This is a genomic window from Streptomyces sp. CB02400, from assembly GCF_001905725.1.
Taxonomy (GTDB): domain Bacteria; phylum Actinomycetota; class Actinomycetes; order Streptomycetales; family Streptomycetaceae; genus Streptomyces; species Streptomyces atrovirens.
Genome location: NZ_LIWB01000016.1, coordinates 1 through 113,253, shown reverse-complemented (window position 1 = coordinate 113,253; position 113,253 = coordinate 1). Strand labels below are relative to the sequence as shown.

The following is a 113,253-nucleotide window of genomic DNA, read 5'->3' as shown; positions in this document are numbered from 1 at the left end:
CGCCGTGCTCTGACGCACCGTCCGGCGGCCGGCCGGCCGCCACGGGCGCCCGACTCCTCCCCCGGGCCACTCACCTCACGACCGGATCACATCGTCCTGGGCCGTTCCTGAAGTCATGACGGTGACCCCCGGATTCCCGCTCGGCCCGCCCGGCCCCGCTCCTGGTGGGATGCAGCGGCCGACGGGCCCGTCGGCCGGGAAACAGCCCCGACCGAAAGAACCTCCTGCCCGGGCCCTTCTGCGCTTGCCGGAGGAGGGATGTCTCCCAAGGGTCATTCCACGTCGACGCAGTCCGCCGCGGCCTTCAGATGTCCTGAGAGGCCTCGTCCTCGCCGAGCCGCTGGTCGAGGTCGCTCGTCCACTGCTGGGCCCATGTCCTGAGCTCCGTGATCTGCTCCCCGGTGAGACCGTAGGAGGCGAACTCCTCGTCGTCGTACCACTCGGCGCCGGCCAGGCGGTCACGCAGGTCCTGGCGGCGGAACTCGTCGCGGCCGTGCCGTTCGCCCAGCCGCTCGAGCTCGGTGGCCGTGTGATGGGCGGAGGCGGCGTGGACGTCGATCAGGTCGCGGACCGCGCCACGGTCGGCGAGAGCGCGGACCTTGGTGCCGATCACATCGTCGAGGGCGAGGACCGGGCCGTACTCGGTGGTGAGCGGTGCGGCCCACAGGTTCTCCTTGAGGACGTCCACCTCGCAGTCCTCGCCGGTGTCCGGGTCGGCCACCACGAGGCGTGCCGACAGCGGGTCGACGCCGATCACCGTCACGCGCCAGCCCCGTCCGGTCAGTGCCCGGCACAGGTGCTCGGCGATGTCCGCCATGGGGGCGGGGTTCTCCGTGGCGACATCGAGGTCCTGGCTGAGTCGGTCGACCAGCCCGTGCGCCTGGACGGCGTATCCGCCGGTGACGACCAGCGGGTAGGCCGTGCCGACGGCGAGGACGTCGGACAGGAGACGGCGGTGCAGATCGCTGAGGTTCACGCGACGGCGGACGCCTCACGGGCGAGCTCGGGGAAGGCGTCCTCCCACACATCGCGGATGTGCCTGCTGACCAGGGTGCGCAGCGCGGGCCACTGGGAGGCGAGCAGGTCCCGGTTCAGGAAGGCGAGGAGGTCCTGGTGCCGTCCCTCGGCCAGGACGGTCCGGTAGAGGCTCATCCGCTGACGCGGCCGGTCGAGATCGTACGCGCGCAGGCCGGACCAGGCGACGTGCAGCGGGAGTTCGACCCGCCCGTGCACCGGCCCGGTCAGCTCGTCCAGGCGGTCGGGCAGACGGGCCGCGTACCGGGCACGCAGCACCTCTGCGGCGGAGGGTTCGAGCGAGCGGTGGTGCAGCGGGTCCATGCCCGGCATTATCCCTCCGTTCGTCGAGTCCGTCGAAGGCCGCGCGGGGCCCGGTACCGGACGCGGGAGTCGAGGAACATCGTCCGCGCGGATCGTGCGCCGTGCCTTCGCGGCCCCGATCCGCCCTTTGCCCTGGCCCGACCGCATGGCGGAGCCTTCATTGGGCGATGTCGTCGATCTTCACGGAGCCGTGGTGGCGGCCTGGACCCTGCCGACGGAGTTACTCGGTGTCACCGAAGCCGTTCCAGTCCGACCGGATGCCTCTGGAGTCAGGACCGGGCGAGCGCTGAGCCACGAGGAGAGCAGCCGCCCGAACTGTCAGAAATACCCGAATTCGCAGCGATTCGAGGACGGCGGCTTTCAGCCAAGTTCAACTTCGTTGCAGGAGAACCAAGTTGACTGCTGCCGCAGGTCAGAGCGGCACTCCAAACATTGTTGGAGGGCACCGAAGTTGAGAAAAACCCCAGGTCAGAGGGAGTGGCCTTTCGGGCCCCCGATATCTGCGCACGGCCCGGGCGGGTGTTGACGTGGTCTTATCTCGAAAGCCACGAGGAAGGGACCGCCCGGGCCAGGGGCGGTCCCCGATTCCCTCGACATGCATCGCGACGCACCCGAAGGGACACCACCATGGAAGCACAGACCTGGAACCACCTCCCATTCCAGTGGAGGACCCCCACCCTGCCGGACATCGTCCTGTCCGGCGTCACCGCCTACGTCCTCCACTGCCAGCCGGACATCCCGGAACCCGTCGCCGTCACCGCCGCGCTGATGGTCCTGCGCTGCATCCGCTACGTCGGGCGGAGCAGGATCCGCCGATAGGGGGCCACGCGGCCCGGAGCGACGCGAACGGTCAACCTACAACCCGGCGCCCGGACCAGGGGCTTCGGCTCTCCGGGCGTGCCGAGCCCCGCGACGTTCGGCTTCACGCCGGTCCTCTGCCGCCGGTGGAGGACCGGCGTGCGTCCGCACCCGGTGCCGGTGTCCGGGTCAGGGCGTGGCCGCGCCTCGGGGTGCGCAGGACGGCCGCGCCCTGGAGTCCTCGTTCCGGTCGTGGTCCGTGCGGACGGGCAGGGCGGGCGCGGTGGCGCGGGGAGTGCGGGTGCGGGCCTTGCACGGTGGGGCGGCGGTGAGGAGGAAGTCGATCCGGTCGGCGAACCGGGGTTCGGGGACGGGCAGTTCGATGTTCGGATGGCGGTCGTAGTGGGGGGTGACGGCGTCGGCGACGTAGTTGGTCAGGGCGTCGATGCGGTGGGGCCGGTGGCGGCGGCCCGGGGCCGCGAGTTCGCTGAGGATGCGGAGCACGGTGGGGAGTCCGGCGTCGAAGCGGATGTCCGTGGGCGGGCATGCGCCGGCGACGGTGAGGGGTTCCGACGCCCCGGCCTCGGGGGTGAGGTCGAGGCCGGTCTGCTGGGCGTAGAAGGCGGCGGCGTGCTGTTCGCCGCGGACGCGGTGGTGCAGGGAGAGGGTGTAGCAGGCCGGGGGGTGGCCGTCGCCGGCGGCGTACTGCCACCAGAAGCGGGCGCCGTCCTCGATGCCCGCGAGGTGGAGGGCGCAGCCCAGGAGCCAGGCGCTGTGGTGGTCGGGGACCTGGTCGGTGAGGAAGGCCAGGACGTCGGGGGTGAGGGCGGTGACGGCGGTCTCGCACAGCGTGTGGAGCTGCCGGGCCGCGGCCGGGTCGGTGCGACCGGCGTGATCGGTGTGGCAGGGGTCGGCGGTCAGGGGGGCGGCCGGGAGGTGGTCGGGGCGGGTGCCGTCGTCGTGGGGGACGGTGTCGTCGGGGACGTCGGGGTGGTGGTGCAGGCGGGCTCGGGCGAGGAGCTGGTCGATGGCAGACATGACGGGCGGGTCACTCCCGGGTGTCGGGGGCGTCGAGGAGGGCCTCGACGGTGGCGCGGGCGTGGTGGTCGACGGCGTGGGCGATGGCGGGGCTCAGGCCGAGGACGTGGGGGATGCGCTGGTCGGGGATGCCGCACAGGTAGTGCAGGACGGCGACGTCCATCTGGTCGTCGGGCAGGCGGCTGATGGCGTCGAAGAGGTCGACCAGTTCGGACAGGGCGATCATGTGTCCGGGGTCCTGGGGGGTGCGGATCTCACGGGTGGAGAAGACGGCGGCGCGCAGGTCGGGGTGGCCTTCGTGGCGGGGGGTGCGGAGCATGACCCGGGAGCGCAGCAGGAGCCAGGCGTAGCGGTTGAGGTTCGCGCTGGCGGTGGCCTCGCTCCAGGAGAGCCACAGGATGTCGTTGGCCTCCGCGACGACGCCCCGGGCCCGCCGGTCGGTCAGGAGGAAGGCGCGGGCGTACTCCAGATAGGGGTGGTACATGGTGTCGGTGAACGCCTGGTAGGGCAGCGGGGGTCCTTCGGCCTCGTGGGCGACCTGCTCGATGCACTGGCGGATCCACTCCGGGCCCTTGTGGGCTTCGCGGGCGGCGGCCGTCCACAGCCGGCGCATGGGTTCCGTGGGTATGCCCAGGACGCGGATCACGCTGAAGGTGATCTCCCAGGCGGGGTAGTAGCCGTTTCCGCGCAGGAGTTCGCTGATCCGGGTCTTGGAGTAGCCGGACCGGTCGACGAGGTCGTCCAGGGTCAGGCCGCTGGTGCGGTGCACGCTGCGGACGGGTTCGAGCCAGGCGCGGTGCAGCGGGCCCGCCTCCGGGGAGATGGGGGCCGGCGGGCGGCCCCGTCTGGCGCTGTGCGGCGGGGGCTGGGCGGCATCGGACGACGGCATCACCGCGGCGCCTCCTGACCGCCCCGCCGCAGCCCGGTCGGGTCGCCTGCGGAGGGCAGTGCGGCGTCCGCGGGACGGGGACGTCCGTCGGACGCCGTGAACGCCTGGACGATCTGCTGCACGAGCAGGCCCAGGGAGGGCAGCAGGACCGCCGCGGCGGCCGCGTGCCCCAGCACGGTCATCACCGTGCTCCATGTGAGGGCCGCCGCCAGGACGACGGCGGCCACCACCTTCTTACTCGACATCGCACTCTGTTCCTGTGATCGAACGGCACCAACGAGCCCTCCGTCAGGCGGTGCTGAAGCGCCGTCAGGAAGGGACCGCCAGGATGGCCGCACACGGCCGTCCGACGCTATGTGATCATGGGATTACGGAACAATAAGAAGATCCGCCACCTCCCGCTACGCCTCGCCACCCGCCTCGCGGGTCTCATGGCGCGGGGGTTCATCCCTTTGAGGAGAAAAACAGCGCTTCTGCTCTGCAATTGCACGCGATCCCTCATCATGGATGCTCGCAAGGCGCCACTCGACGCCGCACCGCGTGCGGCCCCCTGTGCTGAAGAAGGAAGAGGGGGCCGCACGACCCACCACCCGTGCGCCTCGGCCCCGCACGGTCGGAGGACGTGACTCCGTCATGCCCGTACGAAGGCTCCCCGGCCCCAGGGCATCAGGCGGCAGCCGAGAACGGGCGGTCCCCGCAGCCGAGTGAGCGCAGGATCCGTGCCTCCTCCTTGCGGGCCGCGAGGGGGGAGACGCGGCCGGTGGCGCGGCGGAGGGAGAGGCCGGCGAGGGCATCGGCGGTCTCGTTGAGGTCGTGTCCGACGTGCCCCTTGAGCCAGCGGACCTGGACGCGGTCGCGGTGGCGCAGCAGGCGGTCCATGAGGTGCCTGCCCTCCGGGAAGAGCAGGGTGCGGTGGGCCGCCGCCGGGTCCGCGCGCTCCAGGACCGTGTTCGTCACCTCCACCGCCTCGACGCTGTCACACAGGACGACCACGGGCACCTCCTCGTGGCGCTGGAGGAGGCCGAGGGCGGCCGCGCAGATGCCGATGACCTCGGCCTCGCCGCTGCTCGAGGCCATGGAGTCGCCGTACCCGGTCGTCCCGTCCTCGGCGGCCCAGCCGTGGCCGCACAGCGCGGACTCGTCACCGACCGCGGCGTCGGCGACGGCCACGACGGCGGTGTCGGGGAGGTCGTCGAGCAGTGCGTAGCGGTCCCCGTCGGTCGGGGCCGTCGCCGCCGGACCTCCGCCCTCGCCGTCTTCGCCCGGGCCGGCGAAGGAGCCGTCAGTGAGGGCGGCGGCGAGGGCCCGGTGGCAGTGCGGGCAGCCGCCGGCCCGCTCGGCGCAGTCGGCCCGGTGCCCGGCGACCAGCTCACGCACCCCGTGCCACGACTCGGGCTCGGCGCTGGCGAAGCGTACGAGGGCCGCAGCGCGGCACTGTGCGACGAGCTCCGCGACGGGTCCCGCGGCGGCGCTTGCCCGCATCCGGTCGCGGAGGTCCGCGGCCCGGAGCCTGGCCTCGCGGGCGCGGGCGGCCAGGACCGCGGTGTCCTGGTAGGCGTCGTCCAGGGCGTCGAGCCGTGCGCGCCGCGCGGAGAGGGGGCGGGCGAGTGCGTCCCGTTCGGCCCGGGCGATGGCGTAGCGGCCCCAGGCGAGCGCGGAACGGGCGTGCCGGCTCCATCGTCCGACCACCGCGTCGTGCGGGAGGTGGGGGTTCTCCTCCTCCCGCGCGTCGCGCAGGAGGGCCTCGACGAAGGCGTCGTCGGAGTGGTCCAGCAGCTCGCGCACCGGTGCCGGCGGTTCGCCGCCCGCCGACTGCCGGTCCCACGCCCACTGGGCGAGGTCGCTCTCCGGCACCCGCGGCGTGCCCTCCGGCACTCCCCTGTCGCGGAGTTCCCCCCGCAGGGCCCTGGCGTAGGCCTCCGGGTACGCCACGCGCACCACTCGCAGCTCCAGCGTCTCCACCGGCCGGGAGAGACCGGCCGTGCGACGGGCGCGCTGCTCCTTGCACACGGCGTCCGCCCGCGACCGGGCCCGGCGCACCTTGCGCGCGTGCTCGCGCAGCCGCCGCAGCCGCTCGGCGAGCAGGCCCGAGAGCTCAGCGCGCCGGACGTCCCCACGGGCGAGGACGTCGGCGTGGGCGAGAGCGATGGCGATGGGACCGGCGAGCGAGGCGTGTTCCAGGGCCGCGGCGGTCTCCACGGTGCAGATCCCGTTCATCCGTGCGAGGACGGCCTCCTGCAGGGCGGTGAAGTCCTCGGCGAAGCGACGGACCAGCTCCGCGTGCTCGGTGATCGTCACGGTGGCCTTTCGGGTTGCGGGCGGGTGGTGATCGGCGTGGGCGGGGGCGACCGCGGGCTCGGGTGACGCCCGCCGGGCGGGGGCGTACGGGGTCAGGCGCCGGCGTCGTTCGGCGGGTGGACCTGGCCGTAGACGGTGAGGAACAGCTCCAGGGCGGCGCGTTCCTCGGGTGCGGTACGGCCGGAGGCGAGGCGGGCGCGGGCATCGTGGTGGGCGCGGCTCAGGTGGCCGCCGCGTTCCAGGTGGTGCCACAGGAGGCGGAACGCCTGCTGGTGGTCGTAGAGGGTGGTCTCGTAGGAGGCGCCGGTGATGTGGCGGGCCTGGACCAGCAGGGCCCGGAAGTTCTCCTCGGTGTCGCGCTCCGGCAGTTGCGCCAAGTGGCGGTGGTACACGGTCAGTTCGGGATCGTCCATGTCGGTCAAGCAGGTCTCTCCACTCGTGGGGCTTCCTCCGCCGTCCGAGGCGGGCCGCTCCGGCCGGCCCACGGCGTCTCCCGCCGACCACGGGTCGACCGGAAGCATCTACAGGTAAGCATGTCAGTGAAAGCATCGTCAATCTCGTTAACAGATGTGGAGGGTGCTGTACTGTGTCCGCTGTTCCCGACGAGAGGTGAGAACAGGTCATGCCCCAGCCGTCAGCCCAGGTGACAGCCGCGGAGATCTCCCGCATCGCGGGGGTCACACGCGCCACCGTCAGCAACTGGCGCCGTCGGCACAGCGACTTCCCGGCGCCCACCGGCGGCACCGAGGCCAGCCCGCTCTACGACCTCGAAGCCGTGCGCACCTGGCTGCGCGCCCGCGGCCAGACCTCCGCCGCAGCCCCCGCCGAGGAACTGCGCACCCTGCTGCGACTGCATCCCTCGGCCCCGGCCGCACCGCTGCTCCCCCTGGTCCTGGCCACCTCACGCCGCTCCCCGCACGAGCTGACCGCACCGGCCGACCTGCCGGACGCCGACCTCGCCGCACGCGCGGACGCCGCCGTCGCCGACCTCGCCGGCATGGTTCCGCAGGCCGAGACCGCCCCCTTCACGGCGGCCGACGCGGCCGTCGTACGGGCCCTGATCCACTGCGTGCGGGAGGAGGGCGCCCAGGCCGCCCTCGACGTACTCGCCGAGCGGGAACTGGAGGACAGCGCCTCCACCGGCACCTACCGGACCCCCGCCCCGCTGGCCGACCTCATGGCGCGCCTGCTGCCCGCGGACACGGCCCGTGTCCTGGATCCCGCGTGCGGCAGCGGCACCCTGCTGGAGGCCGCCGCGCGCCACGGCGCCCGTGGGCTGTACGGCCAGGACGCCCTGCCGGTGCAGGCCCAGCGCAGCGCGGTACGCCTGCTGCTGGCCGCGCCCGACGGGGAGGTGGCGGTACGGGCCGGCGACAGCCTGCGCCACGACGCCTTCGCGCAGCCCCCGGTCGACGCGGTGCTGTGCAACCCGCCCTACGGCGACCGCGGTTGGGGCCACGACGAGCTGGCCTACGACCCCCGCTGGGCCTACGGTCTCCCGCCGCGCATGGAGTCCGAACTCGCCTGGGTCCAGCACGCCCTGGCCCACCTGCGCCCCGGCGGTTACGCGGTGCTGCTGTTGCCCCCCGCCACCGCCGCCCGCGCCTCGGGTCGCCGCGTGCGCGCCGAACTGGTCCGCAGCGGCGTCCTGCGCGCCGTCGTGGCCCTGCCGTCCGGCGCGGCAGCGCCCCTGCACATCGGACTCCAGCTGTGGGTCCTCCAGGCCCCGGAACCGGACGGCCGGGGCCGCACCTCGGTGCTGTTCGTGGACACCGGCGGTGAGCGGCAACCGGACGGTCCACGCAACCGGGCCGGCTCGCCGGGGACGCGCCGACGCCACGACCCCCTCGACTGGGGCGAGTTGACCGGCACCGTGCTGGGCCACTGGACGGCCTTCCGCGCCGACCCGGGCTCCTTCTCCGACGAGCCCGGCACCGCCAGGGCCGTCCCCGTCCTGGACCTCCTCGACGACGTCGTCGACCTCACCCCGGCCCGCCAGGTCCGCGCCCTGCCCGTCGACATCAGCCCGGCCCGGGTGGCCCGGCAGGCCGACGAGTACCGCGAGCGGCTGACCGAGCAGGCCGGCCTCCTCGCCCGGGCCGCCCGGGACACGTGGCGGCCCACCGGCGACTCCCCGCGGCAGTGGCGCACGGCCACCGTCTCCGACCTCGCCCGCGGCGGCGCCCTGGAGCTCCTGCGGGCGGCGACCGCCACCCGGGAGAAGGACGAGGGCGCGCGGTGGAGGGCCGAGAACGCCGGAAGGCCGGTCCTCCACGGCACGGACATCACCGACGGCGTACCCGCGTCCGGCACCTTCCTCGACGGCGTGCCCCTGAAGTCGTCACCGGTCATCACCGAGGGGGACGTCCTGGTGCGCATGTTCCCGGGAGGCACCGGGGAGATGGCCCGGCTGGCCGGCGAAGCGGACACCGGCGTGCTGCTCGGACACGACGTGTACCTCCTGCGCCCCGATCCGGCACGCCTGGACCCCTGGTTCCTCGTGGGCTTCGTCGGCGCGCACGACAACATCACCGGGGCGTCCACCGGCAGCACCACCGTCCACCTCCAGCCCGGCCGGCTGCGCGTACCGCTGCTGCCCCTGGAGGAACAACGCCGCTACGGCGAGGCCTTCCGCCGCGTCGGCGAACTGCGCGCCGCCGCCCGCCGGGCCACCGACCTGGCCCGGGAGCACGCGGGCCTCCTGACCACCGGCCTGACGGCGGGCGCGCTGCTCCCACCGGACACGGCGCCGAGGACACCGTAGAGATCTCCGGGGCCCTGACGCGCGTCCGTCCCCCTCCGGGCGGCGCGCACCGGGAAACACCGGAGGGACCCGGACGGGTGCCTGTCCGGGCCGGTACTGGTGGGCTCGCGTATTCGGCTGTCGCCGCCTCCCCGGGGAGCCCGGCCCGCTGTCGTGGTTGCCGACCGGATCACTCCGTCACGGGCAGGCACTCGGCGAGCAGGCCGACGACGTCCCGCCAGGCTCGCTGCGCGTGCCGAGGGTGAAAACCGACCCCGGGGAGCACGGTGTGGTCGACCGGTGGGTGGTGGAAGGCGTGCAGGGCGCCGCCGTAGACCACGAGGCGCCAGTCGACGCCCGCGGCCTGCATCTCGGCGGTGAACGCGTCCCGTTGCGCGGGCGGCATGATCGGGTCCTCCGACCCGACCCCGGCCCACACCGGGCAGTGAATGCGCGCCGCCTCGCCCGGCCGGCCCGTGGTCAGTGCGTTGACTGTCGCGATCGCGCGCAGGCCGACGCCGTCACGCCCGAGTTCCAGCGCGATCGCGCCCCCGGTGCCGTAGCCGACGGCGGCGATCCGCTCCGGGTCGGTCCGCGGCTCGGCACAAAGCACGTCGAGCGCCGCGTGGCCGATGCCCCGCATCCGGCCGGGATCGGCGAGCAACGGCATGCAACGGGCCAGCATCTCCTCGGGGTCGCCCAGATAGCGCCCGCCGTGGAGGTCGAAGGCCAGGGCCACGTATCCCAGCTCGGCGAGCGCGTCGGCCCGGCGGCGCTCGACGTCGCTGAGCCCCACCCCCTCGGGCCCGACCAGGACCGCGGGCCGACGGTCGACACCGGCCGGGAGCGCAAGGTGCCCGATCATCGTCAGGCCGTCGGCCACGTATTCGACCGCGCACGTGGTAACCGTCGTCATGAACCTGGACTGTAGTGATCGCCGAACCCGATCGGGCCGGTGTTCTGCCACCGGCAGAAAGCAGGCCTCCGACGTGTTCGGGGGTTGACCAGCGGTACAGCCCTTGGCGCGAGGCGTTTGATCACGAGCATCGATTATCACAGTACTGTTATATTAGCGCTGTGACATCTTCAGATCCCACAGCGCTACCCGACCCCTGGCACTCCCTGCACGAGCTTCTGGCAGCCATGGACGCCGAGATCGAGCAGGTCTACGTCGAGCGTGGCATCGAGGGGGTGCGGCCGCGGTTCGCCTATCCGCTGATCCGGCTCGCCCACACCGGACCACTGACCATTCGCGAGCTTGCGAAGTCCCTGGACCGTTCGCACTCCGCGATCAGCCAGACCGTCGCCGCCATGCGCAAGGAGGATCTGGTCACCTCCGAGCCGGGACCTGACGCCCGCACCCGGCGGATCGACCTGACCGAGCGCGGCCGGTCGCTGGTGCCGTTCCTGGAGGCCGAGTGGCGCGCCACCCATGAGACGGTCGCAGAGCTGGACAGCGAGGTCCCGTACGCGATGACCACCGTTGTCGAGGAGGTGCGGCGGGCGCTGGAACGCCGGTCGATGCGGCAGCGGATCCTCCGGCATCTTGTCGAGCCACCGCGATGAGGGGGCGTGGCCGTGTCCGGTTCCTCGACACCCGCCCGCTGCGTAGCAGCCAGTCGTTTCGCGACCTGTGGCTCGGCACCTCGGTCTCTCAACTCGGCGGGCAGATAGCCAACGTGGCGGTGCTGGCCCAGGTCTGGGACCTGACCGGCAGCCCGGTGGGCACCGGCGCCATCGGGCTCGCCACCGGCCTGCCGATGGTGCTGTTCGGGCTGCTCGGCGGCACGTTGGCCGATACCGTTGACCGCCGTGCGGTGGTGCGGGCCACCACCGCGGGCCAACTGCTGGCCGCCGCAGGGCTGTGTGCCCAGGCCCTGGCGGACAACCGCAACGTGCTGCTGCTGCTCGCCCTGGTAGCCATGGGGACGAGCTGCGGTGCTCTCGGAGCTCCTGCCCGGCGCACCTTCCCGGTCCGGCTGTTGCCGGGCGACCAGGTCGCGGCCGGGCTCGCGCTGACCAACGTCTCCTTCCAGGCAGCGATGCTGGCCGGTCCCGCGATGGCCGGGCTGATCATCGCCCGCTGGGATTTCCCCGCCGCATACGCCGCCCAGGCCGTGGCCGTGGCAGTCTCGATGCTCGCGGTGATCCGCCTGCCTGCCATGCGGCCCGAAGGCGCCGACGCGGCAGGCGGCCGGCGCCGGCCGGAGCGTGGCGGTCGGCGGATCGTCCTGCGCCGCCCGACGCTGTGGGGCTCGATGGCCACCGACCTGTCCGCAACGCTGCTCGCCATGCCCATCGCGCTCTTCCCGCTGGTCAACGAGATCCGCTTCGGGGGTGACCCGCAGACCCTCGGCCTGTTCCTCTCGGCCGTCGCGGTCGGGGGTATCACGGCCGGTCTGCTCTCCGGCACGGTGACGCGCTGGCGCCGCAGCGGCCTGGTACAGCTGTCCGCAGCCGGTGTCTGGGGCCTGGCACTGGCCTGCTTCGGCCTGGCGGGGCCGTTGTGGCTGGCACTCGGCTGCCTGGCCGTGGCGGGCGCTGCCGACACCGTGTCTGTCGTCACCCGCAGCGCCCTGGTCCAATTGGAGACCCCGGACGCGTACCGGGGGCGGGTCTCCTCGGTAGAACACGTCATCGGTGTCGCGGGCCCCGAACTCGGCAACCTCCGTGGTGGCCTGTTGGCGTCGGCCACCTCTGCCCCCTTCTCCCTGGTCTTCGGCGGACTGTCCGCCATCCTGGCGATCGCCGCCGTGGCCGCGACCAACGCGCCCCTTCGCGCCTACCGCATGCCGCCTGCTGCCGCGAAGCCGACCGTCCCCGGGGTCGCCGGCACGGCGGCGGCCGCTGGTCAGGTCCCCTGATTCGCCTCCGGTCTTGAGCCCGTGAGGAGCCATCAGCGTCCTGCGCCGCTGACGGCCCCTCACCGAGTGTCATTACTCGTCGGCGGCGTCCGGATCGCGCAGCGGACGCAGGCCCCCGGGCAGGTCGGCCCCGAAGTCCCGGCTCAGACACCAGGGGACAAGTAACCCGCTGGTAGCTCTCCGGGCTTGGTGGCAGTGGTCTTCTTCGGCCGGCGGGGCAGGGTCTTCTCCCGGTCGAGGTGTCCGTACACCGTCGACCGGGGGACACCGAACATGTCGGCGATCTGCTGGACGGTCTTCTCCCGCTCGTCGTAGAGCCGCTGGGCGAGCGCAGCCCGGTCCGCGGTCAGCCTCGGCCGACGCCCGCCGATCCGGCCGCGGGCCCGCGCGGCGGCGAGCCCGTCGTTGGTGTTCGCCACGATCAGCTCGCGCTGCAGCTCGGCCGGCACGGACAGCATTCCGGACATCGCCCGCCCCTCCATCGTGGAGGTGTCGATGCCCTGCCCGATGACGTGCAGCTCGATGCCGCGCCCGCGCAGGTCGGCGCCGAGGGTCACCAGGTGCAGCACGGAGCGGGAGAGCCGGTCGAGCCGGGTGATGAGTTTTCGCGACCGCGCCCGTCACACGTATGACCGGACAGGGTGAGACGGAAGGACGACGTGATGAGCGCGGACACCATGCTGGAGGAGCTGGGTATGAGCGGGCTGGGTACGCGCGGTCTGGGCGAGGCCGACGAGTCGGGGTTTTCGGGGCTGGCCGAGCGGCACCGGCGGGAGCTGCACGTGCACTGCTACCGGATGCTCGGGTCGTTCGAGGACGCCGAGGACGCCGTGCAGGAGACGTTCCTACGTGCCTGGCGGCGGCGGGAGACCTTCCAGGGGCGGTCGACGTTCCGGGCCTGGTTGTACCGGATCGCCACCAACGCCTGCCTGGACCTGCTCGCCAAGCGCCGCCCCGAGCCCGCGACCGGCGGCGAGGCGCGGTGGCTGCAGCCCTACCCGGACCGGCTGCTCGACGAACTGTCCGCGGGTGACGCGGACGAGCCGGAGACCGTCGCCGTCGCGCGGGAGACGATCGAGCTGGCCTACCTGGTCGCGGTCCAGCACCTCGCGCCGCGCCCGCGGGCCGTGCTGATCCTGCGGGACGTGCTCGGCTGGCCGGCGAAGGACGTCGCGGAACTCCTCGGCGACTCCGTCAACTCCGTGAACAGCGCGCTGCAGCGCGCCCGGGCCGGGATGCGGGAGCACCTGCCCGCGGAGCGGCAGGACTGGACCGGCGGAGAGGAGGACGCCACCATGCGTGAGCTGGTGCGCCGCTACACCGAGGCCAGCGTGGCCACGGACGTCAAGGCGCTCGCCTCGATGCTGCGGGACGACGTCCGCTTCTCGATGCCGCCCACGCCCGGCCTGTACGTCGGCCGCGACGCAGTGGTGAACTTCCTGATCGAGAGCGGCTTCGAGGGCATGACCGGCCTGCGCGCCGTTCCCACCTCGGTGAACCGGCAGCCCGCCCTGGCCTTCTACCTCTGGCAGCAGTCCGAGGGCGCGTACCTGCCGCTGACGATCGACGTCCTGCGCGTCACCGGCGGGACGATCACCGAGATCACCACGTTCCACGACGACCGGTTCCCGCGGCTCGGACTGCCGGAGCGCCTGCCGGCCGACGGCACCGAGTAACCCGGTGCAAACGCTCGCGCTGCGCGCCGGCGCGCGCATCGCCGTGATCGCGGAGGAATGGCACAACGCGTTCTGCGTCGTCACCCGTGGCCGGGTGCAGCTGGAGCTACGTGACGGCGAGCCGGGGCCGGTCCTCGGACACGACGCCGCGTTCCGGCTCCGCGGCACCGGCGTCCGCGCCCTGCACAACCCCTACCGTCGCACGGCCAGGGTGCGCATCATCACTCCGCCCGGAAGCCAGGCCCTTACCGAATGAGGCCCATGGTGGCGAGACCATCCCGCTGTTCGGCATCGCCGTCGTGACCGGCTTCTTCTCGGCCGTGGGCATCGTCATTGCCGCGCCCGTCTCGTTGTCCTCGACCGCCAGAGACAGCAGCCGGACCGTGCCCGCCTCGCCCAGGCGCTCGATGACGCGAGCGCAGAATGCCGACTCCCACCGGCCCCGGGCGGCGACCAGGATCTTCTCGATGCGGGTCCGGCCCGGGGGCTCGATCTTCCGCGCCCGGTACTCGACCAGTAGGGCGTCGCGCTGCCGGTTCTCCACGGGCTCGACCGGGCAGACCTCCGCAGCCGGCCACCCGGTGAGCGCTTCCTCGTCCGCGAGCGTCGCCGGTCGGAACCCGAGTGCCTCTCGGATCTGCTTGCGGTGCCGTTTCGCGCCCGCCAGGTCGTACTTCCCGAGCTCGGCCGCCGGGACCTTCACCAACCCGGCGACGTACTCCACAGCAGGCTGCGGGAACTCCTCGACGAACTCCGGGGACCGGGCCTCGACCTCGAAGAACTTGAGCAGGAGGCAGAAGCCCGGCCGGGTCGGGCCTGACTTGTTCGCGACCAGTTCCCAGTCGGCGTCCACCAGGGTCCAGCACGCCACCACATCCTCTGGCGTCCGCTCCTGCCGCACACCAGCCCCCTGCCGTCGGCTCCACAGGCATTCACCCGATCAGCCCAACGGGGGCACCATGCACCGGGAAACGGCGTGTGCGGACTTCCAGGAACTACCGATGGGTTACCTGCTCCCCTGTGTCTGGGCCAGGACTTCGGGGCCAAGTATTTCGGCTCGGAGGCCGGCGGATTCCGCACAGGGTGCAGGCCTTCAGATCTGCGTGTTGCTAAGCGGTCGCCGTTTCCGGAGCCTTCGCGAAGTTGCGGACGAGGTAGTCGTTCAACGTGTGGTGGAAGCTCGTCGCAAGGCGGGACCGCGGGGCGAACAGGTCGAACGCGTGGTAGGCGCCGGGGTAGAGGTGCAGCTCCACGGGGACGCCCTGGGCGCGCAGGCGCGCCGCGTAGTCGAGGTTCTCGTCGCGGAAGAGGTCCAGTTCACCGACACCGATGAAAGTCGGGGGCAGGCCGGTGAGGTCGGTCGCCCGGGAGGCGGCACAGTAGGACGTAACGCCGTCGGTGCCGACGCGGTCGCCGAGGATCGACTTCCAGGCAAGGACGTTGGTCGCGCGGTCCCAGATGCCGATGTCGGTGATCTCGTGGCTCGAGTCGGTCGTGTTGCGGTCGTCGAGCATCGGGTACATCAACAGCTGGAACAGCGGGGTCGCCGCGCCGATGTCGCGGATCAGAAGGGCGGTGGCGGCGGCGATGCCCCCGCCTCCGCTCTGGCCGGCCAGACCGATCCGGGCGGGGTCGAGGCCGAGATCGGCGGCGTTGTCGCTGATCCACCGGTAGGCGGTGTATCCGTCCTCAGCGGCCCCGGGCGCGGGGGTTTCCGGGGCCAGCCGGTAGTCGACACTGACGATGGCGCAGCCGAGTGCCGCGCACAGCGGCTTGAGCCAGGGTGCGTCCTGGGCAGCGAAGCCGAGCACCTGCCCGCCGCCGTGGAACCACAAGATGACCGGCAGCGGTCCGGGCGCGTTCCGGGGACGCAGCAGGAGGATCGGGACGTCGGGGCCTTCGGCGCGCGGCACCTGGATCTCGTGGGCGGTGACCGAGGGCTCGTCGGGGATGGTGGCGGCGATGGATTCGGCCATGGCGCGGACGCCGGCCCGCGTTCCCTCCAGGTCGCTGAGGTCGAACACCCCCGTATGCGTCATCGGCACGGCCTTCAGGGCCTCGGCGAGTTCGGGGTCCATCCGCTCGTGTGGATCTTTCATGTTCATGTCATTATCTCCGCTGGCTGCGATGTGGCGCGGGGTGCGCGGCAGCCGGTCTTCGTGGGTGTGGGGAGGGCGTGTGGACCGGTTCCGCCGCGCCGCCGGGATGCGGCGCGGCGGAACCGGGGGGAGCTTGAGGGGGCTTGGCTCAGTGTGTGGTGGTCGCCGGGGCGTCGAAGTAGTGGCCCTGGGCGAGGTCGTCGATGAGGCCGGGATGGAGGGGCTTCCAGCCGAGGAGGTCGCGGGTCAACGTGCTCGAGGACGGGTTGTCGGCCTGGGCGTGGGCGCCGAGGAAGCCGAAGTGGTCGTCGGCCCGCGTCGGCGGGATGCTGACGACGGGCAGGTTCAGCCCGCGGCCGATGGCCTCGGCGATCCGGCGGAAGGTGATCCCCTCGTCGTCGACGGCGTGCAGCCGTGACCCCGCCGGCGCGGATTCCAGCGCCAGCCGGTACAGGCGGGCCGCGTCGAGCGTGTGCACGGCGGGCCAGCGATTGGCCCCGTCGCCGACATAGGCGGAGACGCCCTTCGACCGGGCGATGGAGATGAAGGTCGGGATGAAGCCGTTGTGGTCGAGCGTGCTGTGCACGGTCGGAGTGAGCCGGACGACGGATGAGCGGATGCCGCGCTCCGCGAGTGCGACCACCGCGTTCTCGGCGTCGACCCGCGGGCCGGTGTCGAGCGCGTCGGCTTCGGTGAGGGTGTCTTCGAGGCCCGCGAAGGCGAACAGCGCGGTTCCCGACGTGACCACCAGGGGCTTGCCGGTGCCGGCCAGGGCGTCCCCGAGCGCCTCGATGGCGCGCAGATCCGCCGCGACCGCGCCCTCGAAGTCGCCGGCGAACATGGCGTCGTGCTTGAAGGCCAGGTGGATGACGCCGTCGGCCGCGGCGGCGGCCGCGGCGAGGCCGACGAGATCGTCCAGGTCACCTCGGTGCACCTGGGCACCGGCAGCCGTCAACGCGGCGGCGGACTTGTCCGAGCGGGCCAGGCCGACGACCTGGTGTCCCGCTTCGAGGAGTTCGGGGACGACGGCGGAGCCGACGTGTCCGGAGGCTCCGGTGACGAATACGCGCATAGTGCGCCTTCCTGCTCCAGGCTCCCCCACCAGGGGCGGGGGCCGTGATGACAGTTAATGACATCACCGTAACACTGACGTCAGTCACTGACATCACTCTCATGTCAGTGGCTGACATCACGGTAATGTCAGGCTCTGTCATCGGCAGATAGAATCGGAGCATGAGCCGATGGAAACCCGACGCACGAGGCCGCCTGGAGAAGGCGGCGCTGGAGCTCTACAACCACCAGGGCTTCGACGCCACCACCGTCGCCGAGATCGCCACCCGCGCCGGGCTCACCGAACGGACCTTCTACCGGCACTTCACCGACAAACGGGAAGTCCTCTTCCCGGGCGACAGCCCCCTCGCCGACACCCTCGCGAACGCCACGGCCACCGCCCCCGTCCCGCTCCCGCCGCTCGAGGTGATCGCCCACGCCCTGACCGAAGCCGCCCCCGTCCTCGAAGAACGCGCAGACCTGGCGCGGCAACGCCAGACCGTCATCGCCGCCAACCCCGAACTCCAGGAACGCGAACTGGCCAAACTCGCCGCACTCGCCTCCACGCTCGCCCGCACGCTGCGCGAACGCGGCCTGGAGACCACCACCGCCGCGCTCGCCGCCGAAATCGGGATCGCCACCTTCAAGGTCGCCTTCGAACGCTGGATCAACGACCCCGACCGACACACCCTCGCTCAGCACATCCGGGAAACCCTGGACACCGCCAGGCACCTCACCGCGCCCGCCGAACACGTCGCCGCGACCGACGACGTGAGCTTCACAGGCCATGAGGGAGTGGCATGAACGTGGCAGGTGCCATGAGTAAGGGGCCCCGGGCTGTCCGTCCTCGGCTCCGTCCGTCTCGTCGTCCCTGTGCGGGTCGCGCAACTCGCCGCGCGGCCCGAAGAAGATCTTCCGGGCGAGGCGGTGGCGGGCCTCGGTGACGTTGAACTGGACGCCGGTCATCCGCTGGTATTCCCCGTTGGAGACGAACGGGAGCGGGTGCAGGGTCTTGAAAGAGTGACCGGCCCCGTCCGGGCGCCCTGTACCAGGTCCGGCCGCCGTGTCGGGGCGGTTCCCGGAATTCCGTGCCTGCTGTACACCATCGCCTCTACCGTCCAGCCCGACACGTGATCACGGGGGTGTGCGGAAGTGGCCGAACAGTGGGGCGGGATCTGGGCCTGGATGGGGTGGTGGACCACTTCACCCTGAACAAGGAACAGGGCCGGCTCGGCGAGGTCGCCGCGATGCGCGAGGCGGCCCGTCGGTCCGACTGGAAGGTCACCGCCCTCGGGTGGATCGGCACCCGCGCCTGACACGGCCCGGAGACCTCCTCCGCCGCACGGGGTACAGATCGTGGAGGGTGCTCGCCGCCGTGTTCAGTCGTGCTCGGGCTCCACCGGGAGCCACAGTTCGGCGTCGGCCTCGGTCTTCTCCGGCGACAGGCGGGTGCGCAGGATCTCGGGGCCGGTACGGGTGCGGTACGGGTTCGACGGGAACCACTCGGTGAACACGTCCCGCCACAGCTCCTGGATGGCCCGCGGTGCCGGCCCGGAGGTGGTGAAGACCGCCCAGGTACCGGCCGGGACGGCCAACGTGGTCGTGCCCTCCGGAGCGGCCGCGGAGGTGATCACGCCGTGGTGGTAGTCGAGTCCGGTGCCCTCGGCGCGGCTGGGGTCCATGTCGTCGCAGACCGCGACGATGCCGTGCGGCTCCTGGTCCGACAGCTTCTCCAGGTGCTCCAGGGTCCGCGGGTCGATCCCCCGGACGAAGTCCACGATCGCCTGGTTCGGCCCCGCGTGTACCAGCGGTACCCGGGTCTTGAGCCCGACGACGGTGAAGTCCGCCTTGTCCACGACGCGGTACCGCATGCTGCTGCTCCCTTCGATGGTGAGGCGGAAGGCCATCCGGGACTGGGAGGTGAGTGCGGCGCCGGTACGCCGGGCCTCGCCCGGTCCGATGCCGTGCATGGCGCGGAACGCCCGCGCGAACGCCTCGCCGGAGCTGTAGCCGTAGCGCACCGCGATCTCCAGCAGCGTCTCACGCCCCGCGAGCACTTCGGCGCCCGCGAGGGTGAGCCTGCGGCGCCGGACGTACTCCGACAGCGGCATGCCCGCGAGCGCGGAGAACATCCGGCGCAGGTGGTGCTCCGAGGTGGCCGCGATGCGTGCCAGCTCCTCCACGTCGACGGCCTGGTCGAGATGGCGCTCGATGTGCTCCATGGCCTGGTTCAGCCGCTCCAGCACGCCCGGCCTCCTTCCTCTTCCCTCTCCACGGCCACCTCGCCGGCGACGGTCGTGAGGCACGTCTACCCGGCGCTGTGGTCGGTGCCGTCCCCGTCCGGACCGGGGGTGTCCTGTCCCAGGCCCCGGCGGATCGCGATCTCCACGGGTGAGTACGCGCCGTCGGTCCGCTCCAGTTCGTACGGCGCGGCCGCCGTCAACGGCGGCTGGGCCATGAAGCGCGGCCGCACCCCATGGTGCGGTTGTGCCGCGTGCACCACGAACGGATGGCACAGGAAGACGTCGCCCGGGGACCCGGTGGCGAGGGCGAGTGGCCGGTGGTCGGACGCCGCCACCAGATCGGGCGCGAGGGTCAGCCCGCTCGCCCCGTCCTCCCCGTACTTCTCCAGCACCTTCGGCACGTCGAGGTGCGAGCCGGCCCGGATCCGGGTCGGGGCGTCCTCCTCACCGACCTCGCTGAACAGGAACAGCATCAGCAGTGCCCGGCCCCGGGAGCGCAGATTCGTGAAGTACCAGCTCTCGCCCTCCGGCAGATAGCTCCCCTCGATGTGCCAGCCGGCGTCGTCCGGCTCCTCCTCGTGCGGGAAGCGCAGCGGGAACGTCCCCAGCGAGTAGCGCGGCTCCCAGCGGCCCGCGCCGACGAGCAGGTCGTACGCGTGATGCAGGAACGGGGAGTTGGGTGCGGCGGCGAACGGTCCCTGCGCCATGCCGCCCACCCAGTGCACGGGCCGCGTCCACGTCGAAGGGTCGTCCGGGGCGCAGCCCGTCTCCCGCCACAGCAGCCGCGCGCAGTCCGCGGCCACGCGCGGCGCGACGGCGCCCTCCAGCTTCACGAAGCCGTCGCGGAGGAACCGGGCTACCAGGGTCGTGTCGTCCATGCCCCCATCGTGCGGCGGCACCGGCCCCGTTCACCCGACATTCTCCGCACCGTCTTTGTCGGGTACGGGGACGGGCGTGTGGTCCGTCACGCCGCCCGCTTGGTGCTCGTGCCCGGGAGGGGTGGTGAGCCTGCACGACGATGCCGAGTTCGACGGGGTGGGCCGAGGCGAGCCTCGGCCCACCCCGCTGCCTCACAGATCGAGCTGGTACTCGTGCGCCTGGTGCGTCGGTTCGTAGCCGAGCATGGTGTTGATGTTCCTCATGGGCCGGTTGTCGTCGGCGGTGTCGGTCAGCAGTCCACCGAGCTCGGGATGGTGCGCGTGGGCCCGCCGGATCGACTCGGCCTTCATCCAGAGGCCGAGGCCGTGTCCACGGTGTTCGGGCAGGACACCGGTCCCGTAGTGCCGGCCGTCGCCCTTGCCGTCGCCGGGAACGACCAGCTCGGTGAATCCGGCGATCGAGCCGTCCGACGCGTCGACGGACACGACCGTGTGCAGCAGCTCGCCTCGTTCCTCGACGGCCCGCGCGGCGGCTCGGACCCGGTCCACGTCCCAGGTGACCGTCCCGTGGTCGATGTCGCCCGTCGGCATGTCGTCCATGGCCCGGCGCGACGCGGCGAACGTGTGGGCGAGGTCGTCGGGGACGGTCCCGGACCACGATGCCAGCCGGTATCCGGGGTGCGGTCGCTCGATGATCTCGTCGAGGGCCGTGGTGTCCACTCCGGTGAGCGGCAATCGGGCGAACGTCAGGGTGAGGACCTTGCGGAAACCCCGGGCCGGCAGGAAACGGGCGCCGGGGGATCCGGCCTCGGCCTGGGCGAGAACGCGACGTCTGCGGTCTTCCCGGGCAGCGGCCACGGCTTCGTCGAGCAGTCGCGAGCCGATGCCGTGGCGTCGCTCGACCGGATGGACGTGGAGTTCCAGTTCGGCCAGGTGCTCCTGCCCGGCACGGGTGAACAGACGCAGGAACGCCGATCCGACGGGAGTGCCGTCGGCGTCGGACGCCAGCCAGGCCAGACGGTGGCCGGACGGACCGCGGTCGGGGTCGGTCAGGGGGGTGATACGAATCGACAAGGTGTCTCCGTCGTGAGGAGGTGGCGAGTGAGGGAGCGTGGGCTCGACCGCTGAGCACTCCTGCGCATGTGCTGCACACCTCCTTGTCGACGGAGCCGGTCCGGTGGCACGCGGACGGCCGGGAGAACCTAACCGTTCCCGCAGGCCGATGGCAAGGCACGCCTACCGGTGCCGGGCTTGAGGGCAGCACCGGGCCGCACGCCAGTCGCCGCGGCTGCCCGGGACCACGGGGCGAGCGCCGTGCTGGCGCGGTGCCCGGTGCGGCGTGCGGTGGGCGGGTCAGCCCGCCGGTACCGGGGCCGGCCGGGATTCACCGGTCGGCGCCGAGGCCGGGGCGCGCCACCAGCGGCGGGACGCCAGTGCGGCCAGGGCGGCGCCGGTGGCGTTGACCAGTACGTCGTCCACGGAGGACACCCGGTCCAGTCGCAGGACGTACTGAAGGGTCTCGACCAGGGCCGAGCAGCCTGCCCCGAGCGCCAGGATCCGCGGCACCGACGCCGCCGCGGTGAACCGCATCGGGGCGAAGAAGCCCAGCGCCGCGAAGACCAGCAGGTTGCCGAGGATCCCGAGCGGCCCCATCGTGAGCAGGTCCGTCACCGGGACCAGGCTGAGGCGGCCGGTGACCTCACCGGCCCGCGCGCCCGGCATCAGGATCAGCCATACCCACGGCACCGTCCCGTGGACCAGGCCGACCTCGGCCAGCGACCTGCGCCGCGCCCAGTCCGGATCGGCGCCGGCGGCCCTCCGGCGGCGTGCCAGGAGCCACACCACCAGTGCGGACAACGGCAGCGCGGCCACCATGGAGAGCATCACGCCGTTGAAGGTGAGGAGCCAGGCGCGCCATCCGCCCCGCATGACCATCGGCACGGACACCACGAACATCCGCAGCACGAACACGGCGACCGCCGCGCCGACGATCCCCAGAGCGACGAGCACGATCCGGCGGACGATCCTCCGCGCACGACCGGCCGGGGCTGACAGTGGTGTGTTCTGACGCATGCCTTCACTGAACACGGAGGGCTGTTGCGGTGGTGTATGCGATTTTCGATACGCCCGCGATACACGCCGGGCCCTTCCGTGCGCGGGAGCCCGACGCTACCGCGACCGCCGCGGCGTCGTGTCCGTCACGAGGGGCAGTTCCACGGTGATGCGGAGCCCGCCGGCGGAGCGCGGGGTGAGGACGAGTGTTCCGTCGTGTGCGTGGGTGATGGTCTTGACGATGGCCAGGCCGAGGCCGACGCCCGCGTGGTCGGTGTGTACGCGCTCGGTGCCGCGCCGGAATCGTTCGGTGAGGGTCGAGACCAGTCGTGGGGTGAGTTGCTCGCCGGTGTTCTCGACGGTGAGCACCGCGGTCCTGGCGTGGGCGCCGGTGTGGATCCACACGGTGCCCTGTTCGGGCAGGTTGTGGACGATCGCGTTCTGCACGAGGTTGGTGGTCAGCTGCAGCAGGAGCGCCTGCGATCCGACGGTGGGGGTGATGTCGCCGGACGTCTCGATGGTGACGCCGTGCTTTTCCGCGAGGGGGAGGAGCGTTTCGGCGGTCTCTTCCGCCACGAGGGACAGGTCGACGTGTTCCCGGGTGAAGGACCGCCGCTCGGCGCGGCTGAGCAGGAGCAGTGCCTCGGTGAGGTGGATGGCCCGGGTGTTGACGGCGTGGAGGCGGTCGATGAGCGGGTCGGTGGCGCGGTCCGGATCGGCGCGGGCCGCGTCGAGAAGTGACTTCGAGATCGCCAGCGGGGTGCGCAGCTCGTGGGAGGCGTTGGCCGCGAATCTCTGTTGTTCGGCGACGTGCGCTTCGAGCCGCGCGAGCATGGTGTCGAAGGCGTCGGCGAGTTCGCGGAACTCGTCCTTGCGGCCCGGTAGCCGGATCCGGTGGGAGAGCGACCCGTTCGTGGCCGTGCGGGTGGCGTTGGTGATGCGGGTCAGGGGGGCGAGCATGCGGCCGGCGAGGATCCATCCTCCCAGGAGGCCGAAGACCAGCAGGAACGCCAGTACCGCCGCCGCCCTCGGAGCGAAGACGTCCAGGAGGACGCCCCGGACGGGAAAGACGCCGTTCGCGAGTCTGTCGTCGGCGTTGATGAGCATCGCGCGGTCGGGGACGTAACGCAGGAGGAACACCCACACCGCCGCGAGCATCAGGACGCCGGCGAGCATGAGGAACCCGGCGTAGCTGAGGGTGAGCTTGAGGCGCACGCTCGGTCCGGGTGCCCTATCCACGGTCTCCTCCCTTGTCGTCGGCCTCCGGTCGCGTGTCGATGCGGTAGCCGACGCCCGGCACGGTGGCGATGATCCAGGGTTCGCCGAGCCGCTTGCGCAGTGCCGAGACGGTGATGCGTACGGCGTTGGTGAACGGGTCGGCGTTCTCGTCCCACGCCCGTTCCAGGAGTTCCTCGGCGCTGACGACCCCGCCTTCCGCGGTGACGAGGACTTCGAGCACCGCGAACTGTTTGCGGGTGAGCGCCACGTAGCGGCCGTCCCGGTGGATCTCTCTGCGGAACGGGTCCAGGCGCAGGCCCGCGATCTCCCGCACGGGCGGCCTGGTGTGCGCACGCCTGCGGTCGAGTGCTCTGAGCCTGAGCACGAGCTCCCGCAGCTCGAAGGGCTTCGTGAGGTAGTCGTCGGCGCCGAGTCCGAACCCGGAGGCCTTGTCGTCGAGACGGTCGGCCGCGGTGAGCATGAGGATCGGTGTGCCGCTTCCGGAGGCGACGATGCGGGTGGCGACCTCGTCGCCGGACGGTCCGGGGATGTCACGGTCGAGGACGGCGATGTCGTAGGTGTGGACACCCAGCATTTCCAGGGCGGTGTCGCCGTCGCCCGCGATATCGGCCGCGATCGCCTCCAGGCGCAGGCCGTCGCGGATGGCCTCCGCCATATAGGGTTCGTCCTCGACGATCAGCACACGCATGCACGCGATGCTACGAGTCGGCGCATATCGTCCGCGTATCGAGGACCGCGATCGCCGATCCTGGCGTCAGGCGGCTCAGGGACGCCGGCCGGCTGCCGCAGAGCCCCCGAGGACGACCTGCGCAGGGGCATGAACCAGCAATGGCGCCGCGACATGGCGACCCGATCGCCGCCCACGCGGGGGACGGCCGGTGCCGTCAGAGGCGGAAGAGCTCCGTGAAGCGGGTGAGGAGGGACTCCGGGCCCTTGATGGCGATGCTCTGGGCGGCGAGTGCCTCGGTGGGGGTCAGGGTGGCGCGCATGAGGTCGAGGACGGGGTGGCCGGAGCGGGTTTCGATGATCAGGTCCGGGTCGGGGTGGGGACCGTGTACGACGGTGAGGCGGTCGCCGGCGACGGACAGGGCGAAGGTCACGTCGGCCATGCGTATCTCGTAGCCGAGGGTCGCTCCGGCGGCGGCTTCGGGGCGGAAGGCCGTGTGGAAGGACAGGGCACGGCTTTCGGTGGTGGTGATCTCGCCGGGGCGGGGCTCGGTCATGGTGCGGGCGCCCCAGCGTCCGAGGGCGGTCACGGCCGGCTGGAGCTGACGGCCGTGGTCGGTGAGTTCGTAGACGACACCGCGGTCGGGGTGGGGCAGGGCGCGGCGGACGGCGACGCCGTGGGCCTCGAGTTGTTTGAGGCGGGCCGCGAGGATGTTGGTGGGGATGTTCGGCAGGCCGTTGCGCAGGTCGGTGTAGCGCTTGGGGCCGAGCAGGAGGTCCCGGACGATCAGCAGGGTCCAGCGCTCACCGACGACCTCCATCGCGCGGGCGAGGCCGCAGAACTGGCCGTACTCCTTCACCGTCATGGTTCACATTCTAGTTCCCGCGCCATAGTGCGAACAGGGCTTGCATTTTACAAGTATGCTTCAATCTGCTTAGTTGGTTCCAACGGCACGACCGACAAAGGAAGTTGGGAGAGGACATGTCCTTTCAGGCGTACCTGGACAAGATCGAGGACAAGACGGGCCTGACGCCCCGTCAGTTCATCGCGCTCGCGCAGGAGCGCGGCTACGACAGCGCGGACACCAAGGCCGGCGTCATCCTGGAGTGGCTCAAGCAGGACTACGACCTGGGCCGCGGGCACGGAATGGCGCTCGTGCACGTCATCAAGAACGGCGCGAAGATCTCCGACAAGCACGTCGGCTCGGGCGGGACCCACCAGGACGAGTCGGACACGCTCTGGCTCGACGGCAAGGCGAACCGTCCCTGAGACGGGCGCGGGACCCTTCCGGCAGGTCGGTGTCCGCGCTCCGGACGTCCGTGAGAGGACCGCCGCTCCACCGGGAGCGGCGGTCCTCTCGCGTCCGGGACTCCACCTCGGCCGGCGGCCCCCGGCTGCTGAGCGGTGCTGGGCACGCCCGAGCCGGCACCGGCGTCCGGTGACCAGGCCGGCGCGCACGCCGACGAGGTGACGGTGATCGGGCCCAGCCCGTGGACCAGGCCGTATCCGCCGACGACGGCCTGGGACCCGAAGGGCGACAGCGTGGACGGCCGGTCGGTCGAGGGCGCCGCGAGGTCGACGCGGAACCGGCCGGACGGGGAGAGAAAGGGGCCGATCGCCAGGACGGCGAGCGCGTGCCGTCGGCGGGGGTTCAGAGGTGCCTCGTCCCCCTCTGGGGGCGGGGCGGGGGCCGGCCGGGGACGGTGCGCGGCCGTCTGTGCGGGGCGCGGGAACCGTACGGCCCGGTTTCACGAGAACCTTCTCCTGACGCGGCCGGCCATGACTGCCGGTCCGAGGAGCGGGACGGACCGGCGGTTCATTCAATCCACCGGTCGCCGCGGTCACAAGCGGACTTGGCTAAGTCCGCGCGACGGGCGTTGTTCGCGGCAGCTTGCACAACTCCGCATGGACAGCGTCGGGCGGGCACGAACATCCTTCCGATGGCGGCATCCCCTTTTCAGGAAGGCTGTGCCATGGAAAGCCATCGCTCGGCGTCGCTCCTTTTCGGGGAGAAGGGCCGGCAAGGAGAAGCCCGCTCGCTGTTGTTGCGCGTTCTGGACGGCTCCGTGCGTTCCGATCCGTATCCGGTGTTCGACCGGATACGTGAGGCCGGGCCCTTGTGGTGGGACGAGTCGACCGTCGTCTTCTCCTCGTACCGGCACTGCGCGGCCGTTCTGCGGGCACCGGAGGCCGTTGTCCTGCGGGCCGATACGTGTCCTGCCGGGCGGGGCGGCCGGCCGGAGGGGTTCGCCGTCGCCGTGGCGGGCTCGGCGGAGCACGGGGCGCTGCGCCGGCTGGTGGCGCGGGTGCTCGCTCCGGAGCGGATGCGCGCCCTGGTGCCCTTCGTGCGCGGTCTCGTCGACGACCTCCTCGACGGGGTGGCGGCGCGCGGGCGGCTCGAAGTGGTCACGGACCTGGCGTATCCGCTGCCGGCGGCCGTGCTCTGCCGTCTGCTGGACCTGCCGCGGCAGGACGCGTCCTGGCTGCACCGGCAGGCGCTGCTGCTCTCCCCCGCGCTGGACCCGCATCCGCTGCTGACCGGTGCGGACCCGCCGGGAGGCGAGGCCCGTCGGCGGGCGGAGGAGGAACTGGACGCCTACCTCGGCGAACTGGTGCGCTCGCGGGGTGGCGAGGATCCGCTGTCGGTGCCCGAGGACGCGGACGGGCCGTCCTCGGCGGCGCGGCTCGCCGCCGCGTACCGGGCCCTGCTCGTCGCGGGGCACGAGACGAGCGTCGACCTGGTCTCGGGCGGCGTCCTGGCGCTGCTGCGGGCTCCGCACGTGCGGGAGGCGGTGCGGCGGGACGCCCGGTACGCGGGCCAGGTGGTCCAGGAGGTACTGCGCCTGGACCCGCCGGTCCAGCTTCTCCACCGTCATGCCGTCGCCGGTCTCGACGTCTGCGGCACGCGCGTGCCCGCCGGGACCACCCTGCTGCTTCTGCTGGCCGCGGCCCACCGGGACCCGCGGGTGTGGGACAGCCCCGAGGTGTTCTCCCCGGACGGGACCGGGGCGCCGCACGCCGCCTTCGGGCTGGGGCCGCACGCGTGTCCGGGTGAACCGGTGGCCCGGCTGATCGCCGAAACGGTTCTCACCCGGTTCACCCAGCGGGTCACCGGTGCCCGCTTCGCCACCGGCACCCCGTCCTACCGACCGAACGTCACCCTGCGCGGCCTGCGGGCGCTGTGGGTCGATTCCGACGGCTTCGGCGACCGCGGTCTGCCGTGGCCGCCCGCGTGACGCACCCGCCGCTTCGCTTCGCAGCGCTCACCCATGGGAGCAGACTCGTGACAGTCCTTCACACCGTTCCGCGCACACCGACGCTGGACTGCGTGTTCGACACGCCCGCCGGCGAGGACCGGGACGCCCTGGCCGGCCGGCACGTCCTGGCCCGCATCGTGTACGGGCACCACGGCGGGCGGCCGACGCTGTACCGGGGATCCCCCCGGCTCGACGTGCACATGATGGCCGCGCCCGCCGTCCCGTTCACGGAGACCTGGGTCACCGACCGTCCCGTGCGCTCCGGAGTGCAGGACAACCTGGTCTACGCGGAGGACGGTGAGCACTTCTTCTGCGCGGTGCGCGTCGAGGAGAGCGGCGTGTACCGCGACGCGGTGCACGCCGCCTACAGCGCCGCGTTCCGGATGGCCTGGCAGCAGGGGTACACCGATCTGTTCCGCATGTGGAACCTGATCGGTGACATCACCGGCGACAACGCCGAGGGCACCGAGATCCACCAGGACTTCCGCGCCGGCCGGGCCCTGGCCTTCGACGAGTGGTCCGGACGCTTCGAGGGCATCCCCGCGGCGACCGGCACCGGTTCCCTGGGAACGGGCATCGACCTGTACTTCCTGGCCTGCCGCCCCGGGCGCGCGACCCATCTGGAGAACCCGCGGCAGGCCCCGGCCCACCGGTACCCCGACCGGTACGGGGCCCTGTGGCCGAGTTTCGCGCGCGGCACCCACCTGGCGTCCGAGGGGTACGGGACGGGGGCCCTCTACGTGTCGGGCACGGCCAGCGTCCTCGGGGACGACACCGTGCACCCCGGTGACATCGAGCGGCAGCTGGACGTCACGCTGGCCAACATCGAGGCGCTGGTGAGCGGGGAGAACCTGCGCCAGCACGCCGTCGACGCCGGGTACGGGCTGGCGGAGCTGGACAGCGTCAAGGTCTACGTCCGTGACGCGGCGCATCTGCCGGCGGTGCGGGCCCGGTGCGCCGAGGTGTTCTCCGGTGCGGCGGACGTGGTCTTCCTCAACGTCGGTCTCTGCCGGCCGGACCTGCTGGTCGAGATGGAAGGGATCTGCCGGTGACCACCGCCCCGCCCCCTCCTGCCCGGCCGGCCCCGTCCACCTGGAGTGAGAGCGTTGACAACAGCTGACACCGGCAGCGCCACGGTCACCTTCGACGGCGAGAGCCTCACCACCGACGCGGTCGGCCGTGTCGCGGAACCGGGAACGCCGGTGGAGGTGTGCCCCGGTGCCGTCGCCAAGGTGCTCAGGAGCCGCGCGATGCTCGAGGACCTGGTGGAGCGGAACATCCCCGTCCACGGTGTGACCACGGGGCACGGCGAGACGATCCACACGCGGATCGACAAGGCGAAAGAGGTCGAACTGCAGACGAACCTGGTGCGCAGTCACAGCGCCGGGGTGGGTCCACTGTTCGCCGAGGACGAGGCCCGGGCCATCATGGCGGCGCGTCTGAACACGCTCGCCAAGGGGTACTCCGCGGTCCGTCCGGAGATCCTGGACCGCCTGGCGCTGTATCTGAACGAGGGGATCACACCGGCGATACCGGAGATCGGTTCGCTCGGCGCCGGCGGTGACCTCGTGCCGCTCTCGCACCTCGCCGGCACGCTCATCGGCGAGGGCCAGGTGCTGCGCGACGGCAAGCGGCGGGAGACGGGCAGGGTCCTGCGCGAGCTGGGCATCACCCCGCTGCGACTGCGCTTCAAGGAGGGCCTGGCGCTGGTCAGCGGGACCTCCGCCATGACGGGTCTCGGCTCCCTCGTCGTGGAGCGGGCGTTCACCCAGGTCCGCCAGGCGGAGACGGTCTCGGGTCTGCTCAACGACGTACTGCGCGGGTCCGGGAGCCCGTTCCTGGCCGAGGGCCACGACGTCGCCCGGCCGCACCCGGGGCAGATCGACTCGGCGGCCAACATGCGGACCCTGCTCGCGGGCAGCCGTCCGGTCCTGGACCACCCGGGCCCGCGCCGTGAGCCGGCGAAGGCGTACACGCTGCGTGCCGTGCCGCAGATCCTCGGGGCGGTGCGGGACACCCTCGCGCACGCGCGGGGGCGGCTGGAGACCGAACTCAACTCCGCCAACGACGACCCCCTGTTCTTCGAGGGCGAGGAGATCTTCCACGGGGCGAACTTCCACGGCCAGCCCATCGCGTTCGTCATGGACTTCACCACGATCGCGCTCACCCAGCTCGGGGTGCTCGCCGAGCGGCAGGTCGACCGGCTGCTCGACCGGCACCTCGACCACGGTCTGCCGGAGTTCCTCGTCGCCGCCGATCCGGGCCTGCACCGCGGTTTCGCCGGCGCGCACCACCCGGCGACGGCCCTGGTGGCGGAGAACCGGACCATCGGGCCCGCCAGCACGCAGAGCGTGCCGTCCGGCGGCGACCACCAGGACGTCGTCGGCATGGGCCTGATCGCGGCCCGCAACGCCCGGCGGGTGCTGCAGAACAACAACCGCGTCCTCGCGGTGGAGTTCCTCGCCGCCGCCCAGGCCGTGGACGTCTCCCGGCGGTACGACGACCTGAGTCCGGCGAGCCGGGCCACGTACGACGCGGTGCGGTCCCTGGTGCCCACCCTGGGCGTGGACCGCTCCATGGCCGACGACATCGAGCTGATCGCCGCGGCGCTGTCGCGGGGCGAGTTCCTGCGGTCCCTGAGTCAGGAGGGAATCGCGCTGCGCTGATCCGGCGTACGGCGGTGTGGGGGACGGTGCACGGCCGGTGCACCGTCCCCCACACCGCGTTCGGGGGCCCTTCGGGGCCCGGAAACACCGCACGTCCCCTGTTCCGTCCTCTTCGGTGAAAGGCGTTTCCATGACTCAAGTGACACAGCGTCCCTCCCTGGACGCCCCGGCACCGCCGCGAACCGGCACCTCGCGTACGCCCTCGTTCTTCTTCAACGGCCACGCGCCGCGACGGCGGCTGCTGGTCGCCGTGGTCAGCGCGCTGTTCGGCTTCGCCCTGACGGTGGTGTGGTCGGCGGAGTTCGTCGACAGCACCATCGGCGACAACGTCGCGGACAGCCTGCTCGGACATCACGCCAAGGACAGCCCCATCGCCGGCGCCCTGGCCGGTCTGGCCTTCGCCGTGGCGACCGGGGTGGCGGGCACGTTCACCGCGTGCAACGTCGCCGTGTTCAGCGCGCTGGCCCCGCTGACCGGCGGCCCGTCCTCACCGCGCAGGCGGCTGACCGCCGCCCTGCAGCCGCTGAGCAGACTCGCCCTGGGCGCGATCACCGTGTCGGCGCTGTACGGGGTGCTCGTCGCGCTGGTCGGCACCGGGATGCCGCAGTTCGACGAGAGCCCGTCGGGCGGCGGGCTGTCCGGCCGTCTGATCCAGGCGATGGTGGTGTACGGGCTCATCGGCCTGTGCATGCTGGTGCTCGGGCTCTCCGCGCTGGGGGTGGTGCGGGACCCGCTCGCGCGGCTGTCGCGCCGCTTCCCCGGTGCGCCGATGCTGTTCATGGGCGCCCTGGTCGGGGCGTTCCTCATCGGGCGTCCGTTCCCGCTGTTCCGGCAGCTCTTCCGGGACGCGGCCGAGAGCGGCAACCCGCTCTACGGGGCGGCGGTGTTCGTGCTCCAGACGCTCGGCAACCTCGTCGTCGTGGCGGTGCTGTTCCTCCTGGTCACCGTCGCCTTCGGGGACCGGTTGAGCCGCTGGCTGACGGCCCGGCCGAGCCGCGCCTCGGCACTGATGGCGGCGGCGTTCATCGCGGCCGGCGTCTTCATGCTCCTGTACTGGGACCTGCGGATCCTGGCCCGCCGTGATCTGATCTGGTACCCGATGGCCCCCTGGGCGCACTGAGGTACCGGCGGTGTGCGAACGGGCCGGGTGCGCGGGGTGCGTACCCGGCCCGTCGTCCTCCGGGCCGACCGGGGCCACGCACGCGGCGGGCCGGACTCAGGACGCGCCGGCGGCGTCGCCGGAGCCGGCCGTTTCCTCCTGCGCCATGCCGAGGAAGCGCCGGATCGCTTCGACCGGCATGTCGAGCCCCTCGGACGCGGACTGCTCGTCACCGAACACCTGCACGGCCTCGGCGACGGCCCCGGCCAGTTCCACCTCTGCCTTGCGGACCTTCGCCTCGGCCTTGTCCACGGTGTCGACCACCGCCAACTGGCGGCGCTGCTTCTCCTGGAGCCGCTGCTTGCGGGAAAGGGCCTTGTCAGAACTCTGCACAGACATGACCAAGATCATAATCAGTTCACGTGCGCACCCGACGCCCCCTCGTCTCCGCTCCCGGTTCCACCGGCGGCTTCTCAGGCGGGCAGCTTCGTGTCGATGACGAAGCCGATCTCGACGACCTGGCCGGGCAGGGTCAGTTCGGTGACGCCCACGACCGTGCTGGCCGGGCGGTGGTCGCCGAAGTACGCCAGGTTGCCCTCCGCCGCCGCCGTGGCGTTCTGCCGGAGGTCCACCACGTACAGGGTCTGCGAGACGATCTGGTTGCGGGTGGCGCCGTAGTGGTCCAGGACCTTGTCCATGTTGGCGTAGGTCTGCTCGAGCTGGGCGGCGAAGTCGCCCGCGTGGAGGAACTCGCCCGCGTCGTCGAACGCGAGCTGTCCGGAGACGTGGACCAGCTCGCCGGACCTGATCGCCTGTGAGTAGCCGAAGTCGCTCTCGGCCGGCACGTCGTAGCTGAAGACATCAAGGGTGGTCATGGAGCTCGCCCTTCCGATCCGCTCTCTTGTGGTTACTCGGGAACTGTAGGAGAGTGAGTGCTGACCTGGAAGAACGCACTTTTCGGTGACTGGGGAACCTCATGGTGACCAAACAACTGCTCAAGGGCCTGCCCGAGGACGCCGACCTGCGGCGCGCGGACTCCCTGGCGCGGGAGATCTTCTCGGACGTCGCCAACAAGTGGGCGCTCCTGATCATCGAGGCGCTCGGCGAGCGCACCCTGCGCTTCAACGAGGTGCGGAACGAGGTCGAGGGCATCAGCCACAAGATGCTCACCCAGAACCTGCGCATGCTGGAGCGCAACGGCCTGGTCGACCGGAAGGTGCACCCCACCGTGCCGCCGCGGGTCGAGTACACCCTCACCGAGCCGGGCCGGGCCCTGCGCACCGCGGTCGACGCCATCTGCGGCTGGACCCACCAGCATCTCGGTCACATCGAGAGCGCACGCGGCCGTTTCGACGCCTGACGCACACGCGTCCGCCCCACCCCGGGATGTCCGGGGTGGGGCGGACGCGTGTGCGGGCCCGGTGTCTCGGCGCCGGGGAGGTTCAGACCGCCGCCACCTTCGGCGCCGGCTCCTCCGCGGTCTCGGTCTCGCTCTCCGTCCCGGCTTCGGCTTCGGGCTCCGGCGGGGCCTCCTCCTGGCCGACCGGCGGGATGTGCCGCATCAGGACGACGAAGAAGGCGCCGGCGACGGCGATGAGGGCCGCGCTGACCCCGGCCACCGTGTGCAGGCCGCTGGTGAAGGCCACGCGCACGGGCTCCATCAGCGTCTCGGCGAGCGGTCCGGACAACCCCTCGGTGGCGGCCGCGGCACCGGCGACGCTGTCGCGGGCGGCGTCGGCGGCGCCCGCGGGCACGCCCGCCGGGACGGTGTCGGCGATCTCGCTGCGGTAGACGGCCAGGCCCGCGGTGCCCAGGGTCGCCACACCGAGGGCGGCTCCGAACTCGTTGCTCATCTGGGACAGGGCCCCGGCCGAACCGGCCTTCTCCGCGGGGACGGTGCCCACGACCATGTTCGTGCCCAGCGCCACGATCGGGGCGCCGCAGAAGGAGAACACGGCGAACCCGGCGATCAGCACGGCCGTACCGGAACCGGCGTCGAGCTGGGTGAAGGTGAGCAGGACGGCGGTCACGCCCGCGATGCCCGCGCCGATGACGTACGCGGGGCGGACCTTGCGGGCGATGATCGGGCACACCGCGAAGGAGACGGTGGCCGCGGCCATGCCGGGCAGCATGCCCAGTCCCGCCTCGAACGGGGACATGCCCTGGGCGGCCTGGAAGTACTGGGTCATGAAGAGCATGACCGTACCGCCGATGAGGCTGTAGGCGAGCAGGCTGAGCAGCGCGGCGGTGAACCGGCCGTGGGCGAACAGGGTGACGTCGAGGAGCGGGCTGCTCAGCCGGCGCTGGCGCTGGACGAACAGCACGCCGATGACGAGCCCGGCGGCCAGCACGGCGACGGGCAGGGCCTCCCAGCCGTTGCGGGCGAGTTCCTTGATGCCGTAGATGACCGGGACGGTGCCGCCCAGGCTCAGCAGGACGCTCGCCGGGTCCAGGCGGCCGGCCTCGGGGTTCTTGAACTCGGGCAGGACGCGCGGGCCGACGATCAGGGTGAGCACCATCACCGGGACGCCGATCAGGAACAGCGAACCCCACCAGAAGTACTCCAGCATCACGCCGCCGAGCAGCGGGCCGACGATCGCGCCGATGGTGAAGCAGCTCGCCCACAGGCTGATGGCGACCGTGCGCTGTTTGGCGTCCTGGAACATGGTGGTGATGAGGGCCAGCGTGGACGGCGTCAGGGACGCGCCGGCGATGCCCAGGAGCACGCGTGCGGTGATGAGCATGCCCGGACTGGTGGCGAAGGCCGCCATCAGGGACGCGGCACCGAACGCGGCCGAGCCGATCAGCAGCAGCTTGCGGCGGCCGATGCGGTCACCGAGGGTGCCCATGGTGACCAGGAAACCGGCGACCATGAAGCCGTAGATGTCCATGATCCACAGCTGCTGGTTGGAGTCGGCGCCGAGATCCGCGCTCAGGTGCGGCAGCGCCAGGAGCAGTACGAACACGTCGAGGGCCACGAGGAGGGTCGGCAGAGCGAGGATGCCCAGCCCGATCCACTCCTTCCGCCCGGCTTTGGGAGCACCGCCTGCAGTCATGTGCCTGTTACTTCCCCTCGTCATGGGTCGTGCGCGTGTGGATGTGGGTGTGCCGGCGCCGGTGCGAGGAGGTACGGGATGTACGCCCCCGCCCCTGCGCGTGCCCGTGTGCTGCGTGCCTCCGGGCCCACCCGCCACCGTCCTCCGGGGCCTGCCGCGCCCGCATCTCTCTGCGTGCTGAGTCCGGATGCGGAATCCGCGGGTTGCATGAAGCAACTTGGAAGATGCCCAGGCCGAAGCGGGGCCCGTAACTTCATGGACACAGCAGCCGGAACGCCCGGCTCGCCACGATCCGCAGGGAGTCAAGGACATGACCGTCAAGAACAAGCTCGGCCTCGTCACCCGTGTCGGCGCCACCGCCGCCCTCGCCCTCGGCCTGGGTGCCGCGGTCGTCCCCAGCGCGTCGGCCTCTGCCGCGGCCCCCGTCGTCTCGGTGACGCCGGCCACGGGCCTCAGTGACGGCGCCACGGTCACGCTCAACGCCTCGGGGCTGACGCCGGGGACCGTCTATCACGTGGGCCAGTGCGCCTTCGTCGAGGACGGGCAGTACGGCTGCAACAAGGCCACCGCGCTGGATGTCGTGGCCGACGCCTCGGGCGCGGTCAACACGAAGATCACCGTGAAGCAGAGCTTCGAGGCCGTGGTCGGCTCCGCCACCACTCCGTGGGGCACCGTGGACTGCAAGGTCACCGCCTGCCAGGTGGGCCTGGGCAGCGACAAGGGGGAGGGCGGTGGCCAGCTGATCTCCTTCTCCTGACACCGGGACCCGCATCGACCGCCTTCTGAGGCGCTGTCGGCTCACTGACGTCGGCCCGCTCTCCGTCCCCGCTCCGCCACGGCCCTCCCCCTCTGGGCCGCGGTGGCGGGGGCGGAGAGCCGCTTCATCTCCGTGGGTCGGTACCGAGACGGTGGCCATGTCTGCGCAGGGCGGGACGGGGCCGGCGCCGTACGGGGCAGGGCTGGACCTCCGGCGCGGGCGCGGCGGCGGCAGGAGACACGGGGGCGGGCGGCGGGGGTGTGTCCGGGGAAACGGGCCGCGGGGCGACAGGTGCCTTCGGCGGTCTCCCGGTTCCCGGCGCACCTTTCGCATCCGGCAGCCTCTCGGTCCCCGACAGAGCTTTCGTATCCGGCAACCCACCGGCCCCCGGAACCCCCTCAGTCCCCGGCAACCCCTCGGCCCCCGACAGTCCTTCGGCATCCGGCAGGCCGATGTCGAAGCTGCGCCAGGCCCAGGCCCATGCGGCGGCCCGCCGGAAGGGCCCGTCGGGGCCGTCGTCGAGGCGGGCGCCGGCCGGCGTGCTCATCGTCCGGCCGTCGTCGAGGAGCCGCCGGCCGCGGTGCGCGCCGGCGCGAGGCCGTAGCGTACGCCGATCAGCGCCTCCGACAGTTCCCACAGGCGCAGCTGCGCCGGGGCGTCACGTGACGCGCGGCTGGAGGAGGCGGGAGCAGGCGCGCCCCGGCTCTCGAACCGTTCGCCGGGGCCGAGGTAGGCCCCTCCCGGCAGGTGGGGGTCGGTGGCGGCGCGCAGCACCGGCAGCATCGCCCGCTCGGGCGGCTGGGCCAGCAGCCGCAGCGCGACCCCGCTCACCGGGCGCAGCCACGCGGGCGCCTCCCCCTGCCACAGGGCGGTCGCCGACAGGCCCGGATGCGCGGCGACGGAGAGGGTCTCGGCTCCGCTGCCGGCCAGCCGCCGCTGCAACTCCCGGGCGAACATCAGATTCGCCAGCTTCGACCGGCCGTAGGCGCTCAGCGAGCGGTGGCCGGCGCCGTCACGGGCCCGCGGTCCGTCCACGGCGCCCCGGCCGGCCCGGTGGGCGAGGCTGGCCACCGTCACCACGCGGGAGCCGGGCACCCGGCGCATCAGGTCCAACAGCAGCCCGGTCAGGGCGAAGTGGCCCAGGTGGTTGACGCCGAAGTGGGGCTCGAAGCCGTCCTCGGTGCGCGGGCGGGAGGGGAACATCACCCCCGCGTTGTTCACCAGCAGGTCGAGCCGCCGGTGCCGGTGCCGTATCCCGTCCGCGGCCCGGCGTACCGAGTCCAGGGAGGCGAGGTCGAGACGGACGACCTCGGTGCTCCCTCCGATGCGGGCCGCGGCCGCCCGGCCGCGTGCGGTGCTGCGGCAGGCCAGGACGACGTGCGCACCGCGTTCGGCGAGTGCCCGGGCCACCTCGAGTCCGAGGCCGCCGCTGCCGCCGGTGACCAGTGCCGTTCTGCCGTGCTGGCCGGGGACACCGGCCGGGGACCAGTCCATGTGAGTCCTCCTCGGGTGGTGGCACGCGCCACGGAAGGTCAGGCCGCGGCTCCGTAGCCGTGCCGGACGATGAAGTCCGCCGCGACGTCGTAGTAGGCCGGGTCGGAGGGCGCGTCGGTGGCCAGGCCGCTGACGTAGCGGTTGTACATGCAGAAGGCCGCCGCGATCAGCACCGTGTCGTGCAGGTGGGCGTCGGTGGCGCCCTCGGCGCGGGCGGCGCGGACCGTCTCGTCGGAGACGGGACGGGCGTGGGCCCGCACCTCGGCGGCGACCCGCAGCAGGCTCTTCAGCAGTGCGGGGACCGGGGCGCCCTCCGGGTCGGCGAGGACCGCCCCCACCACATCGGCACCACCCTCCAGCTGGGCGGCGGCGAACGCGCTGTGGGAACGGGCGCAGAACGGCGTGCTGTTGAGGTGGGAGACGTAGGCGGCGATCAGTTCGCGTTCGCCGCGGGTCAGGGGCGAGTCGCCGCTGCGCAGCAGCGTCTCCGCGAGCTGGTTCAGCGGGGCGCCGGTGTCGGGGCGCTGGGCCATCAGGCCGCTGATGCCGGGCAGGTCGTTGTCGATCGCGATGTGCGCCATCGGAGCACCCTTCGCTCTGGCGGGCTCGGTCGGTGCCATCGTCGTCAGCGGCCCGGAGGGCGGCCAACTCCGAGGGTGCGCACCCCTCGGTGGCCGCTGCGGGCGGTCACCGAGTGTGCGCACGCTCGGGACCCGCGACGGGCGGTCGCCGAAGGTGCGCACGCTCGGAGTTGGCCGGAACCCGTGCCGCTTTCCACGATGGGCACCGGCCGGCCGCCCCGGACAGCGGTGGCCGGACGCCCCTGCCCAGCGCCCTCCCGGGCCGCCCGACAACTTACGGAGCCCCATGCCCGCGTCCGTGCCCGCATCCATGCCCGCGTCCGTGCCCGCGCACGGGAAGGCCCACCGGCGCTCGGTCGCCGCGACGGTCGTCGGCAATTTCATCGAGTCCTTCGACTGGCTGGCGTACGGGCTGTTCGCGCCGCTGTTCGCCGCCCGGTTCTTCCCCTCCGACAACACCCTGACCTCCGTACTGGGGGTGTTCGCGGTCCTCGGTGCCGGTGTCCTGATGCGGCCGCTCGGCGGCCTCCTGCTGGGCCGGTTCGCCGACCGGCGCGGCAGAAAGCCGGCGCTGATGCTGGCCATCTCCCTCATGGCGGGCGGCTCGTTCCTCATCGGGGTCACCCCGACGTACGAGCAGATCGGGCTGTTCGCGCCGCTCGTGCTGCTCCTGGCGCGGACCGCCCAGGGCATCTCGCACGGCGGCGAGTGGCCGGCCGCGGCCACCTATCTGATGGAGGTCGCGCCGGAACGGCGCAAGTGCACGTACGGCAGCCTGTTCTCGCTGACCACCTGCGCCGGCGCGTTCACCGCCTCCCTGCTGGGCGGCGCGCTGACCGCCGCGATCGGCTCCGAGGCCATGGCGGCGTGGGGGTGGCGGGTGCCGTTCCTGGTCGGCGGCGTCCTCGGCCTGGTGCTGCTGGTGCTGCGCACCCGGCTGGCCGAGACCGACGTGTTCCGCCGCGAGGTGAGCAGCCGGGCGGGCCGCGGCTCGGTACGCCGGGTCCTGGGCGCCCACCGGCGCCAGGTCCTGCTCGCCGTCCTGTTCGTGGCCGGTACGGGCACCGTCGGCGGTACCTGGACCGCGGTCGTCCCCGCGCTGGGCGGGCGGATGGCCGAGCCCGGCACGATGATGTGGGTCGCCGTGACCGCCACCGCGTTCCTCATGGTGGTCAACGTCCCGCTCGGTCTGCTCGCGGACCGGATCGGGGCCGCCCGCTTCCTCGTCGCGGCGAGCGTGGTGTTCGCGGTGGCGGGCTCCTGGTCGTACCTGACCATGCGGGGCACCTTCACCAGTCTGCTGCTCGCCTACGGCTCCGGCGTGGTCTACCTGACGTCCGCGACCACGGTGCTGCCCAAGCTCCTGACGGAGATCTTCCCGCCGCAGGTGCGCGCCCTGGGCATCGGACTGCCCAACGCCGTGACCAGTGCGGTGCTCGGTGCCGTCATGCCGGTGTCGGCCACGTTCGCCGCCGAGCGGGACGCCTCCGGCTGGTTCATCGCCGCGGTGATGGCGGCCGTACTGATGTCGCTGCCGGCGGCGGTGCTCTCCCGCCGGCCGGACGCCGCCCGCCCCGTGTTGGGCCGGGCCGGGCTCACCCTCACCAAGTGAGAACCTCACCGGATGAGAAGAGGGGATCAGAGTTCGGGTTCCCGGTGGAAGTACGTCACCGCCCGTTCGCCGCGGACGCCGAGGTCCCGGCGCAGGGCGTCGGGGTCGAGGAGCTGGGCCGTGTCGACGGCGACGAAGGCCTGTGCGCACCCGCGCCGGCGCAGTTCCGTGAGGGCCGCCGCCACCAGGGCGAGACCCACGCCGATCCCGCGCAGGGCGGGAGCGACGGCGGCCTCCAGCACGCGGCCCCGGTCGCTCGCCGCGTGCGCCAGGACGTGACCGGCGGGGTGACCGGCGACCTCCAGGAGCAGCGCGAACCCGGAGAACTCGCCCAGCCGCCGGATCCGGGCCCGGAAGAGGGCGGGGTCGTACGTCTTGGGGACCCGGGAACGGCTGCGCAGGTGCAGGCCGTGCAGCACCTCGGCGTCCTGGTCCGGCACGGCCGGCCGGATGTGCCCGGCCGGGGGCAGGGCCGCCGACGGCGCCCCGCCCGACAGGTCGACGTCGTACTGGGTGAGCGTGGCGGCCCGTACGAAGCCGGTCTCCTCCAGGACGCGGGGCAGCACCGGGTCACCTTCGAGGACCCCGCCGACGTCCAGGCCCAGCGGGGTGCCCCGGGCCAGTCCGAGCGCGTCCGTGCGGTCCAGCAGGTGCAGGATCAGGAAGCGGGCCGCCGGGGCGCTGCGCGGGCCTGGCGGGACCGTGAGCGCCGCCTCGGCGGCGGTGTCGCCGCCGAGGGCCAGTGACGCCCAGGCCAGCAGTTCGTCGCCGGGTCCGGTCAGGCACCAGCTGTTGTCCGCGTAGTGGGGGTGCGAGAGCGTCAGCCGGACGTCCTCATGGGTGCACGTGGCCGTGCCCGTACTGCCTTCCTCGTACGCCCTGACCAGTCGCACCAGCGTGTCCACGGAGACGTCCGCGGAGCGTCTGAGGACGAATTCTCCCGGCACGGTCATGGAAATTCGTGCCCCTTCCTGGGGGATCGGTCGTGGGTCGGCGGGTCATCGCCCGGGGCGGTCGGCGACGGGTGGGCGGCGCGGACGGGAGGGCCGGGGGCGCGGCGGCGCCCCTTCCTGGTCGCGGAGCCGGCGGAAACGGGGTCGCCGGACACACCGTGGGCCGTACGGAGTCGTCAGCGTCTGCGTCGTCCGGTCCGGGCGGGCGGCGATCCGGTGGAGAGCCGGATCGTGCCGGGCGCTCGGCCGGGTAAGGCGCCGGGGCGGAGGTACGGACGCCGCGCGGCGCGGGGCCGCGCGGAAGCCATCACGGGACGGGACCGCCCGGGAACCATCACGGGACGGGACCGCCCGGGAACCATCACCGGGCGGGACCGCCCGGGAGCCGCCGCGGGGCGGCGTGGGGCGCCGGCACGGCGTCCGTCGAACGCCATGGCACCTCACCGCCCTTCGCTCCGGCCAACTCCCTTCGGCGTAGTCGGATGCTACTTGGCGAAGTGGTTCCGGATGTTCTTCCGGATTGCTCTCTGCCTTCGTGACGTGCGGGAATTGTCCCCGTCTGCCGGGCGGACGCCGGCCGGGGGCGACGTGTCCGCCGTGGCGGGGGCGCCCGCCCGGCGGAGAAACGATTTGCTCGGACACCCTCGCGGGCACCGGGCCGCCGGCCCGCCTACCGCGGTTCACGCCGGACCGGACCGGCCGCGCCGGGGGCGACGTCCCCGGCGAACACACCGTGCGGGTCGACGCGGGCCCGCACCCGGCCGACGGCGGCCGCGCGGTCCTGGTCGAGGTGGAGCTGCGGACGCCCGTACCCCTCGACCAGGGACGGCACGGTGCTCCCCGTGTCCCAGGGCGCGAGCGCCTCCCGCACGGTGGCGCAGTGGTCGTGCAGGGCCTGGACGGTGACCGGTCCGAAGGGCGGACCGGACCCCATGTACGCGTAGGCCGCGTCCACCTCGGACAGCGCGCCGCCCTCCGGGTGGGCCTCGGCGAACGCCCCGCCGAGCTGGCGCAGCGTGGCCACGGCCAGCGGTGAGCCCGACCCTTCGCCGACGGCGCCCAGGAAGGCCGCGGCACCGGCGTCGTCCAGCTCGCGCAGCAGCAGGTGGTCGCCGATGAAGGGGACAGGGTCGGCGGGGTCCATGTGGGCGTCCAGCACCCCGGCGGGCCCGGTCGGCGCCCAGGTGTCCAGCAGCGGCTCGGCGATGTCGCGCAGCGGGCCGAGGAGCCCCGCCGCCGTCTCGTGGGCCGTCGCGGTGTCCTCCGCACGGCGCGCGAGGACGGCGCCGTCGACGCAGAGCACCGGGCCGGCGGCGAGCTGCGGCGGGACGCCGGGGACCGGGGGCAGGTTCATGATGCGCAGGGACGTGGTGGCCTCGCGCGGCGCGTGGCGTGACCACGCCTGCCAACGGTCGAGCAGCGGCCGGGCGTGCGCGGCGGACCAGTAGCAGGCGCCGGTGACGACCTGTGCGACGGGGAAGAGGCCGATCTCGACACCGGTGACGACACCGAACCCGCCGCCTCCGCCGCGCAGCGCCCAGAACAGCTCGGGGTCGTTCTCGGCGTCGGCGCGCACCGACTCCCCGTCGGCGGTGACCAGTTCGACGGCGCGGACGGTGTTGACGGCGAGTCCTGTACTGCGGCCGTAGAAGCTGACGCCGCCGCCGAGCAGGTAGCCGACGACGCCGACGCCCTCGGCCGAGCCGTGCGCGGCGGCGAGCCCGTACGGGGCCGCCGCGCGGACGACCTCGCCCCAGGTGGTGCCGGCCGGGACGCGGGCGGTGCGGCGGACGGGGTCGATCTCGACGCCGCCCGCGAGTTCGGTGCGGATGAGCAGGGCGCCGTCGGCGGGCCGTACGGCGCCGGAGGCGTGCCCGGTGCTGTGCACGCGCACCGGCAGGGCGGCCCGGACCGCGGTGCGCACGGCGGCCCGTACCTGACCGGGGGTGCGCGCGATGACGGCGGCGGCCGGGCGGGGCGGGGCGGCGAGGTTGAACGCGGCGGTGGCCCGCTCGTACTCCGGGCTTCCGGGCCGGGCGAGGGCCGCCTCCCGGACGTCGGAGAGGGACATGGACGAATTCCTTCCGTAGCGGGCTTCCGTATCAGCGGCTGGGCGGGGCCGACCGGCTGTCAGGGCTCCTTGACGGCGGTGAGGAACACGAAGGTGCCCGGCCCGCTCTCCTCACGGACCGTCAGGCCCGCCTCGGTCAGCCAGCGCCTGAGGTCCCTCGGATCGAACAGCCGCAGTCCGCCCTCGTGCTGCGGGAAGCGGTGTGCCGACTGGAAGTAGCGGTAGACGGGGTCCTCGGAACGACGGAACGTCATCGCGGTGAAGGTGCCGCCGGGCCGCAGGATCCGGCCGGCCTCGGCGATGGCGGCCGGCGCCTCGTCGTAGAAGGCCTGCAGGGCGTTCCAGCACACGACCGCGCCGACGGAGGCGTCGGCGAAGGGCAGGTCGGCGGCGCCGGCCAGCACGGCGGGCACGTCGGGCAGCCGGCCGCGCAGCACGTTGAGCATGGGCAGCGAGCTGTCGACCGCGACGAGGCGGTCGGCGCCGACGGCCTCGGCGATCACGGTGGTCCACCGGCCGGCGCCGGCGGCGAGGTCGACGACGGGGCCGTCGACGGGGGTCACGTGCTCGGCGATGTAGCGGTCCTCGTCGTCGGGGGTGACGGCTCCGCCCCAGTTGGAGCCGGCGACCCGGAGGAACGAGGGGCGGGCCACGGCCTCGTAGAACAGGCCCATGCTGGGCACCTGGGACAGCTTCTCCAGGAAGTCGTCCACGCCCGCCTCCTCGCCGACGGGGGCGGTCAGGTCGAGGATGCCGCCCGCGGCCGGATAGTCCGCGGCGCAGCCGGTGCAGGTGAAGCGCCCGTCGCCCGGCTCGAGTTCCTTGTGGCAGACGGGGCAGCGCAGCGCGGCGGTGTGCGCGGCGATCAGTTCGGGTCCCGCGGCGGGGGCGGTGGCACGGGCCCGGTCGGGGACGGCGGCGGCCGGGGCGTCGGCCGGGTCGCCGTGGCACACCGCCCAGTAGGCGCGGGCCCCGGTGCAGCCGAGGACCGTGCGGGTGTCGTTGTCCCAGGCGGCCAGGAGCTGCTGCGGGCTCAGGGCCTTCACCCAGCTCTGGTCGAAGGCGACCTCGTCCTCGTTGAGGGTCCACACGGACGGCGAGGGCCACACCCGGCCCAGTCCGGGCCGGCCGGGGTCGAGTTCGCTCAGGGCGCGGTCGAGGCGGGAGAGGTCGGCCGGGTCCAGTTCCAGGCCGGAGACGGCGGCGAGGATCCGGTCCCGGTCGGCCGGGAAGTGCGACAGCAGGTAGAGCAGGGCGAGGGTCAGCGGGGTGCCGATGCCCTCGGTGCGCAGCAGCTCCAGGTACGTGTCCAGGCGGGCGCGGACCGCGCGGGCCACCGGCCCGGCGACGGTGGGGTGTTCGGACTCGGCGAGCAGGCCGAGCAGGATCGCCAGGTGCCCGCGGCGCCCGTCGCCGGCCCGCTCGAGGGCGGCGGCCAGGGCGGGTACGGCGTCGAGGGCCGACGCGGTGGGTTCGCCGTCGTCCCACACCGCCTCGACCAGCGTGCGGTAGTGGTGCTCCGCCTGTTCCGGCGCGGCGTTCACGAAGGCGTCGATCAGGGCGTCGGTGGCGTGGGCGGTGGCTGCGTTCACGGGGCGTCCTTCCTGCATCGGTGCGGCGTCACCGGCATCACCCGGCTCCCTGCGTGACCGGCGCGCTGACTTGCGCGCTGGCCTGCGCGCTGACCTGCGACGAAAGGGCCGGTCGTGGGGATGCTGCCAGCGCCGCCCGCGCCGCCGCATCTTCTGGACTGCCCTCCTTGCGAGGGTCGCGGGGCCGCCGGGCCCCGCTTGCGGGACGGACGCCGCCGGCGGGTCGCCCGGGGGCCGCCGGGACGTGCCGACAGCGCCCGCGGAAGGCCGGGGACCACGGAGCAATCGACAAGATGCGGGGCCGTTCCGCGGCGGCGCACGATACGGCTGGACGCACGTGTTTCGGGATCCGTCCCGCCGGGCGAGCCCTGTGACCTCCTTCAGTGAGCCGCGGCCTTCACGCGCGGACCGACTCTCCTCGGAGCGCTTCATGCATCCCTTCCGTATCGACATCCCGCAGGACCAGCTCGACGACCTGCACCGACGGCTGGAGGCGACCCGCTGGCCCGACGAACTGCCCGGTGTCGGCTGGAGCCGCGGGGTGCCGCTCGGTTATCTGAAGGAGCTCGCCGAGTACTGGCGCACGTCGTTCGACTGGCGGGCGGCCGAGGCCCGCCTGAACGCGCACCCGCAGTTCGTCACCGAGATCGACGGCGCCCCCGTGCACTTCCTGCACATCACCTCGCCCGAGCCGGACGCGACGCCGCTGCTGCTCACGCACGGCTGGCCGGGTTCCGTCGCCGAGTTCCTCGACGTGATCGGCCCGCTGTCCGACCCGAGGTCCCACGGCGGCGACCCGGCGCAGGCGTTCCACCTGGTCATCCCGTCGATCCCGGGCTACGGTTTCTCCCGCCCGCTGCCGGAGAAGGGCTGGGACACGGGCCGTATCGCCCGTGCCTGGGCCACGCTGATGGAGCGTCTGGGGTACGACCGGTACCTGGCGCAGGGCGGTGACGCCGGCGCGGTGATCTCCCTGGAGCTCGGGCGGATCGATCCCGAGCACGTCATCGGCGTTCACGTGAACATGCTGATGACCTTCCCCTCGGGCGATCCGGCCGAGCTCGCCGGGCTCGGCCCGGCCGACCAGGCCCGCCTGGGCAAGCTGGCCCGCTTCGACGCGGAGCTGTCGGGCTACATGAAGGTCCAGCAGACCCGCCCGCAGACGCTGGCCTACGCGCTGACCGACTCGCCGGTGGGCCAGTTGGCCTGGATCGTGGAGAGGTTCCTGGACTGGACCTCGGCCGAGCAGCGGCCCGAGGAGGCTGTCGACCGCGACCTGCTGCTGACCGTCGTGTCGATCTACTGGCTGACGGCCACGGCCGGTTCGTCGGCCCAGTTCTACTTCGAGGGCGCCGAGGGAGTACGGGCCGCCGCCTCGGGCGCGGTTCCGCCGCCGCTGACGGTGCCGGTGGGCGTCGCCGTCTTCCCCGACGACATCTTCGTGCCCATCCGGAGCCTCGCCGAGCGCGACCTGCCCAACCTCACGCACTGGACCGAGTTCGAACACGGCGGGCACTTCGCCGCGATGGAACAGCCGGCCGAACTGACCGGCGACATCCGCGCCTTCGCCCGCTCCCTCACGTCCGCCACCGCCACCGCCACCGCCGCCGCCTGAGCCGACACCCGTTCAGACAGAGAAGAGGCCGTACATGACCACCCCGACCGTGATCGACGTCTGGCTGGGCGACCTGACCTTCCCCGGCTACATGGACCGGCTGCACCGGCTGGGCGCCGAGTTCGAGAAGGCCCACCCCGAGTACCGGATCAACATCGAGGGCCGGGACTTCCGCAACCTGTCGAAGGAGATCGCCGAGGCGGCCGAGGCGGGCCGCCCGCCGGCGATCGGCGAGTTCTACTTCGCCGTCACCCAGGCCGCGTACGACATGAGGACGAAGGACGGCGAGCCGCTGTTCACCTCGGTGCAGCAGGCGATCGCCGGCCGCACCGAGATCCTCGGCGAGCCGGTCGTCGTCGACGACCTCCTGCCGGCCGTGCGCGAGCACTACTCCCGCGACGGCGACCTGGTCTCGATGCCCGCCGTGGTGACGGCGATGCTGATCTACGGCAACCAGGACCTGCTGCGCGCCGCCGGTGTCGAACACCTGCCCACCACCTGGGAGGAGCTGGAGGCGGCCTGCCAGGCGGTCGCCGCGCTCCCGGACGGCCCGAGCCACGCGGTGACCTGGGCCAACCACGGCCTCTTCTTCCAGCAGGCGCTCGCCGTCCAGGGCGGGCACCTGGCCGACCACGACAACGGCCGCTCGGGTCGGGCCTCCCGCCTGGACCTGTCGTCCAAGGAGATGCTCACCTTCGTCGAGTACTGGCAGCGGCTGCACCAGGAGGGCCACTACCTGTACACCGGCAAGATCCCGGACTGGGAGGGCAACCTCAAGGCCTTCGCCGACCAGGACGTGGCGCTGCGCATCACCTCGTCCAACGACCTCAACTACATGGCCCAGGCGGCCGAGCACGCCGGGTTCGGCATGACGGTCGGCCGCTTCCCCGGCCGGGCGGGCGAGCCGTACGGCGGGAACATCATCGCCGGCACCTCGCTGTGGCTGACCGCCGGTCTCGACGAGGTGACACAGGACGGCGCGCTGGCGTTCATGCAGTTCCTCAACAACCCGCGCAACGCGGCGGACCGCCACATCGCGAGCAGCTTCGTGCCGGTGACCCGCTCCTCGTACCGGCTGCTGGAGGACGAGGGCTGGTTCGAGGCGAACCCCTACCACCGGCTGGCCAGCGCCCAGCTCGGCAGCTACACCGAGGGCGAGGGCGTGCCGCCGTGCCGGGGCGCGCTGTTCGGCGACTTCGCCGGCGCGCAGGACGTGATGACCCGCGCGATGGGCGACGTCCTGCTGCAGGGCGCGGACCCGGCGTCCCGGTTCGCCGAGGCGACCGCGGAGGCGCAGGAGCTGCTCGACGCCTACGAGCGCGACCGCGTCGACAACGGCGTGCGCAGCCCCGAGAGCCTGCGGGTGGAGTACTTCACCGGCGCCGAGGCCTACACGGGCGCGCAGCTGGAGAACGCGGTGCGCGGCAGCAACGGCTGACACCGGACACGCTTGAAGGGGCGCCCCCGGGTGGGGGCGCCCCTTCCGCGTGATGGTCGTCCGCCCTCGGTTCGATCATGGCTCGGTTCACCAGGAGCCAGTGCCGGCCGTGTCCGGTGCACCAGTTCCCGCGAGAGCACCCGGTCCGTGGGCTTCCTTCCTCGAGAACTCCGCGACCTGCTCGTCCGCGTCCGTCCGGAAGGGCGACATGGGCGCGGCCTTCTACGAGAACGGCACCCGCCATCTGGCCTCCATCGGCGCGCTGAAGTCCTCAAGGAGGAGCAGAACGGCATCGAGGACGAGCCGCAGATCACCAGCGAGGTCATGCACACCCGTGCACGGCACGCCTACGCCGACTGGGAGGAGTTCGCCGGAGAACCCCAGCGGCTCCACCTGGGCGCACCGCAGCCCGGCAGCAGGCGCGGCCCGCTGACCACCGACCGGCCCTCCGCGTGGGGCCTGCCGCTCCAGGCCGGGCCCAGCACTCCGGCGAGGGTGGCGGACGCCGTCATCCTCAGCGGACTGCTGGAGCGGTACGTTCTGCCCAAGCGGTACCTCACCAACCACTTCGACCAGGGCACCGCCCAGCAGAACGCGGGCATCTGGACCACCGGCCCGGCAGGCTTGGACGGCATGCGGCTGCGCGGCGCACTCCGGCTGCGCCCGAACCTGGCCTCCGACGCCGACAAGGCCACGGTCATGGCCTACCTGTTCGCCATCGACCCTCTCGGCGGCGGCTACATCCTCAGCCACGCCCCGTACACCTGCCACAAGGGGCAGGCCGGCACCCCCGTCACCGCCGAGTTCGACCTCCGGGCGACGGACTCCTTCCTGCCCGCCGGGTGGCGCCTGATGCTCGTCGTCGACACCGCCGACCCCTTCCACGACGACGCCAACCAACCCGGCACCGTCACCACCGTCACCTCGGGGGACGGCCGGGCAAGCCACCTGGACCTGCCCCTCGCCTGAGCGCCTTCCGGGATCCCCCGGCCGTCCGAGCGGGAGAGACCGCAGCGCGCAGCAGGGTGCCGTCCAGGATGACGAACATCTTCTTGCGGACCGTCTTCATCGCCTCGGACAGAACGGGGGCGAGGGCGGCCAGGACGTCGATGGCCTCGCGTATGCGGCGGTACCCGGTCGCGGTCCCGGTACCGGACCCGGCGGCGAGCCCGACGTCCCGTCGTCAGCCGGCGCCACCGCGTACCGGTCTCCCGTGGCCGGGAGGCGAACTGCCGGGCCGGACACCGCAGGGTCCGACCGGACGGGTCGATGGACGACGGGTGGACAAGCACGCGAAGCTCCTGGCCCGGCACGGGTGATCCTGGTCGTGAACCCGTCCGTCAGGAGCTTCGCCGTCGCGCGGGAGCGGCCGACTCGCGGCCGTCAGGCCACGAGGACGCGGGTGGGCTCGCGGTAGTAGTCGAAGTCGATCGCCTGGCCGTCGAGGGCCAGGCGCAGTTCGGCCAGGCAGGTCCGTACCGAGGCGAGTACCGCGGGCACCTGGACGGTGTCCGCGAGGTGGGTCAGGGTGCGGTAGCTCTCGATGAGGTGGAGCTCCTGCTCAGCCGTGAGGGGTGAGGACGCGTTCGTCATGGAGTCGTGCCGCCTTCCATTGTGATCGGGGCAGGCTGCCGGCGGGGGCGAGCTCCACCACGGGACGGATGCCGATCTCGCGCTTGAACTCCTCCGCGATACGGCCGCACAGCGCGTCGGCGGCCGGGCCGGCGAGTTCGCCCGCGTCGACCCTGACGTGGACGGTGTCGAGCCCGCGTACGGTGCGGATGGACGACTGGAACTCGTTGACCTCGTCGAAGGAGCGGACGACGTCCTCGATCATCACCGGGGTGACGGACACCCCGCGGATCTTGCGCATGTCGTCGACGCGCCGCAGGATGCCGCCGTCGTAGAAGTCCCAGGTGCGGCCGCAGCCGCACTCGGTGTGCGGGCGTCTGACGACGATGTCCTCGGTCCAGTGGCGGAAGAGCTGGACGCCCTCGCGGGAGAGTCCCGTGGTGACGCGGACGCCCTCCTCGCCGTAGCCGACGGGCTGCTTGGTGTCGGGGTGGAGCACCTCGTCGTAGCAGGACTGCTCGTTGATGTGGCAGGCGTTGCGCCGCGAGGGGCACTCGAACATGAAGACGCCGCCGAACTCGGTGGTGCCGGCCGCATTGAAGACGCGGGCGCCGAAGGCCTCCTCGATGGTGCGGGTGGTGAAGTCGGAGCGCGGCTCGGCCCCGGCGAGGATGATCCGTACGTTCGCCTCGCGGGCGAGGTCGACGCCCATCTCGCGGGCCGTCTCGATCAGCCGCATGGCGTAGCTGGGGGTCAGGCCGAGGACCTCGATCCGCTGCTCCACCAGCAGGCGGACGCGGGTGCGGGAGTCGAGGCCGCCGGAGGGGAAGACGGTGCAGCCCATGCGCTCCAGCGCGTAGTGCATGCCCCAGAAGCCGGCGAGCAGGCCGTAGCCGAAGCACACCATGCCCTTGTGGTGCGGGCGCACCCCGTTGGCGTACAGGGCGGTGCAGAAGGTGTCCACGCACCACACCCAGTCGCGTTCGGTGTCGAAGGTGCGCACCGGCGGGTTGCCGCTGGTGCCGCTCGTCTGGTGGTGGCGCACGCCCAGCGACGGGTCGAGCGAGGGCCAGGTGCCGTACGGCGGTGCCTGCTCCTCGGCGGCGAGCAGGTCCGCCTTGTACAGCAGCGGCATCCGGGCGGTGTAGTCGGCGAGCGAGGTGATGCCCTCGGGTATGCGGGCGTTCCAGAACGGTGAGGAACGCCGGGCGTGGTCGAGGGCGCGGCTGAGGCGCCGCCACCGCCAGGACTCCAGCCGTTCGCGCGGCATGGTCTCCGCTGTGCTGTTCCAGTAGTCCACGTGTGTCTCCCCCATGTACGCCCGGCGGCTGGTGACACCGGGAATCCTGACGCCCGCCGGCCCGGCGGCGCATCTTTGCGCGTGCGGTCCGTGGCCGGTGGCCTGAAGCGGCCTCAGGCGGTCTCAGGCGGTCTCAGGCGGTCTCAGGCGGCCGTGACGGTGGCCGCCCGGGTGGTGAACTCGTGTACGGCGCGCAGATAGTTGGTGATGATGTCCATGCCGTGGTCGGTGCGGAAGCTCTCGGGGTGGAACTGGACCGACTCCACGGGCAGGGTGCGGTGGCGCAGCCCCATCACATAGCCGTCGTCCGCCGAGCGGGCGGTCACCTCCAGGCAGTCCGGGACGCTCTCCTCGGGTACGACGAGGGAGTGGTAGCGGGTCGCCTCGAACCGGTCGGGCAGGCCGGTGAACAGACCGTGTCCGTCGTGGCGGATCCGGCTGGTCTTGCCGTGCACGAGGTGCTCGGCGGGCACCACGCTCGCGCCGTAGGCGCGGCCGACGGCCTGGTGGCCCAGGCACACCCCGAGCAGCGGCAGACGCCCGGCGAAGGCCCGTACGAGTTCCACGTGGCCCGACTCGTCCGGGTGCCCGGGGCCGGGACCGAGGAGGATGCCGTCAAGGCCCATGGCGGGCACGTCGGCCGGGGTGAGCGCGTTGGAGCGGACCATGAGGGGGACGGCGCCCGCCGACATCAGGTACTGGCGCAGGATGTCGACGAAGCTGTCGAACGCGTCGACCACCAGGATCCGCGGGGGCGGACCGGAGGCGGGCCGGACGGTGAACATCCGGGTCACAGCAGTTCCTTTCCGGTGACCGCCCAGTGGGCGGCGCTCATCTTGGCCAGCGTCTCGCGCCATTCGGCACGGGGATCGGAGTCGGCGACGATGCCCGCGGAGGCGCGGGTGCGGTACACGCCGTCGCGGTGGAACAGGGTGCGGATGCACAGGGCGAGGTTGGTGTAACCGCCGACGTCGAGGACGCCGAGGGCGCCCGCGTACAGGCCGCGGCGGCTGCGCTCGACGGACTCGATGATCTCCATGGCCCGGATCCGGGGGGTGCCGGTCATGGTGCCGGCGGGGAACAGGGCGGCGATCGTGTCGAAGGCGTCCTTGTCCGGTTCGGCCTCCCCCAGCACGGTGGACACCAGGTGCAGCACGTGCGAGTAGCGCTCGACGGTGAGCCGGTCGGGCACCTGGAGGGTGTCGGCGCGGCAGATCCGGCCGATGTCGTTGCGGCACAGGTCGACGAGCATGGTGTGCTCGGCGATCTCCTTGGGGTCGGAGGACAGCCGCCGGGCGCCGGCCTCGTCGTCCCCGGTGCGCGGCAGCGTGCCGGCGATGGGCCGCATGGTGACGGTGCCGTCCTCGATCCGCACGAACAGCTCGGGGCTCGCACCGATGACGCACTGGCCCGCCAGGCTCGCGAGGTACATGTACGGCGAGGCGTTGCGCCGGCGCAGCCGCTGGTAGACGTCGGCCGGGCGGGCCGGGGAGCGGATGGTCAGCTCGTGCCCGATCTGCACCTGGTAGATGTCGCCGGCCGCGATGTGCTTCAGGCAGCGTTCGACGTCGGCGGCGAACAGGTCGGGCTCGCTGTCGTCGGTGACGACGGATGCGGGGAAGGTGTCGGCGGCCGGCTCGGGATGGGTCTCCCCGGCCCGCGCGAGCAGGCCGAGGACGCCTCCCTGGTCGAGGGGTTCCCAGTGCGCGGACTCGTGCAGCAGCAGCTCGGCCCCGCCGCCCTCGAGGTCGGCGACGACACAGCCCTGGTGCAGGACGAGGTGGACGTCGGGCAGGTCGGGACGCTCCTCGATGAGGTGCGGGAGGTCCTCGACGTAGCGGACGGCGTCGTAGCCGAAGTAGGCGAGGAAGCCGAAGCGGAAGCGGCTGGCCGAGCCCTCGGCGTCGAACATCCGCTGGGCGGTGCGCAGCAGCGCCCACAGGTCCTTGAAGGAGCGCAGCCGCACGGTGGCGTGCCCCGTCCCGTCGGCCGTGTCCGCCGTGTCCGCCGCGTCGTGCGCGAGCAGCGGCCGGGCGCGTTCCAGCAGCAGCCGGACGAGGCCGGGACGGCCCGCGACGCGCACCGTCCCGTCGGTGACGGACAGCGACAGCAGGGTGCCGAAGCCGGCGAACTGGTAGCGGCGGTCGCGCAGCGGGCCGGCGGCGGACTCCAGGAGGTACACCTGGTCGGGCCCGAAGCGCTCGGCGAGGGCGCGGTAGGCGGGGAGCATCGCCGGCTGGGGCAGGGCCCGCGCGTGTGTCGTCACGCGGACCGGGGCGGGCGCCGCCGGATGCGGATCGGTCATGGCAGGTCCTTACGGTTCACGTGGTGATCGCGTAGCGGTGCGCGACCTGTCGGGCGGTGCGCGCCGCGCCGTCGGGCCCGGAGCGGCGGTCCAGGACCCGGGCCGCCTTCCAGCTGACGAACGAACCGGTGTGGGTCACGGGGTCGATGTCGGTGTCGACCACGACGGTGCTGTGCGCGCCGGTGCGTTCGCGCAGCCGGGCGGTGACGGCCGCGGCGACCCGGTCGGGCCGGGCGGTGCCGGGGAGGAGGTCCATGCGGACGGTGACCCGGTCGCCGCCGTCCGGTGCGCTGTCGACGACGACCTGGTAGCCCAGGCAGCCGCGGACGTCGGTGAGCACCGCCGCCTCCAGTTCGGCCGGCCACAGCAGGCCGTCGCCGAGCGGGATGCGGTCGCCGGCGCGTCCGACGACCTCGACGACCGGGCCGGGCAGGGCGGAGCCGGGCGGGGCGGGGGTGAGCCGGACCAGGTCCCCGGTGCGGTAGCGGATCAGCGGCTTGATGCCGTCGATCAGCATGGTCAGCACCAGTTCGCCGGTGCCGTACGGGCCGAGCGGGGCGCCGGTGTCCGGGTCCACCAGTTCGGCCAGGTAGTTGGGCGAGGACAGGTGCAGGGCGCCGCTGTCGGCGCCGGAGGCGATGCACAGGGCTTCCTGCGAGCCGTACAGGGCGGGCCGTACGACGGCCTGCGGCCAGACCGTGGAGACGTTCGCCGCGAACTGCGGGGTGCAGATCTCGCCGAGGACGAGGAACAGCTTCACCGGCAGCGCGGCCGGGTCGTGGCCGTGGTGCAGGGCGGCCTTGGCGAGGCTCAGGCACAGCGCGGGCGCGCACACGACGACCTCGACGCCGAGTTCCTCGATGAGGCGCAGCGCCTTCTTGAAGCCGACGCGCGGGGACTCGGGCCAGATCTTGACGTGGCAGAGGTCGAGGGTGGCGGCCACGTCGGTGAACACGTCGCCGAACGCGTACAGTTCGGACGGCCCCATGAGGCCGACGACGGGCTTGCGGTCGCCGAAGCGGGTGCGCAGCAGGTGGCGCCAGGACTGCTCCACGGCGGTGTTGGAGGCGGCGATGTCGCGGGCGCCGCGCGGGCAGGGGGTGGCGGCCCCGGTGGTGCCGTTGGTCTCGTAGTAGATCCGCGCGTCGGCGAGCGGCCCGGACAGGACGTCGTACATCTCGCGGCGCAGGTCGTCCTTGGTGGTGAAGGGCAGCGCCCCGAGCGTGGCGGGGGTGACGGCCTCGATGTCCACGCCGGCCAGGTGGCGGCGGTAGAACGGGGAGCGTGCGGTGACGTGCCGCAGTACGGCGGTCAGCCGCTCGGCGTGCCAGTCGGCCAGCGCCCGCTCGGTGAGGGTGCCGTCGTGGAAGGAGTCGCTGATCCGGCGGTGGGCGGCGAGGAAGGCGTCGGTGCCGGCGGTGCCGTCGGCGGTCATGGCCGGGCCTGCGCGGAGAGGGCGGACTCGGGGGCGAGCCCGGGCTCGGGGACGTCCTCGAACTCGGCGGCGTTCAGGGCGAGTCCCACGCGTTCGTTGGCCTCGCCGGTGTGGATCGGGCCGTCCTGCCCGGTGAGCCTGTGGTGCTCGGCCAGCAGCTCCATCATGTCGATCATCCGGTCCACGAGCCGGGAGACGTTGGTCAGTCCCTCGTCGTCCTTCAGCGCGTCGCCGCGGTGCAGGGCGTGCACGGTGGCCGGGAATCCGCTGCCCACCACGATCATCCGGTTGAGCAGGGCGTTGACGGTGAGCTGCGCCCACACCTCGCCGCCGCTGTAGCGGCGGGCGACGGAGACGACTCCGGCGACCTTGTTGGTCAGCGGCCGGTCGAAGCGCAGGTGGCCGACCCCGGCCCGCTCGATGAAGGTCTGCATGAGGCTGGCGGTGCCGAAGCCGTGGACCGGCGCGGCGAAGACGATGCCGTCCGCCTCGATCATCCTGGCCACCACGTCGGCGACGCCGTCCTCCACCGCGCAGGGGACCGTACGGGTGTTGCAGTCGCCGCACGGGCCGCAGCGGTCCATGCGGACGGTGCGCAGATCGACCGTCTCGAACTCGACCCCGCGCCGCGCCGCGACCCCGGCGGCGTACCGCAGGACGTCGGCGGTGTTGCCGTCACGCTCCGATCCGTTGATCGCCAGGATCCTGAGTGGTGCTGTCACGAGATGACTCCTTCGAATGCGAAGATTCGGCGGTTCCGGCGCAGTCGGCGGTGGGCCGCCGGAGAGCAGGGCGCGGATGGCGGGGTGCCCGGCTTCGCCAAGTCGTCGTGGGGGGGCCTGCCGACTTACCTGAATCGTCACGTCTGCGGGCGTGAAGGCGCATCTCTCTAAATGCTGTGCGAGAATCCCGGCCCCGCGGGCGCGCGGGAGGGGCGGCGACGCAGGTCAGGCGCCGAGCACGAGGGGATACGTGTCGAGTCCGCGTACGACCCACCGGTCGCGGTAGACGGGAGAGGCGGCGGCCGTCAGGCGCGGGAAGCGGCGCAGCAGCCGGGGCAGGGCGATCCGGGCCTCGAGGCGGGCGAGGGGGGCGCCGAGGCAGTAGTGGGGGCCCGCGCCGAAGCTCAGGGGCCCCGGGGCGCCGCCGCGCGCTGGGTCGAAGCGGTCCGGTGCGGTGAAGCGGCGCGGGTCGCGGTTGGCGGCGGCCAGGATCAGGGTGAGCCGGGTGCCGCGCGGGACGGCGGTGCCGAGCAGCTCGGTGTCCCGGGTGGCCCAGCGGCTGGTGACGTGGACGGGCGGCTCGTAGCGCAGGATCTCCTCGACGTAGGCGTCGGCGAAGTCCGCGTCGTCGCGCAGCCGGTGCGCGTACGGGGCGTGGTCCAGGGCGATCATCAGGCCGTGGCCGATGAGGAAGCTGGTGGTCTCGAAGCCGGCGGTGAGCAGCACCATGAGGTTGCCCATCAGCTCTTCGTGGCTGAGCCGCTCCGGTTCGTCGTCGTGGGTCGCGACGAGGAGGGTGAGGAGGTCGTCGGCGGGCCTGCGGCGGCGCTCGTCGGCGAGCCGGCCGAAGTAGCCGGCGAGGGCGTCCATCGCGGCGTCGGCCCGGTTCAGGGCCGTGGGGTCGGAGAGGCCGTCGGTGGACACGGCGATGGTGGAGGCCATCTCCCGGAACCAGACCTGGTCCTCCTCGGGGAAGCCGAGCAGGGCGCCGATGACGGCGATGGGCAGCCGGGAGGCGAACTCGGCGATGACGTCGACGGGACTGCCGCCGGCGCCGAGGCGGGCCATGCGGTCCAGGAGGCGGTCGGCCATGTCCTCGACGACCGGGGCGAGTTCGCGCACCCGGGGCGGGGTGAAGGCGAAGGCGGCCAGGGACCTCAGCCGGGTGTGGTCGGCCCCGTTGCTGTAGAGCATCGAGCTGGTGAAGGCGCGCAGGGAGGAATGGGAGCGCCAGGCCGGACCGGCGGCGTCGTAGGCCGTACGGTCCTGGACGTGCAGGCTGCCGTCGCGCAGGGCGCGGGCGCACTCGTCGTACCCGGTGACGACCAGCCGGCCGGGTCCGCGCCGGGCGAGGTCGCCGTGGGCGCGGATCGCCTCGTACAGCGGGTAGGGGTCCTGCCGCCCCCGCGCGGTACCCAGGGCGGCGAACGCCTCCGTCAGGGACAGGGGGGCGGGCTCGGCCATCCGAGGTCTCCTCTGCGGCGGGCCGCTCGGCGCGGCCGGGCGGGCCGGTCACGCGGCGCGGGCAGGCGGGCCGGCCCGCGGCGTGGACGGCGACGGTCACATGGTGCGGTCGGCGGCGGTCAGTTCGATTGCGGCGGGCCGCTCGGCGCGGCCGGGCGGGCCGGTCACGCGGCGCGGGCAGGCGGGCCGGCCCGCGGCGTGGACGGCGACGGTCACATGGTGCGGTCGGCGGCGGTCAGTTCGATGATCGCCGAGGAGCCGGCGGGGTGGACGGCGGCCACCTTCAGGCCGGCGTCGGCGGCGAGCGCGGCGAACTCGGGCACGCCGCGCTCCTGGGCCCCGTAGACGCACAGCATCCGCAGATCCATGCCGGTGTGCGGGGTGTCGCCCCGGGGGCCGACCGACTCGATGACGAAGACGGAGCCGGTGCGGCCGGCGGCCTCGGCGCAGCGGCGCAGGATCGCGGTCGCCGCGGTGTCGTCCCAGTCGTGCAGGATCAGCGAGAGGACGTAGCCGCCGGCTCCGGCGGGCAGCGGGTCGAAGAAGCTGCCGGTGACGGCGCCGGCGCGGTCGTCCAGACCGGAGGCGGCGAAGGACCGTTCGGCGTCGAGCGCGGCCTCCTTCAGGTCGACGACCGTGCCGCGCAGGCCGGGGTGGGCTTCGAGCAGGGCGGTCAGCAGGGAGCCGTCGCCGCCGCCCACGTCGACGACGTGGCCGAGGCGGCCCCAGTCGTAGCCGGTGACGATGTCCGGGGCGCGGACGGCCACGTCGGCGCCCAGCAGGGAGTTGAAGGCGGCGGCCCGCTCGGGGTCGGCGGTCAGGTCGTCCCAGTAGGAGCGTCCGTAGCGCACCGGGAAGGCGGCCTCGCCCGTGGTGACGCTGTGCAGCAGCTCCACGAAGGACAGTTCGCCGCGCCCGCCGGTACGGACGTCGAACCAGGCGCGCAGACCGGCCGGGTGGTCCTCGCACAGGGGCCGGCCCAGGGCGGTGAGGGCGTAGCGACCGTCCTCGTCGCGCTCGAACACCCCACGCACGGCCAGGTAGCGCAATAGCCGCTCCAGGGCGCCGGGGTGGGCGCCGACGGCCTCGGCCAGGGCCGGTGCCGTCCGGGTGCCGGCGGCTATGTGGTCGGCGATCCGCAGGGTCGCGGCCACGCGCACGGCCATCGGCGTGCCCAGGTTCGCCATCCGCCACAGCGCGGCGGCACTGCCGTCCTCGTCACCCAACACAGCGATGCCCTCCTTCACCGCGGGCACAGCGGGGCCCGCGGTGCCATCCTCGCGGAGCGGTGGGCCCGGCCCATCTTCTGGATTGCGCTCTTTCGGTGCGGGATGCGGCGGGCAGACCTTGGCGTCGCACCATGAACTCCCCTTGTGACAAGGGAAATTGACGGGACAACACGGCACGGAGGGCACCCCGGCACGCAATTGACAACACGAATTTGTGAAAGACAAGCTCGCTTCTGATTCGGATGTCACAGGCTTCCCCGGGAAGCTCTTCCAAGGAGTGATCGCATGACCGCAGGGCGCAAGATCGTGGCCGGGCTGTTCCTCTCGCTGGACGGTGTCGTGGAGAGCCCGGAGAAGTGGAGCATGCCCTACAACACCGGTGAGACGACCGAGGCGTTGATGCGGCTGTTCGACGACGCCGACACCGCCCTGCTGGGCCGCAGCACCTATCAGATGTGGAGCACGTTCTTCCCGCACGCCACCAACGAGCAGGTGCCCACCGCCGGCTGGATGAACGCCGCGCCGAAGTACGTCGTCTCCTCCACCCTCACCGAGGTCGGGGAGTGGCAGAACAGCCACCTGATCACCGGCGACGACATCGCCGGCCAGATCCGGGCCCTCAAGCAGCAGCCCGGCGGCAACATCAACGTCGGCGGCAGCATCACCCTCGTCCAGTGGCTCATGAGCAACGGCCTGCTGGACAACCTCTACCTGCAGATCGCCCCCGTCGTCGCCGGCACCGGCCGCACCCTCGCCAACGGCGAGCAGATCCCCATGCACCTGGCGTCCACGCGCGCCTTCGACAACGGGGTCATCGAAGCCCACTACGTGCCTCAGCCGCGCTGATCCCGCGTGGCCGGCGGCATGAAGGAGCCGCCGAACCGGAACGACGTTCCCGGCTCCGTCCACAAGGGGGGGCGGTCGCGGTGGGCGGGTGGTCCTCGGTGTCGCGCCGCGAACGCCACCTCGTACGCCCGTCCGCCGCGCGGGAAGCACCGGCGCGCGCGTACCGGCCCCGGTGGGCCCGGCGGACCGGGACCAAAGTCTCCGCCATGTCAGTCCCGCGGAACTGCCCGCCGACCACTTGCTTATCCTTGTCGCCATGACCACCCAGCCTCCCGAGCCTTCTCCGCGCCCTGCTCCATCGGGAGGGCTCCGCGCCTCTCACGACGACCGGGAAGCGGTGGTGGAGCGGTTGCGCGACGCGGCGGCCGAGGGGCGGATCGATTTCGACGAGCTGGACTCGCGCCTGGAGCAGGCGCTGACCTCCAAGACCCACGCCGAACTGGCCGTCCTGACCGCCGACCTGCCGAAGGCGGACTCCCCCGCGAACCGGCCGCCGCTGGTGCTCAAGGGCGGCGTGTACGGCGCGTCTCGGGGCCCCGGGCGCTGGGAGGTTCCCGGACACGTGATCGCTCACGGAGGCGTGGGAGGTGTGAAGCTCGACTTCACCCGGGTCGAGTGCCGCCTCACGGAGGTCGTGGTGGAGGCGCACGGGGAGATATCCGGTGTCACGATCGTCATCCCCGACGGCTGGGCCGCGGACACCGGCGGCATGGATCCCGGCGTCGGCGGCCTGACGGACAGGACCACTCCCGACCGGCTCCCGGGAACCCCGCTGATCCGGCTCGCCGGGACCGGCGGCGCGGGAGGAGTGGTCGTCCGCCACCCCAACCGCCGGGAACGGCGCAAGCTGGAGAGCAACCCTACGCAGGGCTAGGTGTGCCGTCCCAGGACGTTGGTGACACACGTACTGGGTGATGGCGGGGCACGATCCGCTGGTAGGCGATGCCTTGATCGTGGGGGCCGGACCGGGAGGGGATATTCGGTGTTCCGCACGCTCCATGGGGGCACAAGATGGTGCGCATGACTTTGGCCACCCCCGTACTGCACACCGCTCGCCTGCGACTGCGGCCCTTCACCGACGCCGACGCGGGCCCCCTCTTCGCCCTGCACAGCAACACCCTCGTGATGCGCTACTGGGACTCCCCTCCGTGGACCGAACGGGCCCGCGCCGAGCGCTTCATCGCGACGTGCCGGAAGATGGCGGACGAAGGCACCGGGGCGCGGGTGGCGATCGACCGGGCTTCCGACGGGGCCTTCGTCGGCTGGTGCGGCCTGGTCGAATGGAACCCGGTCCACCGCAGCGCGTCGCTGGGGTACTGCCTCGACGAGGCGATGTGGGGCCACGGCTACGCGGCGGAGGCCGCCCACGCCCTGCTGCGGTGGGCCTTCGACACGCTGGACCTGAACCGGGTCCAGGCCGAGGCGGACACGCGCAACGTGGCGTCCGCCCGGGTCCTGGAGAAGACCGGGTTCGTGCGTGAAGGGACGTTGCGGGAAGACTGCGTCGTCGACGGCGAGGTGTCCGACTCCTGGGTGTTCGGGTTGATCAGACGCGAGTGGCGGCCGTCGGCCGTGTCGCGTCCAGCCCACTGAGCGGCCGTCAAGTCCCTTCTCCCTCGGTTGACGACCGCCCGACAGCGGTACTGATCGCGGGGTGCGCTCGCCGGCGGGAGGCCGCCACCGGAAACGGGCTCAACGACCTCCGACAGGTTTTTGCGCGGTCATTCGTCCACCGGATCCCGGCCGGACAGTTCCCGTACGGCGCACGTCTTGGCGTACGGAGTGAGTCCCCTGCGCATCGTGGCGAAGTGGTCGTCTCCTCGGACGGACGACGCGGCGGGGCCACCCGGCAGGTCAGCGCATCGCGTAGTCGGGGGGGCGGACCACCTCCGTGCGGGTGTTCTCCGGGGCGTTCGCGGCGAGCATGTCCAGCACCTCCTGGGTGGGGGCGGGCATGGAGAACCGCTCCGCGCCCTCGCGTCCCAGGGCCTGGTGCTCGGTGACGAAGGGGCGCATCACGTTCTCGTAGGCCGTGAAGGCCGCCCTGTGGTCGCTGCGGGCCTGTGCCAGCTCGCCGGCCAGTACGTAGGCGCCGATCAATGCCTGGGACGTGCCGCGTCCCGAGGTGGGGGCCGCGCAGTAGCCGGCGTCGCCGAGCAGGGCGACCCGGCCGTCCGGGCCCGCATCGTCCGGGCCGCCGTCGCACTCGCCGACGCCGAGGGAACGGCCGGTCTGACGATGCGACGGGTGGCCGCGGAACTCGGCATGCCGACCATGTCGCTCTACCGGCACGTCGCGAACAAGGAGCAGCTGATCGCGCTGATGGTGGACGCGGCCTTCGCGAGCGAGCCTCTGCCGACGCGGCCTCCGGGGGACTGGCGCGCCGGGCTCGAACTGTCCGCAGCGGTCCAGTGGCGCCTCTACCAGGCGCATCCGTGGCTGGCCGCGTCCCTCAACCTCAGCCGGCCCCTGCTCGTGCCGCACGGCATGCGGCACATCGACTGGGCCCTGGCCGCCCTAAAGGGCCTCGGACTGGACGCCGACACCCGTATGCACGCGGCCGTCACCCTCTTCGGATACGTCCGGGGCCAGGCGGTCGACACGGAACCCGAAGCACGAGCCACCCAGACCAGCGGCATCACCGCGGAGCAGTGGATGGACGCCCAGCACGACCGCGTGACCACCCTGCTGGCCCAGGGCCACCTCCCCCGCTTCGCCACCGTCGCCCCCGAAGCCGACCTCTCGTCCACATCGCCGTACCGGTTCGGCCTGACCGTCCTGCTCGACGGTCTCGCGGCACGGATCACCGCGGTGACGCCCGCGACACCGTGACTCTCAAGAGACCCCTCGCACTGCGGCACCGGGTTCACATCCCAGGACCACCGCCAGAACGGGGGCGGTTTTCCTTGTGCGGTCTTGCCCGCCGCTGAGCCGGGCGGTACCGGCGATCAGGGCTGGTTCGACATGCACGACGGGGACGGAGACATCGGTCAGGGCTGGTGGCGCGAAGGGTCTGGTCTCCACGGCGAAGTCCCGGCGTAGCCGTCGCCCGGGACCAGGACCTCGTGCTGCTGTGCTGCTGTCGCGTTCATCGCTCCGATGCCTCTTCCGTGTCGATCGCTCCCGCTGCGCGGACGACCACCAGACGCAGGTCCGCCTTCCGTATCCGGACGTACGGGGCAACCTAGCTCTCCGCCTGCAACGCCCTGCGCGCTGCTGCCTGAAAGGACCTGCCCGGTACGCGCTTCGCTTCGACTGCTCGCATGTACTGGGCGTCGAAATCTTCCAAGCGACCAGCTCCCGCCCGGCGGGCGGCGTCATGCCAAGCCGTGCCGGCCATGTCCAAGGCATACATCGCCCGCCGCAGAGCATCGGCCGCGTCGGCCACGAACGCGGGACCTACGACGGTCACCTCAGCCACCGCGGAACTGAAGGAAGCCCATGCCGCATGGGCGTCGGCCGCGGGTTCACGCCACTGCTCCTCAGTACTCGTCTCGATGCGAAGACTCGCCGCCAACTTCCACCACGCCGCAGACATTTGCTTAGAAGTGCTGATGCATTCGCTGTAAGCATTGCGGCGAGCCTCCTCAAGCCTGAGTTCCCGGTCGATCTGCCGCTGCCGCCTCTGCTGTGATCCCTGGCTCACGGCGGTGACCAGGCCGCCCCCGAAACCTCCGAGCGTGCCGATCGCCGCACCGATCACAGCTGCTACTCCTGCGTCCATGGCAGGGCATTAGACCCTGGGATGCTGCAGGGAGGCCAGGCCCGGGCAACCGCCGGTTCTCAAGAGACAGAACCTGGTCGCCGCGCTCGCCCCGCACGAACGACGGACATGCACGCGACGCCTCCGTGGTCGTGGCGCGCGACGCGGAGGGCCTGGTCGCCCTGCTCCTGGCGGTACGGCGGTGCGCCCGGACGTAACGGTCAGCGGGAGGAACGGGTCAGGGCTCATGTACGGGGCCGGTCCTGGCCGGCTGTCACCTCGTGCGCGATGCGACGCCACTGCTCCTCCCCTCCGGGCAGGGGCCAGGCCCAGGTCGGCTGTTCCGCGGTGTTCAGGCCGTGGAGGAGGCGGACGAGCCGTGGGCCGGCTGTGGCGGCTCCGTCCGGGACGGTGGGGCCGTGGAGGGCGCGGAGTCCGGCGAAGCGTGCCAGTTCGTCCTCGTAGGAGCCCACGGCCTCATCGGTGCGCGCGGCCAGGTCGTCGCGCGGCACCGTGCGGTGAAGCTGCAACAGCGGAGGCTCGACGGATTCGGCGATCGCCGCGGCGAGCCGCGCGTGACCGTCCATGATCAGATGACAGTCCAGGCCACTGACCCACCACAACAGGACGGGTGGGAGCGTCCCTTCACGGGCCTGCTTGCGGTACGCCTTGACCCGGCTGTCGTCGGCGTCGGGCATCGGCCGCAGCGGCAGAACCTCGAACGACGTGGAGTGGAGAAACCAGTCGATGTACCCGTCCGGATGGCCGTCGACGAGCATCGAGCTCCAGTACTCGGCATGCGAAACGTCGGCGTGGCGCCAGCGCCGGAGCGGACTCTCGCACGACAGCAGCCACCGGCCCTCGTGCAACGGGCTGTCCGGCGAGTCGACGAGGTACTGCGCGAAGCGGTGAGCCCATCGTTCCGGGCTGCCCGCCAGGGCGCGCCCCACATCGGCGCGCAACGGCGGGACGAAGGAGCGGTACTCGTCGGTGCGCCAGAAGTCCACACCCTGGAGCTGCTCGTCGACAACGGCGAGCAACACAGGCCGCGACAGCTGGGAAACCAGCAGCCGCGGCCCGGCGCTGAACACGCACAGCCCCGGCCGGCGGCGGTCCTGTACGTCCAGGGACAGGCCCACCCACGTGCCGTCGCCCCGCGTGACATCGCTGCGCCGCATGCCAAGAGCCTAGACGGCTGCTGCGAGGAACCCGGATGGCACCCTTGGCCGTCCGGCACGACCAGCACACTCCACGAGCCGGTGGTCCGCCACCGGTACGAGTGCGACGGGCGGGACGGCATGTGCGGCCGTCCCGTCGACGTCCAGGGCGACCGGTGCCCCGCGTGCGCGCGGATTCCGGAGCCCTCGTGGTGACGGTCCCCGCACACGGCACCGCCCGCCGCCGGAGGGTTCCGGGGCGGGCGGTGACGCAGGACGGGCTACAGGGTGGCCGGTTCCCGGTCGGAGGTGGTGGGTTCGGTCGTGTCGGGGGTGGAGGGGGTGTGGGACGCCGTCGGGCGGGCCGGCCACCAGAAGCGGCGGGCGCCCAGGTCGAGGGCGAGGGCCGGGACCAGGACCGTGCGGACCAGGAAGGTGTCGATCAGTACGCCGACGCCGACGATCACGCCCATCTGGGCCATGGCGACCAGCGGCAGCACGGCGAAGACCGCGAAGGTCGCCGCGAGGACGAGACCCGCGGAGGTGATCACGCCGCCGGTGCCGCTGAGGCCGGTGACCACCGCTTCCCGGTGTCCGCGCAGCCGGGACTCCTCCTTGACCCGGTGCATGAGGAAGATGTTGTAGTCGACGCCGAGCGCCACCAGGAAGACGAAGCCGAGCAGCGGCACCGACCAGTCGGTGCCGGAGTAGCCGAAGACGTGCTCGAAGAGCAGGCCCGAGGCGCCCAGCGCGGAGAAGTACGAGACGACGACGGTGGCCAGCAGCACCAGCGGGGCCACCAGCGAGCGCAGCAGCCAGACGAGCACGAGCAGGACGACGAGCAGGACGGCCGGGACGACGGTCCTCAGGTCGCGCGCGGTGGCGGTCTCCTTGTCGAGGCTCTGGGCCGCCGTGCCGCCGACGAGGGCGTCGGTGTCGGCGCGCAGCGCCTCCACGGCGTCCTTGGCGGTCTCGCTGTCGGGCGTTCCCTCCAGGACCACGGCCAGCCGGGTCAGCTTCCCGTCGGCGGTGGTGGCGACGGTGGTGACGTCGACGACGCCGGGGGTGCCCTCGGCCGTCTTCGTGACGTCCGCCGCCTGCGAGCTGTCGGCGATGACGACGGCCGGGTCGCCGACGCCGGAGGGGAAGTGGGCCGAGAGCCGCTCCTGGGCGACGACCGACTCCGGCTCGTTCTGGAACCACTCCGACTGGTGCAGGCCCATGTTCAGGCCCAGCGCGCTCAGTGCGAGGCCGCCGGTGACCAGCAGGGAGACCAGCCAGGCGCGGCGCGGCCGGCGGGCCACGGCCTCGCCGACGCGGCGCCATCCGTCACCGGTGCGCGGGGCGGTCCCGTGGCGCGGCACGAGCGGCCAGAACACCCAGCGTCCGGCGATGACGAGCAGGGCGGGCAGCGCGCTCGCCATGGCGAGGAAGCCGAAGAGGACGCCGATGGCGCCGACCAGGCCCATGGAGCGGGAGGAGTTGATGTCGGCGAGGCCGAGGCAGAGCAGGCCGACGGCGACGGTGGCCGCGGAGGCCAGCACGGCGGGGAAGGTGCGGCGCAGGGCGACCCGCATGGCCGCGTGCCGGTCCTCGTGGCGGTGCAGTTCCTCGCGGTAGCGGGCGATGAGCAGCAGCGCGTAGTCGGTGCCGACGCCGAAGACCAGCACCATCAGGACGCCGGAGCTCTGCGGGTCGACCTGGAGTCCGGCGTACTTGGCGAACAGGTAGGTGAAGGCCTGGGTCAGTACGGCGGCGAAGGCGACGGCGAGGACCGGGAACACCCACAGCACGGGGCTGCGGTAGGTGAACAGCAGCAGGACGATGACGATGAGGCAGGTGATGCCCATCAGGGTGGCGTCGAGGGTGTCGAAGACGGTGAAGGCGTCGGCGGTGGCGCCGCCCGGTCCGCCGACCGCGCTGTCGAGTCCGGGCGGGGCGTTGGCGGCCGCGACGGTGCGCAGCTCCTCGACCTTGTCGGCGAGTTCGGCCTGGTCCTCACCGGACAGCGGGACGACGAGCATCAGGGCCCGGCCGTCCTCGGAGGTCACGGCGGGCGGTACCTGCTGTCCCGGCTCGGCGATCTTCGCGAACGCCGCGCGGTCGGCCTCGACCTTGGAGCGGACCGCGTCGGTGACGGGCGCGTCGCCGGTGTAGACGGCGACGGCCGGCATCAGGTCGTGGCTGCGGAACTTCTCCAGTTCGGTGTTGACCTGCGCGGATTCTGCACCGCGCGGCAGGAAGGCGTTGGCGCTGGTGTCCTGCACCTCGCCCAGCTTGCCGGCCAGTGCTCCGAGAGCCATCGCGGCGAGCAGCCAGACGGCGAGGACGAGCCATTTGCCGCGCCGGCCACCGGGCACGGCGGTGCTCCGCTCGAGCCATGTGGACATGGGGGGTTCTCCTTCTGGGGTGGGGACGTACGGCGGTGCGCGCCGGGCCGTGCCGTCACGGCGGGCGGGCCCAACGCGGCGGCGCCCGTGGGGCCGAGGCTCCACGGGCGCCGGGGGCGGTGGATCTCAGCTCTCGAAGAACTCCTTCAGCACGGGGGCGAGGACCGGCGGCTCCACGGCGATGCCCTGGCCCGCCAGGGAGCGGTGCCGGGAGTCGGGCACGACGTCGGCGACGGCGCGGGCGCTCGCGTGCAGCCACGCGTCGGCGTCGCCGCCGTGGGCGACGAGGACGGGCACCTTGACGGCGGCCAGTTCCTCGGTGGGCAGGGCGAAGTCGTCGCCGGTGATCGTGGTGTCGTACGGGAGGGTGTGGGCCAGTGCCTCCAGGCCCGCCCAGAAGGGGGCGAACCGCATGCCCGCGACGGCCTCGGCCGGGGCGCCCATGCCCTGGGTCATGAAGAACGCCACGGCCTCGCCCCGGTCGGTCGCGGCGAGTTCGGTGAGCTTCTCGGTGAAGCCGGCCGGCGGCTTCGGTCCGGTCTCGTCCACCACGAACGGCGGGTCGTAGACGGCGACCCGGGTGATGTCCACGCCGGCCGCGGCGGCCTTGAGCGCCAGGACGCCGCCCGCGGACAGACCGAACACCTTCGCCGATCCGCCCGCCTCGGCGATCACGGCGGCGAGGTCCTCGATCTCCCGCTGGACGGCGTACTCGGGTGCGTCGGCGCTGTCGCCGCGCCCGCGCCGGTCGTAGTTGTAGACGGTGAAGTGGGGGGCCAGTTCGGCGGCCAGCTGGGTCATGGTGGGGTGCGCGCGCTCGCTGAACGAACCACCGACCAGGACGAGGGGCTCGCCCTCGCCGGTGCGGTCGTAGGCGATGGCGGTACCGTCGGCGGACTGGACAGTGTTCATTGCTCTCCCGATACTGAGCGGCTTCGAGGGGGGACACGCGGTGGTGCCGCACTCAGCGTCCCGGGTGGCGGGTCGCGGCCGCATCTTCGAGATTGCTGCCTTCGGGTTCAGGGCGGAGTACGCCGGAGGATGTCGTGGTCACGCGGTGGGCGGCCCGTCCCTTCGGCCGCCCACCGCGTGGGGTCCCGTCGTCACCGTCACCGGGTGAGGACGTGCTCCTCCTTGGAGGGGGTCGCGGGCGCCGGCGCGGCGGTGGCGGCGGCGGCCTCCTTGCGGCGGGCCCAGCGGCCGACCGCGGCGATGACCGGACGCTCCACCAGGTAGTGGCTCAGCGACGCGGCGAGGATGCTGCCGACGAGCACCGCGGACATCAGTTCCGGGAAGGAGATGGTGCCGCGCAGCTGCTGCATGAGGGCCGGCTCGGTGCCGAAGACGCTGCCCGTCTCGAACCAGAAGTACATGATCGCGAAGTGCCACAGGTAGATGCCGTACGAGATGCGGCCCAGGTAGCGGGCGACGGGGTTGGCGACGACCGCGTCGATGACCCGTGACTTCGCCTCGGGGACCGACAGCGGCATCACGACCAGGAAGGAGAAGGCCAGCAGCAGGAAGTACTGGGTGACGGCCAGGCCGACGCCCTCGTAGTCGCCGTAGCCGGGGCGGCCGAAGGGCTGCGTGCAGTTGACGGCGTAGAGGGCCACGGCGGCGCCGCACAACAGCAGCGGCCGGCGGGCGGCGAGGCGGTACAGGGCGGGCCGGTCGTGCGGCTTCATCTCCGCCAGGACGTGGACGACGGCCATCGCCATGCCGAGGGCGAAGGCACCGCCCACGGCGAACGGCCACCAGTACTCCTCCGGGTAGACGCCCATCTCGGGGCGGTGGATCCACCACGTCCACACCGCGGACGCCACGGTGATGACGGCCGGCGGGATCATCATGCGGCGGACCTTCTTCACCGGGTCGGCGGTGCGGCCCGCCATCCAGTGCATGAGCACGGCCAGGAGGGGCAGGGCGAGGTAGTACTGCATCTCGGCCGGGACGGTCCAGGCCGGGTCCATGCCGGCGATCCACGTGTAGTCGTAGACCTGGAGCATCAGGATCGGCCGCAGTACGTACCAGGGGCCGTCCACGGCGTCGTAGTTGAGCAGGAAGACGCAGACCAGGGCGAGCAGGATGTACGCCGGCCACAGCCGGGCCAGCCGCTTGGCCATGAACGGGCCGAGCCGGGGCCGGCTGCCGCCGGCGAGGGTCCAGCGGGCGAAGGGGCGGTAGAGCAGCATCCCGGACAGGACGAAGAAGGGACCGAGGGCCAGTGGCCGCAGGCCGGCCAGCAGGGTGGCCAGTACCTCGTTGCCCGGCTTGGCCGTGTAGGCGCCCATGACGCCCGCGGCGAAGGAGGTGTGGACGGCGGCGACGCCGAGGGCGCACAGTGCCCGGACCCCGTCGAGCCGCCCGACTCTCTTTGGTTGCTGGGCCCGTGCGGTGGCCCCGTCGGCATTCACTACGTCAGCACTCCTTTGTCGGTGGCCCGTTCAGCATGGGTGTGGCTCAATACCGGTGCCATCTTCTGAAGTGCGGTGTTGGCGGTACCGGTCATTCCGCGGGCGCTCAGGCCACGGACGGGTGCGGCCGTACCAGCGGGGCGGCGTCGCCGAGCACCGACTTCAGGTGGAAGGGGTCGAAGTTGACCGCGCTGCACCAGCGGCCGTCGGTGAACTTGAACCAGACGGAGCTGACGATCTCGCCGACCGGGTTCTCCCCCTCGACGACCTCGTCGCCGAGGGCCCAGCCCTCGGCGGTGTGGGCGGTGATGCCGTCGGGCAGCAGCAGGTCGACGACCGGGCTGTCCAGCGAGGGCCCGCTGCGGACGTTGGCGTCGCGCCAGACGGGGCCGGGGGTGCTGGGGGCCGGGCGGTAGGAGGTGGCGGGCATGAGCGTGCCTTTCGGTGGGACGGAGGGGATGGGCGGGGCGGGCCGTGGGACTCCGAGGAGCGGAGGCGGGTCGTCCGCAGGCCGTTGGGCCCCGGTGAGTGGGAGGGCGGGGCGGTGACAGGCGACGGCCGGAACCGTGCCGGTGCCGCCGGGCCCTGGTGAGTGGAGCGGGCCGGTGGCAGGCCACGACCGGAACCGGTGCCGCCGACCGCCGCCGGACCCCGGCAAGCGAAGGCGGGCCGGCGTCAGGCCGCGGCCGGAACCGTGCCGGTGGCGCCGGACGTCGCCGCGCGGACGCCGGCCAGCCACAGCACCTGGCGGACCATCTCGTCCAGGCGTGCCTCGTCCGGCGCCTGCTGGCGGTCCACCGCCGCCGGTGCGGGTGCCCGGGTGACGGCCACGCCCAGCGGGGCGGGCCAGCCGCGCAGCGCGTGGGCGATGGTGCGCAGGGTGGTGAGGGTGGTGGCGGCGCCCTGGGGGCCCGCGCCGACGGCGACCGTGCCGATGGCCCGCCCGTCGAGGAGGGGCTGCGGCCCGTCGATGTCGTTGACCGCGTCGAGGGCGTTCTTCAGCAGGCCGGAGATACTGGCGTGGTAGGTCGGGGAGACGAGCACCACGCCGTCGGCGCGGCGCAGTTCGTCGAGGAACCCGGCGACGCCCTCGTGGCAGGCCGCCAGTCCGGGCCGGTAGGCGGGGAAGTCCAGCTCCGAGCCGGTGAAGACCCGGGCGGTGGCGCCCCCGGCCGTGACGCGCTGGGCGCACCACTGCGCCACCCGGTCCGAGGTCGAACCGGCCCGCAGGGAGCCGCTGAGCAGGACGATGTGGGGGGTGTGCACGATGTCGTCACCCTTCCGTGGGACGGGAGCGGGTGCCGGGTCGGCGGCCATGGGTGCCGGCCGCCACGCGGCGATGTCGAGCGCGTCCTGGTCCTTGCGGCCGGCCGCCCGCATACGGGCGTTGCGCCGCTGCTCGCCGTCCCGGTCGGCGCCCTGGTCGAGGGCGCCCTGGCGGCGTGAGGACAGGACGACTGCGGCGGTACGGTCCATGCGCTCGCGGGCGTAGGCGGCGAGCGCGGTGGGGATGCGGTCGTGGGCGCCGAGGCGGTCGGCGAGCACGGCGGCGTCCTCGAGCGCCATGTTGGCGCCCTGTCCGAGGGCCGGGACCATGGGGTGGGCGGCGTCGCCGAGCAGCGCGACCCGGTGGTCGGTCCAGCGTGCGGCGGGTTCGCGGTCGTGGATGTCGGTGACGACGACGTCGCCGGGGTCGGCGGCGCGCACTAGGTCGACCACGGGCGGGTACCAGCCCTCCAGCGCGGCGAGCAGGGCGCGCCGGGCCTCCTCGGGTCCCTTGGCCGGCCACTCCCCCTCCGCGGCGGTGATCTTGGCGGTCCAGTAGAGGGTGTCGTCGCCGACGGGGGCGACGAAGAGCTGGATGCCGCGGCCGTTGACGACGTGGCCGCGCTGTCCCAGCACGGAGCCGCGGGTGCGTCCGCGCACCGAGGTGTAGCCCCGGTAGACGGGGGGTCCGTCGCCGAGCATGCGGCGGCGCACCGCGGAGTGGATGCCGTCGGCGCCGATCAGGGCCTGGCAGGTGGCGGCGGTGCCGTCGGAGAAGCGGACGGTGACGTGGTCGTCGTGGCCGGTGTAGTCCTCGACGGTGGTGGCCATCCGCAGGGCGGCGCCCGCGGTGACGGCCTCGTCGAGCAGGGCCCGGTGCAGCGCCGACCGCAGGACGGGCATCGGCGGGCCGCCCGCCGGCTGGCCGGCGGCCCCGACGGGCTCCTCGGCGAGCACCGTCCCCCGGGCGTCCATCAGGACACGCACCTCGTCGGGGGCGGTGGCGTGCCCGGTGGCCCGGACGCGGGCGCCGACGCCCGCGCCGAGCGCGTCGGCGGCGCGCAGGCCGTTGGGCTGGATCATGAGTCCCGAGCCGCCCTCCCGGAGGGTGGCGGCCCGCTCGATCACCGTGACGTCGAAGCCGCGCGCGGCGAGTCCCGCGGCGGCGGCGAGGCCTCCGATGCCGCCCCCGGCGATGAATACGGTCTGGCGTTGCGTCATGGCGTCGGGGCCTCCGTTCCGGCCGTGCCGGCCGAGGGGGTGGGGGCGGGCGCCGCGCCCAGCAGACGGCCGTCGTGGGCACCGTAGGAGCCCGTGGACGCGTCCCACACGGTGCGGCCCGCGCGCAGGGTCCGTTCGATCCGGCCGGTGAAGGTCCATCCCTCGTACGCCGACCAGCCGCACTTGCTCTCCACGTCGCCCGCGGACAGCATCCAGGGCACGTCGGGGGCGAGGAACACCAGGTCGGCGTCGGCGCCCGCCTCCAGCCGGCCCTTGCCGGGCAGCCGGAACAGCTCGGCCGGCCGGGCGGACAGGTGACGGACCAGCCGTACGGCGGCCACGTCGGGGTGTTCCTCGGGCCAGCGTCTGCGCATGCCCGTCCAGACGGCGACCGCCAGTTCCTGGACGCCGGGCAGTCCGGGCGGCGACTGGGCGACGCCGCGGGTCTTCTCCTCGACGGTGTGCGGGGCGTGGTCGCTGCCCAGGGTCGCCACCTGGCCGTCGCGCAGTGCCCGCCACAGCCGGTCCTGGTCGCCCGTACCGCGGATGGACGGGGAGAGGCGGGTGCGGGCGCCCAGGCGGCGGGTGTCCTTGTCGGTGAACGACAGGTGGTGTCCGGTGACCTCGAAGGTGACGGGGAGCCCCGCCGCCCGCGCCGCGCACACCAGGTCGGCCTCCTCGGCGCTGGACAGGTGCAGGATGTGGGCGCGGGTGCCGTGGCGGCGTACCAGTTCCAGGACCTTGGCGACGGCGACGATGCCGCCGGTGCGCGGGCGGCGCGCCTCGTACTCCAGGTAGCTGCCGGGCTCGCCCCACCAGGAGTCCAGCAGGGCGAACAGTCCGTCGTCCTCGGCGTGCAGGACCAGTTGGACGCCGCCCTGGGCGGCCGCGGCGAACGCCTTCTCCAACTGGTCCGGGTCGCGCACCACGGTGGGTGCCGTGTGGTGCCCGGCCATGAAGATCTTCACGCTGGTGGCGACCCGCGCGTCCAGGTCGGCCAGCAGTTCGGGGCGGTCGGGGTCGAGCCCCAGGTGGAACCGGTAGTCGACCAGGGAGTGCCCGTCGACGAGGGCCGCCTTGGCGGACGCCGTCTCCGGGGTGAGCGTGGGCGGCACCGTGTTCGGCATGTCCATCACGGTCGTGACACCGCCGCGCACGGCGGCCCTGCTGCCGTGTTCCCAGTCCTCCTTGTGGGTCAGGCCGGGGGTGCGGAAGTGGACGTGGGAGTCGATGAGTCCGGGCAGCACGTAGTGCTCGCCCGCGTCGAGGCGGGTGGCGGCGGGCCCGGGGTCGGTGTCCGTGACGGCGGTGATGCGTCCGCCGGTGACGCAGACGTGGCCGGGGCGCACACCCTGCGGGGTGACCAGCCGGCGTCCGCTGACGACGAGTTCGGGGGTGGGGGTCAGCCGGTCCACGACACCGCCACCAGTTCCCGGCACAGGTCGTTGGTCGGGCCCATGAGGGAGACGCCGCGCGCGTCCGCGAGCAGCCGGCCGATCCGCGCGCCGTCCCGGTATCCGGCCGAGCCGAGCATGCGGGCGACGTCGAGACAGATCTCCTCGGCGGCCTCGGTGGCGTGCAGCTTGCTGTGCAGGGTGGTCAGTCCCGGATCGGCGGAGGTGCGCGCCCCCGCCCGCTCCACCACCGCGCGGGCCGCCTCAAGGCGGGTGGCCAGGCCCACCAGCCGGTGCCGTACGGCGGGCAGGTCCATCAGTCCGCGGTCGTGGGCGTGTGCGACGGCCAGGTCGAGGGCGGCCTGCGCGGTGCCGACGGAGACCGCGCCGAGGCTGGCCCCGCTCTCGCGGACCGAGGCGATGACGGTGGCGGCCTGCCCCTCCGGACCGAGCCGGTCGGTGTCCGCGACGACGGCCCCGTCGAGGGAGACCAGCCCGGTCGCGGAGCCCCGCATGCCGGCCAGGTCCAGGCCGAGTTCGGGGACCAGTCCGGGGTTGTCGGCGCCGACGAGGAAGAAGGTCTGTCCCGGTGCTCCGTAGCCGGCCGCCGGGGCGGCGTCGGGCCGGGCGGTGCGGACCAGGACCAGGTAGAGGTCGGCGACGCCCGCGCCGGTGGTGAAGGCCTTGGAGCCGTTCAGCACCCAGGTGCCGTCCGTACGGCGTTCGGCGGTGGTGGACAGGTTCTGCTTGGCGGCGCCCGCGCCGCTCTCGCTCCACGCGGAGGCGGCCAGCCAGGTCCCGTCGGCCAGTCGCGGCAGCCAGCGGGCCTGTTGCCGCGCGGTGCCCCAGTCGGCGATGCGGGCGCTGACGGCGAAGTGCTGGAACGCGATGATCGCCATGGACGGGCTGACGGCGGCGATCTGTTCGACCAGCGCGTTCACCGCGGCGGCGTCCTGGCCCGCGCCGCCGTGCTCGGTGGGGACGGCGGTGGCGAGCAGCCCGCTGGTGCGCAGCGCCGTCAGCGCCTCGCGGTCCACCTCGCCGGCCGCTTCGGCCCGTTCGGCGCCCTCGCGCAGCAGTGCGCGCAACGCGGGCGTGAGCCGTGGGCTCATCCGGCTCCCGACAACGCCAGGCATTGGGCGACCTCCTCGAATTGAAGGTGACTCAGGGGTGCCAGGGCGAACGAGCCCTGGAAGGTGACGTGCTTGCCGGCGACGGAGGACCACAGCAGGGCTCCGTCGCCGTCGGCGGTGCCGGGCAGGGAGACGACCGAGGTGCCGGGCAGGGAGACGACCGAGGTGCCGGGCAGGGAGACGACCGAGGTCCCGGGCAGGGAGACGACCGCGGTGACGGCCGTCCGGCCTCCGGGGGTGGTGATGGCCAGGGGTCCGTCGCCGGCGTCCGCCTCGTGGGTGATCCGCCAGGGCACGGTGCCGGGGACGCGCGCGGCCGTGCCCAGGCACACGGCCCCGGTGAGGGCGAGGGAGGGGTGCCAGCCGGGCACGGTCAGGGCGCGGGCCGCGATGCCGCCGGCGGCGCCGGGCAGCACGGCCGCGATCTTGGGGAAGGCGCCGCCGGGCGGCCAGCCGAGCAGTTCGGCCGCGGCGGCGCGCAGCGACTCCAGGCGCCGGAGCAGGTCACCACCGGCGGTGAACAGGGCGGCCTCGTCGGGGACTTGGAGCGAGCGCGCGTCGACGAAGGCGTAGGTGTTGGCGCTCGCCACCATCGACACCTCCACGCGCCGCCCGTCGGCCTCAAGCACCGTCCGGGTCCGCCCGGTGGGCAGCAGTTCGGTGAAGGGCACCGGGCGCGGCTGGACGAAGGTGACGGTGAAGCCGACCTCGTCGCGTTCGGCCCGGTCGACCTCGCACACCACGCTGTCGCCGTTGTTGCGCACCCGTATCCGCACCCGGGTGCCGGGCACGAGCCGCGGCAGCATGCCGGAGCGGGCGGCGGCGACCACCGACGCGAGCGCCGAGTGGCCGCAGGAGCCGCGCAGGTCGAACCGGTCGGGTGCGCCGGGCAGGGCCTGCACGAACCGGTAGTCGAGGTCGAACATCGGGTGCGCGGACGGTTCCACCAGGGCGATCTTCAGTACGTGGGCGCCGCCCGCGGAGGTCAGGTAGCGGCGGGCCTCGGTCAGGTGGCCCAGCAGCGCCGTCTCCTCGCGCGGCAGCCGGGCGGCGTCCAGCACGAACGTCGGGCAGGGGGCGCCGGCGGCGTGGGCGAGGTGGCCGATCATGCCGCCACCGCCATGGCGGCGGGTGGTGCGAGGTCGCCCGCGGCGCCCTGGAACCGCTCCCGCCACACCTCGTGCACGAGCAGCGCCCACAGCGTCGACGAGGTGGTGTCGTCCGGGCGGTGGGCCTGTACGTCGAACAGGGCGTCGACGGCCGTACCGTCGAGCCGTCCGTCGGCGGCCAGCCGGGCGGGCGCGAGCAGGTCCCGCGCGTGCTCCCACAGGGCCGTGCCGGGGGTGAGCATCGCGGTCACCGGCAGGGTGAAGGGCTGCTTGGGCCGGTCGAGCACGCTGTCGGGCAGCAGCCCCCGGGCGGCCGCGTACAGGGTGCGCTTGACCTGTTCGCCGTCGATGCGCAGCGCGTCGGGCAGCGCCCGGCCCAGGGCCACCACGGACCGCTGGCAGAACGGCAGCCGCACCTCGATGGAGCCGGCCATGCTCAGGTGGTCGACGCGGCGCAGGTGGTAGGCGGGCAGGCGGTGGCCGAGTTCGAAGCGGGTGATGCGCTCCAGGACGCTGCCGGGCCCGTGCAGCAGGTCCTGGCGGGCCGCCTCGGGCAGCGGGGGGACGTCCCGCAGGTGGTCGCGGTAGGCGTCGGTGTAGAGCCCGGCGCGCGTCGCGGCCGGGGCGGCGGAGAGCGCGTCGAGGTAGGCGGTGCCCCAGTCACCGCCGGCCGCGGCCGTCTCGGCGGCGGCGCGCATCCGCGCGTAGCCGCCGAACACCTCGTCGGCCGCGTCCCCGGTCAGCGCGACGGTGAACCCGGCCTGCCGTACGGCCCGGAACAGGGCGTACGTGCTCAGGGTGATCGGGTCGGCGTTGGGCTGGCCGAGGTGGCGGACGGTCTCCTCCAGCAGGGCGGGGAAGCCGGCCGGGTCGATCTCGACCTGGTGGTGCTCCGTGCCGGCGTGCTCGGCGACGGCGCGGGCGAAGTGCCGCTCGTCGAACGGCCAGTCGCCCCGGTAGGCGATGTTGAAGGAGTGCACGGGGCCGTACTCGGCGGCCAGGGCGGTGACCAGGCTGGAGTCCAGGCCCCCGGAGGTGATCAGGGCGACGGGCACGTCGGCGACGAGCAGCCGGCCGACCTCCTCCCGCAGCCGTTCGCGCACCCGCTCGGCGGCCCGGCCGGGCTCGGGCAGTTCGGCGGCGGCCGCCACGCGCCGCCTGCGGCGGGGCGTGCCGCCCAGGTCGCACACGAGCGTGGTGCCCGGCGCCAGCACCTCGATGTCCTCGAACATGGTCCGCTCGCCGAAGGGCGTACGGGTGGCCAGGTAGGCGTCCAGCGCGGTGTCCCGCATCCGGGCGCCGACCGGGCCGAAGCCCAGCAGGGCGGGGATCTCGGAGGCGAAGTGCAGGGAGCGGGCGGCCTCGTCCCACCGGAGGTAGAGCGGCTTCATGCCGATCTCGTCGGTGGCCAGCAGCAGCCGGGGCACCTCGCCGCGCCGGTCGACCAGCGCGACGGCGTACATGCCGTCGAGGTGTTCGGTGAAGTCCTCGCCGTACTCCAGGTACAGGGCGGGGACGACGTTGCCGTCGCAGCGGTCGGCGAAGGTGTGGCCGCGGGCGCGCAGCCGGCGGCGCAGCTCGTCGTGGTTGTAGATCTCCCCGTTGAACACGGCCTGGACGGGGCCGCCGAGCCCGTACGGCTGCTGTCCGCCGTGCGGGTCGACGACGGCGAGCCGGTCGTAGCCCAGGCCCCAGCCGGGGGCCCGGGTCATGCCGGTCGCGTCCGGGCCGCCGTGCCGCTGGAGGGCAGCGACGGTGCACATCTCGTGCGGTGTGGCCACCGCGTTGAAGTAGCCGTGGATCCGGCACATGTCTGCCTGTCTTTCCGTGCGGAGACGACGGGTCAGCGGAGCGTCGTCGACAGATAGCGCTCCCCGCTGTCGGGGAAGACGGTGACGACCGTGGCGCCCGCCCAGCGGGGGTGCGCGGCCACGGTCCGGGAGGCCCACGCGGCGGCCCCGGAGGACACCCCGACGGGCAGGCCGGTGGCGCGCACCACGTCGCGCACGGTGGCGGCCGCCGCCTCGTCGGGCACGGCGAGGACCTCGTCGACGAGGGTGAGGTCGGTGATCTCGGAGACGTAGCCGGCGCCGATGCCGGGGATGCCGTGCGGGCCCGGCTCGCCGCCCGACAGCACCGCGGAGCGGGCCGGTTCCACGGCGACGACGTGCACGTCGGTGCGTTCCTTGAGGTAGCGGGCGGTTCCGGTGAGGGTGCCGCCGGTGCCCACCCCGCACACCAGGACGTCGACGCGGCCGCCGGTGGCCTCCCAGATCTCCGGGCCGGTGGTGTCGTAGTGGGCGCGGGCGTTGGCCGGGTTGGTGTCCTGGTGCGGCACCCACGAGCCGGGCAGGGAGCGCTGGAGCTCCTCGGCGTGTGCCCAGGCGGCCATGAGACCGTCCCCGTGCGGGACCAGGACCACCTCGGCGCCCAGTTCGCGCAGGATCAGGCGGCGCTCCTCGGTGGCGTTGTCGGGCATGACGATGACGCAGCGGTGGCCGCGCCGGGCGCACAGGGCGGCCAGCGAGATGCCGGTGCTGCCCGAGGAGCACTCGATGACGGTGCCGCCGGTGGCGGGCAGCCGCCCGGACTCCTCGGCGGCGCGCATCATGGCGAGCGCGGCCCGGTCCTTGACGCTGGAGAGCGGGTTGAGCATCTCCAGTTTGGCGAGCAGGGTCACGCCGTCGGTGAGGCCCGGCAGGTCGACCCGCAGCAGCGGGGTGCCGCCGACCAGGTCCTCCAGCGACCGGGCGATGGAGGCGGCCCGGGCGGGCCGCAGGTCCGTGTCTGTCGTCACTGTTCCCCCAAGTCGATGGGTGCGGCGGCCGGTTCAGGCGGCGAGGTGCCCTCCGGCGGCCGTCAGATGACGGGCCGCGGCCTGCTGCAGATGGGTGATGTCGCTGGAGACGGTGGCGAAGGTGAACCCCTCGGCGAGCCGTTTGGCGGCGCTCTCGCCGTCCAGGACGTGGATGCCGCAGGCGATGCCGGCCCGGCCGGCGGCGTCGGTGACGCGGACCAGCGCGGCCTCGAGCGCGTCGGCGGTCGCGGGGTCGCCGAACCAGCGGGCGCCCAGGGCCGCGGAGAGGTCCGCGGGGCCGACGTAGACGGCGTCGAGTCCCTCGGTGGCGCAGATGGCGTCCAGGTTCTCCAGCGCGGCCGCGGTCTCGATCATGACGATGCAGGCGACCTGGTCGTCGATCGCGGCGGGCACGTCGCCGAGGCGCAGCTCCGCACGCACCGGCCCGGCCAGACTGCGGGTCCCCGCCGGGTGGTGGCGGCAGGCGCGTACGACGGTGAGCGCCTGCTCGGGCGTCTCGACCATGGGCACGACCACGCCGCGGGCACCGGTGTCGAGGGCGACGCCGATGGCCACCGGGTCCGGCGAGGGGACCCGGATGATCCCGGCGGAGCGGCCGCGGGCGTCGACGGCGAGCATCGCGGCCTGCCAGCCCGGCTGGTGCATGACGCCGTGCTGGCCGTCGACGCCGAGGTAGTCGTAGCCCAGGCCGGCGATGCGCTCGGTGGCGGCCGGGTCGTTCAGGGCGATCCAGTAGCCGACGAGCCGTTCGCGGTCGCGCAGGCGCTGGGCGAAGGACCCCGGCTCCTGGGCGCGGGGGCCGCTCATTCGCCCTCCTCGATGGCGTAGCTCCGCTTCCCGTCCAGGCCCACCGGCACGTCGCCGTTGATGGAGACCCGGTGCAGCACGCGCCGGTGGCGGTCGTAGTCGTTGACGGCGTAGTGCTGGGTGGCGCGGTTGTCGAAGATGAGGACATCACCGGGGCGCCAGGTCCAGCGCGCGGTGTTCTCCGGGCGCCGTACGTAGGACTGCAGCACGTCGAGGAGGGGGCGCGACTCGCGCGGCGTCAGGCCGACCAGCCACTGGGCGAAGCCGCCGAGGAAGAGGACCGGCTCGCCGGACTCGGGGTGGACCCGGACCACGGGGTGGGCGGTCTCGAACCGGCGGGCCAGGAAGGCCTTGCGGACCTCCTCGCCGCGCTCGGTGCCCAGCCGCGGCTGTTCGGCGTGGTTGGTGTGCACGGCCCACAGCCGGTCGGCGATCTCCCGCAGCTCGGCGGGCAGGTCCTTGTACCCCGCGACCGCGTTGGCCACGAGGGTGTCGCCCCCGTACGGCGGGAGCACCACGCTGCGCAGTGTGGTGCCCAGGGAGGGGGCGGTGGTGAAGCTGATGTCGGTGTGCCAGTGGTCGGCGCGCTGGTCCTCGCCGTCGACCGGGATCACCTGCGCTGCGGCGTCGACGGTCCGCATCATGGGGTGCTTCTGCGTCAGCGGCCCGAACCGGCCGGCGAAGGCGAGCTGCTGCGCGTCGGTGATCTCCTGGTCGCGGAAGAAGAGCACCTTGTGCTCCAGGAACGCCTCGTGGATCTGGCCGAAGACCGAATCCGGCAATTCCGTGGAGAGGTCGACGCCCGTCACCTCCGCGCCGATACGGCCGCCGATTCTGCGTATGTCAAAAGGGGACACCAGTTATCCTTCCGAACTCGTTCAGAAGTCCGCGTCTCCCGGGAGAGGTCTCACGGTCCGCCGCCGCCCGGAGAGAAGGGGCGCGGACCGGCCACGGGAGCGGTTGCCGGCAGCACAGAGCAGGGGCGGCCGGACTGGACGGCACCGAGCAAACCACGGAGCGCTCGCTTCCGGCCATGGGTTCCCGTACGAGTGCGACGACTTGGCCAACTCGCCCGCCGGGCCGCCCGGAGGGGCCGGCGGGCCCGACCTGTTCAAGTCGTCGGCGCCCCGGCTCTCCCCCTTGCCGCCGCGCCGGCCGGCGTGGTGGGCTCGGGAACACCCCGCATCACCTGATCACCCGATCACCTGATCGCCTTGCGCCTCGCGCCTTTGCCGAACTCCCTTCAGCAGGCGGATCACCCGCGCGAAAGGGCCCCCATGAAAATCGGCGAGCTGCACCCCAACATCCGGCTGCGCATCGGCGTCGGATTCGTCCAGCGCCTGCTGGCCGTCATGCTGATGCCGCTGCTGGTGATCCGCCTCTCGGAGCTGTACGGGGCCGCCGCGGCCGGTGCGCTGACCCTGGCGGTCGCCGGTGCGGGCATCGCCGCGAACTTCCTCGGCGGCCACCTCGCCGACGTGTACGGGCGGCGCCCGGTGCTGGTGGCCGGCGAACTCGGCGCGACCCTGACCTTCGCCCTGCTGGCGCTGGCCAACTCGCCCTGGTGGTCCTCCGGCTGGGCGACGTTCGCGCTGTTCCTGCTCAACACCTGCTGCGCGCAGCTGGCCATCCCCGCCGCCGAGGCGATGATGGTCGACGTCTCCACGCCCGAGAGCCGGCCGCTCGTCTACACGATCAACTACTGGTCGATCAACCTCGCCTTCACCGTCGGCGCGCTCATCGGCGGCTTCTTCTACGAGGGCCACTTCGCCCGGCTGCTGACGGGCGCGGCCGTGCTGAGCGCGCTGACCACGGCCGTGATCGGACGCTGGCTCAGCGAGACCGCGCCGCGCACCGGCAAGGACGTCGCCCGCGGCGTCGGTGCCATGCTCCGCGGCTACCTGGCCGTCGCCCGCGACACGGTCTTCCTGCGGGTGCTGGTCGCGGCCGCGCTGATCTCGTCCGTCGAGATGCAGATCGGCTACTACATCGCCGTCCGCCTCGCCGACGAGTTCCCCACCCAGGTCCTCGCCCGGATCGGCTCCTGGGCGCCCGCCGTGGACGGCACGGCGATGCTCGGCATCCTGCGGGCGGTCAACGCCGCCCTGGTGGTGGTGCTGGTGCTGTTCGCCAAGAGCCTGCTGACCCGGCTGAGCGACCGGGCGCGGCTGTACGCCGGCATCGCCGTCTTCGCCGTCGGCTACATGGTCTGGGCGGTCAGCAACACCGGCTGGGTGCTCATCGCCGCGGCCGTGGTGCTCACCGTGGGCGAGATCGCCGCGGTCCCGGTGCGCCAGGCGCTGCTGGCCGACCTCGTCGACCCCGAGGCCCGCACCAAGTACATGGCCGCCTACGCCCTCAACGCCCGAGTCGGCCTGCTCGTGGCCTCCCTGTGCGTCACCCTCGGCGCCTTCGTCCCGTCCCTGGCCATGAGCCTCCTCTACGGCACGGCCGGCCTGGCCGCGATCCTGCTGTACCGCTCCCTCCTACGGGTACGCGAGGAACGCCGCTCCCTCGAACAGGAACAGACGCCCGTACAGACCGCCTGACACGCTCCCACCCTCCGCGGGCAGTCGTGCCGCATCCCCGCCCTCCGCGGGCAGTCGTGCCGCATCCCCGCCCTCCGCGGGCAGTCGTGCCGCAGGGCGGCACGGGTGGGCGCGACGGCACCCCGCAAGCGCCGGGCAGCGCGACCACCCCCCGGCCCACACCGACGCCGGGGCCCCGGCAAGGCACCGCGCACCCACGCCAACGGCTGAGCAGCCTCAGAGATGCCCTCGCCCACCCCCGCCACAGAGCATGGTCGCCGCGGGCAAGGCGCCCGGACCTTCTCCCGGATGAGGTGCTGAGCAGTGACGGTGGACATCGCACAGAGCAACACGCGCGGCATTGCCTCGCTCTTCAACTCGGCCGTGGCCGCCTGGGCCATCGCCGCGGCATGGGAGATCGGCGCACTCGACGAACTGCACCGCGCCCGCACCCTGGACACCGCGGACTTCGCGGACCGCGGCGGCCTGGACCCCGCGTCGACCACGGGCCTGTTCCGCGCACTGTCCGCGGTGGGCCTGGTGCGGCGCGAGGGCACGGTCGTCACCGCGCTGGACGGCTTCGACGAGATGTACCGCAACAAGTCCTTCTTCCACTGGCTGGCCCGGGGCAGCGCGGAACTCTTCCAGCAGATCCCGGCCGTGCTGCGCAACGAGAACCGCACCGGCTCCTTCTACCGGCGTGACTCCGCCGCCATCGCCTTCGCCTGCCGCGAGATCGACCAGGTCACCTACGCCCCCGCGTTCTGGGCGGCGATGGGACGGGTGGAGTTCCCCTTCACCCGGGTCGCCGACCTCGGCTGCGGCAGCGGGGCCCGGCTGATGCAGATCCTCGACCGCCACCCCGGCACCACGGGGACGGGCATCGACATCGCCCGCCCCGCGCTGGAGGTGGCGCGCGCGGAGGCGGACGCGGCGGGCCTGGCCGACCGCACCGCGTTCCTGCACGGCGACGTCCTGAGCCTCGAACCGCGGCCCGAGTACGCCGACGTGGAGCTGCTGACGTGCTTCATGATGGGCCACGACTTCTGGCGGGACGGCCGGCGCGAGAACGCGATCGCCACCCTGCGGCGGCTGCGCGAGGCCTTCCCGTCCGCCCGCCGGCTGCTGATCGGCGACGCCACCCGCACCGACCTGCCCGACACCGAACTGCCCGTCTTCACCCTCGGTTTCGAGCTCGGCCACGACCTGATGGGCACGTTCCTGCCCACCGTCGCCGACTGGGAGTCCGTCTTCGCCGAGGGCGGCTGGGAGCTGGTGCGCACCAACCGCATCGAGATGACCGTGGGAGAGGTCATCTTCGAACTGGCCTGAAAGGCCCGACGATGACGACATTCGCGACCGCGGTCGCCCAGACCCTGGCCGGCTGCGGCATCGACCACGCCTTCGGCCTGGTCGGCGGCGGCAACATCCTGGCCACCGCCGCGCTGACGCGGGCCGGTGTGCACTACACGGCGGCCCGGCACGAGGGCGGCGCGATGGCCATGGCCGACGCCTACTTCCGGGCCACCGGGCGGGTCGCCGTGTGCACGACCACGCACGGGCCGGGGCTGGCCAACACGGCGACCGCGCTGGCCGAGGCCGCCAAGAACCGCAGCGCCGTGGTCCTGCTGTGCGGCGACGCCCCGGTGGCGGGCCCACGCGCCCACGACATCGACCAGAGCGCCCTGGCCGCCTCCCTGGGGGTGCCCGTCGTACGTCCGACGGACCCGGACACGGCGGTGGAGGACACCGTACGGGCCGTGCGCACCGCGACCGCCGCCCAGTGCCCCGTGGCACTGTTCCTGCCCGGCGACCTGACCGACCGCGAGCTGTCCGCCGTACCCGTACCCATGACGCCGCCACCGCCGCAGGCCCGCGCCGAGGAGTCCGACGGGACCGACGAGACCGACGAGATCCTCACCCTCCTGTCCGCCGCCCGCCGCCCGCTGCTCCTGGCCGGGCTGGGCGCCTGGCGTTCGGGCGCGGCGAAGATCCTCACCGACCTCGGCGACCGGCTCGGCGCGCTGCTGGCCACCACGGTCATGGCGAACGGCATGTTCGCCGCGCACCCCGCCGCGCTCGGCCTGTGCGGGGGGTTCGCCTCCCCGCCGGCGGCCGCCCTGATGGGCGAGGCGGACGTGGTGCTGGCGTTCGGCACCAGCCTGGGCGACTTCACGCTGCACGGCGGACGGATCCTCGACCCGGCCGCCCGCGTCGTCCAGGTCACCCTGGAAGGGGCCCGCGCGCCCCGCGCGGACCTCGCCGTACGCGGTGACGCGGCGGCCGTGGCCACCCGGCTGCTGGACGCGGCCGACGCGCACGGCATCGCCCGTTCCCCGTGGCGCGAGCGGGCCGCCGCCTCCGGCGCGCTCCGGCGTGCCGCCGACGGCTGGGCCGCCCTGCCCCACCCCGACGCCTCCGGCGGGGGCCGGATCGACCCGCGCACCCTGACCCGGGAGCTGGCCCCGCTGCTGCCCGCCGAGCGCACGGTCGTCCTGGACGGGGGCCACTTCATCGGCTGGCCGACCATGTACTGGCCGGTGCCGGACCCGGCGGGGCTGGTGTTCACCGGCGCCGCCTTCCAGAGCATCGGGCTGGGCCTGGCGGGCGCGGTCGGCGCGGCCGTGGGCCGGCCCGACCGCACCACGGTGGCCGCCGTCGGCGACGGCGGGGCGCTGATGGGGCTGCCCGAACTGGAGACCCTGGTGCGCTCGGGCCGGTCGGCACTGGTGGTGGTCTACGACGACGCGTCCTACGGCTTCGAGGAGCACATGTACGTGCCCCGGGGCGCGGACGCGGCCACGCTGCGTTTCGACGACACCGACTTCGCCGCGGTGGCGCGGGCGCTCGGGGCACGGGCCGTCACCGTCCGCGGCACCGGCGACCTGAGCGCCGTACCGGAGTGGACCGCCCGGGGGGCGGAGGGCACGCTGCTGCTGGACTGCAAGGTGTCCCAGGGCGTGCTGGCGCCGTTCCTGTCCGACCTGCTCGGCCGCTGACGGCAGAAGGAACGGCAAAAGGAGCGGCCGGGGCCCCCTTTCCGGGGCCCCGGCCGCCCGCTCGGCGCCGCGGGGGATTCAGCCGCCGAGCAGTCCGGGGAGGGACCCGCGCAGGTGGTCGAAGGAGACGAGGTCGGGGGCGGTCCAGCCGTCCAGGTCGTACTCGGACAGGCACTGGTCGGCGAACGCCTTGTACTCGTCGAGCTGCCCGGAGGCGGTCTGGGCGAACAGCAGCTCGGCCCGGGTCGCCTCGTGGTTGCCGGCGTAGTTGCGCTCGTACAGCTCGTGCCGGCCGCCGAACTCGGTGCCCACCGCGTCCCACAGCAGTTTCAGCACCTTGACCCGCTCCTCGGCCCCGATGCCCCCGGAGCCGCGCAGATAGGTGTCGAGGTAGGGGCGGATCTCCGGGTTCTTGAAGTCCTCGGCGCTGGAGTTGAGGTAGATCAGCCCGCTGGCCACGTCCTGCTGGACGATCTCCTTGACGCGCGGGTAGCCGACCTGCATGAACCACCGGTACGCCATGCCGTACTGCGGATTGGGCAGCACCGCGCCGCCCCGCCACTTCACCGGGTTGCGGGCGGCCGCGTCGGACAGCCCCCAGAACAGGTTGCGCCAGGCGAGCACCTCCCCCAGCCGGGTCTGGACGCCGCGGAAGTCCTGGGTGCCGGTGATCTCCAGGGCCTTGGCGAGGAGCCCGGCGATGAACTCCAGCTTCACCGCGAGACGGACGCAGCCGTGGAAGGTGAAGCGCTCCATGAAGCCGGACTGCCCGGAGAACATCTGGACCTTGGCCGTGTCGCCGTAGACGAACACGTTCTCCCAGGGGACGAGGACCTTGTCCAGGACGAGGATGGTGTCGTTCTCGTCGAGCCGGGAGGAGAGCGGGTAGTCGAAGGGGCTGCCCATCACCGCGGACGTCGCGGTGTAGGAGGGCCGGCAGATCAGCTTCACGCCCTTGTCGCCGGTGGGCACGGTGGCGATGAGGGCGAACCTCTTCTCCTTCACCGGCAGTCCGTGGTGGGCGATGAAGTTCGCGTGGGTCAGCGCCGACCCGGTGGCGACCACCTTGGCCCCGCTGACCACCAGGCCCGCGTCGGTCTCCTTCTCCACGTGCACGAACACGTCGGAGACCTTGTCGGGCGGCAGGTTGCGGTCCACGGGCGGGTGCACGATCGCGTGGTTCCAGTACAGGACCTTCTCCTGCGACTCGCGGTACCAGCGGCGCGCGTTGTCGTCGAAGGGCGCGTAGAAGTCGGCGTTGGCGCCCAGGGTGCCGAGGAACGCCGCCTTGTAGTCCGGGCTGCGGCCCATCCAGCCGTAGCTCATCCGGGACCAGGCCGCGATGGCCCGCTGGTCGGCGACCAGGTCCTCGGCGGAGCGCGGGGTGGTGAAGAAGCGGTGCGTGTAGCCCGCCGCCGCCCCGCCGTCCGTGTGCGTGGTCAGCACGTCCCGGTGGGCGGGGTCGTGCAGGGCGTCGTAGAGACGGGCCGTCATCCGTGCCGGGTTGGCGAACGCCGGGTGCGCGGTGACGTCCTTGACCCGGTCGCCGTAGAGGAAGACCTCGCGGTCGTCGCGCAGGCTCTCGAGGTACTCCTCGCCCGTCAGCGGCCGCGTCCGGGGTCCGTCCGCCGGGTGAGCGGCGGCATCCTGCTGATCGGTCATGCGTCTCATCGTGGCAGCCGGGACACCCCCCGGGCTTCTTCCCCCGTGCGGCACTGGGGCCGGTCCGCGGGCGAGATGGCGAAGTCGCGGCCAGGGCGCGGGAGCGCAATCCGGAAGGTGCCCCGGCGGCCCGCCGCGGTGTGAGGTCGGGTCAGCACCGCCTGGTGGTACGACCTGTCACGTCCCGGGAGGACTACACGATGCTCACCGCCGACATCCCCACGCGTGCGCAGCTTGTCCGGCGCGCGGCCGAAGTCGCGCCGCTGCTGCGCGAGAACGCCCCGAAGGCCGAGGACGCCGGCCGGCTCCAGGACGAGACGATCGAGGCGCTGGCCGGAGCCGGCGTCTTCAAGCTGCGGGTGCCCAAGCGGTACGGCGGCTACGAGGCCGACACCCGCACCCTGGTCGACGTGGCCACCGAGCTGGCCCGCGGCGACGGGGCCGCCGCCTGGACGGCGTCGGTGTACTGGATCCCCACGTTCATGACGTGCCTGTTCCCCGACAGCGTCCAGGACGAGGTCTTCGCCACCCCCGACGTGCGCGTCTGCGGCACGCTCAGCCCGTCCGCGCAGGCCACCCCCGTGGAGGGCGGCATCGTCGTCAACGGCAGGTGGAGCTTCGTCAGCGGCGCCCCGCACGCCCACTGGCAGGAGGTCATCGCCGCGCAGGAGATGCCGCACGGCCAGCACCTGCCGCTGATGGCGCTCGTGCCCATGGACCAGCTCGAGATCGTCGACGACTGGGACACCTCCGGACTGCGCGGCACCGGCAGCGTCTCCACCGTCGCCAAGGACGTGTTCATCCCCCAGGAGCGCGTGCTGCCGCTGCCGGCCGTCCTGACCGGCCAGTACGCCTCCCGGCTCAACGCGGACACCCCGATCTACCGGGCCCCGCTGCTGCCGGTCGCCGCCGCCTCCTCGGTCGGCACCGCGGTGGGCCTGGCCCGCGCCGCCCAGGACGTCTTCTTCGAGCGGCTCCCGGACCGCACCCTGACCTACACCTGGTACGCCAAGCAGGCCGAGGCCCCCCTGACACACCTCCAGGTGTCCGAGGCGGTGCTCAAGGCGGACCAGGCCGAGTTCCACGCGCACCGCCTGGCCGACCTCGTCGACTCCAAGGGCGTCTCGGGCGAGGAGTGGACGGTGCTGGAGCGGGCCCGCGCCCGCGCCGACATGGGCGCCGCGGTCCGTCTGGCCAAGGAGGCCGTCGACATCTTCGCCTCCGCCTCCGGCGGCTCGTCCGTCTACCGGGACGTGCCGATCCAGCGGATCACCCGCGACATCCAGGCCATGAGCCTGCACGCCCTGATGAACCCGAACACCAACGCCGAGCTGTACGGCCGCATCCTGTGCGGCCAGCAGCCCAACACGCTCTACATCTGAGCCCGTTCCGCCGCCGTTCCGCGACAGAGAGCAGAGAGAGCAGACTCATGACCACGCAGACCACCACCGCCCCCGCCGTCGAGATCTCCGACGAGGACAAGGCCGCCGTCGCCTCCATCCCCCAGCGCATCGTCGAGGCGTGGGCCGCCTACGACGCCGACGCCTTCGCCGAGGTGTTCACCCCCGACGGGACCCTGATCCTGCCGGGCGTGTACGAGAAGGGCCGCGACGCCATCCGCAACTTCGCCGCCGCCGCCTTCGCGGGCCCCTACCAGGGCACCCGCGTCACCGGCACCCCGATCGACATCCGCTTCGCCAACGAGGGCGCCGGCGTGCTGATCACGCGCGGCGGCATCCTCGCGCCGGGCGAGACCGAGCCGGCGCCCGAGCGGGCCGTCCACGCGTCCTGGGTCGTCGTCAAGCGGGACGGCCGGTGGTTCCTCGGCGCCTACCAGAACAGCCCGCGGCACGCCGCGTGAGCGCGACGGTCCCCTTCACGCAAGAGGAAGAGAGAGGTGACAGCGATGGCCGGCGCACGGGGTGACCGCGCGGTGGTGCTCGGCGGCAGCATGGCGGGGCTCCTGGCCGCACGGGTGCTCGCCGATTCCTACGGCGAGGTCCTGGTCGTCGAGCGCGACGACATCGGCGGGTCCACCGCGGCGCGCAGGGGCGTGCCGCAGGGCCGGCACGTCCACGGGCTGCTCGCCCGCGGACAGCAGATCCTCGACGAGCTCTTCCCCGACTTCACCGACGAGGCCGTCGCCGCGGGCATCCCGACCGGCGACCTCGGCGAACTGCGCTGGTTCTTCGGCGGCCGGCGGCTCAGCCCCCGCGCCACCGGGCTGGTCTGCGTCTCGGCCACCCGCCCGCTGCTGGAGAGCCGGGTGCGCGCACGCGTCGCCGCACTCGGGAACATCACCTTCCTGGAGCGCCACGACATCACCGGCCTCGTCACCGACGAGGACGGCGCGAACGTGACCGGCGTACGGGTGCAGGGCCACGACGCGGACTCGACGGAGCGCACGCTCCCGGCGGATCTGGTCGTCGACGCCACCGGTCGCGCCTCCCGCACCCCGGTGTGGCTGGAGGAGCTGGGCTACGGACGCCCCGAGGAGGACCGGATCCGGATCGACCTCAGCTACACGACCCGCCTGTTCCGGCTGCGCGACGAGTCGGTCCTGGACGGCGACCTGTCGATCAACCCGGTCACCTCGCCGAGCCACCGGCGCGGGGCGTTCCTGTCCCGCATCGAGGACGGTCTGGTCGTGGTCTCGCTGACCGGCGTACTGGGCGACAGCGCACCCGCCGACCTCGACGGCTTCCTCCAGTGGACCCGGACCCTGCCGGTGACCGACATCCACGACGCGATCCACGACGCCGAACCGGTCGGCGACGGCACGGTCTTCCGGTACCCGGCCAGTGTGCGGCGCCGGTTCGAGCGGCTGTCCCGCTTCCCGGGCCACTACCTGGTGCTCGGCGACGCCGCGTGCAGCTTCAACCCGGTCTACGGCCAGGGCATGACGGTCTCCGCACTGGAGGCCCTGGTCCTGCGCGACCACCTGTCCCGGGGCGAGGTGGACCCGCTCGCCTTCTTCCAGGACATCGACGGTGTCATCGAGGTGCCGTGGCAGTTCTCCGCGGGCGCCGACCTGGGCTACCCGGAGGTGGAGGGCGTACGCACCCCCGAGTGGGAGCAGTCCGGGATGTACATGGCCAGGCTGCACACCGCCGCCGCGGTGGACGGCGAGGTGACGGCCACCTTCATGCGCGTGGCCGGCCTGGTCGACCCGCCCACCGCCCTGATGACCCCGGAGATGCAGGAACGCGTCGCCCGGGGTTTCGAGCAGGCGCAGCCGCTGCCCGCCTGAACCGCTCCCGTCCCGTTCTGACCAGCCGGCGTTTCTTCCGGCGTGACGCCGCCTACGCGGTGTTTCGCCGGGGGAAACGCTCCCCTCACCGAACGGCGGCGAGATTCGCCGACAGCACCTCGGGGAGGACGACACCAGTGGCCTGCGCGCCCGCGCGGTGGACGCCGCCGCCCACTTCCTGGCCGAACACCAGGCACTCTTCGACGAAGCCGAGGGCGTCCAGCAAACGGGAACGGCTCGGGGAGCACGCGCCGCCTGATGAACCCGCACGTCGACGTTCCCTGGATCCTGCAGGCCGCCCAGGCCGCCGGGGTGAACGACCCGGCCCCCGACGACTACGGCGTCCCGGTCTCGGCGGTCGCCCGCCACCGGGCCGGACTGTTCGAGCAGCCCGTCTACGACGGCCCCTACACCAAAGCCGCCGCCCTGGTGCACACGCTGGGCCGCTGCCGCTGGCTGGAGCGCTCCAACCTGGCCGTCGCCGCCGCCACCGGCGTGATGTACCTCGAGGCCGCCGGGATCACCGTCAAACCCGCCCGCGAGGACGCCCTCGCCCTCAAGGACCTGCTCCTGGACCCGGCCTGCACCGCCGGGAAGATCGCCACCCTGCTGCGCAGCTGGCCCACCACCACCTGAAGGGGTCCGTCATCCTGGACATGTTCGACGGCACGGGGACAGGGCTCACCGGCCCGACCGCGTGCACGGTGGCCCGATACGCCCGGCGACGAGGGGCGGGGCGGGAACCGGTGACACCTCCGGAAGCAAACGCTGGAGCAGCAGGTCGATCTCCTGGCGGAGCTTCCTGCCGGCCAGTCCCTGATCAGGTGCGATCAGTGCTCTCAGCTCGCCGCGCTGCCGGTCGTACGCGAAAGCCGAGAGTGGCTTTGTTCACGGAGAACCTTCAGGCGGCACGGGCCCCTGCCGAGAGTTCGGCAGGGGCCCGCGGTGCGGAGAGCCGCGGAGAGGGGAGTTTTCCTCGATGAGCGGCATGCCGGCCGACGCCGCTCACCGTCCGCTGCCGGTCCGACGGCCCGGCCTCACATCAGATGTCGGGTGAAGAACCGGGCCGCGGCGTCTCCCGCGAACTGCGGGACGCCGGTGTGCCCACCCATGTTGGCGTACAGGGACTTCTCCTTGGAGCCGAAGGCGTCGAACAGGTCCAGGGCCGCCTGCCTGTCGTTCCCCTCGTCGTCCCACTGCAGCAGGACGTGCAGGGGAACGGTGACCCGGCGGGCCTCCTCGAACATGACGCGGGGCACGAGACTCCCGGCGAAGAGACCGGCGGCCACGATGCGCGGCTCGACCACCGCCAGCCGGACGCCGACGGAGATCACTCCCCCCGAGTACCCGACCGGGCCGCCGATCTCGGGCAGCGACAGGAGGACGTCCAGGACGGCCTGCCATTCCGGGACCGCCTTGTCGACGAGCGGGAGGACGAGGGCGTCGACGATCTCGTCGCTGACCGGCTCGCCGGCCTCCAGCACCCGGCGCAGGTCGGCGCGGGCCTGCTCGGCGGCGGGCCAACGGGGCCGGTCACCGCTTCCGGGGAGCTCGATGGTGGCCGTGGCGAAGCCCTCCGCCGCGGAGTGCCGGGCCCGGTCCACCAGGCGGGGGTACATCTTGCGCAGTCCGAGGGGAGGGTGGCCGAGCAGGATCAGCGGCACCGGTGCGGACGCGGAAGCGGATCCGGGCGTCCACAGGATGCCGGGGATCTCACCGAGGGTGAACTCGCGTTCGAGGACGCCGTCGTCGAGGCGCCGCTCGGAAGTGAATCGCATGGTCGTGCCTTTCGGGAGTGCACTGGAACGGCGCTCCCGGACGACCTATCGCCCGACCGCGACCCCGGAGGGGAGCACCCATGTCGATACTGCGTTCACGGGTACCACCTCCTCGATCTCTCGCACGGCCTCCGGAAACGTAGCAGTGGCCACCTCGTCCGCCCAACGGGTTTTCGCGGAGTCTCCTGATCCGTGGTGAAGGTGGTTCCGGAAGCCGGGTACGGCGGTGGGCTCAGCGCCAGTCGTCGATCACGTAGGCGTCCGGGTGGCTGTAGCCGGGTTCGTTGGGCTTGTGCATGGTCACGCCTTGCAGCCAGGTACGGAAACCGCGGTCGACCATGCGCCGGTAGGCGTCCTGGCGGGCCAGGTTCGTTCCGGCGTCCAGTTGCCCCAGTCCCTTCTCGGCGGCCAGCTGCTCGCACGCGTCCAGCAGTCGTTCGAACCGGTCCGCGGCGTCCGGGCCGGGGCGTACGGCGCCGAATTTGACGAAGCACACGTCCTCACCGGCCTCCGACCCCGCTCCGCAGTGGCAGACGGCCAGACCGTCGAGGTCGGAGTCGGCGCCCTCGAGGAGGACGGTGTCACCGAGCCCCTGCGCCTGTGCGGCCGTGATCTCGCGCTCCAGGCTCAGGCCCTCGTACACGGCCCCCGTCAGTGCGCGACTGAGGCGCAGTGCGTCGGTCCGCTCAGCGGCGGTCAGCTCGCCGTACAGCACTCGGCCGGGGACCGCGGCACTGACGGCGACCTGTTTCTTCATGATGGCTGTGAGGAATCGGGGCCAGAAACCGTACCGGCGGTAGAGCTCGAGGTGCTTGGGACTGTGCGAGAAGGTGAACAGGCCGAGGTGGCGGTTCTCCCAGGCGTCGAAGCAGGCCATGACCGGTTCCATGAGGCGCCTGCCGATGCCCTGGTCCCACAGATCCGGACGTACGGTCAGCGGGCCGAAGAACCCGACGCTGCCCCAGTCGGCGGCGAAGTTCGATCCGACGACCTCACCCTCGACGGTCGCTGCGAAGGCCGCGTGCGGATCTGCCGCCCAGCGGGTGTGGACATAGTCGGCGGTCCCGAAGAACGTCTCCGGCTCAGGGGCCCCGAGGAAGGTCCCGAAGGCGACCCTGAAGATCTCGTCGGCCCGGTCCAGGTCCGGCTCGACCAGCGGGCGGACCGACACCGGGGCGGCGACACTCGTTCGCTTCGCTGCGGACATGATCGCTCTCCTTTCCACCCCCCGGTTCCATCGCACCACGGACGCGCGCCGCGGGCGAAGCGACAGGTCCGCCGGCACCTCGAGGACCGAACGGCCGCGTTCCCCGACGACCGGGGGGCCGTCTTCCCGCCGGTCGACGACCCGCCGGACCTCCGTCCGCCGGGGTCGTCGTCGTAGCCTCTGCGAGCCGTTCTTCTTGAGGGCGCGGCTAGAGAAGGGGGCAGGTGAGAGGCAGGACGCGTTCGGTCAGGCGGCCGGTGAGGCGGGTGTCGGTGAGGGTGGGGTCGGTGAGCCAGTCCGCCGTGGTCAGGCGGTCGGTCAGGGCCTGGAGTTCGTCGAGGTCGACCGGGACCCGGGTGGTGAGGATGTCCAGGGGGATGCCCTGGCCGTCGGGGCCGAGGCGGCCCGAGGCGTCGGCCTGGGTGGCCAGTGTCAGGGCGAGCAGTCGGGGGCCGGCGGGGGCCCTGGTCTTGCGGAGCTTCTTGTCCGTCACGACCCGCTGGGCCCAGCCGGAGAGCTTGGGCCGCATCTTCCTGCCGAACGTGAACGGGCCCGTCCCGTCCTCGGGGGGCACCAGGGAGGGGACGGTGATCGGGGTGGGGTTCTCCGGCCGGGAGGCGAGCAGGTCGTCGACGGTGCCGGGGAGGGACAGCCAGCCGCAGCCGGTCAGCTTCTCGACCAGGTCCTGCGGGTCGGTCAGGCCCAGCGCGTTGACGTCCTGGCCGACGAGGTTGCCGGTGCCGGTGTGCGCGGTGCGCAGGGTCAGCATCAGCACCAGCAGCCGTGCCTCCGGTCCGGGCAGCGGGGCGTGGTCGGCCACGTGCGCGAGGACGGAGCGCACGTGCTCCCACTGCGTCGGTACGGTCAGCAGCCGCGTCACGGCCGGCCCGTCGCCGTACGCGACGCCGCCGGTGCGCTGCTGGTGCTGGCGGCGGATGGTGGCGGCGGCCTGCTCGGCGCGCCGGGCCTCCTCCCGCAGGTCGTCGTCGCCGGTGACACCGGCCCAGGTGGTGAAGGCGCGGGCCTTGCGTTCCTGGAGGTCGGCGAGGAGCGCCAGGTCGGGCTGCTCGCGCCGCTGGTAGGCGCGGAAGAGGTCGCCGAGTTCGATGAGTTCGTCCCGCAGGACGTCGGGCTGCAGGTCGTGCGGGACGACCCGCTGGGCGATCTTCGCCTGCCGTGGGCGGCGCCGTGCGGGTACGGAGCGGGGGGTCGGGGCCCTCGTCCCGACGGAGGGCTGGTGGTCGGAGAACCGCGGCACGCCCACGCCCGCACCCGCGGCTGCGGGGGCCTGGTGGTCGGAGAGCCGCGGCACGCCCACCCCCGTGGTCGCGGGGGCCGGGCGTCCGGTGGTCTGCGGGCCGTCGGGCGTCCGGGAGGTGCCTACGGTCTTCGCTCCGGGGGTGGCGGCCGCGCACCGCGAACAGCACTCCATCGCCTGCCACCGGCGCCCTTCCCGGTCGGCGAGGACCGCGAGGACGACCGGGCCGCCGCATCGCCAGGGTTCGCCGCGCGCGGGGCGGCCGGTGTCGGGCAGATGGGTGCGGCAGCTCTCGGCCCGGCACGCGCAGTACGCCTCGGCCCTGGGCGCGGGGACGGCGCGCAGGTGGGCCTTGAGGTGGGCGACCGCGGCCGCGCGGCCGGCGGCCGTGGACGGCAGACGCTGTTCGGCACAGGCGGGCCGGCTGCACGTGACGCGCACGGCCGTACTGCCCCGGCCGACGGCGTCCAGACGCACCGTCCACCAGCGCCCCGGCACCCGCTCACCCAGCTCACCCACCGCGGCCTGCGTCATCCCGCTCTCCCTCCCGTTGTGTCCCCGATACCCACCGCCTGCCCGCGAAGACGGAGCGGCGTCACCTGGTCAACGCCCGGGGAGCGGAGGCGGTTTCTCTACGGGGCGTGGCAGTTCGGGTCGGCACCACGAGGGGAGCGTTTCTCCCGGCAGAACACCGCGCAGGCGGCGTCATGCCGGGAGAAACGCTCCCCTCACCGGACGGTCGGCGTGCTCAGGAGCCGGTGGTGACCAGCGCCGGGACCGTCAGGCGGACCGGCAGGCTGCGGTGGCCGTTCATGATGAAGGTCGGCAGGGGCTGGAGTTCCTCCCGGGGGACGGCGAGCGACAGGTCGGGGAAGCGGGCGAAGAGGCGGGACAGGCCGGTGCGGGCGACCAGGCGGGCCACGCCCACGCCGAGGCAGTAGTGGGGACCGAACCCGAAGGACAGGTGTTCCTTGTCCGGCCGGGTGAGGTCGAAGGAGCCGGGGGCGTCCGGGTGCAGCCGTGGGTCGCGGCCCACGGCGCTGTAGTTGACCAGGATCGGGTCGCCCTTGGGGATGGTGACGCCGTCGAGCTCGATGTCCTCGACGGCGTAGCGCAGCGGCAGGTGGGCCAGGGGCGACTCCACGCGCAGCGTCTCGTCGATCACGTCGTCCCAGGTGGCCTGCCCGGAGCGGACCAGCTCGAGCTGCGTGGGGTCCGACAGCAGCGCGGTGATGGCGTTGTCGAAGAAGTTGATGGTGGTCTCGGAGCCGGCGCCGAGGATCGCGAAGATGGTGTCGGTCAGCTCCTCCTCGGTCAGCCGCGAACCGTCCTCGTCGCGGGCGGCCACCAGGTCGCTGGTGATGTCCTCGCCGGGCTCGCGCCGCTTGTCGGCGATCAGGTCCGCCATCGCGCCGCGCCAGCCGGCGAGCACGGCCTGGGCCTGCTCGGGGGTGATGGTGGTGTCCACCATGGCGTCGATGACCTTGGCGGTCTTGGCGCGGGCCTCCTCGGGCATGCCGATCAGGTCGGCGACCAGGCGCGCGGGCAGCGGGTAGGCGAACCGCTCGCGCAGGTCCACCACGTCGCCGGGCGCGGTCTGCGCCAGGCCGTCGAGGAGCTGGTCGGTGAGTTCCTCCACGCGCGGGCGGAACGCCTCGGTGCGGCGCGGGCTGAACGCCTTGCCGGTCAGCTTGCGCAGCCGGACGTGGTCCTTGCCGTAGGCGGTGACCATGTTGTCCATGGCCACCCAGCTGATCAGCTCCCAGTCGGGCCGTATCTCACCGTTCTGGAAGGCGGGCCAGTGGTTGCGGGCGCTCTTGGTGACCCGGGGGTCGCCGAGCACCCTCTTGATGACGTCGTGGCCGTTCAGCGACCAGGCGAGGACGCCTCCGGGCAGTTCCACCGGGACCGCGGGCCCCTGGTCCCGCAGGACGGCGGCTTCGCCGTGGATGTCACGCCCGGTGGTGTCGAGGGCGAAGGGGCAGCCTTGCTCCATGGGATTTTCCCTGTCTGCAGAAGGGGCGGTCACTGTCCGGTGCCGAAGTGCGCGCGGGCCAGTTCCCGGCCGGCGTGCGAGGCGAGGAAGACGCCGTTGCCGGCGTGGCTGTGCAGCATCGACAGGTCGCGCCAGACCCGTTCGACGCGCTCCCCCGCGCGTACGGAGCTGGAACCCGCCGTCGGGAAGAGCTGGCCCTCGACGGCCCTCCAGCACAGGCGGACCACCTCACGGCTGATGGTGGCCAGCCGCAGCTCCTCCTCGCGGGTGAAGGCCGCGGCGTCCTTGAGGCAGAGCTGCTCCCACTGGCGTACGGCCTCGGTCATCGCCGCGTCCGCGGTGGCGATCATGCCGGTGGCCTCGCCGAAGCGGAACTGGAAGTCCGGGTCCTCGGTGCGCGGGACGATCGGGAAGAACGTGGTGGTACGGGTGCGCATCAGCTCCTCGTACGCGTCCAGGGCGCCCTGGGCCATGCCGACGGCCAGCGCGCCGAGTTCGAGCAGCATGAAGCTGAGCGGTCCGCCGCCGTACTCGGGGCCGTGCAGGGTGCGTCCCGGCAGTTCGTCGGTGACCGGGATCTGGCTGAGGTGGCCGGGCAGGGTGCGGTGGGCGGGGACGCGGGCGCCCTGGATGCGGATGCTGTGCGAGCCGCTGCCCTTGAGGCCGAGCTGGTCGCCCCAGTCGTCCAGACGCTCGAACTGCGACCGTTCGGCGATGAACAGCATCGGTGCGGGCGGCCCGTCGGGGTCGTCGAAGACGAGGGTGTGGCCGATGAAGTGGGTGGCGTAGGGGGCGCCCGAGCAGTAGTTCCAGACGCCGTCCAGCAGCCAGGAGCCGTCCTCGGCGCGGGTCGCGCTGCCGGCGGGGGCGACCGTGGCCGGGCAGACGAAGTCGCCGCCGGCGAACAGCTCGGCCTGGGTGCGCTCGTCGAACAGGGTCGCGGCGACCAGGGCGTGGGCGGCGCCGAACAGGTACATCCAGCCGGTCGACGGGCAGCCGCGGGCCAGGGTCGTGGCGACCTTCATGAACGTCGCCGGACCGAACTCGTAGCCGCCGTACCGGCGCGGGACCAGGATGCGGTAGAAGCCGGCGCGGGTGAACGCCTCGTGGGTGTCCTCGGCGTAGTGGCCGCGCCGCTCCGTCTCGGCCTGCCGGGCGGGCAGGCCGGCCGCCAGTTCCTCGGCGCGGGCGACGATCTCGTCCGGGGTGAGGTCCGGCTCCGGCACGGCCGCGCGCGGGGCGAACGTCTCGGGCAGGGTGGAAGTCATCGGGATCGGTCCTCTTGCGTCGAAGTCGGAGTCGAAATCGAAGTCGGAGTCGGAGGGGTCGCCTGCGGGGCCGTCGCGGTCACAGCTTCGCCAGCGGCGTCTGCGGGGCGCCGCTCAGGACCGTGAGCAGGTGCCGGAACTGCTCCACCAGTTCGCGGGCGGTGCGCTCGTCGAAGCGGTTGTGGTCGAACTTCAGGCTGCCCGCGAGCTCGCCGCCGGGCAGGACGTCCATGGCCCACAGGCCGCCGTCCGGGATGGCCGAGCTGACCTGCTGCGACAGGGTGCGGCGCCGGATCTCGGTGAAGCGGGGGCCTTCCGTCCCCTTGCCGTCCTTGCCGTCCCCGCCGTCCTCGCCGTCGAGCGGGAAGGCCGACTGGAGCACCTCGAAGGCGACGACGGCGAGGAATCCGTCGGCGAACGGGGCGAGCAGGGCCGGGCTGTCCTCGGCGATGCGGGCGAAGGGGATCTCGTTGCGGTAGGCGCCCACGCAGGCCGCGCGGGAGCGGTCCAGCACGTCGGCGAGGGTGGTGCAGTCGCCGGTGTCGATACGAATCGGCACGAAGTTGAAGAACGGGCCGACCGAGTCCGCGAACCGCTCCTCGTAGCGGCCGGAGGAGAAGGTCGGGAAGACGACGTCGGTGGTACCGGTGCGCCGGCGCAGCAGCACGCTGTAGGCGGCGGCCAGCACCATGAAGGGGGTGCAGCGCTCGGCGCGGGCGAACTCCACGACCTTCTTGGACAGTTCGGTGTCGAAGACGAAGCGGTGCACGCCGTACGCGCTCGGCAGGTCCGCCTGGGCCGGGCGGTCGGAGGTGATGCCGGTGATCTCGGCTCCGGCGAGACGCTCGCGCCAGTAGGCGCGGGCCTGGTCGATACGGCTGCTGTCGGCGTTCTCCTGCTGGTAGCGGGCGAACTCCCGGTACTGGGCCACCTCGCCGAGGTCGGCCGTGGCGCCGGCCGCGCGGGCGCGGTAGGCGGCCACCAGGTCGCGCATCAGGACCTGGAGGGACCAGGCGTCGGTGGACGTGTGGTGGGTGGCGAGCACGAGGACGGCGTCGGTGGTGTCGAAGCGGCCCAGGAAGGCCCGCAGGTGGGGCAGTTCGCGCACCGGGTACGGGGCGGCGTCGAGGTCGTTCAGGAACTCCTCGGCGCGCACGTCGCGGGGGGTGTCGTCCGCATCGGGCAGGTCGGTGACCTCCAGGGCGACCGGCGCGGGCGGGTGGACGACCTGGTGGCCGCCCTCGTCGTCGCCGACCACGGCGGTGCGCAGCACCTCGTGCCGTTCGACCACGTCGTCGAGGGCACGCTGCAAGGCGTCGGTGTCGACGGCGCCGGTGACGCGCCAGCCGCACACCAGGGTGTGCCGGTGGCCGAAGGCGCCGTCCGTCTCGCCCTTGTCGAAGGCGCGCAGGAACTGCTGGTTGTACGACAGCGGGATCCGCTGGGCGGTGCCGTCGTCGGTCTGCGGCGCTGCGGTGGTGATGCTCAAGGTGACCAATCCTTTTCCCGGTCGTGGACGACCGCGTCGTGCCCGGTGGGCCTAGAGGGGGGCGGGTGAGAGGTCCCGCAGCAGGGTTTCGAGTTCGGCGACGGTCGGGTGGCTGAGGATGTCCGCGGCGGACACCTCGACGCCCAGTTCGGCCCCGATGCGGCCGGCCAGCCGGATCGCCTGGAGGGACTCGCCGCCCAGCTCGAAGAAGCTGTCGTGGGGGCCGACCGCGTCGAGGCCGAGCGCACGGGCGAACAGGTCGCACAGCAGCCGCCGGCCGGGCGTGAGCTCGTCGGTCTCCGGCACCGGCGCCGGTGCGGGCCGCTCGGGCGCGGGCAGCGCGGCGCGGTCCAGCTTGCCGTTGGGCGTCAGGGGCAGGGCGTCGAGTACGACGAAGGCGGCGGGCACCATGTAGTCGGGCAGCAGGGCGGCGACCGCGGCGCGCAGACCGTCGGGACCGGTGCCGTCAGAGCGGCCGCCGGGTACGACGTAGGCGACGAGCCGCTTGTCATCGCCGGCGCCGTCGTCCCGGACGACGACGGCGACGTCGGCCACGCCGTCCTGGCGGGCCAGTACGTGCTCCACCTCGCCCGGCTCCACGAGGTAGCCGCGGATCTTGACCTGGTCGCCGACGCGCCCGGCGAACTCCAACTGCCCGTCGGCGGTGCGCCGCATGAGGTCGCCGGTGCGGTACATGCGCGTACCGGCGGGGTCGGTGACGAAGCGGTCCTCCGTCAGGGCGGTGTCGTGGTGGTAGCCGCGGGCCAGCCGGTCGCCGGCGACGTACAGTTCGCCGGTCTCCCCGTCGGGCACGGGGACGAGGCCGGGCCCGAGGAGCCGGAACTCCATCCCGTCCATCGGCCGGCCCACGGGGACCGGGCCGTCCGGCGGGCAGGCGGCGGTCATCGTCGCGTGCGCCGCGAAGGCGGTGAGCTCGGTGGCGCCGTACATGGCCCGTACGACGGTGTCCGGGCAGGTGTCCAGCACCCGCCGTACGGCCGTCGGGGCGATGACGTCGCCGCCGGTGAGCACCTCCTGGACCGGGGCGAAGATGTCGGGGGCCTCCTGGGCGAAGACGCGGAAGAGCCCGGCCGTCACGTGCAGGGCGGTGATGGACTCGTCGGCGAGGAGCCGGCGGACGGTGGCCACGTCGGGCTCGCCCGGCGGGGCCAGGACGACACGGCCGCCGCGCAGCAGCGGCACCCAGATCTCGTACGTGGAGACACCGAAGGCGTAAGGAGCCAGGGACAGGATCCGCCGGTGCGCCTCGGACCAGGAGGAGTCGGCGGTGAACGCGAGCACACCGCGGTGGGTGACCTCCACGCCCTTGGGCGCACCGGTGGAACCCGAGGTGTGGATGACGTAGGCCACGGCGTCGGGGTCGCACGCGATGCCCGGGTCGGTGGCGGGCGCGGCGGCCACCGCCGGGTCGGTGGCGGGCTCGACGACGGGGCCGGCCTGCGGCAGTCCGCGCGAGCGCAGCGCGGCGTCGGTCAGCAGTACGGGCGCCCCGGCGCGGTCGGTGATCTGCTGCATCCGGGCGAGCGGGTAGGCGCTGTGCAGGGGCAGGTAGGCGGCGCCGGCCTTCACCACGGCCAGCAGGGCGACGACGACCTCGGGCGAGCGTTCCATCAACACGGCGACCGGGTCGCCCGGACGCACGCCGAGGCCGATCAGCCGGTGCGCGAGCCGGTTGGCGCGCTCGTCCAGCTGACGGTAGGTCAGAGTGGTGCCGCCCAGGGGCGCCGAGACGGCCACGGCGTCCGGTGTCGAGCTCACCTGCGCGGCGAATCGCTGCTGAATCGATGTGCTGACCAAGGCGTTGTCCCATCCGATCGGCCCTCCGGGCGGCGGACCCCCGCCGTGCCCCCGGCTCTGCCGGAACGGTCACACAGCGGTACGGGACGCGGCATCTCCTGGATTGCCGCGCCCCGCACCGGCGCGCACGACGCGCGTACTTGGTCAGGTCGGCGGCTCAGCCGATGTCGAGTCCGGCGGTGAACCAGGCCTCGGCGGCCCGGATACGGGCCTCGCACTCGGCCCGGTCCGCGCCCGCGATCACGAAGGCGACGAGGAAGTCCCCGGAGTGCGAGGCCTCGGGCACCCGCTCCCCGACCTGCGCGTACGTCGTGTACTTCAGGACGCCCGGCGGCAGGGTCGCCGGGTCGGGCAGGGCGCGCAGCACGCCCGGCCGCTTGGTGAACAGCAACTGCCCGGCGATCTGCCCGGGGTCCGCCCGGCCCTCGTGGTCCACGGGCAGGCCCAGCTGGCGGCGCACCGGGTACTCCATGGGGTCGAAGCCGAACAGGGCGCGCTGGACGTCGCGCACCCCGGCCCCGCCCGCGCGTGAGGCGGCCTCGCACAGGACGAGCTCGTCGTCGTCGGTGTGGAACACCTCGATGTGGAAGGCGAAGTGCTCGGGTCCGCCGAAGGCGGCGAGGATCCGCTCGCCGAACTCGGTGAGCCTGCGGGTGAGCGGATCGGCGACGTCGAGGGCGATGTCGACCCGGCCCGCGCGGTCGCGGAAGTTCGCCAGCGCGTACAGGTAGCGGGAGGGCCACAGGGTGGCGATCCGCCCGTCCAGGACGGTGCCGTCGATGTGGCACATGGAGCCCTCGACGAACGTCTCGGCCAGCCACTGCGGCTCGCCGTCCGGACCGGTCAGCTCGGCGGTGTCGAGCCACGCGGCCAGTTCCTCGTCCGTACGCAGGACGGCCACGCCGACGGACAGGGCGCCGCGGCGCGGTTTGACCACCACGGGCAGTCCGTGGCGGCCGGCGAAGGCGGTGAGGTCGGCGGCCGTGTGCAGCAGGGCGTGGTCGGCGACCTTGATGCCGGCCCGTACGGCGGCCTGCTTCATCTCCCACTTGTCGCGGTAGACGAGCGCGGTGTCCGGCCGCTGGCCGGGGAGTCCGTAGCGTTCGCGCAGCGCGGCGGCGCGCTCGATGTCGAACTCCTGGCAGGCCACGAGGTCCGTGACGCCGAACTCCTCGATGAGCTCGGCGGCCCGTTCCGCGACGCGGTCACTGGTGTCGTAGTCGGGCAGCACCTCGGCGTGCAGGTAGGGCGCGGCGGTGGGCAACTCCTCGCCGAACAAGGCGAGTTGCTCGGCCGAGCCGAGCAGGACGATCTTCTCGTCCCGGCCGGCGAGCCAGTGTTCGTAGGGGTTGGCCCGCAGGGAGCCGCGGTGCAGGACCAGGGTGGTCATGAGGGGGACCCTTCGGTGAAGATGCTGACGTAGCGCTCGCCGGTGTCGGGCAGGATCGTGACGACGGACTTGCCCGCGGACTCGGGCCGCCGTGCGAGGAGGGCCGCCGCGTACACGGCGGCGCCGGAGGAGACTCCCGCGAACAGGCCCTGTTCACGCACCAGGGCGAGGGCGGTGTCGAGGGCGGCCTCGTCCGGGCAGGTGATCACCTCGTCGATGAGGTCGACGTCGGTGGTGGGCGACACGAAGCCGCCGTTGAGACCGGGGATGCGGTGGGTGCCGGCGTACCCCCGGGACAGCACCGGGGAGTTCTCCGGTTCGACGGCGACGATCTTGAGGTCGGGGTTGCGTTCGCGCAGGTGGCGTCCGGCTCCGGTGAGGGTGCCGCCGGTGCCGACGCCCGCGACGAGCACGTCGACGCGGCCGCCGGTGTCGGCCCAGATCTCCGGTCCGGTGCTCTCGTAGTGGGCGCGGACGTTGTCGGGGTTCTCGTGCTGGCGCACGTACCAGGAGCGGGGGGTCGCGGCCTGGATCTCCTCCGCCTTGGCGATGGCCCCCGCGAACCGCTCGGCGCTGGGCGTCTGCACGACCTCGGCGCCCAGCGCGTTCAGCAGGCCGATCCGCTCGGGGGTGGCGCTGTCGGGCAGGACGACGATGCAGCGATAGCCGCGCCTGGCGGCCATGGCCGCGAGCGCGATACCGGTGTTGCCCGAGGTGGACTCCACCACGGTGCCGCCGGGGGCGAGGTCGCCGCGCTCCTCGGCACCGCGCAGCATCGCCAGGGCGGCACGGTCCTTGCTGCTGGCGAAGGGGTTGGCGGACTCCAGCTTGGCGAGCACCTCGGCGCCGGGCGCGGCCCCTGCGACGGCGAGACGGACCAGGGGGGTGTGGCCGATGAGCTCTTCGAGCCCGGCGGCGATGTTGCGTTCGGTACGGACGGCGGTGGTCACGGCAGTCTCCAGGAGAGGGTGGGGCAGGCGGAGTCGGGGCCGCTCACCAGGAACCGGCCGGGGCGAGCAGACGTACGGCGTCGAGGGCGGGCGGCGCCGCCCCGGCCGGGGCGAACGGAATCGGGACGGCGCGCCCCGCGACCGCTCACCAGGAACCCGCCGAGGCGAGCAGACGTACGGCGTCCAGGGCGGGCGGCGCCGCCCCGGCCGGGGCGAACGGAATCGGGACGGCGCGCCCCGCGACCGCTCACCAGGAACCCGCCGAGGCGAGCAGACGTACGGCGTCCAGGGCGGGCGGCGCCGCCCCGGGCGGGTGGGTGCCGGGTGGGGCGGACGTCGGGGCGGGGCGGACGATCGAGCGGGCCGCGTAGACGCGGGCGCCGGGCGGGACGTCGTCCGTGACGGTGGCCATGGCGCCGATCAGGCAGTCGTCGCCGACCGTGACGGGGCCGAGCACGGTGGCGTTGGCGCCGAGGACGACCCGGTCGCCGACCACCGGGTGCCGGCGGGCGCCGGGCGGGCGCGCGTTGTCCGCCCACCAGCCGACCGCCCCCAGTGTGACCTGCTGGTAGATCGTCACGTCGTCGCCGACGACGGCCGTCTGCCCGATCACGACGGACGCGCCGTGGTCGATGAAGACCCGCCGTCCCAGCCGCGCGCCGGGATGGATCTCGACCCCGGTGCGGCGGCGTGCGACACGGGCGACGAGCCGAGCGGCCCAGCGGGTGCGCCCGCGGTGGAGCCGGTGCGCGACGCGGTGGGCCCACAGGGCGGACAGGCCGGTGTGGCCCACCGCCTCCCAGCGGCCGCCGAGGGACGGGTCCCGTTCGACGACGACGCCGAGGTCCTCGCGCAGGGTGGTCAGCAGTCCTCGTCGTACGGACATGGTGGTCAACTCCTCCTGGTCGCTCAGGCCGCCCGCAGCCCCTCCTGGACCGCCGGGGCGATGTCGATGCGGATCTCCTCGCGGACCAGGTGCTCGCACAGCCGGACCGCGCTGTCGGGGTCGGCGGCCGTCACCGCGACGCTGCCGAGCCGGTCCCAGTTGTCGCGCAGCTCCCGTACGGTGTCGCCGGGCCGGACCGAGACCTGGGCGAGCAGCACGTCGGGCCGGGCGGCGACCTCCTCGACGCCGTGGACGGCGGTGACGGTGCCGGGTTCGCGCAGCACGAAACGGGTGACGGCGGCCGCGGTGGGCTCGGGGGGCGCGGCCAGCGGCTCGGTCAGGCCCAGCGGCCAGGCGGCCCCGTAGGCGATCAGGTCGATGCCGTAGGCGGCGCGGACCAGCTCCGGGATGTGGCCGCCGCCGAGCCGGTTGTGGGACTCGATGACCATCGGGCCGCGGGCGGAGAGCCGGATCTCGGTGTGGCTCGGCCCGTCGGTGACGTCCATCGCGGTGAGGAAGTCCTGGACCGCGGTGGTGAGCCGGCTCCGGTCGGTGTCGGAGAGCCGGGCGGGCACGACGTGGCCGAGTTCGGCGAAGTGGGCGTCGTCGGTGAGCTTCTCGGTGACGGCGACGACGACGTGGCGGCCGGCGAAGCTGAGCGACTCGACGCTGAACTCGGGGCCGTCGATGTAGGACTCCATGAGGAAGCCGTCGACGGTGAACATGGTGGAGCCGCGGTCGGTGCGCCCGCCCTGCATCCGTTCGATCCGCGCCCATACGGCGTCGAGGTCCTGCGGGCCGTCCACGCGCAGCAGACCGAACCCGGCGGTCGTGGAGACGGGCTTGACGATGAAGGGGTAGCCGGCCCGCTCGCCGAAGGCGGCCAGGGAGGCCCGGCCGTCGACCGGTCCGTGCTCGGGGACGGGCAGGCCGTGCTCGGCGAGGTGGCGGCGCATCAGGTACTTGTCGCGCATCCGGCGGCTGGCCTCGTAGCGCCTGCCGTCGCTCAGCCCGAACAGGTCGGCCAGCCGGGCGGCGGTGTTGAGTCCGGGTTCGGTGAGGGAGACCACGGCGTCGGCGCCGTAGACGTCGCGGGCGGCCTCGGCGAAGGGCCGTACGGTCTCCCAGTCGGTGTAGTCCAGCATCAGCAGCGCGTGGGCGGTGCGGTTCTGGTACGGGGTGATCTTGTCGGGGTGCTGGATCAGGACGGTCTTCGCCCCGAGCGCGTGGAAGCGCTCCAGGTGGGCGTCGACGCCGCCGATCAGCAGCACGGTCGGGGCGGGGTTCAACGCGGGGTTCCCTTCGGGGCGGTGGCTTCGCGCACGTCGGCGACGAGCAGGGAACGCACGCGGGCGATGCGCTCCTCGGCCTCGGCCGGCGACTGGGCGTCGACGACGACGTAGCCGTGGCGGGTGGCGGAGTCGGTGGTGGGCGGGAGTTCGTCGCCGGGGGCGTGGGGGAAGTGCAGGGTGTGCACGTAGGGCAGGGCCCGTACGGCGTCGAGGCCGCGGACCTCCGCCAGGCGCCCCGGCGGCAGCAGGAAGAAGCCGACGGACGCGATGTGCAGGGCGGTGGGCGGTTCGGTGGCGGCCCCCGCGAGGGTGCGGAAGATCTCCGCCTCGATGTCGTACCCGGTGGCGGTCTCGATGAGCTGGGGGATGCGGTCGCCGCCCAGCCGCGTCTGGGACTCCACGACGCGCGGGCCGTGCTCGGTGAGGATCACCTCCGTGTGCGCGGGCCCGAAGACCAGCCCTGCGGCGTCGAGCAGCCGGGTCACCAGGGTGCGGACGGCGGCGTCGTCGGCGGGGGCGAGGGGGGCCGGATGGATGTGGGAGGTCTCGACGAACAGGGGTGCGCCGGTGGTGTGCTTGGCGGTGATGCCGATGACGTGGTGGGTGCCGCCGGCGGACAGGGTCTCGACGCTGAACTCCGGTCCTTGCAGGTACTCCTCCACCAGATACGGGCCGGCGTGTCCCGCGGCGGTGACGCGGCCGGTCCACTCGTCGAGGTCGGCGGCGTCCCGGATCAGGGCGATGCCGCGGCTTCCGGACAGCCGGGTGGGTTTGACCACGACGGGCAGCGGCAGACGCGACACGGCGGCGGCGACCGCCTCCGTGGTGAGGACGAGTTCGCTGCGCACGGGAGAGATCCCGTGCTCGCCGAGCAGGGCGCGCAGCGCCCCCTTGTCGTTGAGGCGGTGCACGGCGGCGGCGGGGTTGGGCGAGATCCCGAGCGCCTCCGCCTCGGCGACGACCGGGCCCATGCTGCTCTCCGCTCCCAGGTGCAGCACGGTCCCGATGTCGTGGGCCCGGACGGTGGAGGCGATCAGGGCGCGCAGCGCCGCCTCGTCGGAGAAGTCGGTCAGCAGCAGCTCGCGGGCGTGCTCGGCGACCGAGTCGAGGTAGGCCCGCTCGCGCAGGGCCGGGTCCCAGATCGCCCACACCTCGAACCCTGCCTGGGCGGCCTTGCGGACGAACTGGCTGTAGGGCATCACCATCAGCAACCGCTTGTTCGGCACGCCGTGTGTCATGCGGGGCTCCGTTCTCGTAGGACGTCTCGCGACGGCCCACTCATCGTTTTCCGCGCCGGGGAAAGCGGCATCTTCGCCCGTGCGACGCCTCTGAAGTGTGGCTGTGACCTGCGTGTTCATCCGACTTCGCCAAGTCGAACGGCGCCGGGAGGGCCTTGCCGGGACATGACGGCGCCCGGCTCCCCGCGAGGGGGAGCCGGGCGCTACGGCAGAACCGGTCCGGGGGCGCTCAGCCCGTGAGCTGCCGGTCCAGGGCGTGCTCCAGGGGTGTCAGGGGGCGTTCGGGGCACAGCCGCTCGGGGTGCAGGGGCGCTGGGCCGGTCAGCGGCGGCCGCCGCTCGGCGAGCGGGACGGGGCCGATGAACAGCCAGCCGAAGGCGGACAGGGCTTCGTAGACGGGGTGCAGGAAGAAGACGGGGCGGGTCACGGGCGGGCCATCCTTCGTTCGGCGTCGGGTTCCCGTGACCGTCACATCCGGTCCGGCCGGCGGGCATCCTCGGCCGTGCGGTGCTCACCGGCCGCCTCCAGGGCGGCCCGCCCCCGCTCGCCCAGCTCCAGCAGCAGGGCGAGTTCGACGGGCACGGTGTCCTCGCCGCGGTGCAGCATCCGGGCGGCGGCGGCCAGCGCGCCGGCCGCCTTGTCGAGCCGGTCGGCGACCGGGCCCGCGTTGTGCGCCAGCAGATCGCTGCCGGCTCCGGGGAGGGCGGCGACGGCCCGTACGACGCCGGCCAGCTCGTCGCCGGCGAGCGGCAGCAGAGCGGGGTCGACGTCGAGGAGCCCGCCCGCGACGACGGCCGCCACCACGTACGGCACGTGGCTGACGGCGGCCATGGCCAGGTCGTGCTCCTGCGGTGTCATGTCGCGGCGGACCGCGCCGCACAGGGTGGCCAGTTCGGCGACCGTCGCCAGCGCCCAGCGGGGGGTGGTGTCGTACGGGCACAGGATCCAGGGCCGGCCGGCGAACCGGGAGGCGGACGGGCCGGCCGCCGGGCCCCCGGCCGGCAGCGGGTGGCCGGGGACGTAGCCCTTGAGGTCGCAGCCGCGCAGTTCGGCCTCGGCGGCGACGATGTCCTTGGTCCCGGCGGTGTCGGTGCAGACGTGGCCCAGGCCGCGGGCCTGGGCGTCGTGCAGGACGTCGACGACGGCGGACGGCGGGGTGGCGACGACGACGATGTCGGCGGGCGGACGGTCGGGGGTCCACGCCGTGCCCGCGCCCAGCCGCTGCGCCTCGGCGACCGCGTCCGCGTCCTGATCGGCGAGGGCCACCTCGACCCCGGCCCCGGTGAGGGCGAGGGCGATCGAGGTGCCCGTGACACCGCAGCCGATGACGACGGCGGTGCGCAGGAAGGCGGGTGTCATGGCGGCTCCTGGTCGGGTGCGGGCGGGGCGGCTGGTGGGGAGCGGACTCGGGGTGCGGGGGCGGCCGGGCGGACGGTGCCCGCCTCGGCCACCGGGCGACCGGGGCCCGCGGGGCGGTTCAGTGTTCGTCTCCCCGGTCGGCGAACTGACCCGGCCTGCGGCCCTCTCCGGACGGGCCACGGTATGCCTGGGCTATGTCGAGCCAGCGTTCGGCCTCCGCGCCCTCGGCCTCGAGGGCCAGGTCGGCGCGGTGGCGGCGGCGGGTGACCAGGAGGCAGAAGTCCTCGGCCGGGCCGGTGATCCGGTCGGTGGCGTCCTCGGGGCCGAAGGCCCACAGTTCGCCGGTGGGTGAGGTCACCTCGATGCGGAACGGCTCGGCGGGCGGGGTCAGGCCGCGGGAGAGGTAGCCGAAGTCACGGGTGAGGAAGGCGAAGAAGACCAGGTGGAGCAGGCGTCCGGTCGGTTCGCGGCGCACGCCGAGCGCGTCCGCGATGTCCTGCCCGTGGCCGAAGACCTCCATGATTCCCGCGGAGGCGAGCACGGCGGGCGGCAGCGGGTTGACCAGCCAGGGCACCACCTCGCCCTCCGGGACGGCGGCCAGCGCGTCGACGGAGGCCCGGCCCGACGCGCGGAAGCGGGCCAGCAGTTGGTCCGGCGGGAACTGGTTGAACTGGCGCAGCGCGGCGTCCACGGCCCCGTCGAAGTCGTGGGAGGCGCCGGCGGCGATCCGGGCGAAGGCCTCGGGGTCGGAGGCGGCGGTGCCGGCCAGGTGGAAGATGAAGGTCAGGTGGGCGATCTGGTCGGCGATGCGCCAGCCGGGTGCGGGCGTCGGTGTGTTCCAGGCTGCTTCGTCGAGGTCTTCGACGAGGCGGGCGGTCTCCTCGATGTCGGTCGCCAGGTCCTTCAGGACGTCGTTGAGGCTGCTCATGGTCGGGCTCCTTCGGGGTCGGTTCGTGCGGGGGATGCAGGGGATGTCCTCGTGGTGTGCGTGTGCCGGTCAGCCACCGGCGGGTGCGGGGCGGGTGGGGCGGGCGTCGGGCAGGGGCGCGGCGAAACGGCTTCCGGCGCGGACGGCGGCGGTCAGGGACGCCCAGGCGGCGAGCTCGACGAGCTCGCGGTCGCCGGGCCGGCCGGCCCGGAACGCGGTCACGTCCGCGTCGGTGATCTGGTAGGGGGCGAGCGCGAGGAGCAGGGACAGCCGTGCGGCGGGCCGCTGGTCGGGGGCGAGCCGGTCGGTGAGGGGGTCGAGCCAGGCGCGGCTCGGGCCGGGCGGTGTGCCGTCGCTGACGGCGAGTTCGGCGTGCAGCAGTTCGCGTACGGGCTCGGGGACCCAGTGTTCGGCGGACGCGTCGACGCAGGCGACGGCGCGGGCCAGGGCCCCGGCGACGGCCGGCTCGGGCCGGGCCCAGGCGAGCGCGGCGGGCAGCGGTGCCGCGGGGAGCAGGCCGAGGGAGGCTCCGGCGGTGACCGTGGTGCCGGTGTCCGGGCGCATGGCCCGTGCGACGATCCGCAGGGCCGGTCCGCGTCCGGCCCTGGGGGCCGCGTCGGGCACGGGCGAGTCGGGGAGGAACAGCCGGACCATCCGGTTGAGGTAGTGGAAGGTGACGGCGGTGGCCAGCAGTTCGGGGGCGTGCTCGGCGGGGAAGGGCGCGGGCCGCGGCGGGCCGCCGGCGGTGGTGAGGCGGCGGGCCCAGTCGGTGACGGCCGTCAGGGGCGCGGTGTCCGGCCCGGTCAGGGTCTGCAGTTTGGCGCGGTGGACGTCGACGCAGTACGCGCACTCGTTGGCCTGTGACACTCCGGTGGCGACGGCCTCCTTGGCGGCCCGGCCGGCCCGGCCGTCGACGAGGAGGGTCTCGCGCAGCAGGACCCAGCAGGCGGCGAGCGCCTCGGGCGCCGGGGAGTGCAGCGCCAGCGGCGGCGCGAGGATGCCGAACTCCCGGCCGGCCCGGTCGTAGACGTCGGCCACCAGGCCCTTCGCCTCGTGCCGCGGGACCGCGGTGACGTGCCGGATCTGCTTGAGGGAGCCTTTCAGCATGGTTCTCACGAGTGGTCGCACCGCTGTCTCCTGGGATCGCGGGCCGGTTGCGTGAAGCAACCCACCGGGGAAGAGAAAGTCCTGTGAAGCAACTGACCGGCCGGCGGGAAGCGCGTCCGCCGGTGCGGGTCACACTCCGGCCGGCTGCCTGGGCTTGTTGCGCAGCAGCGGCAGGACCGCGTTCCGGCCGCTCTTGTAGCCGGTGGGCGCCGGGGCTCCGTAGCTCACGGCCACTCCCCTGCGCTGGGCCTCCGCCACGATGTGCGGGACCGCGCGTTCGGCGACGGCGGCGATGGTCATCGCCGGGTTGACGGTGAGCGCCCCGGGGATCGCGGACCCGTCGGTGACGAAGACACCGGAGTGGCCGCGCAGTTCGTTGGTGTCGTCCAGGGCCGAGGTGCGGGGGTCGTCGCCCATCCGGCAGGAGGCGAGGGGGTGCACGGTGTAGGCGCCGACCAGGTCGTTGGTCCACGGCATCACCTTGGCGAGGCCGTCCTTCTCCAGGATCTCCTTCACTTCCGCGTCGGACTGGTTCCAGCCGTGCCAGGTGTTCTTCGTGGGCCGGTAGGAGAGGTTGCCGCGGCCGAGCATCTGCTGGGAGATGCGCAGGGCGTTGCCGGTCTCCGGCGGCGGGCCGAAGACGCCCTCGTTGTCGTCCTCGATCATCGAGAAGATCGTCAGCCAGGACTTCCAGTTCTTGAGGATCTCCTTCTTCTCCCTGCCGAACCAGGTCGGCCCGGTGGCGTCGGGCACCTGGGCGAGGATGGTGCCGAGGCCCGGCGGGAAGTAGAGCTGCTCCAGCGAGTAGCGGGAGTACTCGGGCAGTGAGCCGTCCAGCTTGTCCCAGCTGGCCACGGTCGGCCCTCTGCCGATCGCGTTGGCGCCGTAGGGCAGCGCGCCGTCGCCGCGGGACAGGCCGAGGAGTTCGGCGACCTTGTCCTCGTTGAGGATGGCCGTGTTGAGCCGCTCCCCGTTGCCGGAGAAGTAGCGGCCGACCGCGTGCGGCATCGAACCGAGGTGGGCCTCGCTGCGCTGCAGGATGACGGGGGTGGCCGCGGCGCCGGCCGCCATCACGACGATCTTGGCCTCGATGACGCCGGACTCGTGGTGCACCCGGTAGTCCTGGTCGTCGATGACGTTGTAGTGGATCCGGTAGTCCCCCTCCGCGGTCCGGGTCAGGTGCTGCACCTCGTGCAGGGGCCGTATCTCGGCCCCGTGGGCGATCGCGGCCGGCAGGTAGTTGACGGTGAGCGACTGCTTCGCCTCGAAGCGGCAGCCGGCCATCATGAAGTTGCAGTTGGCGCACTTGGAGTTGTCGATGGCGACGGCGAGCGGGTTGGCGGTGCGTCCGGCGTGGTTGCAGGCCGCGGCCCACAGCCCGCCGGCGTAACTGACGTCGCTCCATTCCTGCTTGCTCACCGAGAGGGATTCCTCGATCCGGTCGTACCAGGGGTCGAGGGTGTCGCGGCTGAGGGCGGCGGGCCACATCCGGCGGCCGATGCTGCCCTGGCGGTCGAAGACGAAGCGCGGGGCGCGCGGCATGGCCGCGAAGTAGACGACGCTGCCGCCGCCGACGCAGTTGCCGCCCAGCACGCTCATCCCGTCGCCGACGACGAAGTCGAAGGCCCGTGTGTAGGAGGACCCCAGCTTGTAGTCGTGCTCGAAGTCCGTGCTGCGCAGCCATGGGCCGCGCTCCAGGACGGTGACCTTCGCACCGCCGGCGGCGAGGTGGTAGGCGGTGATGGCGCCGCCGAAGCCGCTGCCGATGACCAGGACGTCGGTCTTCTCGATCGCGTTGCTCATGCCGGGCTCCCGGTCGCAGTGGTGTCGGGGTGGAGGTCGGCCAGCTTGCGGCCGTAGCCGAAGTCCGCGAACCGCCACAGACCGTCGGCGTCGGGGGCGGTGATGCCCATCGCCGTGAGGCCGGGGTGGCCCTCCTGTACGGCCTGCGCGGTGTGCAGGTGGGCGGCGGAGTCGAAGGCCATGTTGCAGAACAGGGAGAGCAGGACCCAGAAGTCCTTCTCCGGATGGCCCGGGGTGGTCAGGGTCTGGATCAGCCGCACCCGGTCCTCGTAGTCGAGGGCCACGAAGGGCGGCACCCTGTCGTCCAGCTCCAGGCCGGCCTCGGCGGCGTGGGTCCTGGCGTGGCCGTTGACGAGGCCGGCCAGGTCCTCCAGGCCGTCGGCGACGCCGGTCGCGTCCCAGCGCAGGAGGTCCAGGGCGCCGGCGGCGACCGCTCCTCCGCCGGTGCCGGCGCCGGCTATCGCCCGGTCGTCGGGCCCGCGCTTCTCGCCGGGAACGATGGTGTCCGCATAGGCCTCGAGGGTGAGAGTCGCCTCGTCCCCGATTTCGACCCTGCGCTCGGGAATTCTTGCCGATGTCTGCAACTCGTCCTCCCGGTCTCGTTGGTGGGATTCGCCTGGGGTGTGAAAAGAACGTAGAGCTGCCAAGTCTTTTCAAACAACTGACACCGGCGGCGTTCAGCGAACGGTGAGTTGCATGAATGAACTAGGCGGAGTCGAAGCATCGCCCCCGCCGACCCGGCCAAAAGGCCGTTCGATCGCTTAACGTTCTTGCCGACGTATTCCTCTTCCGTCAGCCACGGGACCACCGTCCCGGAATGAAGAGGAGCCGGAACAATTCGTACCGGTCCAGGGGGGTGTCAAGGTTGGAAAGCACGGACAAGGCTCTGGAACTGCCGACGAACTTCACCCAGCGGGTCCGTATCGCGGTGTTGCGGCCGGCCGACTCCCCCCGGCTGAACGGGGTCGACCCCATGCATGTGCAGCGCCTCGCCGACGTCCTGGCGTCGCTGCCGCCGATACTGGTCCACCGGCCGACGATGCGGATCGTCGACGGTTCGCACCGGGTGGCCGCCGCCGCCCTGAAGGGGCAGGACACCGTCGAGGTGCACTACTTCGACGGACCCGAGAAGGACGCCTTCCTGCGTTCGGTGTCCGCGAACATCGCCCACGGGCTGCCGCTGTCGACGGCGGACCGCAAGGCCGCCGCCGAGCGCATCCTGCGCTCCCACCCGGACCTCTCCGACCGGACCGTCGCCACCTGCGCCGGCCTGGACCCCAAGACGGTCGCGGCCGTACGGCGCAGTTCAACCGTGGACTCTCCACAGTCGAACACGCGGACGGGCAGCGACGGCCGGGACCACCCGCTGGACCGCACGCTCGAGCGACTGCGGGCCGCGGAACTCATGACCAGCCGGCCGGACCTGCCGCTGCGGGCCGTCGCCCAGCAGTCCGGCCTGTCCCTGGGCACCGCCCACGACGTGCGCAGACGTCTCCAGCGCGGGGAGACCCCGGTGCCGAGCCGACGGCGCGGCAAGGCGCCGGAGGACCGGCCGGCGGACGCCGGCTCCGCCCCGGACGCCCCGGACGCCCCCGCGGACCGGGAGCCCGCACCGGCCGCGCCCGGCCGCCCGGCGGCAGGCCGGCCGGCCACCGGCGGACGCAGCCGCACACCACTGGAGACACTGCGCAACCTCGCCGCCGACCCGTCGCTGCGCCAGTCCGAGTCCGGCCGCCACTTCCTGCGCTGGCTGCACACCCACTTCGTGGTGGACGAGGCATGGCGGCAGCAGGCGGGCGCCGTCCCCCCGCACTGCACGGCCACCGTGGCCGAACTGGCTCTGCAGTGTTCGCACACCTGGCGCAGGTTCGCCGAGGACCTGACCAGCCGCCGGCTGACCGACATGGGGCCGGCCGGCCCCGTCCGGCCCGCGCCGACGTCCCGGAACTGACAGGCGCGGTATCGCCATTCTCGACCACCAGGGAGAAACGGTGACCTCCACCACGATCGAGCGTGCAGTCCACAGGGTGATCGTCGATATGCAGGCCAATCTGGGCCAGGATCTCACCATCGACGACATGGCGCGCACCGCGATGTTCAGCAAGTTCCACTTCACCCGGGTGTTCCGGGATGTGACGGGGACCTCCCCGGGGCGTTTCCTCTCCGCGCTCCGGCTGCAGGAGGCGAAACGCCTCCTGCTCGACACCACATTCAGCGTGGCCGACATCAGCAGTCAGGTCGGATACAGCAGCGTGGGTACGTTCAGTTCTCGCTTCAAGGCGTGTGTGGGTGTTTCTCCGAGCGTATTCAGGGAGCTCGGCGGATTCACCTCGGCCATCGACTCCGACGCGGGCCCCGAGGGCGACGGCCCGCGCACCACCCTGCGCGGGCAGGTCTCCCTGCCCGAGAGCCGCTCCCCCGGCCACTGCTTCGTCGGCCTCTTCCCCACCCCGGTCCCCCAGGGTCAGCCGGTGCGCTGCACCGTCCTGGACGGCCCCGGCGGCTTCGAGCTGCGCGACATACCCGCGGGCACCTGGTACGTGCTCGTGCACTCCGTCCCGTACGGCAGCGAGGACCTTCCCTCCGGCATCGGGGACGAGGACACCGTCTCCGTCGGCTGCTACGGGCCGGTCACCGTGCACGCGGACACCCTGCTGCTGCCCGCCGAGATCACGCTGCGCCCGGTCGGGGAACTGGACCCGCCCGTGCTGATGGCCCTGCTCGACCTGCGGGCCAACGCGCTGGAGCAGGCGGCCGGCTGACGCACACGGAAAGGGGAGCGGGCCGCGCGGCCCGCCCTCCCCCGGAATTCTGTCGGCGAATCCCACCACCGGACACTGATGGGAGCGGATCTCCAGACAACACACCACTCACGGCTGTTCTGCCTGGAGATTCGCCCCCATCTCTGCCCTCGCGGCATGCCCTGGCAGTCCCTGGGGGATTCGCCGACAGCACCCCCGGGACCGAACCACCGCGCAGATGGGCCCGGCCTCCCTCCCCCTGGAGGCCGGGCCCATCGTCGTACCGGGGTCACGCGCAGCCGGTCGCCTTCGCCAGCAGGTCCGCGTTCGCGGCCGGGTCGTGGCCGAGGACCTGCCGAGGTGCTGGACCGGCATCTGCACCACCTGCGGCCGCCCCCTGCCGACCAGCGGATCCGGAACCTGACGAAGCACTATTAGGCTCGCCCCATGACGGAGTCGCCCCTCACCAAAGCCGAGATCGCCGAGGCCGAACGGGAACTCGGAGTGTCCTTTCCGGAGGAATACCGAGCGTATCTGCGCGAGGTGAGTGCAGGCGGGGCGCTCTTCCGGCTCGAGCGGACCGGACGTGGTTGGTGGTGGGCCGGGAACGATGAGGGGCGGCGCGAGCTGCTGGTCACTCCCTTTCCGCATCCCGACTCCTACGCCGAGGCCGACGACGAACTGATGGCGCGTGAACCACAGGCTGAGGCGTTCGAGGACGACGCCGCGTACCGGGAGGCTCGCTCTGCCTGGGACGACGAGGCCGACAGGTTCGAGGACCTGAAGACGGCCGGTGCGGTCGTCATCCAGGAGCACGGCTGCGGCTTCTCCACCTTGTTGGCCCTGACCGGCTCTCTGGCCGGCACGGTCTGGTGGGACGGACGGGCTACCTGTGACCGGATCGTCCCGCTGTCCTCGGACCACGTCGGCGGCGCCCAGCCCGTTCAGTTCGGGGAGTGGCTGGACCACGGTTCCTGGGCACTCTTGCCGCCGGGCTGGGGGCCGTCCGTTCCACCAAGTCCTGTTGTTCACCGTTAGGTCCTGGCTTTGTGGTCAGCGTCGGCTCCAGATGAGGATGACCACGGAACAAAAACCTAGACCCGTTCCAGCGGGCGGTGGGGGAGGGGCGGGAGCTCGACCCGGACGGAATCGTCGGGGCGGACGGTCCCTCCCCGGCGGACCACGGCCATGACGCCGCACTTGAAGACGAACTCGCCCGACACCGGGTCCAGGGCGAAGACCTCACCGAGCAGTCCCTTGCGGAAGTCGTTGATCTTCGCGCACGGGTTGCGCAGTCCCGTCACCTCGATCACCGCCTGCTCCCCGAGATGGAGCAGAGCGCCGGTGGGCAGGCCCAACAGGTCCACCCCGCGCGTGGTGATGTTCTCGCCGAGCCGGCCCGCGGAGACCTCGAAGCCCTTGAGCGCGAGTTCGTCGAAGAGTTCCTCGTGCATCAGGTGGACCTGGCGCAGGTTGGGCAGGTCCGGCTCGTAGGTCATGCGGAACTGGTGGCGGATCGTCTCGCCCGCGTGAACGTCTCCTTCCACGCCGAGCCCCGCGAGCAGCGTGATGGAAGCGTGGTTGGGCTTGCTGAACGAGTACGCCTCGTTGCGGCTCACTGCGGTGATCCGACCGGACATCGTGCCCTCCACCCGTTGGTCGTTCTGCGACCGGTCGATCATAGAAGTGATGCAACCAGCCTCGGGAGGGAGGCATGCGGTGAGCGGACCTCATCGGGCGGACGCGTCGGGGTCCGGCACCCGACCGGCACCGGTCCGCGCCGTGCGCGATCGGCACGCCGGTCACTTCGGGGTCGTCCCACGGGTGTGCCTCCAGGAGGCACCGCTCCGGCTCCGGGTACCGCTCCGCGGTGGTCGTAGGGATGCGACCACCAGGCGGCCGGCCGACGCACGAGCGCCCCGCCGGACGGAACCCGCGACGCTGTTGGCGAATTCAAG

104 protein-coding genes and 2 pseudogenes (1 of these 106 only partly in view) are annotated in these 113,253 nt (G+C 72.9%); 33 read left to right on the top strand and 73 right to left on the bottom strand.

Going from position 1 to position 113,253, the window contains the following annotated elements; all coding sequences use genetic code 11:
- Nucleotides 1-13: the final stretch of a TetR/AcrR family transcriptional regulator gene (locus AMK33_RS30745; protein ID WP_073936267.1), read on the top strand. Its footprint begins 566 nt before the window's first position; the window shows 13 of its 579 coding nt (coding positions 567-579); its start codon lies off the left edge, out of view; its stop codon occupies nt 11-13.
- Nucleotides 14-304: 291 nt separating this feature from the next.
- On the opposite strand, the gene AMK33_RS30740 is transcribed toward AMK33_RS30745, so the two are convergent.
- Both AMK33_RS30740 and AMK33_RS30735 read right to left on the bottom strand, forming a co-directional pair.
- A complete protein-coding gene (locus AMK33_RS30740; protein ID WP_073936266.1) occupies nt 305-976 on the bottom strand; it encodes a nucleotidyl transferase AbiEii/AbiGii toxin family protein in 672 nt (223 codons plus the stop codon).
- Nucleotides 973-1,338, bottom strand: a complete 366-nt coding sequence (locus tag AMK33_RS30735) for a hypothetical protein (protein ID WP_107425262.1) — start codon at nt 1,336-1,338, stop codon at nt 973-975. The genes AMK33_RS30740 and AMK33_RS30735 overlap by 4 nt, the downstream gene beginning before the upstream one ends.
- Nucleotides 1,339-1,965: 627 nt before the next feature.
- Here AMK33_RS30735 and AMK33_RS30730 point away from each other — a divergent pair.
- A complete protein-coding gene (locus tag AMK33_RS30730; protein ID WP_073936264.1) occupies nt 1,966-2,157 on the top strand; it encodes a hypothetical protein in 192 nt (63 codons plus the stop codon).
- Between the two features lie 168 nt (nt 2,158-2,325).
- Here AMK33_RS30730 and AMK33_RS42530 read toward each other — a convergent pair whose 3' ends face one another.
- The 5 genes from AMK33_RS42530 to AMK33_RS30705 form a co-directional block, all read right to left on the bottom strand.
- Nucleotides 2,326-3,174, bottom strand: coding sequence for a hypothetical protein (locus AMK33_RS42530; protein ID WP_073936263.1), 849 nt, complete (start codon nt 3,172-3,174; stop codon nt 2,326-2,328).
- A gap of 10 nt (nt 3,175-3,184) precedes the next feature.
- Entirely contained in the window at nt 3,185-4,063 is an 879-nt protein-coding gene (locus AMK33_RS30720) for a sigma-70 family RNA polymerase sigma factor (protein WP_073936262.1), read from the bottom strand.
- The gene (locus tag AMK33_RS30715; protein ID WP_073936261.1) at nt 4,063-4,308 is read right to left on the bottom strand and encodes a hypothetical protein; all 246 of its coding nucleotides are present in this window, start codon (nt 4,306-4,308) and stop codon (nt 4,063-4,065) included. Before AMK33_RS30715 ends, AMK33_RS30720 begins: the two co-directional genes overlap by 1 nt.
- Nucleotides 4,309-4,729: 421 nt before the next feature.
- On the bottom strand, nt 4,730-6,361 hold the full coding sequence (locus tag AMK33_RS30710; RefSeq protein WP_073936260.1) for an RNase H family protein: 1,632 nt from the start codon (nt 6,359-6,361) through the stop codon (nt 4,730-4,732).
- A gap of 92 nt (nt 6,362-6,453) precedes the next feature.
- Complete coding sequence (locus AMK33_RS30705; protein WP_143203875.1) at nt 6,454-6,783, bottom strand: hypothetical protein; 330 nt, start codon at nt 6,781-6,783, stop codon at nt 6,454-6,456.
- Nucleotides 6,784-6,983: 200 nt separating this feature from the next.
- Between AMK33_RS30705 and AMK33_RS30700 the strand changes: the two genes are divergently transcribed.
- On the top strand, nt 6,984-9,125 hold the full coding sequence (locus tag AMK33_RS30700; RefSeq protein WP_235618251.1) for an N-6 DNA methylase: 2,142 nt from the start codon (nt 6,984-6,986) through the stop codon (nt 9,123-9,125).
- A 169-nt stretch (nt 9,126-9,294) separates the two neighbouring features.
- Here AMK33_RS30700 and AMK33_RS30695 read toward each other — a convergent pair whose 3' ends face one another.
- Nucleotides 9,295-10,020 (bottom strand): dienelactone hydrolase family protein, encoded by a 726-nt coding sequence (locus AMK33_RS30695; RefSeq protein WP_073936257.1) that lies wholly within the window; start codon nt 10,018-10,020, stop codon nt 9,295-9,297.
- Nucleotides 10,021-10,181: 161 nt separating this feature from the next.
- Between AMK33_RS30695 and AMK33_RS30690 the strand changes: the two genes are divergently transcribed.
- A complete protein-coding gene (locus tag AMK33_RS30690; protein WP_073936256.1) occupies nt 10,182-10,670 on the top strand; it encodes a MarR family winged helix-turn-helix transcriptional regulator in 489 nt (162 codons plus the stop codon).
- Entirely contained in the window at nt 10,667-11,968 is a 1,302-nt protein-coding gene (locus tag AMK33_RS30685; protein ID WP_073936255.1) for an MFS transporter, read from the top strand. Before AMK33_RS30690 ends, AMK33_RS30685 begins: the two co-directional genes overlap by 4 nt.
- A 143-nt stretch (nt 11,969-12,111) precedes the next feature.
- On the opposite strand, the gene AMK33_RS30680 is transcribed toward AMK33_RS30685, so the two are convergent.
- Entirely contained in the window at nt 12,112-12,567 is a 456-nt protein-coding gene (locus tag AMK33_RS30680; RefSeq protein ID WP_268817392.1) for a recombinase family protein, read from the bottom strand.
- Nucleotides 12,568-12,630: 63 nt separating this feature from the next.
- Between AMK33_RS30680 and AMK33_RS30675 the strand changes: the two genes are divergently transcribed.
- Nucleotides 12,631-13,644, top strand: a complete 1,014-nt coding sequence (locus AMK33_RS30675; RefSeq protein WP_073936254.1) for an RNA polymerase subunit sigma-70 — start codon at nt 12,631-12,633, stop codon at nt 13,642-13,644.
- A 106-nt stretch (nt 13,645-13,750) separates the two neighbouring features.
- Here the strand turns inward: AMK33_RS30675 and AMK33_RS30670 are convergent, their stop codons facing one another.
- From AMK33_RS30670 to AMK33_RS30660, 3 genes are all read right to left on the bottom strand, one after another.
- Entirely contained in the window at nt 13,751-14,545 is a 795-nt protein-coding gene (locus tag AMK33_RS30670; protein ID WP_073936253.1) for a DUF4158 domain-containing protein, read from the bottom strand.
- A 208-nt stretch (nt 14,546-14,753) separates the two neighbouring features.
- Entirely contained in the window at nt 14,754-15,743 is a 990-nt protein-coding gene (locus AMK33_RS30665; RefSeq protein WP_073936329.1) for an alpha/beta hydrolase fold domain-containing protein, read from the bottom strand.
- 148 nt (nt 15,744-15,891) lie between these two features.
- On the bottom strand, nt 15,892-16,815 hold the full coding sequence (locus tag AMK33_RS30660) for an SDR family oxidoreductase (RefSeq protein ID WP_073936252.1): 924 nt from the start codon (nt 16,813-16,815) through the stop codon (nt 15,892-15,894).
- Nucleotides 16,816-16,976: 161 nt separating this feature from the next.
- On the opposite strand from AMK33_RS30660, the gene AMK33_RS30655 reads away from it, so the two are divergent.
- Nucleotides 16,977-17,597, top strand: coding sequence for a TetR family transcriptional regulator (locus tag AMK33_RS30655; protein ID WP_073936251.1), 621 nt, complete (start codon nt 16,977-16,979; stop codon nt 17,595-17,597).
- A 63-nt stretch (nt 17,598-17,660) separates the two neighbouring features.
- Here AMK33_RS30655 and AMK33_RS45300 read toward each other — a convergent pair.
- A pseudogene (locus AMK33_RS45300) lies at nt 17,661-17,915 on the bottom strand (Tn3 family transposase); the annotation flags it as partial.
- A gap of 71 nt (nt 17,916-17,986) precedes the next feature.
- On the opposite strand from AMK33_RS45300, the gene AMK33_RS44780 reads away from it, so the two are divergent.
- The gene (locus tag AMK33_RS44780) at nt 17,987-18,109 is read left to right on the top strand and encodes a hypothetical protein (RefSeq protein ID WP_268817389.1); all 123 of its coding nucleotides are present in this window, start codon (nt 17,987-17,989) and stop codon (nt 18,107-18,109) included.
- Between the two features lie 63 nt (nt 18,110-18,172).
- Here AMK33_RS44780 and AMK33_RS30645 read toward each other — a convergent pair whose 3' ends face one another.
- The 7 genes from AMK33_RS30645 to AMK33_RS30615 all read right to left on the bottom strand — a co-directional run bounded on the left by AMK33_RS30645 (nt 18,173) and on the right by AMK33_RS30615 (nt 24,737).
- The gene (locus AMK33_RS30645; protein WP_073936250.1) at nt 18,173-19,039 is read right to left on the bottom strand and encodes an AraC family transcriptional regulator; all 867 of its coding nucleotides are present in this window, start codon (nt 19,037-19,039) and stop codon (nt 18,173-18,175) included.
- Between the two features lie 62 nt (nt 19,040-19,101).
- The gene (locus tag AMK33_RS30640) at nt 19,102-19,914 is read right to left on the bottom strand and encodes a phytanoyl-CoA dioxygenase family protein (RefSeq protein ID WP_073936249.1); all 813 of its coding nucleotides are present in this window, start codon (nt 19,912-19,914) and stop codon (nt 19,102-19,104) included.
- Nucleotides 19,915-20,106: 192 nt separating this feature from the next.
- Entirely contained in the window at nt 20,107-20,988 is an 882-nt protein-coding gene (locus tag AMK33_RS30635; protein WP_073936248.1) for a GNAT family N-acetyltransferase, read from the bottom strand.
- 279 nt (nt 20,989-21,267) lie between these two features.
- Nucleotides 21,268-21,987 carry a VanZ family protein gene (locus AMK33_RS30630; RefSeq protein WP_073936247.1) on the bottom strand — a complete coding sequence of 240 codons (720 nt, stop codon included), beginning with the start codon at nt 21,985-21,987 and terminating at the stop codon, nt 21,268-21,270.
- Between the two features lie 96 nt (nt 21,988-22,083).
- Nucleotides 22,084-23,205 (bottom strand): sensor histidine kinase, encoded by a 1,122-nt coding sequence (locus tag AMK33_RS30625; protein ID WP_073936246.1) that lies wholly within the window; start codon nt 23,203-23,205, stop codon nt 22,084-22,086.
- Entirely contained in the window at nt 23,198-23,893 is a 696-nt protein-coding gene (locus AMK33_RS30620; protein ID WP_073936245.1) for a response regulator transcription factor, read from the bottom strand. Before AMK33_RS30620 ends, AMK33_RS30625 begins: the two co-directional genes overlap by 8 nt.
- A 196-nt stretch (nt 23,894-24,089) precedes the next feature.
- Nucleotides 24,090-24,737 carry a winged helix-turn-helix transcriptional regulator gene (locus tag AMK33_RS30615; RefSeq protein WP_073936244.1) on the bottom strand — a complete coding sequence of 216 codons (648 nt, stop codon included), beginning with the start codon at nt 24,735-24,737 and terminating at the stop codon, nt 24,090-24,092.
- A gap of 116 nt (nt 24,738-24,853) precedes the next feature.
- Here AMK33_RS30615 and AMK33_RS30610 point away from each other — a divergent pair, with 116 nt between their 5' ends.
- The 5 genes from AMK33_RS30610 to AMK33_RS30590 all read left to right on the top strand — a co-directional run bounded on the left by AMK33_RS30610 (nt 24,854) and on the right by AMK33_RS30590 (nt 30,915).
- A complete protein-coding gene (locus AMK33_RS30610) occupies nt 24,854-25,141 on the top strand; it encodes a DUF4287 domain-containing protein (RefSeq protein WP_030871200.1) in 288 nt (95 codons plus the stop codon).
- Between the two features lie 704 nt (nt 25,142-25,845).
- Nucleotides 25,846-27,108 (top strand): cytochrome P450, encoded by a 1,263-nt coding sequence (locus AMK33_RS30605; RefSeq protein ID WP_073936243.1) that lies wholly within the window; start codon nt 25,846-25,848, stop codon nt 27,106-27,108.
- A 47-nt stretch (nt 27,109-27,155) separates the two neighbouring features.
- Complete coding sequence (locus tag AMK33_RS30600; protein ID WP_079195025.1) at nt 27,156-28,181, top strand: FkbO/Hyg5 family chorismatase; 1,026 nt, start codon at nt 27,156-27,158, stop codon at nt 28,179-28,181.
- Nucleotides 28,182-28,235: 54 nt separating this feature from the next.
- Nucleotides 28,236-29,795: a tyrosine 2,3-aminomutase gene (gene cmdF / locus AMK33_RS30595; RefSeq protein ID WP_073936241.1), complete on the top strand. Its 1,560-nt coding sequence runs from the start codon at nt 28,236-28,238 to the stop codon at nt 29,793-29,795.
- Nucleotides 29,796-29,925: 130 nt separating this feature from the next.
- Entirely contained in the window at nt 29,926-30,915 is a 990-nt protein-coding gene (locus tag AMK33_RS30590; protein ID WP_073936240.1) for a hypothetical protein, read from the top strand.
- A gap of 96 nt (nt 30,916-31,011) precedes the next feature.
- Here AMK33_RS30590 and AMK33_RS30585 read toward each other — a convergent pair whose 3' ends face one another.
- Entirely contained in the window at nt 31,012-31,293 is a 282-nt protein-coding gene (locus tag AMK33_RS30585; protein WP_235618249.1) for a hypothetical protein, read from the bottom strand.
- Between the two features lie 74 nt (nt 31,294-31,367).
- The gene (locus AMK33_RS30580; protein ID WP_073936238.1) at nt 31,368-31,769 is read right to left on the bottom strand and encodes a RidA family protein; all 402 of its coding nucleotides are present in this window, start codon (nt 31,767-31,769) and stop codon (nt 31,368-31,370) included.
- A 101-nt stretch (nt 31,770-31,870) separates the two neighbouring features.
- Between AMK33_RS30580 and AMK33_RS30575 the strand changes: the two genes are divergently transcribed.
- Nucleotides 31,871-32,254 (top strand): winged helix-turn-helix transcriptional regulator, encoded by a 384-nt coding sequence (locus AMK33_RS30575; protein WP_073936237.1) that lies wholly within the window; start codon nt 31,871-31,873, stop codon nt 32,252-32,254.
- A gap of 82 nt (nt 32,255-32,336) precedes the next feature.
- On the opposite strand, the gene AMK33_RS30570 is transcribed toward AMK33_RS30575, so the two are convergent.
- On the bottom strand, nt 32,337-33,950 hold the full coding sequence (locus AMK33_RS30570; RefSeq protein WP_073936236.1) for an MFS transporter: 1,614 nt from the start codon (nt 33,948-33,950) through the stop codon (nt 32,337-32,339).
- Between the two features lie 310 nt (nt 33,951-34,260).
- Between AMK33_RS30570 and AMK33_RS30565 the strand changes: the two genes are divergently transcribed.
- Nucleotides 34,261-34,707, top strand: coding sequence for an enediyne antibiotic chromoprotein (locus tag AMK33_RS30565; RefSeq protein WP_073936235.1), 447 nt, complete (start codon nt 34,261-34,263; stop codon nt 34,705-34,707).
- A gap of 543 nt (nt 34,708-35,250) precedes the next feature.
- Here the strand turns inward: AMK33_RS30565 and AMK33_RS30560 are convergent.
- Nucleotides 35,251-36,201, bottom strand: coding sequence for an oxidoreductase (locus AMK33_RS30560; RefSeq protein WP_073936234.1), 951 nt, complete (start codon nt 36,199-36,201; stop codon nt 35,251-35,253).
- Between the two features lie 38 nt (nt 36,202-36,239).
- A complete protein-coding gene (locus AMK33_RS30555; RefSeq protein WP_073936233.1) occupies nt 36,240-36,782 on the bottom strand; it encodes a carboxymuconolactone decarboxylase family protein in 543 nt (180 codons plus the stop codon).
- 286 nt (nt 36,783-37,068) lie between these two features.
- On the opposite strand from AMK33_RS30555, the gene AMK33_RS30550 reads away from it, so the two are divergent.
- Nucleotides 37,069-38,394 (top strand): MFS transporter, encoded by a 1,326-nt coding sequence (locus AMK33_RS30550; protein WP_235618248.1) that lies wholly within the window; start codon nt 37,069-37,071, stop codon nt 38,392-38,394.
- 26 nt (nt 38,395-38,420) lie between these two features.
- Here the strand turns inward: AMK33_RS30550 and AMK33_RS30545 are convergent, their stop codons facing one another.
- The 3 genes from AMK33_RS30545 to AMK33_RS30535 all read right to left on the bottom strand — a co-directional run bounded on the left by AMK33_RS30545 (nt 38,421) and on the right by AMK33_RS30535 (nt 43,010).
- Entirely contained in the window at nt 38,421-39,347 is a 927-nt protein-coding gene (locus tag AMK33_RS30545; RefSeq protein ID WP_073936231.1) for a GNAT family N-acetyltransferase, read from the bottom strand.
- Between the two features lie 670 nt (nt 39,348-40,017).
- Complete coding sequence (locus AMK33_RS30540; protein ID WP_073936230.1) at nt 40,018-41,418, bottom strand: FAD-binding protein; 1,401 nt, start codon at nt 41,416-41,418, stop codon at nt 40,018-40,020.
- Nucleotides 41,419-41,477: 59 nt separating this feature from the next.
- Complete coding sequence (locus tag AMK33_RS30535) at nt 41,478-43,010, bottom strand: methyltransferase domain-containing protein (RefSeq protein WP_235618247.1); 1,533 nt, start codon at nt 43,008-43,010, stop codon at nt 41,478-41,480.
- 430 nt (nt 43,011-43,440) lie between these two features.
- On the opposite strand from AMK33_RS30535, the gene AMK33_RS30530 reads away from it, so the two are divergent.
- Genes AMK33_RS30530 through AMK33_RS30520 form a run of 3 tightly spaced genes read left to right on the top strand, consistent with a single transcriptional unit; the run spans nt 43,441 to nt 47,032 of the window.
- Nucleotides 43,441-44,625: an epoxide hydrolase family protein gene (locus AMK33_RS30530; protein ID WP_073936228.1), complete on the top strand. Its 1,185-nt coding sequence runs from the start codon at nt 43,441-43,443 to the stop codon at nt 44,623-44,625.
- A gap of 34 nt (nt 44,626-44,659) precedes the next feature.
- Complete coding sequence (locus AMK33_RS30525) at nt 44,660-46,063, top strand: extracellular solute-binding protein (RefSeq protein WP_073936227.1); 1,404 nt, start codon at nt 44,660-44,662, stop codon at nt 46,061-46,063.
- A gap of 30 nt (nt 46,064-46,093) precedes the next feature.
- Entirely contained in the window at nt 46,094-47,032 is a 939-nt protein-coding gene (locus AMK33_RS30520) for a CocE/NonD family hydrolase C-terminal non-catalytic domain-containing protein (protein WP_327380069.1), read from the top strand.
- Nucleotides 47,033-47,081: 49 nt separating this feature from the next.
- On the opposite strand, the pseudogene AMK33_RS44175 reads toward AMK33_RS30520, so the two are convergent.
- The 9 genes and pseudogenes from AMK33_RS44175 to AMK33_RS30480 all read right to left on the bottom strand — a co-directional run.
- Nucleotides 47,082-47,355 (bottom strand): annotated as a pseudogene (locus AMK33_RS44175) (IS5/IS1182 family transposase); the annotation flags it as partial.
- A gap of 91 nt (nt 47,356-47,446) precedes the next feature.
- Entirely contained in the window at nt 47,447-47,656 is a 210-nt protein-coding gene (locus AMK33_RS30515; RefSeq protein ID WP_073936225.1) for a DUF6052 family protein, read from the bottom strand.
- Complete coding sequence (locus AMK33_RS30510; RefSeq protein WP_073936224.1) at nt 47,625-48,935, bottom strand: phenylacetate--CoA ligase family protein; 1,311 nt, start codon at nt 48,933-48,935, stop codon at nt 47,625-47,627. Before AMK33_RS30510 ends, AMK33_RS30515 begins: the two co-directional genes overlap by 32 nt.
- A gap of 143 nt (nt 48,936-49,078) precedes the next feature.
- Nucleotides 49,079-49,720 carry an anthranilate synthase component II gene (locus AMK33_RS30505; RefSeq protein ID WP_073936328.1) on the bottom strand — a complete coding sequence of 214 codons (642 nt, stop codon included), beginning with the start codon at nt 49,718-49,720 and terminating at the stop codon, nt 49,079-49,081.
- A 5-nt stretch (nt 49,721-49,725) separates the two neighbouring features.
- Complete coding sequence (locus AMK33_RS30500) at nt 49,726-51,240, bottom strand: anthranilate synthase component I family protein (protein ID WP_073936223.1); 1,515 nt, start codon at nt 51,238-51,240, stop codon at nt 49,726-49,728.
- Nucleotides 51,241-51,256: 16 nt separating this feature from the next.
- Entirely contained in the window at nt 51,257-52,675 is a 1,419-nt protein-coding gene (locus AMK33_RS30495) for a phenylacetate--CoA ligase family protein (RefSeq protein ID WP_073936222.1), read from the bottom strand.
- On the bottom strand, nt 52,672-53,397 hold the full coding sequence (locus tag AMK33_RS30490) for a flavodoxin family protein (RefSeq protein ID WP_073936221.1): 726 nt from the start codon (nt 53,395-53,397) through the stop codon (nt 52,672-52,674). Before AMK33_RS30490 ends, AMK33_RS30495 begins: the two co-directional genes overlap by 4 nt.
- A 225-nt stretch (nt 53,398-53,622) precedes the next feature.
- Complete coding sequence (locus tag AMK33_RS30485) at nt 53,623-54,861, bottom strand: cytochrome P450 (RefSeq protein WP_079195022.1); 1,239 nt, start codon at nt 54,859-54,861, stop codon at nt 53,623-53,625.
- A 212-nt stretch (nt 54,862-55,073) separates the two neighbouring features.
- Nucleotides 55,074-56,087: a methyltransferase gene (locus AMK33_RS30480; protein WP_235618246.1), complete on the bottom strand. Its 1,014-nt coding sequence runs from the start codon at nt 56,085-56,087 to the stop codon at nt 55,074-55,076.
- Nucleotides 56,088-56,375: 288 nt separating this feature from the next.
- Between AMK33_RS30480 and AMK33_RS30475 the strand changes: the two genes are divergently transcribed.
- From AMK33_RS30475 to AMK33_RS30465, 3 genes are all read left to right on the top strand, one after another.
- Nucleotides 56,376-56,936 (top strand): dihydrofolate reductase family protein, encoded by a 561-nt coding sequence (locus AMK33_RS30475; RefSeq protein WP_073936220.1) that lies wholly within the window; start codon nt 56,376-56,378, stop codon nt 56,934-56,936.
- Between the two features lie 256 nt (nt 56,937-57,192).
- Nucleotides 57,193-57,810, top strand: coding sequence for a DUF1707 SHOCT-like domain-containing protein (locus AMK33_RS30470; protein WP_073936219.1), 618 nt, complete (start codon nt 57,193-57,195; stop codon nt 57,808-57,810).
- A gap of 146 nt (nt 57,811-57,956) precedes the next feature.
- The gene (locus AMK33_RS30465) at nt 57,957-58,529 is read left to right on the top strand and encodes a GNAT family N-acetyltransferase (RefSeq protein ID WP_073936325.1); all 573 of its coding nucleotides are present in this window, start codon (nt 57,957-57,959) and stop codon (nt 58,527-58,529) included.
- A gap of 261 nt (nt 58,530-58,790) precedes the next feature.
- Here the strand turns inward: AMK33_RS30465 and AMK33_RS41740 are convergent, their stop codons facing one another.
- Nucleotides 58,791-59,228, bottom strand: a complete 438-nt coding sequence (locus tag AMK33_RS41740; RefSeq protein WP_443030944.1) for a hypothetical protein — start codon at nt 59,226-59,228, stop codon at nt 58,791-58,793.
- Between AMK33_RS41740 and AMK33_RS30455 the strand changes: the two genes are divergently transcribed.
- The gene (locus AMK33_RS30455) at nt 59,175-59,768 is read left to right on the top strand and encodes a TetR/AcrR family transcriptional regulator C-terminal domain-containing protein (protein WP_443030940.1); all 594 of its coding nucleotides are present in this window, start codon (nt 59,175-59,177) and stop codon (nt 59,766-59,768) included. The genes AMK33_RS41740 and AMK33_RS30455 overlap by 54 nt on opposite strands.
- 352 nt (nt 59,769-60,120) lie before the next feature.
- On the opposite strand, the gene AMK33_RS30450 is transcribed toward AMK33_RS30455, so the two are convergent.
- The 14 genes from AMK33_RS30450 to AMK33_RS30385 all read right to left on the bottom strand — a co-directional run bounded on the left by AMK33_RS30450 (nt 60,121) and on the right by AMK33_RS30385 (nt 77,205).
- Entirely contained in the window at nt 60,121-60,639 is a 519-nt protein-coding gene (locus tag AMK33_RS30450; RefSeq protein ID WP_073936217.1) for a hypothetical protein, read from the bottom strand.
- A gap of 245 nt (nt 60,640-60,884) precedes the next feature.
- The gene (locus AMK33_RS30445) at nt 60,885-61,817 is read right to left on the bottom strand and encodes a hypothetical protein (protein ID WP_073936216.1); all 933 of its coding nucleotides are present in this window, start codon (nt 61,815-61,817) and stop codon (nt 60,885-60,887) included.
- 260 nt (nt 61,818-62,077) lie between these two features.
- Complete coding sequence (locus tag AMK33_RS30440) at nt 62,078-64,186, bottom strand: MMPL family transporter (protein WP_079195021.1); 2,109 nt, start codon at nt 64,184-64,186, stop codon at nt 62,078-62,080.
- A gap of 126 nt (nt 64,187-64,312) precedes the next feature.
- On the bottom strand, nt 64,313-65,098 hold the full coding sequence (locus AMK33_RS30435) for an alpha/beta fold hydrolase (RefSeq protein WP_073936215.1): 786 nt from the start codon (nt 65,096-65,098) through the stop codon (nt 64,313-64,315).
- Nucleotides 65,099-65,295: 197 nt separating this feature from the next.
- Entirely contained in the window at nt 65,296-66,600 is a 1,305-nt protein-coding gene (locus AMK33_RS30430) for an acyltransferase family protein (protein WP_073936214.1), read from the bottom strand.
- 106 nt (nt 66,601-66,706) lie between these two features.
- Nucleotides 66,707-67,030, bottom strand: coding sequence for a hypothetical protein (locus AMK33_RS30425; RefSeq protein WP_073936213.1), 324 nt, complete (start codon nt 67,028-67,030; stop codon nt 66,707-66,709).
- Between the two features lie 245 nt (nt 67,031-67,275).
- On the bottom strand, nt 67,276-69,087 hold the full coding sequence (locus tag AMK33_RS30420) for an NAD(P)H-dependent oxidoreductase (protein WP_073936212.1): 1,812 nt from the start codon (nt 69,085-69,087) through the stop codon (nt 67,276-67,278).
- Nucleotides 69,084-70,526, bottom strand: coding sequence for a dihydroorotase (locus tag AMK33_RS30415; RefSeq protein ID WP_235618245.1), 1,443 nt, complete (start codon nt 70,524-70,526; stop codon nt 69,084-69,086). Before AMK33_RS30415 ends, AMK33_RS30420 begins: the two co-directional genes overlap by 4 nt.
- Nucleotides 70,490-71,593, bottom strand: a complete 1,104-nt coding sequence (locus AMK33_RS30410; protein WP_073936210.1) for an acyl-CoA dehydrogenase family protein — start codon at nt 71,591-71,593, stop codon at nt 70,490-70,492. The genes AMK33_RS30415 and AMK33_RS30410 overlap by 37 nt, the downstream gene beginning before the upstream one ends.
- On the bottom strand, nt 71,590-72,723 hold the full coding sequence (locus AMK33_RS30405) for a PrpF domain-containing protein (protein WP_073936209.1): 1,134 nt from the start codon (nt 72,721-72,723) through the stop codon (nt 71,590-71,592). Before AMK33_RS30405 ends, AMK33_RS30410 begins: the two co-directional genes overlap by 4 nt.
- Nucleotides 72,720-74,534 carry an asparagine synthase (glutamine-hydrolyzing) gene (asnB, locus tag AMK33_RS30400; protein ID WP_073936208.1) on the bottom strand — a complete coding sequence of 605 codons (1,815 nt, stop codon included), beginning with the start codon at nt 74,532-74,534 and terminating at the stop codon, nt 72,720-72,722. Before asnB ends, AMK33_RS30405 begins: the two co-directional genes overlap by 4 nt.
- A gap of 32 nt (nt 74,535-74,566) precedes the next feature.
- Nucleotides 74,567-75,520, bottom strand: coding sequence for a PLP-dependent cysteine synthase family protein (locus tag AMK33_RS30395; RefSeq protein ID WP_079195020.1), 954 nt, complete (start codon nt 75,518-75,520; stop codon nt 74,567-74,569).
- Nucleotides 75,521-75,553: 33 nt separating this feature from the next.
- Nucleotides 75,554-76,348, bottom strand: coding sequence for an HpcH/HpaI aldolase family protein (locus AMK33_RS30390; RefSeq protein ID WP_073936207.1), 795 nt, complete (start codon nt 76,346-76,348; stop codon nt 75,554-75,556).
- Nucleotides 76,345-77,205, bottom strand: coding sequence for a TauD/TfdA dioxygenase family protein (locus AMK33_RS30385; RefSeq protein ID WP_073936206.1), 861 nt, complete (start codon nt 77,203-77,205; stop codon nt 76,345-76,347). Before AMK33_RS30385 ends, AMK33_RS30390 begins: the two co-directional genes overlap by 4 nt.
- Before the next feature lie 420 nt (nt 77,206-77,625).
- On the opposite strand from AMK33_RS30385, the gene AMK33_RS30380 reads away from it, so the two are divergent.
- From AMK33_RS30380 to AMK33_RS30370, 3 genes are all read left to right on the top strand, one after another.
- Nucleotides 77,626-78,897, top strand: coding sequence for an MFS transporter (locus AMK33_RS30380; protein WP_073936205.1), 1,272 nt, complete (start codon nt 77,626-77,628; stop codon nt 78,895-78,897).
- Between the two features lie 303 nt (nt 78,898-79,200).
- Nucleotides 79,201-80,208 carry an SAM-dependent methyltransferase gene (locus AMK33_RS30375; protein WP_073936204.1) on the top strand — a complete coding sequence of 336 codons (1,008 nt, stop codon included), beginning with the start codon at nt 79,201-79,203 and terminating at the stop codon, nt 80,206-80,208.
- Nucleotides 80,209-80,219: 11 nt separating this feature from the next.
- Nucleotides 80,220-81,875: a thiamine pyrophosphate-binding protein gene (locus AMK33_RS30370; RefSeq protein WP_073936203.1), complete on the top strand. Its 1,656-nt coding sequence runs from the start codon at nt 80,220-80,222 to the stop codon at nt 81,873-81,875.
- Nucleotides 81,876-81,953: 78 nt separating this feature from the next.
- On the opposite strand, the gene AMK33_RS30365 is transcribed toward AMK33_RS30370, so the two are convergent.
- Nucleotides 81,954-83,537, bottom strand: coding sequence for a 4-hydroxyphenylacetate 3-hydroxylase family protein (locus AMK33_RS30365; RefSeq protein WP_073936202.1), 1,584 nt, complete (start codon nt 83,535-83,537; stop codon nt 81,954-81,956).
- 200 nt (nt 83,538-83,737) lie between these two features.
- On the opposite strand from AMK33_RS30365, the gene AMK33_RS30360 reads away from it, so the two are divergent.
- The 3 genes from AMK33_RS30360 to AMK33_RS30350 are packed head-to-tail and all read left to right on the top strand — an operon-like array spanning nt 83,738 to nt 86,787.
- Nucleotides 83,738-84,919, top strand: a complete 1,182-nt coding sequence (locus AMK33_RS30360; protein WP_073936201.1) for an acyl-CoA dehydrogenase family protein — start codon at nt 83,738-83,740, stop codon at nt 84,917-84,919.
- Nucleotides 84,920-84,966: 47 nt separating this feature from the next.
- Nucleotides 84,967-85,398, top strand: coding sequence for an SgcJ/EcaC family oxidoreductase (locus tag AMK33_RS30355; protein ID WP_073936200.1), 432 nt, complete (start codon nt 84,967-84,969; stop codon nt 85,396-85,398).
- Nucleotides 85,399-85,443: 45 nt separating this feature from the next.
- Nucleotides 85,444-86,787 carry an FAD-dependent oxidoreductase gene (locus AMK33_RS30350; RefSeq protein ID WP_073936199.1) on the top strand — a complete coding sequence of 448 codons (1,344 nt, stop codon included), beginning with the start codon at nt 85,444-85,446 and terminating at the stop codon, nt 86,785-86,787.
- Between the two features lie 85 nt (nt 86,788-86,872).
- Here AMK33_RS30350 and AMK33_RS42525 read toward each other — a convergent pair whose 3' ends face one another.
- The gene (locus AMK33_RS42525) at nt 86,873-87,013 is read right to left on the bottom strand and encodes a hypothetical protein (protein ID WP_158075147.1); all 141 of its coding nucleotides are present in this window, start codon (nt 87,011-87,013) and stop codon (nt 86,873-86,875) included.
- Between the two features lie 32 nt (nt 87,014-87,045).
- On the opposite strand from AMK33_RS42525, the gene AMK33_RS30345 reads away from it, so the two are divergent.
- Entirely contained in the window at nt 87,046-87,423 is a 378-nt protein-coding gene (locus AMK33_RS30345; protein ID WP_073936198.1) for a fic family toxin-antitoxin system, toxin component, read from the top strand.
- 401 nt (nt 87,424-87,824) lie between these two features.
- Here AMK33_RS30345 and AMK33_RS30340 read toward each other — a convergent pair whose 3' ends face one another.
- From AMK33_RS30340 to AMK33_RS30255, 18 genes are all read right to left on the bottom strand, one after another.
- Nucleotides 87,825-88,565 carry an alpha/beta hydrolase gene (locus tag AMK33_RS30340; protein WP_073936197.1) on the bottom strand — a complete coding sequence of 247 codons (741 nt, stop codon included), beginning with the start codon at nt 88,563-88,565 and terminating at the stop codon, nt 87,825-87,827.
- Between the two features lie 232 nt (nt 88,566-88,797).
- A complete protein-coding gene (locus AMK33_RS30335) occupies nt 88,798-89,772 on the bottom strand; it encodes a GNAT family N-acetyltransferase (protein ID WP_073936196.1) in 975 nt (324 codons plus the stop codon).
- Nucleotides 89,773-89,980: 208 nt separating this feature from the next.
- Nucleotides 89,981-91,564: a hypothetical protein gene (locus AMK33_RS30330; protein WP_073936195.1), complete on the bottom strand. Its 1,584-nt coding sequence runs from the start codon at nt 91,562-91,564 to the stop codon at nt 89,981-89,983.
- 214 nt (nt 91,565-91,778) lie between these two features.
- Nucleotides 91,779-93,026, bottom strand: a complete 1,248-nt coding sequence (locus AMK33_RS30325; protein ID WP_073936194.1) for a cytochrome P450 family protein — start codon at nt 93,024-93,026, stop codon at nt 91,779-91,781.
- 29 nt (nt 93,027-93,055) lie between these two features.
- Nucleotides 93,056-94,294: an acyl-CoA dehydrogenase family protein gene (locus AMK33_RS30320; protein WP_073936193.1), complete on the bottom strand. Its 1,239-nt coding sequence runs from the start codon at nt 94,292-94,294 to the stop codon at nt 93,056-93,058.
- 79 nt (nt 94,295-94,373) lie between these two features.
- Nucleotides 94,374-95,783, bottom strand: a complete 1,410-nt coding sequence (locus AMK33_RS30315) for a condensation domain-containing protein (RefSeq protein ID WP_073936323.1) — start codon at nt 95,781-95,783, stop codon at nt 94,374-94,376.
- Nucleotides 95,784-95,834: 51 nt separating this feature from the next.
- Nucleotides 95,835-97,562, bottom strand: a complete 1,728-nt coding sequence (locus AMK33_RS30310; protein WP_235618244.1) for a non-ribosomal peptide synthetase — start codon at nt 97,560-97,562, stop codon at nt 95,835-95,837.
- Nucleotides 97,563-97,758: 196 nt separating this feature from the next.
- A complete protein-coding gene (locus tag AMK33_RS30305; protein ID WP_073936191.1) occupies nt 97,759-98,991 on the bottom strand; it encodes an ATP-grasp domain-containing protein in 1,233 nt (410 codons plus the stop codon).
- Nucleotides 98,988-99,941, bottom strand: coding sequence for a cysteine synthase A (gene cysK, locus AMK33_RS30300; protein WP_079195019.1), 954 nt, complete (start codon nt 99,939-99,941; stop codon nt 98,988-98,990). The genes AMK33_RS30305 and cysK overlap by 4 nt, the downstream gene beginning before the upstream one ends.
- Before the next feature lie 247 nt (nt 99,942-100,188).
- A complete protein-coding gene (gene epsC, locus AMK33_RS30295; protein ID WP_073936189.1) occupies nt 100,189-100,827 on the bottom strand; it encodes a serine O-acetyltransferase EpsC in 639 nt (212 codons plus the stop codon).
- 23 nt (nt 100,828-100,850) lie between these two features.
- Nucleotides 100,851-102,116: an ATP-grasp domain-containing protein gene (locus AMK33_RS30290; RefSeq protein ID WP_073936188.1), complete on the bottom strand. Its 1,266-nt coding sequence runs from the start codon at nt 102,114-102,116 to the stop codon at nt 100,851-100,853.
- The gene (locus tag AMK33_RS30285; RefSeq protein WP_073936187.1) at nt 102,113-103,357 is read right to left on the bottom strand and encodes an ATP-grasp domain-containing protein; all 1,245 of its coding nucleotides are present in this window, start codon (nt 103,355-103,357) and stop codon (nt 102,113-102,115) included. Before AMK33_RS30285 ends, AMK33_RS30290 begins: the two co-directional genes overlap by 4 nt.
- Before the next feature lie 229 nt (nt 103,358-103,586).
- Nucleotides 103,587-103,784: a DUF6059 family protein gene (locus AMK33_RS30280; protein WP_073936186.1), complete on the bottom strand. Its 198-nt coding sequence runs from the start codon at nt 103,782-103,784 to the stop codon at nt 103,587-103,589.
- Nucleotides 103,785-103,825: 41 nt separating this feature from the next.
- The gene (locus AMK33_RS30275; protein WP_073936185.1) at nt 103,826-104,716 is read right to left on the bottom strand and encodes a prephenate dehydrogenase/arogenate dehydrogenase family protein; all 891 of its coding nucleotides are present in this window, start codon (nt 104,714-104,716) and stop codon (nt 103,826-103,828) included.
- A gap of 118 nt (nt 104,717-104,834) precedes the next feature.
- Nucleotides 104,835-105,644 carry a TIGR03084 family metal-binding protein gene (locus tag AMK33_RS30270; RefSeq protein ID WP_073936184.1) on the bottom strand — a complete coding sequence of 270 codons (810 nt, stop codon included), beginning with the start codon at nt 105,642-105,644 and terminating at the stop codon, nt 104,835-104,837.
- 69 nt (nt 105,645-105,713) lie between these two features.
- Nucleotides 105,714-106,772 carry a carboxymuconolactone decarboxylase family protein gene (locus tag AMK33_RS30265; RefSeq protein WP_079195018.1) on the bottom strand — a complete coding sequence of 353 codons (1,059 nt, stop codon included), beginning with the start codon at nt 106,770-106,772 and terminating at the stop codon, nt 105,714-105,716.
- 108 nt (nt 106,773-106,880) lie between these two features.
- Complete coding sequence (locus AMK33_RS30260; RefSeq protein ID WP_073936182.1) at nt 106,881-108,554, bottom strand: FAD-dependent oxidoreductase; 1,674 nt, start codon at nt 108,552-108,554, stop codon at nt 106,881-106,883.
- Nucleotides 108,551-109,138, bottom strand: a complete 588-nt coding sequence (locus tag AMK33_RS30255; RefSeq protein WP_079195017.1) for a DUF5987 family protein — start codon at nt 109,136-109,138, stop codon at nt 108,551-108,553. Before AMK33_RS30255 ends, AMK33_RS30260 begins: the two co-directional genes overlap by 4 nt.
- A gap of 308 nt (nt 109,139-109,446) precedes the next feature.
- Between AMK33_RS30255 and AMK33_RS30250 the strand changes: the two genes are divergently transcribed.
- The 3 genes from AMK33_RS30250 (at nt 109,447) to AMK33_RS30240 (ending at nt 112,333) form a co-directional block, all read left to right on the top strand.
- Complete coding sequence (locus AMK33_RS30250) at nt 109,447-110,505, top strand: ParB/RepB/Spo0J family partition protein (protein ID WP_073936321.1); 1,059 nt, start codon at nt 109,447-109,449, stop codon at nt 110,503-110,505.
- 88 nt (nt 110,506-110,593) lie between these two features.
- A complete protein-coding gene (locus AMK33_RS30245) occupies nt 110,594-111,316 on the top strand; it encodes a helix-turn-helix transcriptional regulator (RefSeq protein WP_383460470.1) in 723 nt (240 codons plus the stop codon).
- Between the two features lie 426 nt (nt 111,317-111,742).
- A complete protein-coding gene (locus AMK33_RS30240) occupies nt 111,743-112,333 on the top strand; it encodes an SMI1/KNR4 family protein (protein ID WP_073936180.1) in 591 nt (196 codons plus the stop codon).
- Nucleotides 112,334-112,389: 56 nt separating this feature from the next.
- Here AMK33_RS30240 and AMK33_RS30235 read toward each other — a convergent pair whose 3' ends face one another.
- A complete protein-coding gene (locus AMK33_RS30235; protein WP_073936320.1) occupies nt 112,390-112,935 on the bottom strand; it encodes an MOSC domain-containing protein in 546 nt (181 codons plus the stop codon).
- Nucleotides 112,936-113,253 lie beyond the last annotated feature (318 nt).

Bases quoted from the DNA above. Each gene is read 5' to 3' on its own strand.
- AMK33_RS30540 (WP_073936230.1), bottom strand. From the start codon at position 41,418: ATGTCCCTCTCCGACGTCCGGGAGGCGGCCCTCGCCCGGCCCGGAAGC.
- AMK33_RS30380 (WP_073936205.1), top strand. From the start codon at position 77,626: ATGAAAATCGGCGAGCTGCACCCCAACATCCGGCTGCGCATCGGCGTC.
- AMK33_RS30685 (WP_073936255.1), top strand. From the start codon at position 10,667: ATGAGGGGGCGTGGCCGTGTCCGGTTCCTCGACACCCGCCCGCTGCGT.
- AMK33_RS30330 (WP_073936195.1), bottom strand. From the start codon at position 91,564: ATGACGCAGGCCGCGGTGGGTGAGCTGGGTGAGCGGGTGCCGGGGCGC.
- AMK33_RS30465 (WP_073936325.1), top strand. From the start codon at position 57,957: ATGACTTTGGCCACCCCCGTACTGCACACCGCTCGCCTGCGACTGCGG.
- AMK33_RS30325 (WP_073936194.1), bottom strand. From the start codon at position 93,026: ATGGAGCAAGGCTGCCCCTTCGCCCTCGACACCACCGGGCGTGACATC.
- AMK33_RS30340 (WP_073936197.1), bottom strand. From the start codon at position 88,565: ATGCGATTCACTTCCGAGCGGCGCCTCGACGACGGCGTCCTCGAACGC.
- AMK33_RS30720 (WP_073936262.1), bottom strand. From the start codon at position 4,063: ATGCCGTCGTCCGATGCCGCCCAGCCCCCGCCGCACAGCGCCAGACGG.
- AMK33_RS30695 (WP_073936257.1), bottom strand. From the start codon at position 10,020: ATGACGACGGTTACCACGTGCGCGGTCGAATACGTGGCCGACGGCCTG.
- AMK33_RS30425 (WP_073936213.1), bottom strand. From the start codon at position 67,030: ATGCCCGCCACCTCCTACCGCCCGGCCCCCAGCACCCCCGGCCCCGTC.
- AMK33_RS30505 (WP_073936328.1), bottom strand. From the start codon at position 49,720: ATGTTCACCGTCCGGCCCGCCTCCGGTCCGCCCCCGCGGATCCTGGTG.
- AMK33_RS30240 (WP_073936180.1), top strand. From the start codon at position 111,743: ATGACGGAGTCGCCCCTCACCAAAGCCGAGATCGCCGAGGCCGAACGG.
- AMK33_RS30570 (WP_073936236.1), bottom strand. From the start codon at position 33,950: ATGACTGCAGGCGGTGCTCCCAAAGCCGGGCGGAAGGAGTGGATCGGG.
- AMK33_RS30575 (WP_073936237.1), top strand. From the start codon at position 31,871: ATGGTGACCAAACAACTGCTCAAGGGCCTGCCCGAGGACGCCGACCTG.
- AMK33_RS30500 (WP_073936223.1), bottom strand. From the start codon at position 51,240: ATGACCGATCCGCATCCGGCGGCGCCCGCCCCGGTCCGCGTGACGACA.
- AMK33_RS30345 (WP_073936198.1), top strand. From the start codon at position 87,046: ATGAACCCGCACGTCGACGTTCCCTGGATCCTGCAGGCCGCCCAGGCC.
- AMK33_RS30470 (WP_073936219.1), top strand. From the start codon at position 57,193: ATGACCACCCAGCCTCCCGAGCCTTCTCCGCGCCCTGCTCCATCGGGA.
- AMK33_RS30605 (WP_073936243.1), top strand. From the start codon at position 25,846: ATGGAAAGCCATCGCTCGGCGTCGCTCCTTTTCGGGGAGAAGGGCCGG.
- epsC (WP_073936189.1), bottom strand. From the start codon at position 100,827: ATGTCCGTACGACGAGGACTGCTGACCACCCTGCGCGAGGACCTCGGC.
- AMK33_RS30440 (WP_079195021.1), bottom strand. From the start codon at position 64,186: ATGTCCACATGGCTCGAGCGGAGCACCGCCGTGCCCGGTGGCCGGCGC.
- AMK33_RS30495 (WP_073936222.1), bottom strand. From the start codon at position 52,675: ATGACCGCCGACGGCACCGCCGGCACCGACGCCTTCCTCGCCGCCCAC.
- AMK33_RS30390 (WP_073936207.1), bottom strand. From the start codon at position 76,348: ATGAGCGGCCCCCGCGCCCAGGAGCCGGGGTCCTTCGCCCAGCGCCTG.
- AMK33_RS30735 (WP_107425262.1), bottom strand. From the start codon at position 1,338: ATGGACCCGCTGCACCACCGCTCGCTCGAACCCTCCGCCGCAGAGGTG.
- AMK33_RS30305 (WP_073936191.1), bottom strand. From the start codon at position 98,991: ATGACCACCCTGGTCCTGCACCGCGGCTCCCTGCGGGCCAACCCCTAC.
- AMK33_RS30260 (WP_073936182.1), bottom strand. From the start codon at position 108,554: ATGAGCAACGCGATCGAGAAGACCGACGTCCTGGTCATCGGCAGCGGC.
- AMK33_RS30365 (WP_073936202.1), bottom strand. From the start codon at position 83,537: ATGACCGATCAGCAGGATGCCGCCGCTCACCCGGCGGACGGACCCCGG.
- AMK33_RS30245 (WP_383460470.1), top strand. From the start codon at position 110,594: ATGCAGGCCAATCTGGGCCAGGATCTCACCATCGACGACATGGCGCGC.
- AMK33_RS30455 (WP_443030940.1), top strand. From the start codon at position 59,175: ATGCGACGGGTGGCCGCGGAACTCGGCATGCCGACCATGTCGCTCTAC.
- AMK33_RS30610 (WP_030871200.1), top strand. From the start codon at position 24,854: ATGTCCTTTCAGGCGTACCTGGACAAGATCGAGGACAAGACGGGCCTG.
- AMK33_RS30320 (WP_073936193.1), bottom strand. From the start codon at position 94,294: ATGACTTCCACCCTGCCCGAGACGTTCGCCCCGCGCGCGGCCGTGCCG.
- AMK33_RS30665 (WP_073936329.1), bottom strand. From the start codon at position 15,743: ATGAAAGATCCACACGAGCGGATGGACCCCGAACTCGCCGAGGCCCTG.
- AMK33_RS30360 (WP_073936201.1), top strand. From the start codon at position 83,738: ATGCTCACCGCCGACATCCCCACGCGTGCGCAGCTTGTCCGGCGCGCG.
- AMK33_RS30435 (WP_073936215.1), bottom strand. From the start codon at position 65,098: ATGAACACTGTCCAGTCCGCCGACGGTACCGCCATCGCCTACGACCGC.
- AMK33_RS30485 (WP_079195022.1), bottom strand. From the start codon at position 54,861: ATGGCCGAGCCCGCCCCCCTGTCCCTGACGGAGGCGTTCGCCGCCCTG.
- AMK33_RS30350 (WP_073936199.1), top strand. From the start codon at position 85,444: ATGGCCGGCGCACGGGGTGACCGCGCGGTGGTGCTCGGCGGCAGCATG.
- AMK33_RS30660 (WP_073936252.1), bottom strand. From the start codon at position 16,815: ATGCGCGTATTCGTCACCGGAGCCTCCGGACACGTCGGCTCCGCCGTC.
- AMK33_RS30730 (WP_073936264.1), top strand. From the start codon at position 1,966: ATGGAAGCACAGACCTGGAACCACCTCCCATTCCAGTGGAGGACCCCC.
- AMK33_RS30620 (WP_073936245.1), bottom strand. From the start codon at position 23,893: ATGCGTGTGCTGATCGTCGAGGACGAACCCTATATGGCGGAGGCCATC.
- AMK33_RS30560 (WP_073936234.1), bottom strand. From the start codon at position 36,201: ATGGACTGGTCCCCGGCCGGTGTCCCCGGCCAGCACGGCAGAACGGCA.
- AMK33_RS30590 (WP_073936240.1), top strand. From the start codon at position 29,926: ATGACTCAAGTGACACAGCGTCCCTCCCTGGACGCCCCGGCACCGCCG.
- AMK33_RS30565 (WP_073936235.1), top strand. From the start codon at position 34,261: ATGACCGTCAAGAACAAGCTCGGCCTCGTCACCCGTGTCGGCGCCACC.
- AMK33_RS30405 (WP_073936209.1), bottom strand. From the start codon at position 72,723: ATGATCGGCCACCTCGCCCACGCCGCCGGCGCCCCCTGCCCGACGTTC.
- AMK33_RS30270 (WP_073936184.1), bottom strand. From the start codon at position 105,644: ATGAGCAGCCTCAACGACGTCCTGAAGGACCTGGCGACCGACATCGAG.
- AMK33_RS30640 (WP_073936249.1), bottom strand. From the start codon at position 19,914: ATGGACGACACGACCCTGGTAGCCCGGTTCCTCCGCGACGGCTTCGTG.
- AMK33_RS30655 (WP_073936251.1), top strand. From the start codon at position 16,977: ATGAGCCGATGGAAACCCGACGCACGAGGCCGCCTGGAGAAGGCGGCG.
- AMK33_RS30410 (WP_073936210.1), bottom strand. From the start codon at position 71,593: ATGAGCCCACGGCTCACGCCCGCGTTGCGCGCACTGCTGCGCGAGGGC.
- AMK33_RS30525 (WP_073936227.1), top strand. From the start codon at position 44,660: ATGACCACCCCGACCGTGATCGACGTCTGGCTGGGCGACCTGACCTTC.
- AMK33_RS30580 (WP_073936238.1), bottom strand. From the start codon at position 31,769: ATGACCACCCTTGATGTCTTCAGCTACGACGTGCCGGCCGAGAGCGAC.
- AMK33_RS30545 (WP_073936231.1), bottom strand. From the start codon at position 39,347: ATGACCGTGCCGGGAGAATTCGTCCTCAGACGCTCCGCGGACGTCTCC.
- AMK33_RS30675 (WP_073936254.1), top strand. From the start codon at position 12,631: ATGAGCGCGGACACCATGCTGGAGGAGCTGGGTATGAGCGGGCTGGGT.
- AMK33_RS42530 (WP_073936263.1), bottom strand. From the start codon at position 3,174: ATGTCTGCCATCGACCAGCTCCTCGCCCGAGCCCGCCTGCACCACCAC.
- AMK33_RS30630 (WP_073936247.1), bottom strand. From the start codon at position 21,987: ATGCGTCAGAACACACCACTGTCAGCCCCGGCCGGTCGTGCGCGGAGG.
- AMK33_RS30335 (WP_073936196.1), bottom strand. From the start codon at position 89,772: ATGTCCGCAGCGAAGCGAACGAGTGTCGCCGCCCCGGTGTCGGTCCGC.
- AMK33_RS30445 (WP_073936216.1), bottom strand. From the start codon at position 61,817: ATGCGGCGCAGCGATGTCACGCGGGGCGACGGCACGTGGGTGGGCCTG.
- AMK33_RS30555 (WP_073936233.1), bottom strand. From the start codon at position 36,782: ATGGCGCACATCGCGATCGACAACGACCTGCCCGGCATCAGCGGCCTG.
- AMK33_RS30355 (WP_073936200.1), top strand. From the start codon at position 84,967: ATGACCACGCAGACCACCACCGCCCCCGCCGTCGAGATCTCCGACGAG.
- AMK33_RS30275 (WP_073936185.1), bottom strand. From the start codon at position 104,716: ATGACACCCGCCTTCCTGCGCACCGCCGTCGTCATCGGCTGCGGTGTC.
- AMK33_RS30615 (WP_073936244.1), bottom strand. From the start codon at position 24,737: ATGACGGTGAAGGAGTACGGCCAGTTCTGCGGCCTCGCCCGCGCGATG.
- AMK33_RS30585 (WP_235618249.1), bottom strand. From the start codon at position 31,293: ATGTCTGTGCAGAGTTCTGACAAGGCCCTTTCCCGCAAGCAGCGGCTC.
- AMK33_RS30700 (WP_235618251.1), top strand. From the start codon at position 6,984: ATGCCCCAGCCGTCAGCCCAGGTGACAGCCGCGGAGATCTCCCGCATC.
- AMK33_RS30550 (WP_235618248.1), top strand. From the start codon at position 37,069: ATGCCCGCGTCCGTGCCCGCATCCATGCCCGCGTCCGTGCCCGCGCAC.
- AMK33_RS30715 (WP_073936261.1), bottom strand. From the start codon at position 4,308: ATGTCGAGTAAGAAGGTGGTGGCCGCCGTCGTCCTGGCGGCGGCCCTC.
- AMK33_RS30285 (WP_073936187.1), bottom strand. From the start codon at position 103,357: ATGACACACGGCGTGCCGAACAAGCGGTTGCTGATGGTGATGCCCTAC.
- AMK33_RS30420 (WP_073936212.1), bottom strand. From the start codon at position 69,087: ATGACGCAACGCCAGACCGTATTCATCGCCGGGGGCGGCATCGGAGGC.
- AMK33_RS30370 (WP_073936203.1), top strand. From the start codon at position 80,220: ATGACGACATTCGCGACCGCGGTCGCCCAGACCCTGGCCGGCTGCGGC.
- AMK33_RS30475 (WP_073936220.1), top strand. From the start codon at position 56,376: ATGACCGCAGGGCGCAAGATCGTGGCCGGGCTGTTCCTCTCGCTGGAC.
- AMK33_RS30530 (WP_073936228.1), top strand. From the start codon at position 43,441: ATGCATCCCTTCCGTATCGACATCCCGCAGGACCAGCTCGACGACCTG.
- asnB (WP_073936208.1), bottom strand. From the start codon at position 74,534: ATGTGCCGGATCCACGGCTACTTCAACGCGGTGGCCACACCGCACGAG.
- AMK33_RS30235 (WP_073936320.1), bottom strand. From the start codon at position 112,935: ATGTCCGGTCGGATCACCGCAGTGAGCCGCAACGAGGCGTACTCGTTC.
- AMK33_RS30515 (WP_073936225.1), bottom strand. From the start codon at position 47,656: ATGACGAACGCGTCCTCACCCCTCACGGCTGAGCAGGAGCTCCACCTC.